At 67.1% G+C, this 112,376-nt stretch carries 105 protein-coding genes and 1 pseudogene (2 of these 106 running past the window's edge); 51 read left to right on the top strand and 55 right to left on the bottom strand.

What is annotated here, in order from left to right; all coding sequences use genetic code 11:
- Positions 1 to 138, top strand: the 3' end of a protein-coding gene (locus ABLE91_RS16670) for an ABC transporter permease (protein ID WP_348932447.1). Its footprint begins 660 nt before the window's first position; the window shows 138 of its 798 coding nt (coding positions 661-798); the start codon falls outside the window, past its left edge; it ends in the stop codon at positions 136 to 138.
- A gap of 67 nt (positions 139 to 205) precedes the next feature.
- The gene (locus tag ABLE91_RS16665; RefSeq protein ID WP_348932446.1) at positions 206 to 1,516 is read left to right on the top strand and encodes an amidohydrolase family protein; all 1,311 of its coding nucleotides are present in this window, start codon (positions 206 to 208) and stop codon (positions 1,514 to 1,516) included.
- A 55-nt stretch (positions 1,517 to 1,571) separates the two neighbouring features.
- Here the strand turns inward: ABLE91_RS16665 and ald are convergent, their stop codons facing one another.
- The 9 genes from ald to ABLE91_RS16620 form a co-directional block, all read right to left on the bottom strand.
- Complete coding sequence (gene ald, locus ABLE91_RS16660) at positions 1,572 to 2,678, bottom strand: alanine dehydrogenase (protein WP_348932444.1); 1,107 nt, start codon at positions 2,676 to 2,678, stop codon at positions 1,572 to 1,574.
- Between the two features lie 224 nt (positions 2,679 to 2,902).
- Positions 2,903 to 4,228 (bottom strand): omega-aminotransferase AptA, encoded by a 1,326-nt coding sequence (gene aptA, locus ABLE91_RS16655; protein WP_348932442.1) that lies wholly within the window; start codon positions 4,226 to 4,228, stop codon positions 2,903 to 2,905.
- A 164-nt stretch (positions 4,229 to 4,392) separates the two neighbouring features.
- Positions 4,393 to 6,375 (bottom strand): Fe(3+)-hydroxamate ABC transporter permease FhuB, encoded by a 1,983-nt coding sequence (gene fhuB, locus ABLE91_RS16650; protein WP_348932440.1) that lies wholly within the window; start codon positions 6,373 to 6,375, stop codon positions 4,393 to 4,395.
- Positions 6,368 to 7,255, bottom strand: coding sequence for an ABC transporter substrate-binding protein (locus ABLE91_RS16645; RefSeq protein ID WP_348932438.1), 888 nt, complete (start codon positions 7,253 to 7,255; stop codon positions 6,368 to 6,370). Before ABLE91_RS16645 ends, fhuB begins: the two co-directional genes overlap by 8 nt.
- Positions 7,256 to 7,305: 50 nt before the next feature.
- The gene (locus ABLE91_RS16640; RefSeq protein ID WP_348932437.1) at positions 7,306 to 9,741 is read right to left on the bottom strand and encodes a TonB-dependent siderophore receptor; all 2,436 of its coding nucleotides are present in this window, start codon (positions 9,739 to 9,741) and stop codon (positions 7,306 to 7,308) included.
- A gap of 109 nt (positions 9,742 to 9,850) precedes the next feature.
- Complete coding sequence (locus ABLE91_RS16635) at positions 9,851 to 10,801, bottom strand: FecR family protein (protein ID WP_348932435.1); 951 nt, start codon at positions 10,799 to 10,801, stop codon at positions 9,851 to 9,853.
- 59 nt (positions 10,802 to 10,860) lie between these two features.
- Positions 10,861 to 11,367 carry an RNA polymerase sigma factor gene (locus ABLE91_RS16630; protein WP_348932434.1) on the bottom strand — a complete coding sequence of 169 codons (507 nt, stop codon included), beginning with the start codon at positions 11,365 to 11,367 and terminating at the stop codon, positions 10,861 to 10,863.
- Between the two features lie 228 nt (positions 11,368 to 11,595).
- Positions 11,596 to 11,904 carry a c-type cytochrome gene (locus ABLE91_RS16625; RefSeq protein WP_348932432.1) on the bottom strand — a complete coding sequence of 103 codons (309 nt, stop codon included), beginning with the start codon at positions 11,902 to 11,904 and terminating at the stop codon, positions 11,596 to 11,598.
- Between the two features lie 137 nt (positions 11,905 to 12,041).
- Positions 12,042 to 13,319: a PQQ-dependent sugar dehydrogenase gene (locus ABLE91_RS16620; protein ID WP_348932430.1), complete on the bottom strand. Its 1,278-nt coding sequence runs from the start codon at positions 13,317 to 13,319 to the stop codon at positions 12,042 to 12,044.
- Between the two features lie 299 nt (positions 13,320 to 13,618).
- On the opposite strand from ABLE91_RS16620, the pseudogene ABLE91_RS16615 reads away from it, so the two are divergent.
- A pseudogene (locus ABLE91_RS16615) lies at positions 13,619 to 13,960 on the top strand (thioredoxin domain-containing protein); the annotation flags it as partial.
- Positions 13,961 to 13,981: 21 nt separating this feature from the next.
- On the opposite strand, the gene ABLE91_RS16610 reads toward ABLE91_RS16615, so the two are convergent.
- From ABLE91_RS16610 to ABLE91_RS16585, 6 genes are all read right to left on the bottom strand, one after another.
- Positions 13,982 to 15,610, bottom strand: coding sequence for an MFS transporter (locus tag ABLE91_RS16610; protein ID WP_348932428.1), 1,629 nt, complete (start codon positions 15,608 to 15,610; stop codon positions 13,982 to 13,984).
- A gap of 15 nt (positions 15,611 to 15,625) precedes the next feature.
- Entirely contained in the window at positions 15,626 to 16,054 is a 429-nt protein-coding gene (locus tag ABLE91_RS16605; protein WP_510181961.1) for a DoxX family protein, read from the bottom strand.
- Positions 16,054 to 18,006, bottom strand: a complete 1,953-nt coding sequence (locus ABLE91_RS16600) for an amidohydrolase (protein WP_510181960.1) — start codon at positions 18,004 to 18,006, stop codon at positions 16,054 to 16,056. Before ABLE91_RS16600 ends, ABLE91_RS16605 begins: the two co-directional genes overlap by 1 nt.
- A gap of 44 nt (positions 18,007 to 18,050) precedes the next feature.
- The gene (locus ABLE91_RS16595) at positions 18,051 to 18,323 is read right to left on the bottom strand and encodes a XapX domain-containing protein (protein WP_348932424.1); all 273 of its coding nucleotides are present in this window, start codon (positions 18,321 to 18,323) and stop codon (positions 18,051 to 18,053) included.
- 47 nt (positions 18,324 to 18,370) lie between these two features.
- The gene (locus ABLE91_RS16590) at positions 18,371 to 19,207 is read right to left on the bottom strand and encodes an alpha/beta fold hydrolase (RefSeq protein WP_348932423.1); all 837 of its coding nucleotides are present in this window, start codon (positions 19,205 to 19,207) and stop codon (positions 18,371 to 18,373) included.
- 107 nt (positions 19,208 to 19,314) lie between these two features.
- On the bottom strand, positions 19,315 to 19,965 hold the full coding sequence (locus ABLE91_RS16585; RefSeq protein WP_348933000.1) for a hydrolase: 651 nt from the start codon (positions 19,963 to 19,965) through the stop codon (positions 19,315 to 19,317).
- A gap of 294 nt (positions 19,966 to 20,259) precedes the next feature.
- Here ABLE91_RS16585 and ABLE91_RS16580 point away from each other — a divergent pair, with 294 nt between their 5' ends.
- The 8 genes from ABLE91_RS16580 (at position 20,260) to ABLE91_RS16545 (ending at position 28,794) form a co-directional block, all read left to right on the top strand.
- Positions 20,260 to 23,091, top strand: a complete 2,832-nt coding sequence (locus ABLE91_RS16580; RefSeq protein ID WP_348932420.1) for an ATP-binding protein — start codon at positions 20,260 to 20,262, stop codon at positions 23,089 to 23,091.
- Between the two features lie 272 nt (positions 23,092 to 23,363).
- Positions 23,364 to 23,741 (top strand): DUF6481 family protein, encoded by a 378-nt coding sequence (locus ABLE91_RS16575; protein ID WP_348932418.1) that lies wholly within the window; start codon positions 23,364 to 23,366, stop codon positions 23,739 to 23,741.
- A gap of 183 nt (positions 23,742 to 23,924) precedes the next feature.
- A complete protein-coding gene (locus ABLE91_RS16570) occupies positions 23,925 to 24,557 on the top strand; it encodes a hypothetical protein (RefSeq protein ID WP_348932416.1) in 633 nt (210 codons plus the stop codon).
- A gap of 181 nt (positions 24,558 to 24,738) precedes the next feature.
- Positions 24,739 to 25,599, top strand: coding sequence for a DUF2189 domain-containing protein (locus tag ABLE91_RS16565; protein ID WP_348932415.1), 861 nt, complete (start codon positions 24,739 to 24,741; stop codon positions 25,597 to 25,599).
- Between the two features lie 140 nt (positions 25,600 to 25,739).
- On the top strand, positions 25,740 to 27,176 hold the full coding sequence (locus ABLE91_RS16560; protein WP_348932414.1) for a sensor histidine kinase: 1,437 nt from the start codon (positions 25,740 to 25,742) through the stop codon (positions 27,174 to 27,176).
- Positions 27,173 to 28,141, top strand: coding sequence for a peptidoglycan-binding domain-containing protein (locus ABLE91_RS16555; RefSeq protein ID WP_348932413.1), 969 nt, complete (start codon positions 27,173 to 27,175; stop codon positions 28,139 to 28,141). The genes ABLE91_RS16560 and ABLE91_RS16555 overlap by 4 nt, the downstream gene beginning before the upstream one ends.
- Positions 28,141 to 28,488: a DUF1491 family protein gene (locus ABLE91_RS16550; protein WP_348932411.1), complete on the top strand. Its 348-nt coding sequence runs from the start codon at positions 28,141 to 28,143 to the stop codon at positions 28,486 to 28,488. The genes ABLE91_RS16555 and ABLE91_RS16550 overlap by 1 nt, the downstream gene beginning before the upstream one ends.
- A 120-nt stretch (positions 28,489 to 28,608) precedes the next feature.
- Positions 28,609 to 28,794 carry a hypothetical protein gene (locus tag ABLE91_RS16545; protein ID WP_348932409.1) on the top strand — a complete coding sequence of 62 codons (186 nt, stop codon included), beginning with the start codon at positions 28,609 to 28,611 and terminating at the stop codon, positions 28,792 to 28,794.
- A gap of 3 nt (positions 28,795 to 28,797) precedes the next feature.
- On the opposite strand, the gene ABLE91_RS16540 is transcribed toward ABLE91_RS16545, so the two are convergent.
- From ABLE91_RS16540 to ABLE91_RS16530, 3 genes are read right to left on the bottom strand one after another with little or no spacing between them, the layout of a single operon-like run.
- Positions 28,798 to 29,466 (bottom strand): DUF1254 domain-containing protein, encoded by a 669-nt coding sequence (locus ABLE91_RS16540; RefSeq protein WP_348932408.1) that lies wholly within the window; start codon positions 29,464 to 29,466, stop codon positions 28,798 to 28,800.
- Positions 29,467 to 29,476: 10 nt separating this feature from the next.
- Positions 29,477 to 30,052: a DUF1214 domain-containing protein gene (locus ABLE91_RS16535; protein ID WP_348932406.1), complete on the bottom strand. Its 576-nt coding sequence runs from the start codon at positions 30,050 to 30,052 to the stop codon at positions 29,477 to 29,479.
- Positions 30,053 to 30,060: 8 nt separating this feature from the next.
- A complete protein-coding gene (locus ABLE91_RS16530) occupies positions 30,061 to 32,223 on the bottom strand; it encodes a transglycosylase domain-containing protein (protein WP_348932404.1) in 2,163 nt (720 codons plus the stop codon).
- 164 nt (positions 32,224 to 32,387) lie between these two features.
- On the opposite strand from ABLE91_RS16530, the gene ABLE91_RS16525 reads away from it, so the two are divergent.
- Positions 32,388 to 32,882 carry a YcgN family cysteine cluster protein gene (locus ABLE91_RS16525; RefSeq protein WP_348932402.1) on the top strand — a complete coding sequence of 165 codons (495 nt, stop codon included), beginning with the start codon at positions 32,388 to 32,390 and terminating at the stop codon, positions 32,880 to 32,882.
- 102 nt (positions 32,883 to 32,984) lie between these two features.
- On the opposite strand, the gene atzF is transcribed toward ABLE91_RS16525, so the two are convergent.
- Together atzF and ABLE91_RS16515 are read right to left on the bottom strand one after the other, a co-directional pair.
- A complete protein-coding gene (atzF, locus tag ABLE91_RS16520) occupies positions 32,985 to 34,781 on the bottom strand; it encodes an allophanate hydrolase (protein WP_348932400.1) in 1,797 nt (598 codons plus the stop codon).
- 279 nt (positions 34,782 to 35,060) lie between these two features.
- Positions 35,061 to 35,210: a hypothetical protein gene (locus ABLE91_RS16515; protein WP_348932398.1), complete on the bottom strand. Its 150-nt coding sequence runs from the start codon at positions 35,208 to 35,210 to the stop codon at positions 35,061 to 35,063.
- Positions 35,211 to 35,432: 222 nt separating this feature from the next.
- Between ABLE91_RS16515 and ABLE91_RS16510 the strand changes: the two genes are divergently transcribed.
- Positions 35,433 to 36,263, top strand: coding sequence for a hypothetical protein (locus tag ABLE91_RS16510; RefSeq protein ID WP_348932395.1), 831 nt, complete (start codon positions 35,433 to 35,435; stop codon positions 36,261 to 36,263).
- A gap of 303 nt (positions 36,264 to 36,566) precedes the next feature.
- Here ABLE91_RS16510 and purU read toward each other — a convergent pair whose 3' ends face one another.
- From purU to ABLE91_RS16455, 11 genes are all read right to left on the bottom strand, one after another.
- A complete protein-coding gene (gene purU / locus ABLE91_RS16505) occupies positions 36,567 to 37,436 on the bottom strand; it encodes a formyltetrahydrofolate deformylase (RefSeq protein ID WP_348932394.1) in 870 nt (289 codons plus the stop codon).
- Positions 37,437 to 37,501: 65 nt separating this feature from the next.
- Positions 37,502 to 38,113 (bottom strand): sarcosine oxidase subunit gamma, encoded by a 612-nt coding sequence (locus tag ABLE91_RS16500; RefSeq protein WP_348932392.1) that lies wholly within the window; start codon positions 38,111 to 38,113, stop codon positions 37,502 to 37,504.
- Positions 38,106 to 41,066: a sarcosine oxidase subunit alpha family protein gene (locus ABLE91_RS16495; RefSeq protein WP_348932390.1), complete on the bottom strand. Its 2,961-nt coding sequence runs from the start codon at positions 41,064 to 41,066 to the stop codon at positions 38,106 to 38,108. The genes ABLE91_RS16500 and ABLE91_RS16495 overlap by 8 nt, the downstream gene beginning before the upstream one ends.
- The gene (locus ABLE91_RS16490) at positions 41,063 to 41,329 is read right to left on the bottom strand and encodes a sarcosine oxidase subunit delta (RefSeq protein ID WP_348932389.1); all 267 of its coding nucleotides are present in this window, start codon (positions 41,327 to 41,329) and stop codon (positions 41,063 to 41,065) included. Before ABLE91_RS16490 ends, ABLE91_RS16495 begins: the two co-directional genes overlap by 4 nt.
- A gap of 16 nt (positions 41,330 to 41,345) precedes the next feature.
- Positions 41,346 to 42,602, bottom strand: a complete 1,257-nt coding sequence (locus tag ABLE91_RS16485; RefSeq protein WP_348932387.1) for a sarcosine oxidase subunit beta family protein — start codon at positions 42,600 to 42,602, stop codon at positions 41,346 to 41,348.
- 179 nt (positions 42,603 to 42,781) lie between these two features.
- Positions 42,782 to 44,137, bottom strand: coding sequence for a type III glutamate--ammonia ligase (gene glnT, locus ABLE91_RS16480; RefSeq protein ID WP_348932385.1), 1,356 nt, complete (start codon positions 44,135 to 44,137; stop codon positions 42,782 to 42,784).
- Between the two features lie 76 nt (positions 44,138 to 44,213).
- Positions 44,214 to 45,548 (bottom strand): FMN-binding glutamate synthase family protein, encoded by a 1,335-nt coding sequence (locus tag ABLE91_RS16475; protein ID WP_348932383.1) that lies wholly within the window; start codon positions 45,546 to 45,548, stop codon positions 44,214 to 44,216.
- A 14-nt stretch (positions 45,549 to 45,562) separates the two neighbouring features.
- A complete protein-coding gene (locus ABLE91_RS16470; protein WP_348932380.1) occupies positions 45,563 to 46,270 on the bottom strand; it encodes a protein glxC in 708 nt (235 codons plus the stop codon).
- Positions 46,267 to 47,163 (bottom strand): class II glutamine amidotransferase, encoded by an 897-nt coding sequence (locus ABLE91_RS16465; RefSeq protein ID WP_348932379.1) that lies wholly within the window; start codon positions 47,161 to 47,163, stop codon positions 46,267 to 46,269. The genes ABLE91_RS16470 and ABLE91_RS16465 overlap by 4 nt, the downstream gene beginning before the upstream one ends.
- 219 nt (positions 47,164 to 47,382) lie before the next feature.
- Positions 47,383 to 48,045 (bottom strand): helix-turn-helix domain-containing protein, encoded by a 663-nt coding sequence (locus tag ABLE91_RS16460; protein WP_348932376.1) that lies wholly within the window; start codon positions 48,043 to 48,045, stop codon positions 47,383 to 47,385.
- Between the two features lie 104 nt (positions 48,046 to 48,149).
- Complete coding sequence (locus tag ABLE91_RS16455; RefSeq protein ID WP_348932375.1) at positions 48,150 to 49,100, bottom strand: ABC transporter substrate-binding protein; 951 nt, start codon at positions 49,098 to 49,100, stop codon at positions 48,150 to 48,152.
- Between the two features lie 184 nt (positions 49,101 to 49,284).
- On the opposite strand from ABLE91_RS16455, the gene ABLE91_RS16450 reads away from it, so the two are divergent.
- Positions 49,285 to 49,422: a hypothetical protein gene (locus ABLE91_RS16450; protein ID WP_348932373.1), complete on the top strand. Its 138-nt coding sequence runs from the start codon at positions 49,285 to 49,287 to the stop codon at positions 49,420 to 49,422.
- A 6-nt stretch (positions 49,423 to 49,428) separates the two neighbouring features.
- Here the strand turns inward: ABLE91_RS16450 and ABLE91_RS16445 are convergent, their stop codons facing one another.
- From ABLE91_RS16445 to ABLE91_RS16400, 10 genes are all read right to left on the bottom strand, one after another.
- The gene (locus ABLE91_RS16445) at positions 49,429 to 50,694 is read right to left on the bottom strand and encodes an RNA polymerase sigma factor (RefSeq protein WP_348932371.1); all 1,266 of its coding nucleotides are present in this window, start codon (positions 50,692 to 50,694) and stop codon (positions 49,429 to 49,431) included.
- Positions 50,691 to 51,086: a YciI family protein gene (locus ABLE91_RS16440; protein ID WP_348932369.1), complete on the bottom strand. Its 396-nt coding sequence runs from the start codon at positions 51,084 to 51,086 to the stop codon at positions 50,691 to 50,693. Before ABLE91_RS16440 ends, ABLE91_RS16445 begins: the two co-directional genes overlap by 4 nt.
- Before the next feature lie 72 nt (positions 51,087 to 51,158).
- Entirely contained in the window at positions 51,159 to 52,094 is a 936-nt protein-coding gene (locus tag ABLE91_RS16435) for a PDR/VanB family oxidoreductase (RefSeq protein ID WP_348932368.1), read from the bottom strand.
- Entirely contained in the window at positions 52,094 to 52,609 is a 516-nt protein-coding gene (locus ABLE91_RS16430) for an MOSC domain-containing protein (protein ID WP_348932366.1), read from the bottom strand. The genes ABLE91_RS16435 and ABLE91_RS16430 overlap by 1 nt, the downstream gene beginning before the upstream one ends.
- 58 nt (positions 52,610 to 52,667) lie before the next feature.
- On the bottom strand, positions 52,668 to 53,981 hold the full coding sequence (locus ABLE91_RS16425) for an MFS transporter (protein ID WP_348932364.1): 1,314 nt from the start codon (positions 53,979 to 53,981) through the stop codon (positions 52,668 to 52,670).
- 119 nt (positions 53,982 to 54,100) lie between these two features.
- Positions 54,101 to 54,451: a RidA family protein gene (locus tag ABLE91_RS16420; protein ID WP_348932362.1), complete on the bottom strand. Its 351-nt coding sequence runs from the start codon at positions 54,449 to 54,451 to the stop codon at positions 54,101 to 54,103.
- Entirely contained in the window at positions 54,448 to 55,080 is a 633-nt protein-coding gene (locus ABLE91_RS16415) for a 2-hydroxychromene-2-carboxylate isomerase (RefSeq protein ID WP_348932360.1), read from the bottom strand. The genes ABLE91_RS16420 and ABLE91_RS16415 overlap by 4 nt, the downstream gene beginning before the upstream one ends.
- Positions 55,081 to 55,097: 17 nt before the next feature.
- Positions 55,098 to 55,961 (bottom strand): ABC transporter permease, encoded by an 864-nt coding sequence (locus ABLE91_RS16410; protein ID WP_348932359.1) that lies wholly within the window; start codon positions 55,959 to 55,961, stop codon positions 55,098 to 55,100.
- A complete protein-coding gene (locus ABLE91_RS16405) occupies positions 55,958 to 56,773 on the bottom strand; it encodes an ABC transporter ATP-binding protein (RefSeq protein WP_348932356.1) in 816 nt (271 codons plus the stop codon). The genes ABLE91_RS16410 and ABLE91_RS16405 overlap by 4 nt, the downstream gene beginning before the upstream one ends.
- Positions 56,773 to 57,813 carry an ABC transporter substrate-binding protein gene (locus ABLE91_RS16400; protein ID WP_348932354.1) on the bottom strand — a complete coding sequence of 347 codons (1,041 nt, stop codon included), beginning with the start codon at positions 57,811 to 57,813 and terminating at the stop codon, positions 56,773 to 56,775. Before ABLE91_RS16400 ends, ABLE91_RS16405 begins: the two co-directional genes overlap by 1 nt.
- Before the next feature lie 395 nt (positions 57,814 to 58,208).
- On the opposite strand from ABLE91_RS16400, the gene ABLE91_RS16395 reads away from it, so the two are divergent.
- Entirely contained in the window at positions 58,209 to 58,787 is a 579-nt protein-coding gene (locus ABLE91_RS16395) for a helix-turn-helix domain-containing protein (protein WP_348932352.1), read from the top strand.
- A gap of 120 nt (positions 58,788 to 58,907) precedes the next feature.
- The gene (locus tag ABLE91_RS16390; protein WP_348932350.1) at positions 58,908 to 60,200 is read left to right on the top strand and encodes a dicarboxylate/amino acid:cation symporter; all 1,293 of its coding nucleotides are present in this window, start codon (positions 58,908 to 58,910) and stop codon (positions 60,198 to 60,200) included.
- A gap of 244 nt (positions 60,201 to 60,444) precedes the next feature.
- On the opposite strand, the gene ABLE91_RS16385 is transcribed toward ABLE91_RS16390, so the two are convergent.
- The 4 genes from ABLE91_RS16385 to uvrC all read right to left on the bottom strand — a co-directional run bounded on the left by ABLE91_RS16385 (position 60,445) and on the right by uvrC (position 63,990).
- Positions 60,445 to 60,933 carry a molybdenum cofactor biosynthesis protein MoaE gene (locus tag ABLE91_RS16385; protein ID WP_348932348.1) on the bottom strand — a complete coding sequence of 163 codons (489 nt, stop codon included), beginning with the start codon at positions 60,931 to 60,933 and terminating at the stop codon, positions 60,445 to 60,447.
- Positions 60,934 to 60,936: 3 nt separating this feature from the next.
- Entirely contained in the window at positions 60,937 to 61,188 is a 252-nt protein-coding gene (gene moaD, locus ABLE91_RS16380; protein ID WP_348932347.1) for a molybdopterin converting factor subunit 1, read from the bottom strand.
- Positions 61,188 to 61,817 (bottom strand): CDP-diacylglycerol--glycerol-3-phosphate 3-phosphatidyltransferase, encoded by a 630-nt coding sequence (pgsA, locus tag ABLE91_RS16375; protein ID WP_348932346.1) that lies wholly within the window; start codon positions 61,815 to 61,817, stop codon positions 61,188 to 61,190. The genes moaD and pgsA overlap by 1 nt, the downstream gene beginning before the upstream one ends.
- Before the next feature lie 127 nt (positions 61,818 to 61,944).
- Complete coding sequence (uvrC, locus tag ABLE91_RS16370) at positions 61,945 to 63,990, bottom strand: excinuclease ABC subunit UvrC (RefSeq protein ID WP_348932344.1); 2,046 nt, start codon at positions 63,988 to 63,990, stop codon at positions 61,945 to 61,947.
- Positions 63,991 to 64,195: 205 nt separating this feature from the next.
- On the opposite strand from uvrC, the gene ABLE91_RS16365 reads away from it, so the two are divergent.
- From ABLE91_RS16365 to cobT, 11 genes are all read left to right on the top strand, one after another.
- Complete coding sequence (locus ABLE91_RS16365) at positions 64,196 to 64,804, top strand: outer membrane protein (protein ID WP_348932342.1); 609 nt, start codon at positions 64,196 to 64,198, stop codon at positions 64,802 to 64,804.
- A gap of 207 nt (positions 64,805 to 65,011) precedes the next feature.
- Complete coding sequence (locus tag ABLE91_RS16360; protein WP_348932340.1) at positions 65,012 to 65,704, top strand: outer membrane protein; 693 nt, start codon at positions 65,012 to 65,014, stop codon at positions 65,702 to 65,704.
- 226 nt (positions 65,705 to 65,930) lie between these two features.
- On the top strand, positions 65,931 to 66,563 hold the full coding sequence (locus tag ABLE91_RS16355; protein WP_348932338.1) for an outer membrane protein: 633 nt from the start codon (positions 65,931 to 65,933) through the stop codon (positions 66,561 to 66,563).
- A 202-nt stretch (positions 66,564 to 66,765) separates the two neighbouring features.
- A complete protein-coding gene (locus ABLE91_RS16350; RefSeq protein ID WP_348932336.1) occupies positions 66,766 to 67,764 on the top strand; it encodes a Gfo/Idh/MocA family protein in 999 nt (332 codons plus the stop codon).
- Positions 67,765 to 67,789: 25 nt separating this feature from the next.
- Positions 67,790 to 68,938 (top strand): DegT/DnrJ/EryC1/StrS family aminotransferase, encoded by a 1,149-nt coding sequence (locus ABLE91_RS16345; protein WP_348932335.1) that lies wholly within the window; start codon positions 67,790 to 67,792, stop codon positions 68,936 to 68,938.
- 53 nt (positions 68,939 to 68,991) lie between these two features.
- Complete coding sequence (locus tag ABLE91_RS16340; protein ID WP_348932333.1) at positions 68,992 to 69,243, top strand: type II toxin-antitoxin system ParD family antitoxin; 252 nt, start codon at positions 68,992 to 68,994, stop codon at positions 69,241 to 69,243.
- Positions 69,240 to 69,539, top strand: coding sequence for a type II toxin-antitoxin system RelE/ParE family toxin (locus ABLE91_RS16335; RefSeq protein ID WP_348932332.1), 300 nt, complete (start codon positions 69,240 to 69,242; stop codon positions 69,537 to 69,539). The genes ABLE91_RS16340 and ABLE91_RS16335 overlap by 4 nt, the downstream gene beginning before the upstream one ends.
- A gap of 77 nt (positions 69,540 to 69,616) precedes the next feature.
- Entirely contained in the window at positions 69,617 to 71,179 is a 1,563-nt protein-coding gene (gene murJ, locus ABLE91_RS16330; protein ID WP_348932330.1) for a murein biosynthesis integral membrane protein MurJ, read from the top strand.
- A 137-nt stretch (positions 71,180 to 71,316) separates the two neighbouring features.
- On the top strand, positions 71,317 to 72,513 hold the full coding sequence (locus tag ABLE91_RS16325) for an efflux RND transporter periplasmic adaptor subunit (RefSeq protein WP_348932328.1): 1,197 nt from the start codon (positions 71,317 to 71,319) through the stop codon (positions 72,511 to 72,513).
- A gap of 13 nt (positions 72,514 to 72,526) precedes the next feature.
- Positions 72,527 to 75,733, top strand: a complete 3,207-nt coding sequence (locus ABLE91_RS16320; protein ID WP_348932327.1) for an efflux RND transporter permease subunit — start codon at positions 72,527 to 72,529, stop codon at positions 75,731 to 75,733.
- A 168-nt stretch (positions 75,734 to 75,901) separates the two neighbouring features.
- Positions 75,902 to 76,927 carry a nicotinate-nucleotide--dimethylbenzimidazole phosphoribosyltransferase gene (cobT, locus tag ABLE91_RS16315; protein ID WP_348932325.1) on the top strand — a complete coding sequence of 342 codons (1,026 nt, stop codon included), beginning with the start codon at positions 75,902 to 75,904 and terminating at the stop codon, positions 76,925 to 76,927.
- On the opposite strand, the gene ABLE91_RS16310 is transcribed toward cobT, so the two are convergent.
- Both ABLE91_RS16310 and gph read right to left on the bottom strand, forming a co-directional pair.
- Entirely contained in the window at positions 76,913 to 77,977 is a 1,065-nt protein-coding gene (locus ABLE91_RS16310; RefSeq protein ID WP_348932323.1) for a sensor histidine kinase, read from the bottom strand. The genes cobT and ABLE91_RS16310 overlap by 15 nt on opposite strands.
- A gap of 123 nt (positions 77,978 to 78,100) precedes the next feature.
- Positions 78,101 to 78,787 (bottom strand): phosphoglycolate phosphatase, encoded by a 687-nt coding sequence (gene gph, locus ABLE91_RS16305; RefSeq protein WP_348932321.1) that lies wholly within the window; start codon positions 78,785 to 78,787, stop codon positions 78,101 to 78,103.
- Between the two features lie 131 nt (positions 78,788 to 78,918).
- Between gph and ABLE91_RS16300 the strand changes: the two genes are divergently transcribed.
- From ABLE91_RS16300 to ABLE91_RS16290, 3 genes are all read left to right on the top strand, one after another.
- Positions 78,919 to 79,353 carry a hypothetical protein gene (locus ABLE91_RS16300; RefSeq protein ID WP_348932319.1) on the top strand — a complete coding sequence of 145 codons (435 nt, stop codon included), beginning with the start codon at positions 78,919 to 78,921 and terminating at the stop codon, positions 79,351 to 79,353.
- Positions 79,354 to 79,442: 89 nt separating this feature from the next.
- Positions 79,443 to 80,147: a ribose-5-phosphate isomerase RpiA gene (gene rpiA, locus ABLE91_RS16295; RefSeq protein WP_348932318.1), complete on the top strand. Its 705-nt coding sequence runs from the start codon at positions 79,443 to 79,445 to the stop codon at positions 80,145 to 80,147.
- Positions 80,148 to 80,202: 55 nt separating this feature from the next.
- Positions 80,203 to 80,733: a DUF2059 domain-containing protein gene (locus ABLE91_RS16290; protein WP_348932316.1), complete on the top strand. Its 531-nt coding sequence runs from the start codon at positions 80,203 to 80,205 to the stop codon at positions 80,731 to 80,733.
- A 155-nt stretch (positions 80,734 to 80,888) separates the two neighbouring features.
- Here the strand turns inward: ABLE91_RS16290 and ABLE91_RS16285 are convergent, their stop codons facing one another.
- A complete protein-coding gene (locus ABLE91_RS16285) occupies positions 80,889 to 82,994 on the bottom strand; it encodes a glycosyltransferase family 2 protein (RefSeq protein WP_348932315.1) in 2,106 nt (701 codons plus the stop codon).
- Between the two features lie 225 nt (positions 82,995 to 83,219).
- Between ABLE91_RS16285 and gor the strand changes: the two genes are divergently transcribed.
- From gor to ABLE91_RS16270, 3 genes are all read left to right on the top strand, one after another.
- Entirely contained in the window at positions 83,220 to 84,581 is a 1,362-nt protein-coding gene (gor, locus tag ABLE91_RS16280; RefSeq protein WP_348932313.1) for a glutathione-disulfide reductase, read from the top strand.
- Positions 84,582 to 84,659: 78 nt separating this feature from the next.
- Positions 84,660 to 84,950: a hypothetical protein gene (locus tag ABLE91_RS16275; protein ID WP_348932311.1), complete on the top strand. Its 291-nt coding sequence runs from the start codon at positions 84,660 to 84,662 to the stop codon at positions 84,948 to 84,950.
- A gap of 101 nt (positions 84,951 to 85,051) precedes the next feature.
- Positions 85,052 to 85,753: a DUF1345 domain-containing protein gene (locus ABLE91_RS16270; RefSeq protein ID WP_348932309.1), complete on the top strand. Its 702-nt coding sequence runs from the start codon at positions 85,052 to 85,054 to the stop codon at positions 85,751 to 85,753.
- Between the two features lie 28 nt (positions 85,754 to 85,781).
- Here ABLE91_RS16270 and ABLE91_RS16265 read toward each other — a convergent pair whose 3' ends face one another.
- Entirely contained in the window at positions 85,782 to 87,038 is a 1,257-nt protein-coding gene (locus ABLE91_RS16265) for a multidrug effflux MFS transporter (protein WP_348932307.1), read from the bottom strand.
- Positions 87,039 to 87,259: 221 nt separating this feature from the next.
- Between ABLE91_RS16265 and ABLE91_RS16260 the strand changes: the two genes are divergently transcribed.
- Positions 87,260 to 87,865, top strand: coding sequence for a cysteine hydrolase family protein (locus tag ABLE91_RS16260; protein WP_348932304.1), 606 nt, complete (start codon positions 87,260 to 87,262; stop codon positions 87,863 to 87,865).
- Between the two features lie 106 nt (positions 87,866 to 87,971).
- Here ABLE91_RS16260 and ABLE91_RS16255 read toward each other — a convergent pair whose 3' ends face one another.
- A complete protein-coding gene (locus ABLE91_RS16255) occupies positions 87,972 to 90,170 on the bottom strand; it encodes a transglycosylase SLT domain-containing protein (protein WP_348932303.1) in 2,199 nt (732 codons plus the stop codon).
- Positions 90,171 to 90,527: 357 nt separating this feature from the next.
- On the opposite strand from ABLE91_RS16255, the gene dapA reads away from it, so the two are divergent.
- The 5 genes from dapA to ABLE91_RS16230 all read left to right on the top strand — a co-directional run bounded on the left by dapA (position 90,528) and on the right by ABLE91_RS16230 (position 94,131).
- Entirely contained in the window at positions 90,528 to 91,427 is a 900-nt protein-coding gene (dapA, locus tag ABLE91_RS16250; protein ID WP_348932998.1) for a 4-hydroxy-tetrahydrodipicolinate synthase, read from the top strand.
- A 34-nt stretch (positions 91,428 to 91,461) separates the two neighbouring features.
- The gene (gene smpB / locus ABLE91_RS16245; protein WP_348932301.1) at positions 91,462 to 91,941 is read left to right on the top strand and encodes an SsrA-binding protein SmpB; all 480 of its coding nucleotides are present in this window, start codon (positions 91,462 to 91,464) and stop codon (positions 91,939 to 91,941) included.
- 139 nt (positions 91,942 to 92,080) lie between these two features.
- Positions 92,081 to 92,404: a hypothetical protein gene (locus tag ABLE91_RS16240; RefSeq protein WP_348932299.1), complete on the top strand. Its 324-nt coding sequence runs from the start codon at positions 92,081 to 92,083 to the stop codon at positions 92,402 to 92,404.
- 113 nt (positions 92,405 to 92,517) lie between these two features.
- Positions 92,518 to 93,495, top strand: a complete 978-nt coding sequence (locus ABLE91_RS16235; RefSeq protein WP_348932297.1) for an NADPH:quinone reductase — start codon at positions 92,518 to 92,520, stop codon at positions 93,493 to 93,495.
- Positions 93,496 to 93,567: 72 nt separating this feature from the next.
- On the top strand, positions 93,568 to 94,131 hold the full coding sequence (locus tag ABLE91_RS16230; RefSeq protein WP_348932295.1) for a peroxiredoxin: 564 nt from the start codon (positions 93,568 to 93,570) through the stop codon (positions 94,129 to 94,131).
- Here the strand turns inward: ABLE91_RS16230 and ABLE91_RS16225 are convergent.
- Positions 94,119 to 94,748: a uracil-DNA glycosylase gene (locus tag ABLE91_RS16225; RefSeq protein ID WP_348932292.1), complete on the bottom strand. Its 630-nt coding sequence runs from the start codon at positions 94,746 to 94,748 to the stop codon at positions 94,119 to 94,121. The two genes, ABLE91_RS16230 and ABLE91_RS16225, sit on opposite strands and share 13 nt — an antisense overlap.
- Before the next feature lie 3 nt (positions 94,749 to 94,751).
- Positions 94,752 to 95,351: a LabA-like NYN domain-containing protein gene (locus tag ABLE91_RS16220; protein WP_348932291.1), complete on the bottom strand. Its 600-nt coding sequence runs from the start codon at positions 95,349 to 95,351 to the stop codon at positions 94,752 to 94,754.
- Between the two features lie 201 nt (positions 95,352 to 95,552).
- Between ABLE91_RS16220 and rpoZ the strand changes: the two genes are divergently transcribed.
- On the top strand, positions 95,553 to 95,942 hold the full coding sequence (gene rpoZ, locus ABLE91_RS16215; protein ID WP_348932288.1) for a DNA-directed RNA polymerase subunit omega: 390 nt from the start codon (positions 95,553 to 95,555) through the stop codon (positions 95,940 to 95,942).
- 337 nt (positions 95,943 to 96,279) lie between these two features.
- Complete coding sequence (locus tag ABLE91_RS16210) at positions 96,280 to 99,888, top strand: autotransporter outer membrane beta-barrel domain-containing protein (RefSeq protein WP_348932286.1); 3,609 nt, start codon at positions 96,280 to 96,282, stop codon at positions 99,886 to 99,888.
- Between the two features lie 246 nt (positions 99,889 to 100,134).
- Here the strand turns inward: ABLE91_RS16210 and rimO are convergent, their stop codons facing one another.
- The 3 genes from rimO to ABLE91_RS16195 form a co-directional block, all read right to left on the bottom strand.
- Entirely contained in the window at positions 100,135 to 101,499 is a 1,365-nt protein-coding gene (gene rimO, locus ABLE91_RS16205) for a 30S ribosomal protein S12 methylthiotransferase RimO (RefSeq protein ID WP_510181959.1), read from the bottom strand.
- A 146-nt stretch (positions 101,500 to 101,645) separates the two neighbouring features.
- The gene (locus ABLE91_RS16200; protein WP_348932285.1) at positions 101,646 to 103,736 is read right to left on the bottom strand and encodes a TonB-dependent receptor family protein; all 2,091 of its coding nucleotides are present in this window, start codon (positions 103,734 to 103,736) and stop codon (positions 101,646 to 101,648) included.
- Between the two features lie 81 nt (positions 103,737 to 103,817).
- Positions 103,818 to 104,237, bottom strand: coding sequence for a DUF2946 domain-containing protein (locus tag ABLE91_RS16195; protein WP_348932284.1), 420 nt, complete (start codon positions 104,235 to 104,237; stop codon positions 103,818 to 103,820).
- 267 nt (positions 104,238 to 104,504) lie between these two features.
- On the opposite strand from ABLE91_RS16195, the gene exbB reads away from it, so the two are divergent.
- The 10 genes from exbB to thiL all read left to right on the top strand — a co-directional run.
- Positions 104,505 to 105,593 carry a tonB-system energizer ExbB gene (gene exbB / locus ABLE91_RS16190; protein WP_348932282.1) on the top strand — a complete coding sequence of 363 codons (1,089 nt, stop codon included), beginning with the start codon at positions 104,505 to 104,507 and terminating at the stop codon, positions 105,591 to 105,593.
- Positions 105,594 to 105,596: 3 nt separating this feature from the next.
- Positions 105,597 to 106,058 carry a TonB system transport protein ExbD gene (gene exbD / locus ABLE91_RS16185; protein WP_348932280.1) on the top strand — a complete coding sequence of 154 codons (462 nt, stop codon included), beginning with the start codon at positions 105,597 to 105,599 and terminating at the stop codon, positions 106,056 to 106,058.
- 5 nt (positions 106,059 to 106,063) lie between these two features.
- A complete protein-coding gene (locus tag ABLE91_RS16180; RefSeq protein WP_348932993.1) occupies positions 106,064 to 106,903 on the top strand; it encodes an energy transducer TonB in 840 nt (279 codons plus the stop codon).
- A gap of 304 nt (positions 106,904 to 107,207) precedes the next feature.
- The gene (glyA, locus tag ABLE91_RS16175) at positions 107,208 to 108,521 is read left to right on the top strand and encodes a serine hydroxymethyltransferase (protein ID WP_348932278.1); all 1,314 of its coding nucleotides are present in this window, start codon (positions 107,208 to 107,210) and stop codon (positions 108,519 to 108,521) included.
- Between the two features lie 24 nt (positions 108,522 to 108,545).
- Positions 108,546 to 109,049, top strand: coding sequence for a transcriptional regulator NrdR (gene nrdR, locus ABLE91_RS16170; protein WP_348932276.1), 504 nt, complete (start codon positions 108,546 to 108,548; stop codon positions 109,047 to 109,049).
- Positions 109,046 to 110,188, top strand: a complete 1,143-nt coding sequence (ribD, locus tag ABLE91_RS16165) for a bifunctional diaminohydroxyphosphoribosylaminopyrimidine deaminase/5-amino-6-(5-phosphoribosylamino)uracil reductase RibD (RefSeq protein ID WP_348932274.1) — start codon at positions 109,046 to 109,048, stop codon at positions 110,186 to 110,188. The genes nrdR and ribD overlap by 4 nt, the downstream gene beginning before the upstream one ends.
- A gap of 16 nt (positions 110,189 to 110,204) precedes the next feature.
- The gene (locus ABLE91_RS16160) at positions 110,205 to 110,819 is read left to right on the top strand and encodes a riboflavin synthase (protein WP_348932272.1); all 615 of its coding nucleotides are present in this window, start codon (positions 110,205 to 110,207) and stop codon (positions 110,817 to 110,819) included.
- Between the two features lie 28 nt (positions 110,820 to 110,847).
- A complete protein-coding gene (gene ribH, locus ABLE91_RS16155) occupies positions 110,848 to 111,339 on the top strand; it encodes a 6,7-dimethyl-8-ribityllumazine synthase (protein WP_348932271.1) in 492 nt (163 codons plus the stop codon).
- Entirely contained in the window at positions 111,336 to 111,815 is a 480-nt protein-coding gene (gene nusB / locus ABLE91_RS16150) for a transcription antitermination factor NusB (protein WP_348932269.1), read from the top strand. Before ribH ends, nusB begins: the two co-directional genes overlap by 4 nt.
- 1 nt (position 111,816) lies before the next feature.
- Positions 111,817 to 112,376 carry the 5' portion of a thiamine-phosphate kinase gene (thiL, locus tag ABLE91_RS16145; protein WP_348932267.1) on the top strand. The gene runs 436 nt beyond the window's last position, so 560 of the gene's 996 nt are visible here — the first part of the coding sequence; its start codon is at positions 111,817 to 111,819; its stop codon lies off the right edge, out of view.

Genomic DNA, 112,376 nt, shown 5'->3' with positions numbered 1-112,376 from the left:
AAGATGTGGATGAGCCTCGAGGACGACCTCACCCCCATCATCGCCTGCGTGGCCGTGCTGCTCGGCCTCCTCACGCTGGCGCTGCTGCTGCTCAATCTCGTGCTGCGCTCGCGCGCCGAACAGACGCAGACGGCGTGATCCCGAGACCGTGAGATCCGAAGACAGCGCGACCGACAGTCAGCGTGACCCGCAGGGAGAAAGAGAAATGGCAAGGCTTCTGGTGAAGGGCGCTCAGATAGTGACCATGGACCCGGCACTGGGCGACATGGCCCGCGCGGACATCCTGGTGGAGGACGGCGCGATCTCGGCCATCGCGCCCGCGCTCGACGCCGGCGATGCGCAGATCATCGACGGTGCCGACAAGATCGCCCTGCCGGGGATCATCGACGCGCACAACTGCCTGTGGCAGACCGTGCTGCGCGGCTACGTGCCGGATCTGTGGCCGGGCCAGTACTTCACCCACCTGCTGCCGCTGCGCCAGAAGTTCGCGGCCGAGGACAATTACAACGCCACCTATGTGGGTGGTTTCGAGATGCTGTCCTACGGCACCACCACCGTGGTGGACTATTGCCACAATGTGGGCGGGCCGGGCTTCGCCGACGCCTCCATCAAGGGATTGCGCGAGAGCGGCATCCGCCACGTCTTCACCTATTCCTTCATGAAGTCGCGGCCATCCGACTTCGCGACCCGCGAGGAGCGCTTCGCCGACGCGCAGCGCATCTACGACACCTTCCACGATCCCGACAGCATCACCACGCTGAATTTCGGCGTGGATTCGCCGGGCTCGCAGGAGATTGCGGGCCAGCTCGAATTCGCGCGCCGGCTCAAGGCCAACAGCGCCATCCACATCCACACCGCCGGGCCGGTGGGCGAGCTTCACCGCATGGGCCTGCTCGGGCCGGATCTCATGGTCATCCACGCCAACATGACCACCAATGAAGAGCTTGGCCACATGGCGGCGGCGGGCGCACCCATCTGCTTCACGCCCACCGCGGATGTGCAGGGCACGCCGGTGGACGTGGTGCGCCGCGCCAAGCTGCGCGGGATCGACGTGGTGTTCGGCTGCGACATTCCCTGCACCATCGCGTCGGACACGATGGGCCAGCTGCGCATCATCCACAATGTCCAGAGCTTCCTGGACGGCGCCATGGAGCGTAGCTTCAACACGGTCTCCACCCGCCGTCCCGCGGTGGGCCCCGACATGCCGCTTCTGAAGCCGCGCACGCTGCTGGAGATCGCGACCATCACCACCGCTCGCGTGCTCGGCATGGACGACCGGATCGGCTCGCTGACCCCCGGCAAGCGGGCCGACATCCTCCTGGTGAACAAGGGGCCGTTCGGCGATTCCATCATCGACGACCCATGCGCCCACGTGATGCTCCAGACCAGCCCGCGCGACATCGACACGGTGATCGTGGACGGCAAGGTGCGCATGTCGGCCGGCGTGCTGAAGGACTTCGACCCCAAGCGCGCCAAGGCGCTGATCGCCGAATCCCGCAAGCGGATCTTCGGTTGATCATCCGGCAGGGGATTGGCCGGGCAGGGGCACGCGGTCCGCGCGCCCCTGCACCTCAGGCCGCGACCGCCGGGGCGTAGGCGAGGCCGAGGCTGTCGGCCACCGCTTTGTTGGTCACCTGGCCCCGGTGGATGTTGAGGCCGTCCCGCAGATGCGGGTTCTCGATGGCTGCCGCGAGGCCCTTGTCGGCCAGGGCGAGCCCGAAGGGCAGGGTGGCGTTGTTCAGCGCTTGGCTCGACGTCACCGGCACCGCCCCGGGCATGTTCGCGACGCAATAGTGGATGATCCCCTCGCACTCATAGGTGGGATCGGCGTGGGTCGTCGCGTGGGAGGTCTCGAAGCACCCGCCCTGGTCGATGGCCACGTCCACCAGCACCGCCCGGGGCTGCATGGAGCCGAGCATCCTGCGGGTCACCAGCTTCGGGGCGCTCGCCCCCGGCACCAGCACCGCGCCGATCACCACATCCGCGGCGAACACCTCGTCCTCGATGGTGTCGATGGTGGAGAAGCGGGTGCGGGCCCGGCCTTCGAACAGCTCATCCAATTGCCTCAGGCGCGGCAGCGAGCGGTCGAGGATGGTGACGTCGGCGCCGAGGCCCACCGCCATGCGTGCGGCATGTGTACCGACGACGCCACCCCCGAGCACCACGATCTTTGCCGGCTTCACGCCCGGCACGCCGCCGATCAGTATGCCCCGGCCGCCGGAATGGCGCTTCAGCGCGCTGCCGGCCGCTTCCACGGACAGCCGCCCGGCCACCTCGCTCATGGGGGCGAGGAGGGGGAGGCCGCCCTGGGCGTCGGTGACGGTCTCGTAGGCGACCGCAGTGACGCCGGACTCCAGCAAGCCCTTCGCCTGCTCGGGATCGGGCGCAAGATGAAGATAGGTGAACAGGATTTGCCCCTCGCGCAGGCGGCGCCACTCGGCCGGCTGGGGCTCCTTCACCTTCACGATCATGTCGGCCTCGGCGAACACCTGCTCCGCCGTGTCCGCCACCCGGGCGCCGGCTTTGCGATAGACCGCGTCCGAGGCGCCGATGCCCGCGCCCGCGCCGGCCTCGACGACGACGCCATGGCCGGCGGCCACGTATTCGCGCACGGCGGCCGGCGTGAGGCCGACCCGGTATTCGTGCGTCTTTACCTCTTTGGGAACACCCACCAGCATCTTGCTTTCCTCGGTCTTCGTTGGTCCTCGGCCCGTCAATGGTGGGGCGAGGCTGAAACGGTCCGGCTCACGGGACGCCAGGCATCACGGCCGGCATCGGGAGCGCGGGTCCCGCGGATGCCTGCGGGCGGCATCGCCGCGCTTCTCAGCAACGGGATTCTGGTCTGCCGATGCGGTGTGGAATGATGGCCGCCGCGTTCACTTCTTCCTGAAGCGTGCGCGCGTCACGAAACCCTGCGCAGGGCATCGGCGAGGATCGAGACCATTTCGTCGACCTCGTCCTCGGTGACGATCAGCGGCGGCGACAGGGCGATGATGTCTCCCGTCACCCGGATCAGGAGGCCGCGCTCGAAGCAATCGACGAACACGTCGTAGGCCCGCGCCCCCGGAGCACCGGCCCTGGACTCCAACTCGATCCCGGCCACAAGGCCCAGCGCGCGGATGTCCGTGACGTGCGGCACGCCCTTCAGGCCGTGGACCGCCGCCTGCCAGTGTCCGGTCAGCCCGGCGGCCCGGGTCAGCAGGCCCTCCGCCTCGTAGATGTCCAGGGTCGCGAGGCCGGCGGCACAGGCGACGGGGTGCCCTGAATAGGTGTAGCCGTGGAACAGCTCGATCTGGCTCTCCGGCCCCTCCATCAGCGCGTCGTGGACTTTGCGGCTGGCGAACACGGCGCCCATGGGGACGACGCCGTTGGTGAGCCCTTTCGCCGTCGTCATCAGGTCCGGCGTCACGCCGAAATAATCCGCCGCGAACGGCGTGCCGAGGCGGCCGAAGCCGGTGATGACCTCATCGAAGATCAGCAGGATGCCATGCCGGTCGCAGATCTCGCGCAGCCGCTGCAGATAGCCTTCCGGCGGCAGCAGCACGCCGGTGGAGCCCGCAAGCGGCTCCACGATCACCGCGGCGATGGTCTCGGCCCCGTGCAGCGCGACCAGGCGCTCCAGGTCGTCGGCCAGCTCCGCCCCGTGCTTGGGCAATCCATAGCTGAAAGCGTTGCGCGCGGGATCGTGGGTGTGGCGCAGATGGTCGCTGCCCGGCAATTGCGGGAACACGCGCCGGTTGCCGACGATGCCGCCCACCGAAATGCCGCCGAAGCCCACCCCGTGATAGCCGCGCTCCCGGCCGATCAGGCGCGTGCGCGTGCCCTGGCCGATGGACCGCTGGTAGGCGATGGCGATCTTGAGGGCAGTGTCGACGGATTCCGATCCCGAGCCGGTGTAGAACACGCGATCCAGCCCCTTCGGGGCGATCGCGGCCAGCCGTTCGGCGAATTCGAACGCGATGGGATGGCCCATCTGGAACGAGGGGGCGTAGTCGAGCGCCATTACCTGCCGTTCCACGGCGCGGGCGATCGCCTCGCGCCCATGGCCGGCATTTACGCACCAGAGGCCGGCGGTCCCGTCAATGATCGTGCGTCCATCGACGCTCGTATAGTGCATGCCGCGCGCGGAGGAAAGAAGTCGCGGCGCCGCCTTGAACTGCCGATTCGCCGTAAAGGGCATCCAGTAAGAAGACAGGTCCGGCGCGTTTGCCGCAACGCGAGCGTTCATGGTTGATTTCTCCGTGTTGTTCTAAACAGCACACGGTATCAACTTCCTCGCAAGCCCGTTTGTTTGTGTTTTGTATAGCATTGAAATCGCACATGCGGGCCGGCGGTGTTATGCGATAGTGAACAACCCAAACACCGACGGCGACCCAATGGGGCTCGTTTGGCTCATCCGCGCCTCCCCATGAGCCAGAGGAAGATCGGGCCGCCGATCAAGGCTGAGACGATGCCCGCCGGTATCTGCCACGGAAAGATGAGCGTGCGGCCAAACCAGTCGGCCGCCACCAGGAGGCATGCTCCCACGATTGCTCCGGCAAAAAGCTGGGGAAGGGGGCGCGTGACGCCGAGGCTGCGGACCATGTGGGGTGCGATCAGGCCGACGAAGCTGAGCGGACCGATGATGAGCGTTGCCACCGCGGTGGCGAAGGCAATGATAAGGAGCAGGATCAGCCGAGCGCGGGTGATCGGCATGCCCACAGCCTGCGAGGCTGCGGTTCCCAATGGCAGAATGTCGAGCCAGCGTGCGGTGAATGGCGCGGCCGCGAGCACAAGCGCGGCCGAGGCAAGGCCAACGATGGCGTCGGTGCCGGTCACGCGATAGGTGGAGCCGGACATCCACGCCAGCAGCACGGCGGCGCGCGGGTCGCCGCTCGTCAAGAGCGTTGCAGCGAAGGCGCTGAAAACCGTGGCGAGAGCCATCCCCGCCAGCAAAAGGCGCCCCGGCGCGGCCGACCGCCCGTTGAATGCCAGGATGGCCGCGAGAGCGGCAGCGGCGCCCGCCACGGCCGAGGCGGTCATTGCGCCTTGCGTGAAGGCTGGAGCCGCAAAGAACAGCAGGATGACACCGAGCGCTGCACCCGACGATATGCCTAGCAGTTCCGGACTGGCCATGGGATTGGCCGTCATTCGCTGCAACAAGAGGCCGGCGACCGCCAGTAACGCCCCAGCCGCGCCGGCGGCGGCGACGCGTGGTGCGCGCAACGCGAGAATGTCCGGCGATGCCCATTGCCATCCACCCACACCGCGCCCCCACATGAGGGCCAGCAGAAGGAAGACGCAGAGGACGACAACGAACGGGAAAATCATCCCGCGCGGATTTGGGAGGCGCAGAACCATATCGTTCGGCGCGACCGTGACCGGACCGAGCACGCGCCGGCGTGCGAGAAGCCAGAGCAGCAGTGGTGCGCCCAGGAGGGCCGTCGCACTTCCGGTCGGCAATTGGCTGCGGAACAGGCTCACATGCTGCACCAGCCCGTCCGTCGTCCACAGGAGGAGCGCGCCGACGACCGGCGCCCAGACAAGACGCTGATCCAACGTGCGCGCGCCCATGAGCCGCGCCAGATTCGCCGCCGCCAGACCGACGAAGCCTATGACGCCAACAGCGCTCACACAGAAGGCGCCGAGAGCGACCGCAATCGCCATCGCGCCGCCCCTGAGAAGATTGACCGGCGCGCCAAGGCTGCGGGCTTGCGCATCCCCCAGTTCAAGCGTCGAGAGGGAACGCCTCATGAGCAGGATGACGGCGATGCAGAGCCCCATGCGAGGCAGGAGATAGGCGGCATTGCCCCAGCCGTTCTGGACCAGGGATCCGCTTTGCCAGACGAATAGCCCGCTGAGGATTTCGTGGTTGAGGATGGCCAGCGCCGCCCCCGCCGAACCGCACAGCAGGGTGATGGCGAGCCCCGTGAGGATGACGCTGGTCGGGGAGAACCCCATTCGCGCCGAGACGGCCATGATGATGGCTGCCGCCCCGGCCGCTCCCGCCAGAGCAATCCATTCCTGGCCGTATCCAAGCAGGCCAGGCGCGAAAACCGAGCAGGCGGCGAGCGCGAGGTAGGCTCCGGAGGAGACGCCAAGCGTCGTCGTGTCGGCCAGGGGATTTTGGAGCACATGCTGAAGGAGGACGGCGGCGAGCCCGAGACCGGCACCCACAAGCCAGCAGACCACGATGCGCGGCACCACCATTTCCGAGAACACCAGCGCTGCAACGTCGGTGCCGGGTGAAATGAGCGCACGCCACCATTCGCTCGCGGGCAGGACAGCCAGCATGCCAGAGAGGCTCAACATCGTTGCGGCAAGCAAGAGTGCCGCGATGACGGCCGCAAGCATGCGGGGAGGGGAAAGCGGGTTCAGGGCCGCCGCGCTAGCCATCCGATCGGTCCGAAAGCGCATTGCTCAACAGACGCGCACACCGCCAGATCGAAGGGATGCCGCCGAGGGCATAGAAGGGCGGAATGGCGCGAACCCGCTTTTGCGCCACCATCGGCAGGGCTTGCCACAGCGTACTATTGCGAAGCGCCAGCTCGGCACGCCGTGTCCGTTCTCCCTGGTCCAGATAGAGCAGGGCCGCATCGGGCGTGGCGGCGAGCTGCGCAAGGTCCACCAGGGCATTTCCGAAGGCGGAGGTGGGCGACGTCAACGCGTTCCGCAGGCCGAGCCGGTTCATCAACGACTGAACCCAGCTCCCCGGCCCGTAGAGGAATATCTGCGTGCCGTTTTCGTGCAGCACGCCGATATAGACCGGCCGTGTGCGTGACAGGTGACCATCCTCCCCAGCCATGCGAAGCGCGGCCTCGAAAGCAGCGAGATAAGTCGTGGCTTCCCCTTGGCGCCCTATCCGATCCGCGATGGCGCGCAACGCCGCGCGCGCATTCTCCATGGGGTCGGTGCGGGGCATGATGATGGACACCGTCTCCGCGGGCGCGACAGCGCGGAACAGGCCGAGGAGGTTGGCCTGCCAGTTGGAGACCAGGATGAGGTCGGGGCGGAGTTCCGTCAGCAGCTCGAGATTGGGCTCTGCCCGCGACCCGAGGTCCAGGACGCTTGGCGGAAGCGCGATCTCCGGCAACCATTCCCGAAAGGTCGTGGTGTCGGAAACCGCCAGGGGCACCACGCCCAGTGCCAGCAGGCTCTCGGCGGCCGCCCAATCGGCCGCGACGATGCGCGCGGGCGTGGCGCCGCGAGCGGCGGCGAACCGCGCGCAGAACGCCCCGGCGGCAAGGCCCGAGAGGCAGGCCCTGCGGGTCAGCACGTGCTGACCATCCGGTTGCATGCGGCCGGGCCGCGCGCCGTTTCCATGCCCTAGAAATCGAAGGTGGTGGACAACAGGTATGTGCGCGGTGCACCGCGGGCGAGGCCGAAGCTGGAGGAGGCCGCGGCCCAGTAGCTTTCGTTGAACAGGTTCTCCACGTTGGCCCGGATGGTGATGGGCTTGCCGTTGTCCCGCTCGATCACATAGCGCGCGCCGACATCGGTGCGGGTCCAGTCGGGAATGCTCTGGGTGTTGTCCACGCTCGCATATTGCGAGGAGGTGTAGATGAAGCGGCCGGTCAGGGTGAGGCCCTTCAGGAACGGCGTGTCCCATTCGGCGCCCATGTTGAGCTGCACGTCGGGAATGCCCACCGCCGCATAGCCGTTATAGGCATTGTTGGCGGTCTGGGTCTGCACCCCGTTCATGAAGGCGACGCCGCCGAGCACGCGGAACTGCTCGGTCAGCGCGCCGAAGACATTCAGCTCGATGCCGCGGTTCTGCACCTCGCCGTCGACGCCGTAGAGGTTGGTGGACTGGCTCAGGATGCCGTTCGGCTGCTCGATCTGGAACGCGCTCAGCGTTGCTGCCACGGTGCCGAAATCGACCTTCACGCCGGCCTCGTACTGCTTGGACGTGATGGGCGCGAACACCTCGCCGACATTGGCGGAGCCGGCGGGCGCGACCGGCCCCTGGCTCAGGCCCTCCACGTAATTGGCGTAGAGCGAGACGTGGTCCCATGGCTTCACCACGATGCCCACCGCCGGGGTCACCGCGCTCTCATCATAGCTCGAGGTCTGGAGCCCCGTGGTGGCGTTCCAGCCCTGCTGCTGAACATTCTGGTAGCGCGCACCGAGGATGAGCTGGAGCTTGTCCTGGAAGGCATAGACGCTGTCGGCGACGGCGAGGCTCGACAGGGTCGCCGTGCTGGTCTTCGGGGCGGAGGTCGCCCGTCCCGCGAGGTTGGGCGGGGCCACCGGCGCGGGCGCGTAGATGTTCCCCTTGTAGGTGCCCACCACGGGCGCGATCACGCCCAGCTCGCTGGCCAGCCCGGAATAGCTGACGACGAGTTCGTGCCGGAGCTCCCCGGTCTGGAAGTTCGCGCGCACGCCCGTCTCGCCCGTCAGCGTGGAATTGTAGCTCGGCTGGAGATAGACGTTGGCGTCGAAGGCGCCCAACGGGTTCGTCAGATAGATGAAATTATAGAGCCCGAGGAAGTTGTTCTGCCGTCCACCCAGCGTGGCGTAGAGGGTGATGTTGTCGGTGATGTCCACCTCGGCGCGGGCAATGCCGAGAAAGTCGGTGCCATCCGCATAGTAATAGCTTTGGCCGAGATTGGCTGAAGCGCTCGGCGCGGCGGGAACCGGCACGGCGCCCGCCCGCAGATAGACCGGGCGGGACGGGTTGTCCGCGTAGTTCTTCTGGTAGATCACGTCCGCCGACATGCGGACGCGCTCGCTGTGATAGTCGAGGGCGAGCGCGGCTTCGCCCAGTTCGTTGGTCTGGCCGGACACCGGCGCGTCGCCGTTGCTGTAGGCACCGTTGACGCGGACGCCGAACTCCTTCTGGTCGCCATAGCGGCGGGACAGATCCACCTTGCCGCCGAACTGGCCTTCCGAGACATAGCCGAGGGTCAGCCGCGTGATGTCGTCGGGAGTGGCATGCTTGGTGGTGAGGTTGATGGTTCCCCCAACGCTGCCCTGGGGGGGCATGCCCATCAGGAACGCGCTCGGCCCCTTGAGAATCTCGACCCGCTCCACCCAGGCCGTCCCGGCCATCTGATAGGGGACGAGGCCATAGAGCCCGTTGATGGCGATGTCGGTATTGGCGACCGGGAAGCCGCGGATGATGAACTGGTTGGAATAGCTGCCGTCGGCCCAGGTGGTGCGGACGGAGGGATCGTTCTTCGTCACGTCCGCAACGCTTCGCGCCTGCTGGTCGGCAATGGTTTTGGACGTGTAGGTGATGACGTTGAACGGGGCGTCCATGAAGTTGCGGTTGCCCAGGATGCCGAGATTGTCGCCCACCGCCACCTGTCCGCCTGCATAGGGCGGGGGAAGGAACCCTCCGTCGACGTCGATGGTGTCGAGCACGAGACCTTCGTTGGCGCTCGCGGCGCGGCCATCCAAGGGGGGCGCCTTCGGATCGAAGATGCGCACGGTATTTGCCGCCGTGAAATTGAAGCTCAAGCCGGTTCCGTCCAGCAGTCTTGTGACCGCATCCTGGGCGGACATGCGGCCGCTGACGCCCTGGGTCTGCTTTCCGGCCGTGAGAGTGCTCGGATAGAGCAGCCGGAGATTGGCCTGCCGCCCGAGGCTCAGAATGCCGTTCTCCAGCGGACCCGCCGGCACCGAAAGACTGGCGCTGGTTGCTGCCGCCGGCACCTGGGGCGCGGCCTGCGCCAGGACGAGCGTGGTGGAAGACAAGAGCGACAGACCCGCCAGCGCAGCCCCCGACAACCCGGTGCGTCCGCGTCTTCCAACTGCCATCTCGGCCTCCATCCCTGCCCGCCGGAGGCCGCGCACGCACCCTCCTGATGGGATAGAGCGGAAAGAGCGGCGCCTCCTGACGTCGCCGATGAAAAAAAGTCCGGCGGCGTCAGCGGGAGGAGACCAGCACCATCATTCCGGTGAGGTGGGTGATGGTCACCGGCAGGTTCTGCTCCAGCACGGCGAGCGCCTGGTCGGTATCGGCAAGATCGAAGATGCCCGACACCTTCCGGTTTGCCGCGGCCTCGTCGAGGATAACGATCTGCCCATGGCGATAGCGGCCGAGCGTCGCCAGCACCTCCTTCAGCGGCTGGCCGGAGAAGACCAGCTTGCCGTCACGCCACGCTGTCTCGTTGGGCACATCGGTGCGGCTCACCGAGAGGCTTCCCTTTGAGGTGACGCGTGCCACATCGCCCGCCCCAAGGATGACACGCTCGCCGAGATGGGCGACCTCCACGCGGCCTTCCTCGACCTGGACATCTCCAGGAAGGGTGCCGGAGGCGACACGGACGGCGAACCGTGTTCCGAGAGCGGTGGCGCTGAGCGTGCCATCCTCGACCACGAAGGGGCGGTTCGGATTCTTCGCCACGTCGAAGAACGCCTCGCCCCGCAGCAGCTCGATGCGCCGCTCCGCCGCGCTGTAGCGCACGGCGATGGCGCTATCGGTGTTGAGATCGACCCACGTGCCGTCCTCAAGGGTGAAGCGGCTGACCTGGCCGACAGAAGTGTAGTGATCGGCCCTGAGGCGATCCACGAAGCCCATCTGGTAGGCCAGGGTGGCAAGCAGCGCGATGAAGCCAATCGCGATGACGTTGCCGATCGCAGTCCGGCGTGACAGGCCGGCCTTTTTGGCTTTCGGCTCAAGCGGCACATCCTTGAGCTCGGACCACAGGCCCTTCAGCTCGTCATAGGCGGCCCGGTTGGCAGGGCTGAGATTCATCCAGGCCAGGAAATCCCGCCGGTCTCTCTCTGTGGCATCGCTGGACTGCAAGCGCGCAACCCATCCCGCCGCTTCCTCGGCGATGCGATCCTCATTGATATCTGGCGATGTGCCTGCCATCTCAGCTTCCTGCGCGCGCAGCGGCGAGCATAGGCATATCCGGTCAAGGCCGGATCAGGTCAGAAAAAAATCTCGGCTCGCACTTTGCGGCACGCCAGCAGCGCGCGGATGATGTGCTTCTCGACCATGTTGCGTGAGATGCCGAGACGATCGGCGATCTCGCCGTTCGCCATGCCGTGCAGGCGGCTCAGGATGAACACTTCCTGGCAGCGGTTCGGCAATTGGGCGATGGCCTGGGCCATGAGAAGCAGGCCCTGGCGCCCCAGCACCACGCGCTCCTGGCCTGGTGCATCGTCCGCCGCATGCTCTCCGGCCTCCTCCGGGAGGAACAGGGCTGCATCTGCCGCCCGGCGCATGGAAACGGAACTGGCAACCGATTTCGCAACCTGGAAGAGATAGGCCTGAGGGTTCTCGATCACCGTCTTCTGAGGCAGGCTCAGCATCCGCAGGAAAGTCTCCTGCGTTGCGTCGGCAGCGTCCTCGCGGTTTCGCAGCCGGCGCTGGAAGAAGCGGCGGAGGCGCCCCTCTTCCGTCGCGTGCAACATGTTCAGCAATGCACCGGTCATGAAAAGTTGCCCAAAGGCTTTCGATCGTCACGTTCAAGGCAAATGCCGCGGCGCGGCGAAGCCTCACCTTCAAGCCATAGCCAAATCAATTTTCCAGTGCAAATACAATAGTTTAAAGGAGTTCCAATGTTGAGTTGGAAGCGCAGGCCTTGCTGACCCCGTGATCCGGGGCGATCCTCGAAACGACGCAGGAACTGCTGTGCCGTCGCCGCTGGCCGGACTTAAGATCTATTGGGACAGAATCCACTTCGCCAGGCTTTCGGCCTCTTCCGGCGAAACGCTGGGTTGAGGCGGCATCGCCAACTGCCCCCAATTGCCCCCGCCGCCCTTCACGATCTTTTCGCTCAAGAGCTTGATCGCGGATTCGTCCTTGGCATAGCGCTCGGCGACGGCCTTGTAGGGCGGACCGATCATCTTCCGTTCGACAGAATGGCAGGCCACGCAGTTCTTGCTCTTGGCCAGGTCGGCGCTCGCGAAGGCCGACGAGGTCAGAAGCGCGGCGAAGGTCGCTACAGCAAGCTGGCGAAACTCAACCATCGAGCAGGACTCCCATCATGCGCGATCGGGGTCGGCCGAATGCTGATCGCGGAAAGTCGAGGGACGCGGTCAGGCTCGGCCCGCAGAGGAAAGGGCAGCCGCGTCGGCGCTGCGGCAGACGCGGCTGCTTCTCAAGCTCAGTTGGGCTTGAGCTGGTAGATGTCGCCCTGGTCGGTGGCCACGTACATGTTGCCGTCCGGTGCCTGCACGGCGGAGCGGAAGCGTCCGGCCGGCATCGGCAGGGACACCGTGGTGCGTGTGGCGGAGGAGCCGTCAGGCGCGATGTTGAGCACGTCGAGGCGGTTGCCGACCGGTGTCCCGTGGATGCCGATCCCCATGAAGGTCACGACCATCCTGCCGTTCCAGTCCTTCCATTGCGGGCCGCTTAGGAACACGCACGAGGACATGCCCTGCGAAAGCTGCTCGTTGTTCCAGGCCGGCTTCATGGCGTTGGGATAGGTCTTGGTGTCGGTCATCGGCATGTAGGCGGAGCGCTGCTTGGGATCCATCTCGCCCATCTGGTTCGGCGAGTATCCGCAATAGGAGTCCGGACAGTCGCCGCGCCCGCCGACGTTCGGGCGTGGATCCCACCCGCCATTGCCGCCGGCGGTGAGCAGTGTCACCTCGTCGGTATGCCAGGGGCCATTCTCCGCCGTGTAGGGCTGGTTGGTGCCGGGGCGGAAACAGATGCCCTGCGGGTTGCGATGTCCATAGGTGAAGACGCGCGCATCGAAGCCCTGGGGCGGGTTGTTGCCGGCTGCGGCCTTGCCGTCCCGGTCGACGCGGAGCACCTTTCCACCGATGCGGGTTGGGCTTTGCGGCACCTCGCCATTATGGGTGTCGCCTGTCGTCACATACAGGAAGCCGTCTGCGGGACCGAAGCGCAGGCGCCCGCCATTGTGCGCGCCGGGATCGCCGAAGGGATGGTTGCTGGGCTTCGGCTTGTAGGCGATATCGGTGACGATATCCTGCCGGTTCGAGACCTTGGTCAGATCGGGACTGACCGTCAGCCGCAGCACCCGATTGGTTCCCGGCGCGGTCATGTTCGACGTCGAGTAGACGTAGATGAAGCGGTTGGTGGCGAAGTCGGGGTCCACAGCCACGCCGTTCATGCCGGCCTGGCCGCTGCAGAAGAGGTCGGACGCGGTCTCAGGATAGCCCTTGGAGTCCTTCATGCCGAGCAAAGCGTTGACAGTGCCGGACGGCAGCCGGACCGAGAGCCCGTTGCACTTCTCGGTGAAGAACATCGTGCCGTCGGGCAGGAAGGCCATGTCCCAGGTGAATTCACGTCCGGTCATCACGGCGGTGCTGGTGAGGCCGGGAACGCCGCTTGGACTTTGGGCCGCCACCGACCCGGACAGGACGAATGAGGCCAGTAGCGAACAAGGCAACACGAAGCGAATACGTCGAGTCATCGATGTCTCCTCCGGGTTAGTCAGCCTCCCCTGAACAGGCCTGCGATCCGTCAAGCTGAGCCGAAACGTTGTTCGGCGGATCGATTGTCGCGGCCGCCCGATCTTGTGCATCATAGCTTCCCGGCGATGCAGGCACTGATTGCGTGAACACGCAGCCTGGGCCTCCGGGTGAGTGGTAATTTTAGCAGAGGGTGTTTCAACGGATTCGCCCAAAAGGCGAGGTCCGCCAACAATTACTGTCGGCTAAGGCACCGCCGGTGCGTCCTTGGTTCGGGGACTACGCCGAATGGAGATCGCGAATGGCCGATTTGGTGCTCACCACCTTCGACTGGGCTTCCGAAATACCGCGCAGCTAAGTACGCGACCTGCGCGTGCGCTGGGCGCTGGAAGAAACCGGCCTGTCGAAAGCACGCCCTTCCGCGAGCGGACGGCAGAGCACTTTGCGCATCAGTCCTTCGGGCAAGCGCCGTGGCTGACTTCCCGATCTTCGAGAGCGGGGCGATCCTGCTGCATCTGGGCGCACGGAGTTCGGCGCTGTTGCCGGCCGATCCGCACTGCCGGGCCGCGAATGGCTGGCCGGGACCTTTTCTGTCGCAAACATCCCTATGGCGGGCGTGCTTCGGCTGGTTGATCGGTTCGACGCGGCGCGATGAGTCTCCCCATCACGCCTTCGGTCTCGCCTCCAGGGCAAGGTAGTGGCGGACCAGGGGAGGTTCCTCACCGCTGTGGAAGTGGACCAGCTCATGCTGGAGGTCGGCATCCGCATGGGACACGCGGCGGTGCTGGCGCAAGTGCTCGGCCCAGGATTCCACCATGAACCATTCGACGATGCGCCTGGGGTCGGCAGCGTCCTCGGTGACGCCCCAGCCATAGGCGCCATCGCGCCGTCGCGCGAAGGAGAGGCGGCCGAGCGTGGCAAGGAAGGCCGCGCGGTCGGCCGGGTCGATCTCGTATTCGATGAGGATCAGCACCGGACCCCGGTCATTGTCCACCGGCTCCGCCGTCAGCGGCTCGGGCCAGTGATTGGAAGGGGCGAGGTCCGCTTCGCCCACCGGCAGCTTGATGCGATGGAGCAGGAGGCCGGACAAAACGAGGCCGGCGCCGGAGGCCGCCAGCGTCGCGGCGAGGCCGATCTCCTGGGCCACCAGGCCCCAGCCGAGGCTGCCGGCCGCCATGGCGCCGTTGAACACGGTGAGATAGATGGCGAGCGCTCGCCCGCGCACCCAATTGGGCAGGATGGACTGGGCGGTGGCGTTCAGCGTCGTGAGCGCGATGATCCAGGCCATGCCCATGGCGAAGAGGATGGGGATGGCGGCGCCCTGCGGCGGGGCGAGCGCGAGGAGCGCGACGGCGCCCGCCGTCACGATTGCCGCCGTCAGCATCAGCCCGTCGGTCCCGAGCCGTGCCCTGAGGCGCGGCAGGAGGAGGGCACCCGCAATGGCACCCGCGCCGACGCAGCCGAGCAGGAGGCCGTAGAAGGCGGCACCGCCCCCAAGGAGGTCGCGCGCCACCAGCGGCAGCAGTGCCCAGGGCGCCGAGGCGAAGGCGAAGAAGATGGCGGCGCGCAGCAACACCACGTGCAGTTCGCGGCTGGCGCGGGCATAGCGCAGCCCGGCCCGGAAGGCGCCGAAGAAATGCTCGGAGAGCGCATCGTCCGCATCCGCCGGCCGGCGCCACCACAGGAGCGCCGCGATCACCACCGCATAGCTCGCCACGTCGATGCCGTAGGTGATCGCCGCGCCGAAGGCGGCGATCAGGAGGCCGCCCGCGGCCGGGCCGATGGAGCGGGCGATGTTGATGCCCAGCGAATTGAGGGCGACCGCGTTCTTCAGCTCGTGCTTGGGCACCAGCTCGGGCACGATGGACTGCCATGTCGGTCCCATGAGCGCCGCGCCCACGCCACCCGCGAATGTCAGGGCGATGAGCGCTGAGACCGTGATGAGGCCCGAGGCGGAGAGCACCATCAGCGCCACGCTGACCGCCGCCAGGAACAGTTGCACAAAGATGAGGAAGCGGCGCCGGTCGAGGATGTCAGAGAGAACGCCCGCCGGGATGGCGAGGAGGAAGATGGGCAGGCTCCCCGCCGCCTGGATGGCCGCCACCGCGGCGGGCGAGGCGGAGAGGTCGGTGACCAGCCAGGAGCTGGCCACGTCGCGCATGAAGCTGCCGGTATTGCCGAGCACCGTCGCCACCCAGAGCACGGCGAAGACCGGGCGATGGAGTGGGGCGAAGCTGCCGCCCGCCGGCGGCGGGGCCGGAGAGGGGGCCTTGGCGTCCTGTGTCTGGGTCATGCCGGACGCCTCTGCTCAGTTCCGGTATGTGAGGTCATGCCAGGCCACCAGGATGAAGGCGCCCACCAGGCCGAGATGCTCGAAGAAGGAATTGGCCGCGAAGAACCGCTCGGGCGGCACCATCTCCCAGAAGCGATTGGCGATGAAGGTGGCCATGAGGGTGAAGCCGGCGAGCGACAGGGCGCCGGCCCAGCGGAAGATCCCGGTGAGGATGAGGGCGGACGCCCCCAGCTCCAGCGCGATGGTGGCCACCGCCATGGGGCCGGCGGGGGAGAGGCCGAAATGGGCCATCTCCGCCAGCGCGCCCTGGAAATCCAGCGCCTTGTTGAGCCCGCCCTGGATATAGGCCGAGCACAGGCCGAGGAGCGCGAGCCACCGCAAAGCGGGCAGAGCGAGGACCTGCCGCACGAGGTCCTCGAGCCTTGCGATGGCGCCCGCCATCATCAGAACGCCCAGCAGGAGCAGCCGAAGGCGCCCCAGAAGGAGCGGTCGTCGGCGGCGGGGGTGCTGGCGGCAAGGGCCTGCGCATGGGCGTGGCCGTGCACCGAGCAGGAACTGGCGCAGCCGCAGGCGGCGGCGAACGCGTAAGCGCGCCCGTCCTTCGCCGCGGCCCGCTTCTGGTAGCCGCCGAAGGTGCGCACCGGCGACCAGTCGGGCATGGCGGGCGGCAGGTCGGGGGCGAGGGGCTTGAAGTCGCCTTCGCCATGAACCGGCTTGCCGCCGAGGAGGGTCAGCACCGAGGTGATGTCCTGGATCGCGCCGTCCGGCACGGAGAAATAATCGTCCGAGAGCACCACGAGGTCGGCGAGCTGCCCGGCCTTCACCTGCCCCTTCTTGCCCGGCTCGGTGGAGAACCAGGTGTTGGCCTCGGTCCAGAGCCGGAGCGCGGTCTCGCGGTCCAGCCGGTTGGAGGGGGGATAGATGGTCATGCCGCCCAGGGTCTGGCCGGTGACCAGCCAGGAGAGCGAGACCCAGGGATTGTAGGAGGCGACGCGGGTCGCATCGGTGCCGGCGCCCACGGGCACGCCCATCTCCAGCATGCGGCGTACCGGCGGCGAGCGCTCCGCCGCCTTGGCGCCGTAGCGCTCGGCGAAATATTCGCCCTGGAACATCATGCGGTGCTGCACGGCGATGCCGCCGCCGAGCGCGGCGATGCGCTCGATATTGCGGTCGGTGATGGTCTCCGCATGGTCGAAGAACCAGTTGAGGCCCTTCAGCGGGATGTCCTGGTTCACCTTCTCGAACACGTCGAGGGCGCGGGTGATGGTCTCGTTATAGGTGGCGTGCAGGCGCCAGGGCCAGCGGTTCTCCGCCAGAAGGCGGATCACCGGCTCAAGGTCGCCCTCCATGCTGGGCGGCATGTCGGGGCGCTCGACGCGGAAATCCTCGAAGTCGGCGGCGCTGTAGACCAGCATCTCGCCGGCGCCATTGTTGCGGTAGAGGTCGTCGCCCTGTCCCGGCTTCACCTGCTTCGACCATGAGGTGAAATCGGCCAGTTCCTGCTTCGGCTTCTGGGTGAAGAGGTTGTAGGCGACGCGCACGGTGAGCTCGCCGTCCCGATGCAGCTCCTCGATGATCGAATAGTCCTCGGGATAGTTCTGGAAGCCCCCGCCGGCATCGATGATGCTGGTGACGCCGAGCCGGTTCACCTCGCGCATGAAATGGCGGGTGGAGTTCTTCTGGTATTCCGGCGGCAGCTTCGGCCCCTTTGCCAGCGTCGCATAGAGGACGGTGGCGTTGGGCTTGGCCAGCAGCAGGCCGGTGGGATTGCCGGCGGCATCGCGCACGATCTCACCGCCGGGCGGGTTCGGGGTATCCTTGGTGTAGCCCACCGCCCGGAGCGCGGCGCCGTTCAGCAGCGCGCGGTCATAGAGGTGCAGGATGAAGACCGGCGTGTCCGGGGCGACGGCGTTCAGCTCCTCGATGGTCGGCAGGCGCTTCTCGGCGAACTGCAACTCGGTGAAGCCGCCCACCACGCGCACCCATTGCGGGGCGGGGGTGCGGGCCACCTGCGCCTTCAGCATCGCCATGGCATCGGAGAGCGAGCGCACGCCGTCCCAGCGCAGCTCCATATTATAATTGAGACCGCCGCGGATGATGTGCATGTGGCTGTCGATGAGGCCGGGGATGACCCGGCGCCCGCCGGCATCCACCTTCTTCGTGTCCGGCCCGGCGAGCGCCATGGCCTCGGCATTGGTGCCGGCGAGGAGGATGCGCCCGTCGCGCATCGCCACCGCCTCGCTTTGCGGGTTGGACCGGTCCAGCGTCGTGACCTTGCCGTTGTAAAGGATGAGATCGGCAGGCTGGTTCATGGTCTGAGCCCCTGTATCGGAGAGCCCGGCCCCGGTGGCGGCGAATGCGCCAAGGCCGACAATGACATCGCGACGGTTCGGCATGCTGTCCTCCTGCGGCGCGCGTGAATGCGTGATCTGCGTCGGGATCAGCCGGGCGGGTGCTCGCCCGGGATCTTTTCGCCCGGCTGGCCGGGCAGTTGGCCAAGGATGTGCTCGCGGCAGTCCGCAAGGCCGATGGCGGTGCGCAGGCTCGCGCCCTGCAGCAGAAGCCGGGCCACCGGAACGGCCTGCTCCCCCACGAGGATGCCGAACAGGCCGATGAGGGCGACCACCGGCGGGGCCGGCGAGCGCACGTTCAGCAGGCTGTAGATGATCCCCACCAGCAGCCCGGCCCCCAGCGACACGAGATAGAGCTTCATGGGACCCTCCTGGGGGCGCGCCGGCACGGAGCCGGCGCGCCGTTCCGTCAGCCCTTGATGAAGGCGAGCAGGTCCGGGTTGAGGATCTCGGCATGGGTGGTAAGCATGCCGTGCGGGTATCCCGGATAGACTTTCAGCGTGCCGTTCTTCAGCAGCTTGACGGACAGGCGGCTGGAATCGTCGATCGGCACGATCTGGTCGTCGTCGCCGTGCATGACGAGGGTCGGCACCGTGATCGCCTTCAGATCCTCGGTCTGGTCGGTCTCGGAGAAGGCTTTGATGCCGTCATAGTGCGCCTTGGCGCCACCGACCATGCCCTGGCGCCACCAATTGTCGATCACGCCCTGCGAGACCTTCGCGCCGGGCCTGTTGAAGCCGTAGAACGGTCCCGAGGCAACGTCGATATAGAACTGCGCGCGGTTGGCGGCGAGCGCGGCCCGGAAGCCGTCGAACACCTCGATGGGCAGGCCGCCGGGGTTCTTGTCCGACTTTACCATGATCGGCGGCACGGCGCTGACAAGCACCGCCTTGGCGACCCGGCCCTGGGGTTCACCGAACTTGGCGACATAGCGGGCGACCTGGCCGCCACCGGTGGAATGGCCGATATGGACCGCGTTGCGCAGATCGAGATGCTCGAACACGGCCGAAGCGTCGGCGGCGTAGTGATCCATGTCGTGCCCGTCGCCCACCTGGCTGGAGAGCCCATGGCCGCGCCGGTCATGGGCGACGACGCGGAAGCCCTTCTGGACGAAGAACAGCATCTGGGCGTCCCAGTCATCAGAGCTGAGCGGCCAGCCGTGGTGGAACACGATGGGCTGTGCGTCCTTCGGGCCCCAATCCTTGAAGAAAATCTCGACGCCGTCCGTGGTGGTGATGGTGGGCATGGCGATCTATTCCTTCGCTTTTGCGGTGGAGGCTGCCGCAGGCGGCCTGTCCGTGCGGGCTGCTTATGCAGGCCCACAACTTGAAGATGGACGCCGCTTGCGTCCTCTCAATGACCTTCGGAAGCGCCGAACATGGTCTTGGCGTAGATGATGCCGAGGCCGTAGGCACCGCCGAATTTCTTCGCGATGCCGGTGGTCATGTCGTAGGTCTCGGTGCGGGCCCAGTCGCGCTGGAGTTCCAGCAGGTACTGAAGCGAGGTCATGGGGCGGGCGCCGGCCTGGACCATGCGGTCCATGGCGCGCTCATGGGCCTCGTCCGAGACGTCGCCGCAGGCATCCGCGATCACATAGACCTCGAAGCCCTGCTCCATGGCGGACAAAGCCGGCCCAACGATGCACACGCCGGTCCACAGGCCGGCCAGCACGATGCGGGTCTTGCCGATCTCGTTCACCTTCGCGATGACGGCGGCGTCCTCCCAGGTGTTCATGGAGGTGCGGTCCAGCATCTTCTGGCCCGGGAAAGCTTCGGTGATCTCGCCGAACATGGGGCCGGAGAAGCTTTTCTCGGCCACCGTGGTGAGGATGACCGGAACATCGAAGCCCGCCGCCGCATGGGAGATCAGCGCCGCATTGTTGCGTAGGGTGACGGCGTCGATGGACTTGGTCGCGAACGACATCTGCGACTGGAAGTCGATCAGGATGAGAAGATGGTTCTCGGGGTTGAGCAGGCCGTTGGCAGGCGTGGGGGTGGCGCTGATCATTCTCACCGTCTCCTCTTTTCGGTTCACCGAAACGGCGCGAATGACCATTCTACACCCTTCGAGGACTGGCCGAAGGCCGTCTCGCTGGCGCCCGCCCCGGATTGCGGCGCCATGCTTGGACGCTTCGCTTCACTAGCGCCAGGAAGCCGGTGCAAAGCATTGTGAAGCGGCGTGAATCCCATGAACTTTTGTCGCCTTTACAAGGGTTTGCCCCAAAGGGATACTCGCGGCTCGAGCTGAGACGGCCGTTCGGCGGCCGATTGCGGCACGCCATCGGGAATGCGACCGACGATGCTGGAACGAGCGACAAACGGGCCGGCCGAGGTGATCGCGTTCGGCGCCTTCCGGCTCACCCCCGCGACGCGGACATTGACGCGCAACGGCATCCCCGTCCGCGTCGGCGGAAGGGCGCTGGATCTCCTCATCGCCCTTGTGGAGCGGGCCGGCACCATCGTCGGCAAGCAGGAATTGCTCGACCTCCTCTGGCCGCAGGCGGTGGTGGAGGAGAGCAACCTGCGGGTTCATGTGGCGGCGCTGCGCCGTGCGCTGGGCGACAGCCGCACGGACTCTCGCTTCATCGTCAACATGACGGGGCGGGGCTATTCCTTTGTCGCGGACATCCAGCGCGTCCATGGTGCGGAGGCGGAGGATCAGGCCCCCGCAGCGCCCGCTTATCCCGATCCGCCGCCCAGCCCCCTTGCGCCCCTCATCGGACGCGACGACACCATCAAGCGCATCATCGCCAAGCTGCCGGAGCGGCGCTTCGTGACCATTACGGGGGCGGGCGGCATCGGCAAGACCGCGGTTGCCCTGGCGGTGGCCGACCAGCTGGCAGGCCGATACCGGGACGGCATCCTGTTCGCCGATCTCGGACCGCTGAGCGACCCCACGCTGATTGTGGCGCACGTCGCCGCCTTGCTGCGGCTGCCGACCTCGGACGCGCTGCCGCTCCGCAGCCTTCTGGCCCATCTGAACGGGCGCAACATGCTGATCGTGCTGGACAATTGCGAGCACGTTGTGTCCGGCGCCGCCGAATTGGCGGAGGCCGTGCTCCAGGCGTCGGCCGGGGTGCATGTGCTCGCGACGAGCCGGGAGGTGCTGCGCGGCGCGGGCGAATGGGTCGAGCGGCTCGGGCCGCTCTCAGCGCCGCCGAGCGGCGTTCCGATTACTGCAGCCGAGGCCATGCGCTATCCGGCCGTGGAGCTGCTGGTGGAGCGCATCCGTGCCTGCATCGGATCGTTCGAGCTGACGGACGAGCTCGCCCCCATGGCCGCCGAGCTGTGCCAGCGCCTCGACGGCCTGCCGCTCGCCATGGAGCTGGCGGCGACCCGCATCCCCACATTCGGCCTGCGCGAGGTGCTCCAGCGCCTTGAGGACCCGTTCCGCCTGCTCACCAAGGGCCGCCGCTCGGCAGCGCCGCGCCATCGCACCCTCGGCGCCATGATCGACTGGAGCTATGAGAGCCTGCCTGACGATGAAAAGCGGGTCTGGCGCCGGCTCTCCGTGTTTGCCGGCGCCTTCGGCGCGCAGGCCGCCGGCGCCCTGATGCCGCCCGGCATGCGCGGCGTGATCGATATCCTCGACGTGCTCGACCGGCTGTTTGAAAAGTCCCTGATCGCGCTCAACGTGGAGGGGGGCGATGTCAGCTACCGCATGCTGGACACCCTCCGGCTCTATGCGGCCGGCCGGCTCGACGAGGCCGGCGAGCTGCCCGAGGCGCGGCGACTTCACGCCGAATATTTCTACACGCTGTGCCGCGATACCGATGCGAGCCTGATCGAGACGCCGCGCGAGGGCTGGTCGCAGACCCATGGGCGGCATGTGGCTGACATCCGCGCGGCGCTCGCCCGGTGCTTCGGCCCCGATGGCGATGTGGGGTTCGGCATTCGGCTTACCGCCGCGTCCACCTCTTTCTGGTTCCGCCTGCTGCTGGTGCCCGAATTGCGCGGCCATCTGGAGCGGGCGCTTGCGGCGGCGGCCGGGAGGCCGGACATGGAGCCGGCGGTCATCGTCCGCCTCAACACGGCTCTGGGCCATGCCGTATTTCATAGTCTCGGTCCAGTGAGCGAGGTGCGGGAGGCGCTTGAGCGGGCCCTGAAGGCGGCGCGGGACGAGCGCGACATCACCGCCCAATTGCAGATCCTCTGGGCGATCTTCGGCAACGATTCCACCAAGGGCGACTATGTCAAGATGGCCGAGGCCATGGCCGCCGTCGCAGATTTGCGCGGCATCGCCCCCGACGCCGTCGTGGAGCCCCTGCATCACCGGGTGTCCGCGCTGGGCTATCATTTGCTCGGGGAGCAGGAGCGCGCCGCCCAGCACGTGGAGCTCGCGCTTGCGCATCCGGCGGTGAAGCGGGGGATCCCGCGCGAGGGGGTCTTTGTCTACGACCATGAGACGGCGACCAATTCCCACAAGGCGCGCATCCTGTGGGTGCAAGGCCGCTATGACGCCGCGCTGGAGGTCGTACACGATACGCTGGCGCGCGCCTCGCGTATCGACCAGCCTTTCGCGGTGGGCTACTTCCTGGTGTTCGGCGCGTGCCCTGTGGCGATCTGGAGCGGAGATCTGGGATTTGCCGGGCAGCTCGTGGCAGAGATCTTCAAGGTGACCTCTGGCACTGCCTTCAACGTCTGGCAATTGTCGGCGAAGGTCTACAGCCGTGTCGTGGAATACGCTTCGGGAAAACCCGACATTGCGGCAGGCCTGCGTGGCGAGCTTCTCCAGCGCGCGGACCTGACGCCGTTCCAGATGCAAAGCATGGCGACCTTCGATCAGCGCCTGCTGCGCTCTGAATGTCTCATTGAGGCACGTGATGGAAAGGTGAGCTGGTGCACGGCGGAGGTGCTGCGAGGGTGGGGGGAAGCGCGGCTCACCGAGGGCACGAACGAGGTCCATGCTGAAGTGGCGGCCACCTTCCTCAAGGCCCTGGATCTCGCCCGCAGCCAGGGCGCATGCGCCTGGGAGCTGCGGGTTGCCATCAGCCTTGCCCGGCTGGAGCGGCTGCGAGATGAACGCCTTCGCGCGCGTGACGTTCTCGCGCCGGCATTCGACAGGGCGGGCGGTGCCGCGTCACAGGCGGATGTAAGGACGGCGCGCCTGCTGCTCGAAGAGTTGGCTTAAGCACGCGAAGGTGGGCGACCGTATCTGGGTTCAATCTCCTCCCTCTCTGCCATGAAGTGGGTCTCTCCGCGCGGGGGCTTCCGATTTCTGTACCGATATGGAGCCGCGGGCGGTCTTTCTGTTGAAGACCCCAGCCCTGTTCTGGTAAAGCACCGCGGCGAGCAATGATGCTTTGCAAACGTTGACCCACGCCTGTGGCCGGATGGAACGGGGCAGCCGCCCTTGTGCTTGGCATGGGGTCGGCAGCGTGGAAAACATAACGGAATCAAGATTTGCAGAACAATTGGGACGCGGGCTTCTCTGCTCGTCGCAAAGCAGCAGCCGATGCGAAGAAAAACCTCGTCGGCAAATATCGCGATACGACGAGCGCGCCGGAGCTCGCCGCCAAGTTGGCCGAGCGGCAGGCTATTGCAGCAGCGCGGGACGAGCGGCGCGCCGAGCGCGAGCGCCTGAAGGCCGAGCAGCAGGAAGCGCTTCTGGCCGAAGCGGCGGAACGCGCGCGGGCCGCCGAGGCGGCAGCGCTCGCGGAAGCCGAGGAGCGCCAGATGGCCGAGAAGAACCGCATCGCCCGCGTCATCGAAGATCAGGCTGCGCGCAAGGCGGAACGCGACAGGCGCTATGCCGAGAGAAAAGCGCGTAGCCGCGGTTGAGCGTCGAGCGGATATTCAGGAGCTGCACAGCCCCGCTTCTCTGACCAGAGGCGGGGCTTTTTGCTGTGCGTGACACAAACTTGGTTCATCGTGGCCATCCGGATCGCTCGGAGCCGTGGCGAGGGCTGAATGGCGTATGTGGGGAGAAGACGTCTGAGAGCGGCCGACTGGCTTTTCGCCCACGTGCGTGCGCTCGCCTGTGTGGCGCTGGTGTCCGTCACCATTGCCCCGGCTGCTGCGGGCACCCTGCTGGCGGACCTCGCAGACCGCAGCCTCTCGTGCGCGACCAACCCGCCTTTCTACATCTCGCGGCAGTCGAAGACGCTTTCCACCCAGGTTTTTCCGGACAAACCCGAGGGGCCGCCACTGGACGTGACGATGACCCTCGTGGCCCCCGCGCTCGTCGCCTCCAATGCCGACCGCTTCGAGGTGCAGCTACCGCAGGTTGCAGGACAGGCGAAGCCTCAAAGGGCCGTGTTCAAGCGGACGCTGGAGCCGCCGGAGGCGGGCGCAGCCAGCCGCAAGCCGCGCACCGTCATTTCCCTTCACCTCGACGGCGATGGAGTGGGAGGTGAATGCGTTCTCGCGCGCGGGCGCTCAGAATTCGTCGCCGACCGCTTCAACGTCATCCGGGAGGTGCTCTGCGGCAACGACCCGGCGCCCACCTGCGAGCGCCTGCTGGAGAAGCGGTGTGGAGCGGAACCCACCGTGGATTGCGCCGTGACGCAGCGACCGGATCTGGATCAGGCGACCAAGACTTACTTTGATCGGCTGAACGCGAAGGCGGGAACAAATCCCAGTTTGGGCGCCCGTTAGGACAGGGCAGGGGGGAGTTGCGAGGAAACCGGGAACGCATCTCTTTCCCTGTCCCTCCACCCCCATCCGCCCTATAATCCCTTCCGCGGAAAGTTGCGGCGGGCCTTAAGGCGTCGGTTGCAGTGAACGCTCGGGGTCAGATCGGCCGCGGCTTCCGGACACTGGTTCGGGAGGATAGCCTATGACGATCCGAAATCCGGTCGAATGGACCTTCGAGCAGGCAAGGCTCGGCGCGCGGGCGGCCGAGGCAGCGGGGCGCAATCTCGCTAGGCCCCATGAGGCCTTCGATGCGCCAAAGCCCATGGTGCGCCACATCGCCATTCCCGACTTGATGGATTGCCTGAAACGCGGCTTCGAGGATTTCCAGTCCTATAGGACGGACGTGCTCTTCATCGGCATCATCTATCCCCTCGCGGGCCTCGTCCTCGGCCGGCTGATGTTCGGCTATGACATGCTTCCGCTGCTGTTTCCCCTCGTCTCCGGCTTCGCCCTTATCGGGCCGCTCGCCGCCACCGGCCTTTTCGAGATGAGCCGCCGGCGCGAGCAGGAGGGCGAGGTGACCTGGCTGGATGCGTTCAAGGCATTCCGTTCGCCCGCCATCGGCGAGATCGTGAAGTTCGGCCTCGTGCTCGTCGGCATCTATGTGCTCTGGATGTGCGCCGCCGCGCTCATCTATGGGGCGACCATGGGCTGGCATGTGCCCGCCTCGCTCTCCGCCTTCGCGCAGGCGGTGATCACGACACCGGCCGGCTGGGCGCTGATGGTGATCGGCGTCGGGGTCGGCTTCTGCTTCGCCTTGGCGGTGCTGGCCATCGGCGCGGTGACGGTCCCGCTGCTGCTGGATCGCAACGTGGACGCCTTCACCGCCATGCGCACGTCTGTGGAGGTGATGCGGGTCAATCCTGCTCCCATCCTGGCCTGGGGCGCCATCGTGGCGGGCCTGCTGGTGGCGGGCGCGGTGCCGCTTCTTCTGGGCCTCATCGTGGTCATGCCGGTGCTCGGCCACGCCACGTGGCATCTTTATCGCCGCGCGGTGCTGTGACGACGCGATTCCGCTGGGGTTTTTAGGGTTCGCTTAAAGCCTGCCGTGCCACGCTGCCCGCAAGGTCAGAGGGAGGGCGCGGAAAGCGCGTCGGTCGGCAGGTGCAGGTCTCGGGACCGTTGGGCGCAGGACCCTTGTGGGTGGCGGAGGCCGCCGGCCGCACGTCGCGCGGCCTGCGCGGTCTCGGCTGGGGCGGGACACCGCCGGATCAACTGTCCGCCTTCGCGCGCCGCTCGGCCCGCGCGCTGGGCGGACTTGCGCTTTTGTCGGCGGGCACCGGGGGAGCCGTGCTCCTGGCGCAAACCGCCGGCTTCGTGACGGGCGCCGCGTCGGAAGCGAGCTGGCTCATGGCCTGCGGCCTCGTCTCGGCGGCGCTTGCCGCAGTGGCGGCCGGCCTTTCCCGCGCCGCTGCCCGCGTGGCGCTTGCCGCCCCCGAACAGGAACATGACATCGCCCTCGTCAGCCTCCATGGCCGGGGCGGAGAGACATTGAGCGTCGAGCAGGCGCAAGGCAGCCTGTCCACGCTGCCAGCCGGCGCCCTGGAAGGGCAGGGGCTGTTCGAGCGCATCCAGGTGGCGGACCGCCCCGCTTTCCTCGCCGCGCTCGCCGCCTCCGCCAGCGATGGCCGCGAGCGGTTCGTGGAGCTGCGCCTGCGCTGTGAGGCGCCGGGCGAAGCACCGGCCTTCTCCTGGATGGAGGCGCGCATCGCCCGCATGGAGGATGGCTTTGCCCGGGTGCAATGGCAGGATGTGAGCGAAGCGAAAATGGAAGCGCAGCGCGAGGCGAGCGCCCGGGTGGAGGCCGAGCGCGCCAACGATGCCAAGAGCCGCTTCCTCGCCGCCATGAGCCACGAGCTGCGCACGCCGCTCAATTCCATTCTCGGCTTCTCCGAGCTTCTGTCCGAGGATGCGGGCCAGATGGATGCCGCCCGGCGGGCCGATTATGCCCGCATCATCCATGAGAGCGGGCAGCACCTGCTCGGCCTCGTCAACGGCATTCTCGACCTCTCGCGGGTGGAGGCAGGGGCCTATGAGCTCGCCTGCGAGGACATGGACGTGCATGCCCTCGTGGACGGCTGCCTCGAAATGATGGCGCTGGAAGCGAACCGGCGCGGCGTGCGCCTTGCCCCCGGCTTGCCGGCCCACCTCCCGCCGCTGACGGCGGACCAGCGGGCGGTGCGCCAGATCCTGCTGAACCTTCTCTCCAATGCCGTGAAGTTCACCCCCGCCGGCGGGCGGGTGGAGGTGTCCGGGGGCGTGTCGGGCGGCATGCTGGTGCTGAAGGTGCGCGACACCGGCGCGGGCATGTGCTCGGCGGACGTGGCGCGGCTCGGCGAGCCTTTCTTCCAGGCGGGCGACATGGAGCACCGGCGCACCGGCAGCGGGCTCGGCCTTGCCGTGGTGCGCGGGCTGGTGGACCTGCACCGCGGGGAATTCCATGTGGCGAGCGTGCTGGGTGTGGGCACCACGGTCACATTGAGCCTGCCGCTGTGTGGCCCCTCCGGCGTGGTGGCGCCCTTCGTGCGGCCGGTGGAGCGGAATTCCGGGGCCGCCGGTTCCGATCGGAGAAGCGCATGAGCTACGAACTCGACGCGCGCGGCGCTTCGCACTTGCCCGAACATGACGTGCTCGCCGACGTGCCCGGCGGGCGCGTGGTCTATCGCATCGCCGACTGGTTCGCGGCGGCGGTGGCCGTGGGGGTCACGGGCGCCGTGCTGGTGAACATCTTCATGCTCCAGACCGGCGGCGTGCGGGTGGCTTCCCAGGGAGCCACCTCCGTCTCGGTGGAGCCCAAGGCGCGGCCCGCGAGCGCGCCGGGGCAGGGCAACCCCGCCATGATCTTCGCGCCCCCATCGGCCGTCGGCGCCGCGCCCGCCGCTGCCCCGGCCGCGCCCCCGCCCCGCGCCGCCGCTCCGGCTGCGCCGGCTCCGGCTCCGGCGCAGCAGAATGCGCTCCTTCCGCCGGCCCCGATTCCCAAGGTGCCGAGCCCGCTCATCGCCGACATCCAGCGGGAACTGGCGCGGCGCGGCCTCTATGACGGCGCGGCGGACGGCCTGACTGGCCCGAAGACCGAGGCCGCCATCCGCGCCTTCGAGCAGTCGGCCCACTTGCGGGTGACCACGGGAGAGCCGACCGAGGCGGTGCTGACGCAACTGCGCCGGGCGCCGGCGCCCCAGGCCGCAGCTGCCCCGCCCATGACCCTGGCCGTCGCGCCGCGCACCGTGCCACCGCCGCAGGCGCCCGTTGCGGCCGCGCCGCGCGCCTCTCTGGCGCCGCCGGCAGCGGTGCCGGGCACGGATAGCGGCGTCACCGGCTCGGTGCGGCCGCCAGGGGATATCCAGGGCGGCTCACGCCTTCTTGCCGTGCAGAAGTCGCTCGCCCGCCTCGGTTATGGTCCCATCAAGATGGACGGACAGCCGGGTAATGAGACCCGCCTCGCCATCCAGCGCTTCGAGCGCGATCGCAACCTGCCCGTGACCGGCGAGATCAATGATCGCATGGTGCGCGAGCTGGCGGCCGTCTCCGGCAGCGCCATAGACTGATGCGCCTCAAGAGCGGGATCTTCGTCGCGGCGATCGTGCGCACTGCCAATGGCGCCGGCGCGTTCGCCGCGGTGCGCCGGCGCGGCGCCGAGGAGGCGGGCGCGGTGTTCGTGAAGGTGGCGACCCTCGACGGCTGTGCTGCGCTCTACGGCCCGGCGCCCCAGAGCGCGTTCGACGAAGCCTTTCCGGCCGACCGCCGCTTCCGCGTGCTGGTGGCCGCCGGACGCCCGGAGGCGGACAGCGAGGCGCGCATGACGAAAGAGCTGCGCTTCGATCCCGACCTCTGGTTCGTGGAGATCGAGGACCGCACGGGCCGCCCCTTCGTGGAGGTGATGGAGGACGAGTAAGGCCCGGGCTCCGGCGAGAGGGGCAAGCGGCCCGCCCGTTCCGGCATCTTAAGGTCAAGGAAACCATATCCGTGCCATCAGCGTTCTCATCGCACGACTCTCATATGAAGGAGAGGGGTGATGGGCACGGTTGTTGCTTTTCCCGTCGAGCGGTCTTTACGGCCGGCAGAAGTGCCGGAAAAGGGCGAGAGCGCGCGGATCTATATCCTCCCGGTCATCCGCATCGAGCGGCATGACGTGCCGGTGGCTGTCAGCCCCCCGCCGCGCCGTCCGCAGCCGGGACATCCGCGCCGCTTCCTGTCCTGACGGTCAGGTGGATGGCGTGCAGCTCGCTGCCTCGAGCTGGCGGCGCACTTGGCTGCGCATGTCGCCGTAGCGCGCATAGGCGCGAATGAGGACGACGCCTTTCTCGCTTGGGGATTCCACCACCAGCCGGTCGGCGGCGGTGATTTCCTCATCCTCCGGCAGGGCCGCCCGCTGGCTCTGCGAGAGCAGGTCCAGCTCGATCACCCGCCCGGCCGCCTGGTCGTTCAGCGCATAGAAGGCCACCCCGCCCGCCGTGTAGAACGACACGGACGTATAGTCGGCGGTGGCCGGCACCCGCACCCGCAAGGGTCTCTCCGCAAGATCATAGAGGCACACGGCGCTCACGAAGGCCGGGTCCGTCATGGGCAGGATCATGCCCGTGGGCGAAGCGTCCGGCAGGAGGGTGAGCTGGTTGACCTTCGCGATCTCCGACAGGCGCTGATACGCGTTGCGCTGCGCAAGCGTCGGCATGGCGAGCACCGAGACGAGATGGGTGATGCCCGCCAGCACGAGGATGCAGGCAAGCGGCAGAAACACCGTCTCGGGCATGGCGGCGGGCACGCGGGCGAGCGCGCGCCGCAATCGCCGCAGCAGATTGGGCCGCGCGGTGCGGGGCAGGGCCCGCCGCCGGCCGCGAAATGGTGTGCGCTGGAAAAGCCCGGTGTTGCTCATGACGGGAGCCTCATGGGCAGCGCTCCGTGACGATGCGCGGCAGCATGGCGCTCTCGCCCGTGGCGGAGGAGAAGCTGAAGGGCGCATCGTAGAGCCGCAGCGCCACCTTCACCCGGCCGCGCGCGCCGGTGGGCAGCCAGTTGCCCGCCCGGGCGCGGGGGGAGAGCAGGACGTCGATGTCGCCGTCGGGCCGGTAGACCAATTCGTTGCTGGTGAAGCCGTTGCGCTCGGCCGCATTGGGAATGAGGTGCCCCTCCTCGTCCGTCAGGGTCAGCGTCCACACCCGCGCCTGGGGCAGGTGGCCGGCAATGCGGATCTCGCAGCGTCCGTCGAGAGGGGCGCCGGACGAATCCTCCGAGGCGAGGAAAAGGAGGCCGTCCGCCAGTTCCAGCGGCAACTCCCCCGAGCGCGCGAAGGCCGCGCGGGCATAGGGGTCGGCCTGTGTGGTGCCCGAGCGCGGCCAGCCGACCCAGGCGCCGGAGCGCACCGCGTCCATGCCGCGCGAATGGGTCACCGAGACATAGGTGAGCCCGAGGCCGAGGGCGGCCGCAGCGGCGAGGGTGAAAGCGAGGGGCAGGAGGCGCACGGCTGGCGTCAATTGGCCTGGGTGGGCGGGGCGGAGATGGCGGCCGTGGGGCCGGTGGGCGTCGGCACGGGCGCGGCCTCCTTGAACAGCTTCTCCAGGCGGATCAGCCGCTCCGCGGCGCGGGGCGAGAGCGTGATCGGCCGCTGGTTGGATTCAAGCCCGGGCACATCCAGCGGGGCCGGCGGCTCGTCCAGCTTGGGCGCGGGCTGGTTGCCGATGCCGGGAATGTATTTCGGCTCGATGCCCTGGTGGGCATAGGCCATCACCTTCTGCCACGTCATGGCGGGGAGGGTGCCTCCGGTCATCTTGTTCAGGGAGGTATAGTCGTCGTTGCCGAACCAGACGCCGCCCACATAATTGCCGGTGAAGCCCATGAACCACGCATCGCGATAGGCGTTGGTGGTGCCGGTCTTGCCCGCCACCTTGATGTCCGGCAGGCGGGCGCGGCGGCCGGTGCCGTTCTCCACCACATTGTTGAGCATGGGGTTGATCATGTCGATGGTGGCGGGGGGGATCACCTGGATGGGCCGGGGCGCGTCGCGGTCATAGCGCCAGAGCACGTCGCCATTGGCGACCCGCATCTCGATCACCGCATGGGGATAGACGCTCTTGCCGCCATTGGCGAACACTGCATAGGCGGTGCTCATGTCGATGAGGCTCACTTCCACCGCGCCGAGCGGCAGGGGCGCGGAGATGGTGAGCGTGGAATTGATGCCCATCTTGTGCGCGAGATCGACGATCTTCTGCCTGCCGAACCGCTCGGCAAGACGCACGGCGACGGTGTTCAAGGAGTGCTGGAGCGCCGTCTGCAACGTGATGGAGCCCATATAGGAGCGGCCGTAATTCTGCGGGCACCAATTGCCGAGGCAGATGGGCGCGTCCTGCACGATGGTGTTGGGCTTGAAGCCGTTCATCAGCGCGACGGTATAGACGAAGGGCTTGAAGGAGGAGCCGGGCTGGCGCAGGGCGTCGGTGGCGCGGTTGAACTGGCTCTCGCCATAGTCGCGCCCGCCCACCATGGCGCGCACCGTGCCGTTGGGCTCCATGATGACCACGGCGCCCTGGCTCGCCTTATAGTCCTTGCCGAACTGGCGCAGCGACTGGTCGAGGGCGGCCTCCGCCACCTTCTGGATGTTGGGGTCGAGGCCCGTGCGCACCACGAAGATGCGCTCCGTCACCGATTTCGGCAGGTTGTCCACCAGCTTGCGGACTTCGGAGAAGGCATAGTCCAGATAATAATCGGGCACCGCCATGTCGCGCCGGTCTATGGGGGTGGCGGGGTTGCGCCTGGCGCCGAACACCTGGCCTTCCGTCATGAAGCCCGCATCCACCAGATTGTCGAGCACGGTGGAGGCGCGGGCGCGGGCGGCGGGAAGGTTGACGTGGGGCGCAAACTTGGACGGCGCCTTGAACAGCCCGGCCAGCATGGCGGCCTCGGCGAGGTTCACCTCGCGGATGGACTTGCCGAAATAATATTTCGCCGCCGCGTCCGCGCCATAGGCGCCGCCACCGAGATAGGCGCGGTCGAGATAGAGTTTCAGGATCTCGCTCTTGGTCAGGCGGCTTTCCAGCCACATGGCGAGGAAGGCTTCCTTCACCTTGCGCTCGATGGTGCGCTCGTTGGAGAGGAAGAGGTTCTTGGCAAGCTGCTGGGAGAGCGAGGAACCGCCCTGGCGCACGCCGCCGGCCCGCGCATTGGTCACCAGTGCGCGCAGCGTGCCGGCGACATCGATGCCGAAATGCTCATAGAAGCGCCGGTCCTCGGTGGCGAGCACGGCTTTGAGCAGGTAATCGGGAAAATCCTCCAGCGGCACCGTATCGTTCTGCTTCACCCCGCGCTCGCCCAGCACGTTGCCGTAGCGATCGAGGAAGGTAACGGCGAGCTCGGTGCGCTTCAGCCAGTCGTCGGAGGTTTCCCTGAAGGCGGGAAGCGCGAGGGCGAGGATGGCGATGGCGCCGAACGTGCCGAGGGTGAAGCCCTCCGAGGAAAGGCCCACCAGCCAGCGCCGCCAGCCGGAGAGCGAGAAGCGCTCCATGAAGGCGGAATAGGAGGAGGCGGCACGCACGAACCACGTGCCCAGGCGGAACAGCGAGGAATCCAGGCGCGCGTCCACATCCAGCCACGCGTCGCGCAGCCGGTGCCTGGAAGGTGGTTTCTCGCTCTCGCTCACGTTCTGGACGGTCTCGCGCTCGAAAGGCTAGGGCGTCCTTCATGGACGTCCACCGGGGCGGAAACGCGGCAGCGGCGTTTCCGTTTCGTCTATAGCGCGCGGCGGGCGGCGGGGCGAGGGGGCACGCCCTTCCCCCTGACATGATCGCGTTCTAGGAAGGGCAAATGTCCGATCTTCCTTTCTGGCGCGTCAAGGCGCTCACCGAGCTTTCCGCCTCCGAATGGGAGAGCCTGTGCGACGGCTGCGGGCGCTGCTGCCTCGTCAAGCTGGAGGACGAGGACACGGGCGCCATCGCCTATACCGACGTCGCCTGCCGCCTGTTCGATGCCGGCGCCTGCCGCTGCGTGGATTATGAGAACCGGCAGGAGAAGGTGGCCGATTGCGTGCGCCTCACGCCGGAGGCGGTGGGCTCGCTCTCCTGGCTCCCGCCCACCTGCGCCTACCGGCTGGTGGCGGACGGCAAGGACCTGCCCTGGTGGCACCCTCTGGTCTCCGGCACGCGCGAGAGCGTCCACGAGGCCGGCATCTCGGTGCGCGGGCGCGTGGCGGGGTCGGAGGAGACGTTCGGCCTGTTCGAGCTGGTGGACCGGATCGTGGCGTGGCCGGTGAAATGGCCGAAGGGGGCGAAGGTGGGAGTGAAACGGAAAGTCGCTCGTTGAGCGTCATCCCCGGGGGCTTGACCCGAGGATTTTCTTCCAAATCAGCTCCTGAACTTTCAAAAGATGCCCGGGGTCAAGCCCGGGCATGACGCGTAGAGACATTCACGCGCTCTTCGCCACCCGGCTCTCCGCGAACGCCCGGAACCCGCCATAGGAGGTGATGTCCGGACAGCCCTCGGTCCCCGCCGCCTCCGCGAGGAAGCCGGCTACTTCGCGCCCGTCTTCCAGTGTCACGCTGCCGAGGCCCAAGGGGGCGGGGATGCGGGCCAGCAGGCGGCCGATGCCCTCGAATGGCAGGGACCATACCTCGCCGGCCAGCGATGCTCCGCCGCTTGCCACGCGCACCACGCCGGGGCGCGGTACCGCGCCCTTCAGCAGCCACATGCGGTAGGCCGGCGCCGTCTGCACCGGCGCGACGAGGCGTCCGTCCAGTTCGAGCAATTCCCCGTTCAGCCCCATGCCGGAGAGGTGGGCGCCGAATACGCACAGCTCCAGCCGGCCTTCGCGAGAGGCCTCCGGCAAAGCGGGCGCGGGCGGCGCGGTCTCGCCGCTCGCGCCCAAAGGCAGGTCGGCGGCGCGTGCGAAGGCGCGGGCAATGGAGGCCACCTCGGCATCCTTGCCCGCCGAGGCGAGGAGGGTGATGCCATAGGGCACGCCGGAGGCGGCGATCACATTGGGCACCGCCGTGCCGCACAGATCCATCAGGTTGACGAAGTTGGTGTAGGTGCCATTGCGGGAATTGAGGCGGATATTGTCCGCCATCACTTCGTCCAGCATATAGGCGGTGGGGGCGGTGGGCAGGAGGATGGCGTCGAGGCCGGCGAGGATGGGCGCCACCTTCGCGCGCAATTCGCGCAGGCGATACATGGCGCGGAAGGCATCCGCCGCGCTCGCCGTGCCGCCCGGCTCGGTGATGGCGCGGGTGATGGGGTGGACCGCATCCGGGTTTGTGGTCAGCAGCTTTTCCGCGACGATCCAGCGCTCGGCCACCCACGGGCCCTCATAGAGCAGCCGGGCGCATTCCGCGAAGGGCGAATAGTCGAACGCCACAAGGTCCGCGCCCATGTCGCGGAAGCGCGAGATTGCCGTCTCATAAGCTGCGGCAGCATCAGCATCGCCGAAGAATTCCCGCTGGTCCGGCGGCAGAAAGCCGAGGCGGGGTTTCATGGAGAGGGCCGCGAGCCGGCCGAGAGGTAAGGCGCGGGAGAAGGCATCCGCCTCATCCTCGCCCGCCATCACCTCCAGCGCCGCCATGGCATCGTCCACGGTGAGGGCGAAGACCGAGATGCAGTCCAGCGACTTGCAGGCCGGCACGAGGCCGGTATTGGGCACAAGGCCAAGGCTCGGTTTCACGCCGACGATGTTCTGGAGCATGGCGGGCACGCGGCCGGAGCCGGCGGTGTCCGTACCCAGCGCCACCGGCACGAGGCCGGCCGAGACGGCACTGGCCGAACCGGAGGAGGAGCCGCCGGGCACGAGCTTTCCATTGAAGGCGTTGCGCGGCACACCATAGGGCGAGCGGGTGCCCACGAGGCCGGTGGCGAACTGGTCGAGATTGGTCTTGCCGACGATGAGCGCGCCGGCTGCCTTCAGTCGTGCGACGACCGTCGCATTAGCGGGCGCGTCATAGGCGAAGGCCGGGCAGGCGGCGGTGGTGGGCAGGCCGGCGACGTCGATATTGTCCTTCACCGCGATGGGGATTCCATAGAGCGGCAGGGCGGTGTTGCCGGCGGCTTCGAGGGCAGCGGCGTCTTTCAGCAGGTCCGCCTCGGGGCGCAGGGTGATGAAGACGGCGGGGTCGTCATGGGCCGCGATGCGCCTGTAGGTCTCGCGCACCGTATCGCTCGGCGTACGCCGTCCCTCGCGATGGGCGGCAAGAAGGGTTGCGAGGGTTTCCATGGCGGCTCCTGAACTCGATCTGCGATGCCGGCGCTTCGCCCGGCGGCTTTTCCTCTCAAGCAGGAAGCGCGCCAACCTGACAGCTCTTCACGGAGCAGCGAAAATTGCCTTAAGCCATTGGATGTGAAGCGGAAGCTCGACCATGTGAGCGGCGGCCGTGACGCGAAGCAGGGCTGTGGCTTTGTTTAGTTATCGGGCATATGAATAATTATTATGCAATAATGTGTCTATTGCATGCAGGTTGGAGCGATGTCCGTCCACGTGACGTGGACGGCACGATCAGCGCGGCGCTGTGATCGGTGCAGCCGGCACCTTCCCGGTCGCGCTTTCCGTGGGATCGGGTGTCCCACGTCCGGAGAACATCACGGCCGCGCTAAGGGCCGCGACGAAGATCACGGCGCCGATCACCAGGGTCGTCGAACGGTTCATGGGTTTCCTCACGCGTTACATTCCCTTGGGGAATATAACGCAACGGAAGTCGGAAAAGTTCGATCAGCCAAATTGTGCTTGCGCTCGCGCGCTGACCGTGTGGGAATGAGGTTTGCAACCTTCGCGCAAGCTTCGGCGACAATCATTCCCTAGCGGTACCTTGATCCCTCAAGGTCATCGTTTTGCTGATTGCTTATCGGGAAACCATTGCGGAGAGAGCAAATGACCAGCGTCGCCGCCTCCGGCGCCACCGCGCTTCACCTGTTGCAGTCCGCCACATCCAATGCGGCCCGTACTTCGTCTCCCGCCGATACTGTTGCGGAGATCACCCAGGCTAGCCTTGTCTCGCCCGCGTCCGGTCCGGCCGGGAAGCAGGCGGCGACGGTGATCGCCAATGCGTTCCTGTCCGCGCGCAATCAGGCTTCCGCCGAGCCCCGCGCGATCGATCTGGACGCTCTGCGCGCCACCCTCGAACAGGTCCGGCAGAGGATGGCGGAACAGGGGCTCCGCGTGGACAACCATTCCGCCGGGACTGAGGTCAAGGGCCTGCGCAACCAGATGATGGCCTATAACGAGGCCCTGGACGAGCGCGACCAGTTGAAACCCTTCTTCGACTGGGCGGCCAATGGCGGCGTCAACGAAGTTACCTTTGGCAAGAAATTCACCCGGGAGGGTGACGTGCTGACCGAAGTGGTGACCGGCGTCGAAGGCATGAACATCAGCCGGATGCGTGCCATCGGCCGCAACGAGGAGGCGGACAGGTTGGAAGCCCTCTTCAACGAAGGGGTCAAGGTCAACCAGGAGAAGCTGGACGCGGTTCAGGCCGTTATCGACAAGGTGCCGGATGCGCTCGCCGAAATCCAGGAGCGCATGGAGGAGGCTTACGACGTCCGCGGCACCATGTTTGTCCAGGGAGCGGACGGCCGCTATCAGTGGGGTACGTTCGAGGTCCGGGACAAGCAGACGGGGGCGCTGCAACTGCGCGTCGAGGCTGGCGGGTCCGCCTATGATGCGGAGTCCGGCGTATCCTATTCCCTGCGCTTCGAGGAGTGAGTGGTCCCGCCGGCCTGGGAGCTGGGCGGCAGATATTGCGATACCCATGGACGACTTGGAAACAAGCGGCGTACCCCCTCTCCCCGTGGGGGAGAGGGCTGGGGTGAGGGGGAACCACCTCTCTAGTCCTGACGCGCCGAAGCCCCCTCACCCGGCTGCTGCGCATCCGACCTCTCCCCCTCGGGGAGAGGTGAAAACCCGACCGTCTCAGCCCTTGGACTAATACCGCAACACTCCTTCCCAGGAGAGGGTGCCCGGCGGGACGAGGCGGGTGAGGAGCAGCGCGCGCCGGTGGCGCTCCGCTCAATCCCGGAACACCACCGTCGTGTGGCCGTTCAGCAGCACCCGGTCCTCCAGGTGCCAGGACAGGGCGCGCGCCAGCACCCGGCGCTCGATGTCGCGGCCCTTGCGCACGAGATCATCGGGGCTGTCCTGGTGGCTGATGCGCTCCACGTCCTGCTCGATGATCGGCCCTTCGTCGAGGTCGGAGGTCACATAGTGCGCGGTGGCGCCCATCAGCTTCACGCCGCGGGCATGGGCCTGGTGGTAGGGCTTGGCGCCCTTGAAGCCGGGCAGGAAGGAATGGTGGATGTTGATGCACCGGCCCGCGAGCTTGGCGGAGAGCCCGTCCGAGAGCACCTGCATGTAGCGCGCGAGCACCGCCACTTCCGAGCCAGAGGCCTGGAAGATGCGCCAGATTTCCGTTTCCTGCTCCAGCTTGGTCGCCTTGGTGACCGGGAGGTGGTGGAACGGGATGCCGTCGAAATCCAGGTGCGCGTAGGTCTCGCGGGCGTGGTTGGAGATCACGCCGGAAATCTCCATGGGGATCTCGCCGATGCGCCAGCGATAGAGCAGGTCCGCAAGGCAATGGTCGAATTTGGAGGCGAGCAGCAGCACCCGGCGCTTCTCCGCCTTGTCGCGCAGGCTCCAGGTGAGGGAGAGGGCGTCGGACACTTCTGCGAAGCCGGCGCGGATCTCGGCGGCGGTGGCGCTGCCTTCCACCACGTTGAAGACCACGCGCATGAAGAAGCGGCCGCTCTGGGTGTCGTCGAACTGCTGGGCTTCCAGGATGTTGCAGCCCTTCTCGAACAGGAAGGTCGAGACCCGGGAAACGATGCCGGGACGGTTGGGGCAGGAAAGGGTGAGGATGAACTGGTCGGTGGGCGCAGTCATGAGATGTCTCGTCGAGAAAAGAGGATCGGAACAGGTGAGGCGGGAAAGCGCGCGGCGCGCCGCGGTCAACCTCGTCCCGTGCCCGTGATCTCGAAGCCGAACTCGGCGGCGCTCGCCGTCAGCGCCCGCAGGAAGGCTGGTGCGAAGGAACGCGGCACGGCAAAGCGGTAAGCCGGCGAATCATTCAGCTGCCAGAACAGAAGCGGGATCAGCGCCACCGTGGTCGCGGCGGCATCTCCCGGCGCGAAGACGCTGGGGTGAATGTCCACCGGAACAAGCTTTGTGAGCGCCTCACCCACCCGGGGCCCGTAGACGTCCAGCACCAAATTCGCGTCGCTCTGGTCGGTCAAGGCGGCGCGGTCGCCGAAGGCGGTATTAAGGCGGCTAATAAGAGCATCCGGTGCGCGGTGCGTGGCGGCGAGCCAGCGCCCGGGGGCGGTGCCGATGAAGGCGAGGTCGGGGTTGAAGCTGACCTTGGGCGCGTCCGTAAGCGGGAAGCCGAAAGCGTCCTGCGCCGCCTGCACGACGCTCGCGGTCACGCCCTTCCGCGCGGCGACGGTGACGAGCGCGAGGTTTTCCACCACGCGGGCGATGACGCCCGGCTCGCCATCGGGCCGCCCGTAGCGCCCGTCTGGCACGAGGTCGGTGACGGGATGGTCGGACAGGATCTCAGACACGCAGCCGCTCCCCTTCCGGATCGACGAAAGCGGGATGGCAGATTTCCACGGGAATGTCGCCGCCCCGCACCGGGTCATAGGCGCGCACCATCTCGCCGATGCGCTCCGGCCCGCGCGTGATGAGGCCGAGGCCGATCCAGTGGCCGAGCGTGGGCGAGAAGGCCACCGAGGTCATGTAGCCTTCGTCGTTGGCGGTCGTGGCGCTGTAACCGTGGCGCAGGAAATGCGCGCCAGCCCGCAGGCGCTGGGTCGGGTCCACCGGCTTGAAGCCGACCAGCGCCGGCCGGTCGGGATCGAGGAAGGCCGGGCGCTGGGAGAGCACGCGCCCGATATAGTCCTTCTTGGTGGAGGCCATGCGGCCGAGCCCGAGGTCGCGGGCGGAGGTCTGGCCGTTCAGCTCATTGCCGGAGACGTGCCCCTTCTCGATGCGCATGACCCCCAGGGCCTCGGTGCCATAGGGGGTGATGCCGAAGGGCGCGCCCGCCTTCATGAGCGCCTGCGCCAATGCCACCCCATGGCGGGCGGGCACGGCGATCTCGTAGCCCAGTTCACCCGAGAACGAGACGCGGAAGATGCGCGCCTTCACCCCGCGCATGACCGTGCCTTGGGCGACGCCCATATAGGGCAGGGCCTCGTTCGAGACGTCGAGCCCGTCCACCACGCCGGCGAGCACGTCGCGGGCGCGGGGGCCGGCGATGGAGATCTGCGCCCATTGCTCGGATACCGAGGCGAGCTGCACGTCCAGTTCCGGCCACAGGACCTGGAGGCAGAATTCCAGGTGCTGGTAGACCCTGGCGGCATTGGCCGTGGTGGTGGTCATCACATAATGGTCGTCGGCGAGGCGCGCGGTGGTGCCGTCATCCATGACCATCCCGTCCTCCCGCAGCATCACGCCATAGCGCGCGCGGCCCACCTGGAGCGTGGAGAAGGTGTTGATGTAGACGCGGTCGAGGAAGGTGCCGACATCCGGCCCCTGCAGGTCGATCTTGCCGAAGGTTGAGACATCGATGAGGCCGACGGAGGCGCGCGTCGCGATCACCTCCCGGGTCACGGTCGCCAGCCAGTCGGTCTCGCCCCCCTTCGGAAAATATTGCGCCCGCAGCCACAGCCCGGTCTCCACGAACACCGCGCCGTGCTCGCGTGCCCAAGGGTGAGTGGGCGTCGGGCGGGTGGGCCGGAAATCCTTGCCGCGATGGTGCCCCGCCATGGCGCCGATGGAGACGGGCGTGAAAGGCGGGCGGAACAAGGTGGTGCCGGTCTCGCCAACCCCCTGGCCGGTGAGCGCCGCCATGATGGCGAGGCCGGTGACGTTGGAGGTGCGGCCCTGGTCGGTGGCCATGCCGAGCGTGGTGTAGCGCTTCAGCAGCTCCACCGCCCGGAAACCCTCCTGGTGCGCGATGGCCACGTCCTTGGCTGTCACGTCGTTCTGGAAATCGACGAAGGCCGGGCCCTTGGATTCCTTCACGTGCCAGAAGGGGGCGATGGTGACGGGGTTGTCGCGCGCCTGCGGCACTGGGGTCGCGTAAGCGGAAAAGCCCAGCTCTCCGGCCGCCTCGGCGGCCCGTGCCGCTCCGCCCGCAAGGCAGCGGGGCAGCGAATATTCCCCCGCCACCGCTCCGGCCACCGACATTCCCGGCGGCAGCGTGCCGGGAACAAAGCCCGCAATGTCCTCCCGCCAGACCGGCTTGCCGCCGAAATGGCTGGTGAGCCCCACATTGGGGCTCGAGCCGCTGGAGATGGCCAGTATGTCGGCGGCGATGGTCTCGGTGTTTCCGTTCGCGCGCACGGTCACGGAGGAGAGCAGCTTGCCGGAGGTGGCGATGACCTCGCCTCCCGTGATCACCCGCACGCCGCGTTTATGCGCCCGCTCCATCTGCACCGGCGGCGGATCGGGCCGCACATCCACGATGGCGGCGATCTTCACGCCCGCGGCGGCGGCGTCGAAGGCGGCGGACCAGGCATAGCCGTTATTGACGAACGCCACGGCGCGCGTTCCGGGCGCCACCGCGTAGCGCACCGCATAAGACCGCAGCGCCTGGGCCGACATGATTCCCGGCCGGTCATTGCCGCCGAACACGATGGGCCGGTCGATGGCGCCCGCGCACAGCACGGCGCGCTTGGCGATGATCTTCCAGAAGCGCTGGCGGGGGGCGAAGGGGGCGGGGATGGGCACGTGGTCGCCCACGCGCTCGATGGCGCCGTAGGTGCCTCCGTCATAGGCGCCGAAGATGGTGGTGCGCGTCATCACGCGCACATTGGGGAGGGAGGCCAGTTCCGCCTCCGCCTGCGCCACGAAGGCGAGCGCGGGCGCATCGTCGATCCGGGCATGTTCCGAATTCAGCCGACCGCCCAGGCGGAAATCCTCGTCCGCAAGGATCACCCGCGCGCCGCTTCGCCCGGCCACCAAGGCGGCCATGAGACCCGCCGCGCCGCCGCCGATCACCAGGACGTCGCAGAAGGCGAAGGCTTTCTCGTAACTGTCGGGGTCCGGCCGCTCCGCCGCCCGCCCGAGCCCCGCCGCGCGGCGGATGACCGGCTCGTAGAGCTTCTCCCACAAAGCGGCGGGCCACATGAAGGTCTTGTAGTAGAAGCCCGCGCCGAGGAACGGCGAGAGCAGCCCGTTCACCGCCTGGAGGTCGAAGTCGAGCGAGGGCCAGCGGTTCTGGCTGGTCGCTTCCAGCCCGTCATACAGCTCCACCATGGTGGCGCGGGTGTTGGGCTCGCGCCGCGCGCCCGAGCGCAGCTCCACGAGGGCGTTGGGCTCCTCCGAGCCGGCAGAGAAGACGCCGCGCGGGCGGTGATATTTGAACGAGCGGCCCATGAGGCGCACATCGTTGGCGAGCAGCGCCGAGGCCAGGGTGTCGCCGGCATAGCCGCGATAGGATCGCCCGTCGAAGGTGAAGGAGAGGGGTTTCGAGCGGTCGATGAGGCCGCCCTGGCCGAACCGGCTCATGGCCGGGCTCCCGGGGCGAAGGTCGCGCCCGCAATCTCATGGGTGCGGGTGTCGCGCTCCACCACCAGCCAGCGGCGGCAGCCGGCGGCGTGATACCACAGCTCGCGGAAGGCGCCGGCCGGGTTGTCGCGCAGATAGGCATAATCGTGGAACGCCTCTTCCGCCCCCGGTGCGGACGGATCGGGGCGCACGGGTGCCGCGTCTCCGAGGTAGGAGAATTCGTGGGCGTCGCGGAGCCCGCAATAGGGGCAGGGGAGGCGCATGGGTCGACCCTACTGATCAGTGCAGGTTCGGCTGCGCGCCGACACCTTTTTCGTCGATGACGTGGCCGGTGCGGAAGCGGTCGAGCCGGAAGGCCGAATTGAGCGTGTGGGGCGTATCCTTCGCCAGCGTCCAGGCGAAGCACCAGCCCGAGGCGGGCGTCGCCTTGAACCCCCCGTAGTTCCAGCCGCAATTCAGATAGAGACCGGGGATGGGCGTGAGATCGATGATGGGCGAGCCGTCCATGCTCATGTCCAGAAGCCCGCCCCAGCTTCTGAGGATGCGCAGCCGGCCGATGCGCGGCATCACCGCCATGCCGGCCTCGCACACATCCTCCACCACAGGCAGATTGCCGCGCTGGGCGTAGGAATTGTAGCCGTCGATGTCGCCGCCGAAGACGAGGCCGCCCTTGTCCGACTGGCTCACATAGAAATGCCCCATGCCGAAGGTGATGACCCCCGGCACCAGCGGCTTCAGCCCTTCCGAGACGAAAGCGGTGAGCACGTGGCTCTCGATGGGCAGGCGCAGGTCCGCGAGCCGGGCGACGCGCGAGGTGGAGCCGGCCACCGCCATCCCCACCTTCTTCGCCCGCACCGACCCGCGCGTGGTCTCCACACCCACCACCGCGCCGTTCTCGCGGATGAAGCCGGTGACCTCGCAATTCTGCACGATATCGACGCCCAGCTTGTCCGCGGCGCGGGCATAGCCCCACACCACGGCATCGTGCCGCGCCGTGCCGCCGCGCTTCTGGAGCAGCCCGCCCTGGATGGGGAAGCGGGCATTGTCGAAGTTCAGGAACGGCGCCATGGCCCGCACCTGCTCGCGGTCCAGCAATTCGGCGTCGGCCCCCGACAGGCGCATGGCATTGCCGCGCCGGGCGAAGGCGTCGCGCTGGGCATCGGAATGATAGAGGTTCAGCACGCCGCGCTGGGAGACCATGGCGTTGTAATTGAGGTCCTGCTCCAGGCCCTCCCACAATTTCATGGACCATTCGTAGAAGGGCTGGTTGCCGGGCAGGAGATAATTGGAACGGATGATGGTGGTGTTCCGCCCCGCATTGCCCGAGCCGATATGGCCCTTCTCCAGCACCGCCACGTTGCGGATGCCGTACTCCTTGGCAAGGTAATAGGCGGTGGCCAGCCCATGCCCGCCGCCGCCGATGATGATGACGTCATAATCCGGCTTCGGCGTGGCATCGCGCCATGCGGGCTGCCAGCCCTTCTGCCCGGAGAAGGCATTGGCGATGAGGCTGAAGACCGAATAGCGGGCGGACATGTTCTCTACTCGTCTCCAGCTACCAATGCGCTCCCTCTCCCGCTTGCGGGGGAGGGCTGGGGAGGGGGCAGACGCGACCCCTCCATTTTCCGAACGCTTCCGGCCTGCGACCGGCCCCCTCCCTAACCCTCCCCCGCAAGCGGGAGAGGGAATGGCAGCGCTCAACGAAAGCAGTTCTCTCAAATATCCAGCGTGTTGTCCCGCTCCCATTGGGTGAGGTGGCGGGAATAGGCATTCCATTCCTCGGTCTTCAGCTTCAGGTAGCCGGAGACGAAGCTCTCGCCGAGGCTCTCCTTCAGAACCTTGGATTTCTCCAGCGCCCTTAAGGAATCCAGAAGGTTCAGCGGCAGCTTCTTGGCGCCCTTCACCTTATGGCCGTCCGTATACATATTGATGTCCAGGCGCTTGCCGGGGTCGCGGGCATTGGTGATGCCGTCCAGCCCCGCCGCCAGCACGCCGGCCTGGAGGAGGTAAGGGTTGGCTGCGCCGTCCGCGAGGCGGAATTCGAACCGCCCTGCATCGGGAATGCGGATCATATGGGTGCGGTTATTGCCGGTATAGGTGACGGTATTGGGCGCCCAGGTGGCGCCGGACAGCGTGCGCGGGGCGTTGATGCGCTTGTATGAGTTCACCGTGGGATTGGTGAGGGCGCAGAGCGCATCCGCGTTGTGGATCAGCCCGCCGATGAAATTGTAGCCGAGCGGCGCGACGCCCAGCTCGCCCTTGGGGTCGGAAAAGGCGTTCTTGCCCTTCTTCCACAGCGAGACATGCACGTGGCATCCGGAGCCCGTGAGGTTGATGAAGGGCTTCGGCATGAAGGTGGCGCGCAGGCCGTGCTTCTCGGCGATAGACTTGACCATGTACTTGAAGAAGACGTGCCGGTCGGCGGTGAGCAAGGCGTGGTCATAATTCCAGTTCATCTCGAACTGGCCGTTGGCGTCCTCATGGTCGTTCTGGTAGGCGCCCCAGCCCAAAGAGAGCATGCTGTCGCAGATCTCCTTGATGATCTCGAAGCGCCGCATCAAAGCGGACTGGTCGTAGCAGGGCTTTTCCGCCGTGTCGGAGGCGTCCGAAATGCCCGAGCCGTCCGGCGAGATGAGGAAATATTCGCATTCGACGCCGGTCTTCATCTCGAAGCCCAGCTCATTGGCCGCCGCGAGCTGCTTCTTCAGGACTGTGCGCGGTGCCTGCTCCACCAGCTTGCCGTCCATATAGAGGTCGGAAGCGAGCCAGCCGATTTCCGGTTTCCAGGGCAGCTGGATGAGGGAGGTGGGGTCCGGCACCGCGAACAGATCCGGGTCCGCCGGCGTCATGTCGAGCCATGTGGCAAAGCCGGCAAAGCCCGCTCCGGCCTTCTGCATCTCGCCGATGGCCTGGGCGGGCACCAGCTTGGCTCTGAGGCCGCCGAACAGGTCCACATAGGAGATGAGGAAATATTTGATGCCTTTGTCCTTCGCCACCTTCTCCAGGTTTATGGAAGAGGCGGCGGAGGCGCGGCCTTCGGCATCGCGCGCGATCTCTGGAAAGCGGGTCATCGTCACGTCCCCTGGAAGGTCTGGTTCTGGTCGGCTGTTTTGTTGAACGCAGCGCCGTCGAGGGCCCTGCGGGACATCAGTAGGTGGTCTGGCCCGGAATCCAGTTGGTCCCTGCAAGAGGCACGCCGGCCATGGCGGCGGCTTCCACGGTGAGGGACACGAGGTCCTCCGGCTCCAGATTGTGCAGATGGCTCTTGCCGCAGGCGCGGGCGATGGTCTGCGCCTCCAGCGTCATCACGCCGAGATAGTTGGCGAGCCGCCGGCCGGCCTTCACGGGATCGAGGCGCGACCACAGTTCCGGGTCCTGCGTGGTGATGCCGGCGGGGTCGCGGCCCTCGTGCCAGTCGTCATAGGCGCCTGCGGTGGAGCCCAGCGCCTGATACTCGGCCTCATACTGCGGGTCGTTGTCGCCCAGCGCCACCAGCGCCGCCGTGCCGATGGCCACCGCGTCCGCCCCCAGCGCCAGAGCTTTGGCCACATCCGCGCCGGAGCGGATGCCGCCGGAGACGATGAGCTGCACCTTCCGGTGCATGCCGAGGTCCTGGAGCGCCTGAACGGCGGGGCGGATGGCGGAGAGGATGGGCAGGCCCACATGCTCGATGAACACGTCCTGCGTCGCCGCCGTGCCGCCCTGCATGCCGTCCAGCACCACCACATCGGCGCCGGACTTCACGGCCAGCGAGATGTCGTAATAGGGGCGGGAGGCGCCCACCTTCACATAGATGGGCTTCTCCCAATCGGTGATCTCGCGCAGCTCCTCGATCTTGATTTCCAGATCATCCGGCCCGGTCCAGTCCGGGTGGCGGCAGGCGGAGCGCTGGTCGATGCCCTTCGGAAGCGTGCGCATGGCGGCGACGCGGTCGGAGATCTTCTGGCCCAGCAGCATGCCGCCGCCACCGGGCTTCGCGCCCTGGCCGATCACCACCTCGATGGCATCGGCCTTTCTGAGATCGTCCGGGTTCATGCCATAGCGCGAGGGGAGATACTGGTAGACGAGGATGGAGGAGTGGCCGCGCTCCTCCGCCGTCATGCCACCATCGCCCGTGGTGGTGGAGGTGCCCATGGCGGACGCCCCGCGCCCCAGCGCTTCCTTGGCGGGGGCGGACAGCGCCCCGAAGCTCATGCCGGCGATGGTGACGGGGGTCTTCAGGTGGATGGGCTTCTTCGCGAAGCGGCTGCCCAGCACCACGTCGGTGCCGCACTTCTCCCGGTAGCCCTCCAGCGGGTAGCGCGAGACGGAGGCGCCGAGGAAGAGCAGGTCGTCGAAATGGGGGAGCTTGCGCTTCGTGCCGGCGCCCCGGATGTCATAGATGCCGGTCGCCGCCGCGCGGCGGATTTCCGAAAGGGTGTGCGGGTCGAAGGTGGCGGAGAAGCGGGGTAGGGTGCGCGGGATGTTGGAATGGGCGGTCATGGTGTCCTCACCCCTCAATACGCATCGACATTGTCGATATGGAAATTGTAGAGGCGCCGGGCCGAGCCGTAGCGCTTGAACGTGCCGATATCGACGCTGCCCGAAAGCCCCGCCGCTTCCAGCTTCTCCGCCAGAAGCGCCTTGTGCTCGTCCCGCATCTCCTTCTCGATGCAGTCGGCGCCCAGACTCGCCACCGTGCCGCGCACGAACAGCTTTGCCTCATAAAGGCTGTCGCCCAGCGCCTCTCCGGCATCGCCGAAGACGATGAGGCTGCCGGCCTGCCCCATGAAGGCGCTCATATGGCCCACCGAGCCCTTCACGATGATGTCCACGCCCTTCATGGAGATGCCGCAGCGGGCGGAGGCATTGCCGTCGATGAGCAGCATACCCCCATGGGCGGTAGCGCCGGCCGCCTGGCTGGCATCGCCCTTCACATGGACGAAGCCACTCATCATGTTCTCGGCGACGCCCACCCCGGCATTGCCGTGGATGATGACGTTCGCCTGCTGGTTCATGCCGGCGCAGTAATAGCCCACATGCCCGTCCACCTCGATGGTGAGCGGCGCGTTGACGCCGGCCGCCAGAGCGTGGCGGCCATTGGGGTTCAGCACGCGCCAGCGGCGCGCATTGCTCTCGCCGGTGGCCTTGTGGAGCGCGGAATTCAACTCCCGCAGCGGCGCCTCGGCAAGGTCGAATGTGATGTCGGGGCTGACGGCGTTCATGCGGCGCGGTCCCAGAAATAGACGGTGGCGGGCTCGGGCTCGAAGACCTTGGCGTTCGCAATGCCCGGCAGGTCCACCAGCGCGCGGTATTCGGAGCCGAAGGCGACATAGCGCTCGGTCTCGGCCATGACGGCGGGCTTGCAGGCGATGGGATCGCGCAGCACGCCGAAGCCGCTCTCCGTGCCCACCACGAAGGTGAAGAAGCCGTCGAGGTCCTTCAGGCCTGTTTCCAGCGCCTCGCCCAGCGAAGCGCCCTGCTTCATCCGCCAGGTGAGATAGGCGGCCGCGACCTCGCTGTCATTGTCGGTGGCGAAGGCGAGGCCCTCGCGCTTCAGGTTCCGCCGCAGATCGTTGTGGTTGGAGAGCGAGCCGTTGTGCACGAGACATTGGTCGGCGCCGGTGGAGAAGGGGTGGGCGCCGGCGGTGGTCACCGCGCTCTCCGTGGCCATGCGGGTGTGGCCAATGCCGTGGGTGCCAGACATCTTCGGCAGGTCGAAGCGCACGGCGACGTCGCTCGGCAGACCCACTTCCTTGAAGATCTCCATGCGCGTGCCGGAGCCGACGATGGCGACGTCCGGATGGCGCGCGAGCGCCGCACGCACTTCCGCCTCATGGGCGGCCGGCACTTCCAAGATGGCGTGGCTCGCGCGCACCGAGACCTTGGGCGCGCCACCGGAGGCGAGCGAGATGGAATTGGCGAGGCTCTGGAAATCATAGCCCTCGGCGGCGCGCAAAGAGAGCTTCACATGGTCCCTGTCGCCGGTGCCGTAGATGGCGAAGCCGGCGCTGTCCGGGCCGCGATCGGTCATCACGCACAGCATGGAAGCGAGCATGGCGCCGAGCTCGGGCTCAAGCTTCGGGTCCTTCAGGAAGATACCGACAATGCCGCACATAAGGGCGCTCCGGGTGCCGGACTGGATCTGCCCGATAGGTACGCCGGGTCACTGGGTGCGTCAATGATCTGGGAATAAAATTTTCTTAGTAGGAAAAACTTACTTCCCTTCAGACGTCATCCCCGGGCTTGACCCGGGGATCTCCCGGGAGTCCGGTTGCACCCGGTCCTGCGGGAGATGGCCGGGTCAAGCCCGGCCATGACGGCGGGACAGCGATGCCTATCTGGCATCCCGCGCATAGACGATCACCGACAGATACGTCATCGGCCGCACGATCAGCTCCTCTGGCCCGTGCGCCGCGCCGGAATCGAACATGAGGGAATCGCCGGGCCGCAAATGGTAGGCGCGGTCGGCATGGCGATACATGACCTCGCCGGAGAGCATGTAGATGAACTCAACGCCCGCATGGCGGAACTCGGTATAGGGCACCGCCTCTTCGGTCAGCGTGATGAGATAGGGCTCCACCACGATGTCGCCGCCGAGCCCGTGGCCCAGCAACTCATATTGATGCCCCACCTTGGTCCCGCGCCGCTCGATGACCACGCCCTGGCCTGAGCGCACGAAAGAGCAGTCCCGCCGCTCCTCGAAAGCAGAGAAGAGCGTGGTGATGGGCACGTTCAGCGCCTTGGAGATGGCCTGGAGCGTGGCGAGGGAAGGGGAGATCTGCCCGTTCTCGATCTTGGACAGCATGCCCACCGAGATGCCGGCTGCGCCCGCGAGGTCCGAGACGGTGAGGTCGAGCTGCCGGCGGATGGAGCGGACCTGGACGCCGAGCGCATCCTCCAGTGTTCCGGCGCGGGCGGCGGGGGCGCCGGAGCCGGTGATGTACTCGGCCGGATCGCCGCTCTCCGCTGGTGCCGCCTTCGGTTTGCGCTCGGCCAAGTGCTTTCGCCTCTTCCTGCGTCCGGCCGTGCCGGTTTCTTCACAGGAAAAAGGTTATCGCCGTTCGGTCTTTGTGCAAAGCGAAACGAAGGCCGCGGCCTTACTCAGAGGCCGGCGAGGGCCTTCTGGTAATAGGAGAGGTCCACATAAGTCTCCACCGGGCCGGTGGGCTGGCCGGTCCAGTCGGTGCGGAGCTTCAGCACGTTCTTGAAGCCCTCGATGTCGAAGGCGGCGTCCTTGGTGAGGCCGGTCTTTGGATCGGCGACGATGGCATAGCCGGCGGCGGCCACGTCAGGCGGGAGCTTGAGGCCGTCCGCGAGGAGCGTCGTCGTCTCCTCCGCATTGGCCGGGTCGAGGCCCCAGCGCAGGCCCTCGATATAGGCCTGGAGATACCTCACCAGGGTGTCCTCATTCTCCTTCGCCCAGGTGCGCAGGACCATGCCGGCGGTCGCCTGATAGGGGCCGATCATCTTCACAATGGAGCCCGTGTCCTTCAGGCCCGCTTTGTCGGCGCGGATGGAGAAGGGCGGGTTGAGGGTGGAGGCCTTGTCCTCCTTGTCCTGCTCCATGGCTTCCAGGCGCTTGAAGGTAGCGCCCACGGGCTTCACGCCATAGTCGCCCTTGGCGAGGCCGTTGCGCTTCATCACCTCATAGACCTGGAAGGCATAAGCGGTGTTGAGCGCGTCCACGATCACCGTCTTGCCCTTGAGGTCGGCGATCGAGGCGATGTCGGGCTGGACATAGAAATGGTTGAAGCTGTCATCGCCGCCGATCACCGCCGCGATGTCCACCTTCGCCATGTCCGACATGGCGACCCCGTTGTCCACCGCCGTGTGGACGATCTGGTAGCGGCCCTCGGCGAGCCCGTTGCGCAGTTCATCGGAATTGGGGGCGATCTTCACGTCCACGACGAGGTTGCGCCTGGCGAAGAAGCCCTTCGCCTGCGCCGCGAACAACGGCAGGTTCTGCATCCCCTGGAACACCATCAGGTTCAGCCGGGTCTCCACCTGGGCGTGACCTGAAGTGCCTTCAAAGGCCGGGGAGGCAAGGGCCATAGGGGCAATCTGGGATTTGAGCACGATCGATCATCCTCCCGTGACTCTGAATTGGGGCCCGCTTCTAGCGTGGCTTCACAGGCGGCACCATAAGAAATCGATTTTTATAATGGTCGGAAATGCGGGAGCCTCCGGCCCTTCCCAAGCGTTATGGAGGTGAGGGCCGGGAAGAGGAGAGGCGCCTATGGGATTGCGCTGGCGCGATCAGGCGGGTGGAGTTTCGGCCGCATTGATCATCGGTATTATTTTTGGCGGCATCGTCGCGCTTGCGGTGGTGTGGTTCCTGGTGGGCGAGCGGGTCGGCGGGATGGGGGCGGGATAGCAGCGCTCAGTGGCCCGCCACCTTCTCCTCGCTGTCCTTCGCCAGCCGGTCGAGATGCATGCGGATGTGCGCTGCTTCCGCTGCCGTATTGGCCAAGGCGATGGCGCGGTCAAAGGCGGCACGGGCGTCCTCGCGGCGGCCGAGCTGGAGCAGGAGCCAGCCTTTCAGCCCGAAGAAATGGAAATAGCCGGAAAGCTGCGGGGCAAGGGGCTCTATCAAAGCGAGCGCCACTTCCGGCCCGCGCACCTTGGAGACGGCGACCGCCCGGTTAAGCGTGATGACGGGCGAGGGCTGGAAGCGCTCGAGCGCGCCGTAAAGGAGTTCGATCTGCGCCCAGTCCGTCTCGTCAGGCGTCCTGGCGCGGGCGTGGAGTGCCGCGATGGCCGCCTGGATCTGGTAGGGGCCGGGACGGCGGTGGCGCATGGCCTTGTCGATGAGCGCCAGCCCTTCCGTGATCATCTTGGCGTTCCAGAGGCCCCTGTCCTGGTCTTCCAGCAGGATGATCTCGCCGGCCTTGTCAAACCGGGCGGGCAGGCGCGCGTGCTGGAGCAGCATCAAGGCGGCGAGGCCGAACATTTCGGGCTCCGCCGGGAACAGGCGCAGCAGCAGGCGGGAGAGGCGGATGGCCTCGTCGCACAAGGGCGCGCGGGCCTCGGTCTCACTGCTGCCGGCGGAATAACCCTCGTTGAATATAAGGTAGATGACCGCCGCGACGGCCGCGAGCCGCTCCGCCCGCTCGATGGCCCCCGGCGCCTCGAACGGCACCTCGGCGCCGGCGATGCGGGCCTTGGCCCTGGTGATGCGCTGCTCCATGGCGCTCTCGCCCACCAGGAAGGCGCGGGCGATCTGCTTCACCGACAGGCCGCACACGATGCGCAGCGCCAGCGCCACCTGCTGGGTGGCCGGAAGTTCGGGGTGGCAGCAGATGAAGAGCAGGCGCAGGATGTCGTCGCGATAGTGGCCGTCATCCAGCCGTTCGGCCACCTGTGCTTCCGTGTCTTCGAGGTCGGAGAGCTTCTCCTCGTCCGGCAGTTCCACTTGGCGGGTGCGCCGCCGCGCGGCATCGAGCGCGGCGTTGCGGCCCACCAATATGAGCCAGGCGGCTGGGTCGCGCGGCGGGCCGTTCTTCGGCCAGTTGGAGAGGGCGCGAAGGCACGCGTCCTGGTACGCCTCCTCCGCCGTGTCGAGGTCCCGGAAATAGCGCAGCAGCGCGGCCACCACCTGGGGGCGGGCGGAGGTGAGCGCGGCGCTGATCCAGGCGACGTCGGTCACGCCCCCACGGCCTCCGCGGCCGGGGCGCCGAGCACGCCGGGGAACATCACCGAGATGGGACGGATCTCATAGGAGCCGCCGGGATTGGCGCGGCCCAGCTCGCGGGCGATGTCGAGGGCCTCTTCCAGGTCCTTGCAGTCCACCACGTAGAAGCCGAGGAACTGCTCCTTTGTCTCGGCGAACGGTCCGTCCAGCACCAGAGCCGGCTCGCTGTGCTTGCGCAGCGTGGTGGCGGTGGAGGTGGGCAGCAGCCGCGCCACGGGGCCGAGCTTGCCTTGCTTGATGAGCTTGTCCTGCACCACGGCGAGGCGGGCCATGACGGCATCGTCCTCTTCCTTGCTCCAGGCGCAGACCACGTCTTCGGAATGGTAGCAAAGTATGGCGTACTGCATGGATGCGCGCTCCTTGTCCGTTCTGAAGACGAACGAGTAACGCCAATGCCGACACCCCGTCGATGAAAAAGGTCAGAGGTCGAGCACCAGCCGGTCCTCGGCCGAGAAGGCGACGCAGGCCATCAGAGCATGCTGGCGCTCAGCGGGGGAGAGGACGCGGTCGCGATGCACCGGCCGGCCTTCCAGCCAGTCCACCCGGCAGGCGCCGCAGATGCCGCCGCAGCAGGAGTGGGGAATCTCGATGCCCGCATGGAGCAGCGCATCCAGCACGCTCACCGCGGGCCCCACATCCATCTCGCGGCCGGATCTGGCGAGCACGAGGCGGTAGGGCCGCGCATCCGGATCGGGTGGCAGCTCGGGCGCCACGAAGCGCTCCACATGGACGGCCTCGGGCGCCCAGTCCCGCGTCGCCTGCTCGAACGCCTCTGTCAAGGCGAGCGGCCCGCAGCAAGAGAGCGCCGTGCCGGTTGTGGCGGCGCCTAGCAGTGCGGAAAGATCGGGCCTGCGGGCTGTGGTGGTGTCGTAGAGCCGCGCATGGCCGGAGCGCAGGAAGGGTTCGAGCTCCGCCGCCAGGGGCGGCGGCCCGCGCGAGATCACATGAAGCTCGAAGTCGCCGCGCCCCTCACGCTGGAGCGATGCCGCCGCCGAGAGGAATGGCGTGACGCCGATGCCGCCGGCGACGAAGACATGCCGTCCGGCCGCGAGCGGCACGCCGCCGCGCGGCAGGGACACGCCGATCTCCATTCCCGCCGTCACGGTGTCGTGCAGCAGGATGGAGCCGCCCCGCCCATCCGCCTCGCGCTTCACCGCCACCACATAGCGGGTCTGCTCGGCGGGGTCGTTGCAGAGGGAGTAGGTGCGCAGGCTCCCGTCGGGAAGATGGAGGTCCACATGTCCGCCGGGCCTGAAGGGCGGCAGCTCCCAGCCGTCCGGGTCCTCCAGCACGAAGCGCTTCACGCCTGTGCCGGCAGCGGCGGCCTCCGCCACCCGCGTGCGGATCGCGCGCATCACGCGCTCCGCACCACGTCGCCCACACGCACCACGCCGCCCTCAAGGATGCGGCAATTGAGGCCGGAGCGGTTGATGAGCGGGTCGAAGATGGCCTTGCCGGTGATCTCCTCGATATGCCGGCAGGGGATGGAGAGGCGGGTCGCCTCCAGGAGCGTCGCGCCGAGCCAGAAGCGCCGGCCCACCAGATGGTTGAGCGGCACGCCCTCGGTGGTCACGTTGCGCCGGTGGTCCTGCGGGCCGAGCTCGATGCCGTGGTCGCGCTTCAGCGCCTCCAGGGTCTCGATCTCGAACAGGGTGATCTGGCGGCCGTCCTCCGGCTTCTGCGAATAGAAGCCCTCCTCCCGGCCGATCATATAGCGGTCGCCCTCGATCCCCTTGCCGGGGATGAGGGTGATTTCGGGCATGGCCCGCATGGGCAGGAAGGCCCGGGCGGTGATGTGCAGGTGGCGCACGATGCCGGTGAAGGCGAGGGCGGGCGCGTTGGGCGCCAGGGTTGCTTCGCTTGCAAGCATGGAGAACCTCGTGTGGGCGGTGAAACCGGCCCGGCGCGCGGCCGGGCCGGGGAGGGGATCAGGCCATTTCCTTCCGGGCCGTCTCCGGCGCCATGAAGGTTGCGAAGGTGGTGATGAGGGCGCAGCCGATGAGGTAGATCGAGATCGGCCAGGTGGCGCCGCCGCTCCACACCATGAGCGAGGCGGCGATGAAGGGGGTGAGCCCGCCCGATATGGCCGCGCCGATCTGGAAGCCCAGCGAGGCGCCGCTATAGCGCAGGCGGGCCGAGAACAGCTCCGAATAGAAGGGGGCACCCACCCCGAACATGACCATCTGCCCGAAGCTGATGGCCACCACCACGGTCGCGGCAACGATGACCGGGTCCTTGGTGTTGAGCAGCGCGAACATGGGGAAGGCGAAGCCCATGCAGAACAGGCAGCTCAGGTAGAACAGGGTCTTGCGGCCCCATTTGTCCGACAGCCAGCCGAACAGTGGGATCGAGAACAGCGCGATGAAGGAGGAGAGCATCACCCCGTTGAGGATGGTGCTGCGGGACATGCCCAGCGTCTGCGTCGCATAGGAGATGACGAACACGCCCGCGATGGAGGCATAGGAGATCTCGGCGATCTTCAGTCCCACCGCCGTGAAGAAGGCGCGGCGGTGGTGGGTGAAGATCTCCACGATGGGCATGGACGCCACTTCCTGCTTCGCCTTGATCTGGCGGAAAGCGGGCGTCTCCTCCAGGCGCAGACGGATGAACAGGCCGACGCCGATCAGCAGGATGGAGAGCAGGAACGGGATGCGCCATCCCCAGGAGAGGAAGTCGCTTTCCGGCAGCTGCGAGACCAAAGCGAAGATACCCAGCGCGCACAGATTGCCCACCGGATTGCCCACCTGGACGAGCGTTCCGAGGAAGCCGCGCTTCTGGGACGGGGCATTCTCCACCACCATCAGCACGGCGCCGCCCCATTCGCCGCCGAGGCCGATGCCCTGGAACAGGCGCAGCAGCACGAGGAGGATGGGCGCGGCGATGCCGATCTGCTCATAGGTGGGCAGGCAGCCGATGAGGAAGGTGCCGAGCCCCATGATGATGATGGTGGTGGCCAGCATGGCCTTGCGGCCGAGCTTGTCGCCGTAATGGCCGAAGATGGCGGCGCCGAGCGGGCGGGCGAGGAAGCCCACCGCATAGGTGCCGAAGGCGGCGATGGTGGCGAGGGCCGGGTCGATGGCCGGGAAGAACAGCTTGTTGAACACCAAAGCGGTCGCCACCGCATAGATCAGGAAGTCATACCATTCCACCGCCGTGCCGATGACGGACGACCAGACGATGCGGCGTAAGCTTGCGGTGCCGGCGGAGGCCGGCGACAGTGCCAATTGATCAGTGACAGCCATTGTTCAATCCCCATTGAAGCTCTGGATTTTTGGGTACGCGTCACCGCTCCCCGTCCGGCTTCTGCGTCCGGGCGTGGGTGCAATCGGGAATGTCCTTGGCGCGGCCGCAGCCGCTCGCGTCAGGCCGGAAGGGCGGCGATGACGGCGATCTCGACCTTGATGGCGGGGTTGGCGAGCCGGCTCTCGATGCAGGCGCGCGCGGGCGTGTCGCCGGGCGGCACCCAGGCGTCCCACACCGTGTTGAAGGCGCTGAAATCGGAAATGTCCGGCAGCCAGACGGTGGCGCTGAGGATCCGGGTCTTGTCTGTCCCGATCTCCGCTAGGATTGCGTCGATGGTCGCCAGAACGTCGGCCGCCTGCTCCTCGATGCCGCGGGAGAGGTCGTTCGGCACCTGGCCGGCGAGATAGGCGACGCCGTTATGGATGGCGGCTGCGCTGAGGCGGGGGCCGACCCCGATGCGGCGGATCATGACACGGCCTTCAGCAGAGCGGGGGTGCCGAGGGCGGCGGAGATCGTCCGGTCGAGATATTCGAGCCGGTCCTGGCCCCAGAACGCCTCGTCCCGGAAGAAATAGAACGGGGCGCCGAACATGCCGCGCTCGATGCCGCGGTTGGTGTTCTCGAAATAGCGCTTCTCCGCCGCCGGCTCCTTGGAACGCGCCAGGATCGCGGCGCCGTCGAGCCCGAGCCCGTCCGCGATGGCAACAAGGGTCGCCTCGTCCTCGATGTCGCGCTCCTCCGCCCACAAAGCGGTCATGACGGCGTGGATGAGGTCGTGCGGCGGGGTTCCCATCTGCTCGGCGGCGATGACGAAGCGGGAGGGGATCTCCACCGACTGGGTCATGTATTTCGGTTCGAGATTGATGGGCATGCCGAGAAGGTCGCGGAAGCGCCGCATCTCCAGCAGCCTATAGTCCTTCCGCTCCTTCGCGCGCAGCGGCAGCTTGATGCCGCCTGTGCGGGCATAAACGGCCCCGATATCGACGGGATAGTAGTTGATCTTCAGGCCATACCGCTCCGCCATCGCCTTGAGGCGCGGATTGCCGAAATAGGCCCAGTCGGAATTGATCCAGAAATAATAGTCGATGCTTTCGGACATGGGTTTCTCCTTGAAGCTCAGCGTTCGTTGAATTGTGGGGACCAGCGCAGCAGCCGCCGCTCGACCCGCTCGGCCAGGGAGACGAGGGCAATGCCCGCCACGCCGAGGACCGTGATGGCGGCGAACATCTCGCTGGCATTGAGGGTCGAGAGCGAGGAGACGATCAGGTAGCCCATCCCCGTGGTCGTCCCGACGAACTCGGCGATGACCACCCCCACCAGGGAGAAGGAGATGGCGTTGGGCAGCGCCGCGAAGGTCCAGGCCAGTGCGCTCGGCACCCGCACGCTCCACAGGATCTGCCGCGGCGAGGCGCCCAGCGTCCGGCAGAACTGGAGGATATGCTTCTCCACCGACAGGGAGCCCTTGAAGGTGTTGAAGAAGATGAGGAAGAAAACAACGAACCAGACCGTGACCACCTTCGCCAGCAGCCCGAGCCCGAACATCATGGTGATGAGCGGGACCATGGCGATGCGGGGCAGGGAGTTGAAGCAGACGATGAAAGGGTTCAGCGTCCGCGCGAGGATGGGGTTCTGGCTGAGCACGAGGCCGGCGGCGAAGCCGGTGATGCCCGCCACCGCAAGCCCCAGCAGCGTTGCGCCGAGGGTCGAGGCGAGGTGCGGGAACAGGAAGCCGGCCTGGGCGCCGAAGGTCCAGGACCACAATTGCTGGGCGATGAGCGAAGGGCGGCTGATGAAGAACGGGTCGAGGAAGGTGTTCTTGATCAAATAGGGCACCCGCGTCAGCCCTTCCCACAGGCCGAGGAAGACGGCGAGGAGGGCGAGCTGGTAGAGCCGCACGCGGGCGGTCTCGCTGAAGGAGAAGCGGCGCGCGCGCGCGGGGCGCGCGAGCGGCGCATCGAGGCTGTCCATGGTTTGGCTCATGCTGCGGCTCCGATCACGCTCTGCGTGCCGTCGGGCGTGCGTTGGTATTCGCGGCCCAGCACCGCCCATATGGCTTTGAGATGCTGGCCGAAGGCGTCGGTTTCCCGCACCACGTAGGGGTCTCGCGGATGGGGGATGTCGATGCGGTGGTCCAGCAGCACCCGGCTCGGCGGCCCCGACAGCACGATCACGCGGTCGGCCAGGGCCACCGCCTCGTCGAGGTCGTGGGTGACCATGACGATGGTCTGGCCGAGCTGCCGCCAGATGTCGTGCAACTCGCGGTGCAGGTTGATCTTGGTGTGGGAATCGAGCGCGCCGAAGGGCTCGTCCAGCAGCAGCACGCGGGGATCGCAGGCGAGCGTCATCAGCAGTGCGGTGCGCTGCCTCATGCCGCCGGAGATCTGATACGGGAAGTAGCCTGCATAGGGCTCCAGATTGGCGAGCTTCAGCAGGCTCCTGACCTTCTCGGCGATGCGGCCGGGCGGGACGCGCGCGAAGCGCAGGCCGAGGCCGACATTCTGCTCCACGGTGAGCCAGGGCAGCACCGTGTCCTTCTGGAACAGGTAGCCGAGCCCCTGGGGAACGGCCCCCGACTCGACCGCCGCGCCATCGACGGTGATGCTCCCGGCGGTCGCCGGCTGGAAGCCGGCGATCATGTTGAGCAAGGTGCTCTTGCCGCACCCGGACGGCCCGACCACGCAGACGAACTCGCCCTGCGCGATGTCGAGGGAGACGCTGCCGATGGCGGTGTGACGGGTCGTCCTGGAGCTGTAGGTCTTGCCCACCCCGTCAAGGCGGATCATGACGCGCATCAGGCCTTCCCCCGCGCCTTAAGGACGAAGGAATTGTCCACGAGGTCGCTAAACTTGGCGCGCGCGGTCAATTCCGCCGTGGGATACATGCGGCCGTCGCCCATCGCCGAGATGAGGTCGCCATATGCCTGCGCCGTATAGGTGTTCTCGTAATTCCAGGTGGATTTGAACTTCTTCACGGCGCTCACGAGGGCAGGAAGCGGCGTGTTGGGCAGGAAATCCGCCTTCACCATCTCCGCGATCTCCTCGTTGGAAGCGGACTTCAGGTAGTCCATTCCCTTGACGAGGCCCGTGACGAGCTTCTGGACCTCGCCGCGCTTCTCCTCCACCGTGTCCTTGAGCACGTAGACGCCAACGCCGGGAAGGTCGCCCTTGAAGGCGGAGTTCCAGTCGGCATCGTCATAGGCGCGGAAGATGGGTACCCCCCAGCCCTCCGCCTCCGCGGCATCGAGCATGGAGTAGGAGGCGATGCAGCCGTCCACCGAGCCGGCCTTCACGGCGCCAAGCATGGTGGTCAAGTCGCCCAAGGGACGGAAATCCACCTTGCCCTTCAGCCCGGCGGCTTCGGTGATGACGACGCCGAGCAGCCAGGTCAGCGCTTGCGGCTGGGTCACGCCGATCTTCTTGCCCGCGAGATCCTTCACGCTCCGCACGCCGGATTCATAGACCGCCTTGTTGACGATGATGTTCGCGAGCCCCGGCCGCCGGTCGAACGAGCACACGAGCACGGACGGCTTGCCCGCCATGGTGAGGGCGATGGAGTCGCTGGATCCGGTGCAGGTGGCGAAGATCTGCCCGGCGGAGAGCATCTGCTTGCTGCGCGGCCCGCTCTGGGAATTCAGGTGCTCCACATTGAGGCCTGCCTCGGCGAAGTAGCCCTTCTTCAGGGCCGCGTAGATGGCGGCATAGCTGACGTCGAGGCTCGCTACGCCGAAGGTGACGCTTTCCGCCGCGCTGAGGCGACCGGGGAAGGCGGCGGCGCCGAGGCCGATGGCTGCCGCGCCGAGGAAGGACCGGCGGTTCATGTGCGGGCCGAACATGGTGGAGGTTCCCCTGTTTTCTGGGCGCTATGGGCGCGGAAGAAGGCCAGGGAGATCGAAACAAGTTTACTGACAGAAATCAATAGCCCGATTTGAAGGCGGTTCCAGCCACTGCCTAATCAATGGGCGATAGAGTGAGGAGTGACCATGTTTTCTGCGGCTTTTGGCGCCCCTGCACAAACTTGGGAGGGTAGGCGGTGAAAATTTCCTCAAGTAAACTTGCAAGGCCGTGCATGTTCTCGAACCCACGCCTCACGCAGGCAGGATCGTGAACGGCGAGGGTGTGAGCGCGCCGTATTGTGACGGACTTGAAACGTGCGCTTGGGATATAGGATGACCGCAAAGGCAGGTTTCGGTCCGCGCCGCTGACGAGAAGGGAAAGTTCTGTGCTCGATATGTCCAGGGCGGATCGTCTCGGCCCCAATCTCCGGGTTCTCCGGCTGGAAAGAAGTCTCACACTCGACAAGCTCGCCACCCAGAGCGACCTCACGCGCGGCTATCTCTCGCTTGTGGAGCGGGGCCTCAAGACGCCCTCCATCGCCGCGCTGCTGCGCCTCGCCGAGGCGCTCGGCGTCAATGTCGCGCAATTGTTCGACCTCAATGCCGCGCCCGCTCCCTCGCAATATACGTTGCATCGCCGTGGGGAGGGGCCGCTGCCCCAGCCGGACGGCACGTTCGGCCTCCTCCCGCTGGCCCCGGGGCGCTCACGCAAGATGATGGAACCCTTCCTCATGATGCCGGCCACCAAGCCGGTCATGACCAAGGACCCCCGCTGGGCCCATGGCGGCGAGGAATTGCTGTTCGTGGTGAGCGGGAAGATCGCCGTGAAGCTCGGCGCCGACGAATTGGTGATGGAGCGCGGCGACTGCCTCTATTTCCCCGGCGAGATCAAGCACGAGGTCCGCAGCATCGGCCGGCAGAAGGCGGAAGTGCTGGTGGTGATCGCGCTTCCGGCGGAGGAAGAGCGGCACTAAGCCTTGAAATCCTTGCGTTAGGGAAGGTCGGCGGCGCCCGCCGCCCTGCGTTGCACATCCTTCATGGTCGGCTCATAGAAGAGGCAAGTTTTGCCGCAATGGGCTCGGCGGGGAAAAGCAATGCGTCGTCCTTTCTATAAAATCCTCTACGTCCAGGTCCTGTTCGCGGTGGTGCTGGGCGTGCTGCTCGGCACCTTCTTCCCCCATCTCGGCGAAGCCATGAAGCCGCTCGGCGACGGCTTCATCAAGCTGGTGAAGATGATCATCGCCCCCGTGGTGTTCTGCACCGTCGTGGTGGGCATCGCCGCCATGGGCGATGTGAAGAAGGTCGGCCGCATCGGGGGCAAGGCGCTCATCTATTTCGAGGTGGTGTCCACCTTCGCGCTGGTCATCGGCCTCATCGTGGGCAAGGTCGTGCAGCCGGGCGCGGGCTTCAACGTGGATCCGGCCAGCCTCGATCCCAAGGCCATCACCGCCTTCACCAATCAGGCGGCGCACGCCTCCTTCATGGATTTCGTCCTCCACATCATTCCCGAGACCCTGGTGGGGGCGCTCGCCACGGGCGAGATCCTGCAGGTGCTGTTCGTCGCCATCCTCACCGGCTTCGCGCTGACCGCCATGGGGAAGGCGGGCGAGCCCATCCTCAACGGCATCCGCGCCGTGGAGAAGCTGGTGTTCGGCATCGTCGCCATCGTCATGAAAGCCGCGCCGGTGGGCGCGTTCGGCGCCATGGCCTTCACCATCGGCGCCTATGGCCTCGCCTCCATAGGCAACCTGCTGGAGCTGATCGCCACCTTCTATTTCACGGCCATCCTGTTCGTGGTGCTGGTGCTTGGCCTCATCGCGCGCGTCGTGGGCTTCAACATCTTCAAGCTCATCCGCTTCATCCGCGAGGAGCTGCTGATCGTGCTGGGCACGTCCTCCTCCGAAAGCGCCCTGCCGGCGCTGATGCGCAAGCTGGAGGCGGCGGGGGCGCCGAAGTCCGTGGTCTCGCTGGTGGTGCCCACCGGCTATTCCTTCAACCTCGACGGCACCAACCTCTATATGACCCTGGCGACCCTATTCATCGCGCAGGCCACCAACACGCACCTCACCCTTGAGCACGAGCTGATCATCCTGGGCGTGGCCATGCTCACCTCCAAGGGCGCGGCGGCGGTGACCGGCGGCGGCTTCATCACGCTCGCGGCGACGCTGGCGGTGGTGCCGGAAATCCCCGTGGCGGGCATGGCCCTGATCCTGGGCGTCGACCGCTTCATGTCCGAGTGCCGCTCGCTCACCAACTTCATCGGCAATGCGGTGGCGACCCTGGTGGTGGCGCGCTGGGAGGGCGAACTGGACCTCGACCGCCTGCATGCGGTGCTGGACGGCGAGATCGACGTGGATGCGCCCGAGCCGGCTCCCGCCCGCGCCTGACGGCGGGCGCTTGAGCCCCGGGGACTGCTAGAGCGTTTCATGTTTAAACGGTGCCCCTGCGCCGCTCCTCTCCCCTCGCGGGACCGGTTTTCACCTCTCCCCGAGGGGGAGAGGTCGACGCCGCAGGCGGCGGGTGAGGGGGCTCCGGCGGTTCAGGATTGGAGAGGGTGGTTCCCCCTCACCCCAGCCCTCTCCCCCTCGGGGAGAGGGGGCACGGCGCCTGCTTTCAGGCCGTCCAACCGCTCTAAATATCGGTTTCGCCGCCCTTCCAGCGCTCCGCCGCCTGATCGTCCGTCTCTTTCGCGGCCACCCAGCCTCCCTCACCGGCGCGCTCTTCCTTCTTCCAGAAGGGGGCGCTGGTCTTCAGCCAGTCCATGAGGAAGGCGGCAGCGGAGAAGGCGGCTTCGCGGTGGGAGGAAGAGGTGACGACGAGCACGATCTGCTCGCCCGGCGCGATGCGCCCATAGCGATGGACGATGCGCGCGCCCAAAAGCGGCCAGCGCGCGCGGGCCTCTTTCATGAGGCGCTCCATCTCGGCCTCAGCCATGCCGGGATAATGCTCCAGCACCAATGCCGAGAGGGGGGCGTTGCCCCCGCCTTCATGCTTGTCGGCCCGGCAGAGGCCGGAGAAGGAGACCACCGCGCCCACATCCCCGTCACCGGACAAGGCAGCGATCTCGGTGGCGGTGTCGAACGGCTCCGCCTGGACCCGCACGGTGAAGGACGCGCCCACGGCTCAGCCCCCGGTCATGGGCGGGAAGAATGCCACTTCGTGGGCGCCGCCGAGCGGGGCGTCGGGCTTCACATGGCGGCGGTCGAGGGCGGCGCGCACCACCTTGGGGTCGGAGAAGGCATGAGCGTGGGCGGGGCCGCGCCCCGCGAGCCAACGTGCGAGATCAGCCACGGTGACAACGTCGGCCGGCGGCTCAACCTCTTCCTGGGCGAGGCCGACGCGCTCGCGCAGCCAGGCGAAATAGAGGACCTTCATCAAGGCTCCTCCACCAGATGCCGCGCGCCGGCACGGAAATAATCGTAGCCCGTGTAAAGCGTGAGAACCGCCGAGATCCAGAGCAGGGTGATGCCCACGAGCGTGATGCCGGGGATGATGCGGTCACCCGCCGGCCCGGCGAGGAGGAAGCCCACCGACACCAGCTGAAGGGTGGTCTTCCACTTGGCGAGGCGCGAAACCGGCACGCTGACGCGCAGCTCGGCCAGGAACTCCCGCAGGCCCGACACGAGGATCTCGCGGCACAGGATGACGATGGCCGCCCAGAGCGACCAGCCGCGGATGGTGCTGTCCGAGGCCAGCATGAGCAGGCTGGTGGAGACCAGAAGCTTGTCGGCGATGGGGTCCAGCATGCGGCCGATGGCCGATTGCTGCGACCAGGCACGGGCGAGATAGCCGTCGAAGAAATCCGTCACCGCGGCGGCGATGAAGAGGCCGAGCGCCACCCAGCGCAGCCAGATGCCGCCTTGCAGGATGTCGGCCCAGAACAGGCACCCCGCCACCAGCGGCACCGCGGCGCACCTGGAATAGGTGAGGATGTTCGGCAGCGACAAGGCGCGCCCGCGTCCGGCGCGGGTCGATGGGGAGGGTCTCGTCGCGGCTTCTGCCATGTCCATTAAGTCTTGCTCTTGAAGCCGGCCGGGGAGGCCGGAGGGTCAGGTCAAGAATGCACCTCGAAACGGGCAGGGTCGAGGCGGGTCAACCCTGAGGGTCAACGTGGTGGCTCAGCCCCCAATGTCAACGTGGCGGCTGCTCATGGAAATAGCCGTATATGGCCAGCGCCGTCGAGGCATTGATTCCATCGACCCGTTCAAGATCTGCCAGCGAGGCCCGCTCGATGGCCTTCAGCGTCCCGAAATGGCGCAGCAAGGCACGCTTGCGGGCGGGGCCGACGCCGGGAATGGCCTGGAGGCCCGCTTCGGTAATGTCCTTCTTGCGTCGCGCCCGGTGGGAGCCAATCGCGAAGCGGTGGGCCTCGTCGCGCAGGCGCTGGATGAAATAGAGCACAGGGTCGCGCGGTTCCAGCCGGAAGGGCGGGCGGCCGGGCAAATGAAACAGCTCGCGCCCTGCTTCGCGGTCGAGGCCCTTGGCGATGCCCACCAGGGGAACGTCGGTGACGCCCAGCTCGGCCGCGATCTCCCGCGCCGCATTGAGCTGGCCGAGGCCGCCATCGATGAGGACGAGGTCCGGCCAGGGCTGGGCGGTATCGGGGGCTTCCGCTGCGGCGTCCGGGGCGGCGTCGGTGTCGGGAGGGAGTGCTTCCGCGCGCGGCGCTTCTTTCAGCAGGCGCGCGAAGCGGCGGCGCAGCACCTCGCGCATCATGCCGTAATCGTCGCCCGGCGTGAGATCCGCCGACTTGATGTTGAACTTGCGGTACTGGCTCTTCAGGAAACCTTCCGGCCCCGCCACGATCATGCCGCCCACCGCATTGGTGCCCATGATGTGGGAATTGTCATAGACCTCGATGCGGCGCGGGGGCGCCGGAAGCTCGAACGTTTTCGCAAGGCCCTCCAGAAGCCGGGTCTGGGTGGCGCTTTCGGCGAGCTGGCGGCCGAGCGCCTCGCGGGCATTCTGGAGTGCGTGCTCCACAAGGTCGCGCTTCTCGCCCCGCCGGGGCACGGCGATCTCTACTTTATAATTGGAGCGCTCGGAAAGGGCTTCGGCGATCAGCTCCTGCTCCTCCACGTCGTGGCTCAGCAGGACGAGCCGGGGGCAGGGCTTGTCCTCGTAGAATTGCGAGAGGAAGGCGCCCAGCACCTCGGCCTCCGACAGCGAGCGGTCGGCGCGGGGATAATAGGCCCGGTTGCCCCAGTTCTGGCCGGTACGGAAGAAGAACACCTCGATGCAGGTGGCGCCGCCCTGCTGATAGCAGGCGAACACGTCCGCCTCCTCCACCGAGCGGGGATTGATGCCCTGGCTACCCTGCACGGCGGAAAGGGCGGCGAGGCGGTCGCGCAGGCGGGCGGCGCGCTCGAACTCCAATTCCTCGGAGGCGGCTTCCATTTCCTTCGCCAGTTCCTCCTTCACCGCCCGCGAGCGGCCGGACAGGAAGCTGCGCGCCTCGCGCACCAGCTCGGCATAGTCGGAATGGTTTACCTCGCCGGTGCAGGGGCCGGAGCAGCGCTTGATCTGGAACAGAAGGCAGGGGCGGGTGCGATTCTCATAATAGGAATCAGTGCAGGAGCGCAGCAGGAAGGCGCGCTGGAGCGCGTTGATGGTGCGGTCCACCGCCCAGACGCTGGCGAAGGGGCCATAATAATCCCCCGGCCGGTTGCGCGCGCCGCGATGCTTGATGATCTGTGGCGAGACATGGTCGGCGGTGATGAGGATGTAGGGAAAGGACTTGTCGTCCCGCAGCAGCACGTTGAAGCGGGGCTTCAGCTGCTTGATGAGGTTCGCCTCCAGCAAGAGCGCCTCGGCCTCGGTGCGGGTGGAGACGAATTCCATGGCCGTGGTCGCCGCGATCATGCGGGCGATGCGGTTCGTGTGGCCGATGGGGCGCGTATAGCTGAGGATGCGCTTCTTGATGCTCTTGGCCTTGCCCACATAGAGCACCGACCCGTCCGCCGCAATCATGCGGTAGACGCCGGGGGCCGAGGGCGCGTGCTTGGCCGCCTGCGCGATGGCGGCCCGCCCCGTGGCAAGCGGGCCTTCGGCGACGGCGATGTCCTCGTCCGATTCGAGGACGAGGGTGATCTCCTCCTCCACCGTTTCCTCAGCGGGAAGGTCCTGCGGCTCGAACGTATCTTCCGGGCTTGGGGGGAGGGGGACGCGGGCGCTCATGGGCGATAGTTAAGGCGTCGCACCGCCGAGGGCCAGAGGCGCCCGGCATCCTTCACCAGCGATTCACCACGCCTGCTCACGGTCGGTTCACCATGCCGATGCAATGCAGCGCACGCTCCCGCTTCAGCCAGACTTCATTTGCCATTTTGACCTAACGCTCCTCCCAGCCGCGCGGCCAACGCCGCCCGCAAGAGAGGAGTTGATGATGACGTACCGCTTCGTGGCGGGACTGGTCGCTCTGGGAGCATTCGCGCTTCCCGCTGCCGCCGCCGACATGAATGCCGGCTATGGCTACGGCTATGCGCCCGCGGCGCAGCCCATGTCGTGGACCGGCTTCTATATCGGCGCCAATGCCGGCTATAGCTGGGGCAGTTCCGGGCCGTATTCGCCCGGCGGTTTCCTGGGCGGCCTCCAGGCCGGCTACAACTGGCAGTTCGTCGGCTCTCCGTTCGTCGCGGGCGTCGAGACCGACTTCGACTGGGCGGGCATCAGCGACGGCGCCTACAGCCTGAACTATTTCGGCACGGTGCGCGCCCGCCTCGGCTTTGCCTTCGAGCGGATTCTCGCCTACGGCACCCTCGGCTTCGCGTATGGCGGCGGCCAATTTGAAGTCTTAGGTCTCAGTAATAACCAGACCCACGGCGGCTGGACCATCGGTGCAGGCGCAGAATTCGCGCTCGACCGCAACTGGAGCGCCCGGGCGGAATATCTCTACGTCGATCTTGGTAGTTCCACTTACAATTCTTTGATTGGACCTGCCACTTTGGGCTTCGACGGAAACATCCTTAGGGGAGGTGTAAACTATCGTTTCTGAATCGTTAAGCTCCGGAAGAGGGTGAAAGCGCCCGCCTGCAAAGGATTTGTGACCGGCCTTGATCTGATTTGTGTTCACACATAGGCTGTTAACCACATTCTTGCCTCGTTTTCTTATTCGGGGTGTTGCAGGTAGGTGACAGACGACCAAGCCGACCCGGTGTATATCCGGGTCATCGTGTTTCGTATCTGAACGAAGGGTGTAACCATGTTGAAGCGCGCTCTCGCCGGGGTCTCTGCCCTGGCTCTCCTCGGCGGTGCCGCCTCTGCGGCCGACCTCGCCACCAAGTACCCGGTTAAGGCTCCGGTGGTGGTCCCGGTCTTCTCCTGGACCGGTTTCTATCTCGGCGCCAACGTTGGTTGGGGCTGGCTGAACAACGACCTGAACGTGTCGCCGAGCTTCGGCATTCCCGCGACGGCGATCAACATCGGCAGCGCCAACGGCTTCATCGGCGGTCTGCAGGCTGGCTATAACTGGCAGTTCGCCAACAACGTCGTGCTCGGCCTCGAAGCCGACATCGACTGGGCCGACCTCGGCGGCAACAATGTGACGATCTCGGGCCCGGCTGGCATCGCCACCGGCAGCCTCGACTACTTCGGCACCATCCGCGCCCGCGCTGGTTATGCCTTCGACCGCGTGCTGCCGTACATCACCGGCGGCGTGGCTTACGGCAAGAGCGACTACGGCACCATCTACGGTGTCAGCACCTCTGAGACCACCTGGGGCTGGACCATCGGCGCTGGCGTCGAGTACGCCTTCACCAACAACATCACCGCCAAGCTCGAGTACCTGTACATCGACCTCGACGGCAAGACCTACACCATCCCGTCCACCCTGGGTTCCATCCAGACGGACAACGACATGAGCGTCCTCAAGGTCGGCGTGAACTACAAGTTCTGATCGCCGGTCCATCCGGACCTCGAGTTCGAGCCCCGGGCGAAAGCCCGGGGTTTTTCTTTTGCGGCACCTCCCATGCCAGCGCTTCCGCTGGAACATCCCGCTCGGGCAAGCGTTAGCAAAGGTCATCGAGAGACCTTGCCCTTGCCACGGCTTTGCCTTTTGCGGGCCATGGGCACGCCGGGGTATCCCGGCAAAGTTCTCGCTGGATGACCAGTGAGGTGCGTAGATGAAATCGGTTCTTCTTGCGGGCATCGCCCTTGGAGCGCTGGTGTCGGGTCCCGTCCTGGCGGCAGACCTTGCGCGCGCGCCCGTGGCGCCGGTCAAGGCGCCGGTGGTAGCTCCGCCCGCCTTTTCCTGGACCGGCTTCTATATCGGCGCCAATACCGGCTATAGCTGGGGCAGCGGCAAGGATGCCATCGACGGTGTCGATCCCGGCGGCTGGCTCGCCGGCGGCCAGGTCGGCTACAACTACCAGTTCCAGAACAATGTGCTGGTGGGCCTGGAAGCCGATATCCAGGGCGGCGACATCAACGGCAACGCCAATGGGCTGGACAGCAAGCTCGACTATTTCGGCACCGTGCGCGCCCGCCTCGGCTATGCGTTCGACCGCGTGCTGCCCTACGTGACGGGCGGCCTCGCCTACGGCCGCAACACCATCACCGAGTACGGGATTGATTCGTCCAACACCCATGTGGGCTGGGCGGCCGGCGCCGGCCTGGAGTACGCCCTGACCAACAATTGGACCGCGCGGGCCGAATATCTCTACATGGACCTCGGCTCCAAGACTTATGACAATATCGGTGCAGATGCCGGCATCACCTCGTCCACCGCGCGGCTGGGCGTGAACTATAAGTTCTGACACAGCCTGCATTTTTTAGGGCGCGCCTGTCCAAGGGCGCGCCCTTTTCTTGCCGGCTTCCCTGAGGGGACAGGCGGGCTCTGCCGGTAATATGCCGACGCAATTGTTGAACGCTCCGCACAACCTGACGCGGTGCCTTGTCTCGCGCGACACCCCGGTCCCGTGATAGAGCCGGGTCAAAGGGTTCAGGAGTGAGAATCATATGGCTCTCCAGTCGGCTGCGGAGGCCGCGCGCCCCGTGCGCGTGGGGGTGACGGGCATCGGCATCATGGGGTCGAACCACGCGCGGGTGCTCTCCGAGCTCCCCGGCGCGGAACTCGTCGCCATCGCCGACCCCGATATCGGCCAGGCGGAACGCGTCGCCGGGTTCCTGGGCTGCAAGGCGGTGGGCGACCACCGGGCGCTGCTCGACCTCGGGCTCGACGCCGTCGTGATCGCGGCGCCCACCCATCTGCACCATCCCATCGCCCTTGACGTGATCAATGCCGGCACGTCGGTGCTGGTGGAGAAGCCGGTCGCCTCAACGGTTGCGGAAGGCCGCGAGATCGTCGCCGCCGCCCGAGCGAAGAACGTGACCCTGATGATCGGTCATGTGGAGCGCTTCAATCCCGCGGTGCAGGCGGTCAAGGACGCCATTGCCGGGGAAGAGCTGCTCTCCATCGCCATCACCCGCGTCGGCCCGTTCCCGCCCCGCATGTCCAATGTGGGCGTGGTGATCGACCTCGCCGTGCACGACATCGACCTGATCCGCTGGTTCACCGGCTCTGACATCGTCGAGGTGCAGCCGCAGACCACCTCCGCCATGGCGGAGCGGGAGGACATCGCGCTGCTTCAGTTCCGCACGGCCTCCGGCGTGCTCGCCCACATCAACACCAACTGGCTGACGCCCTTCAAGGCGCGCACGGTGCATGTGGCGACCCGGAAGAAATACGTGATCGGCGATCTGCTGACCCGGCAGGTGACCGAGTGCTTCGACTACCGGCCCGACGGCTCCTATTCCATGCGCCACCGGCCCGTGGCCTATGCCGAGCCGTTGCGCAGCGAGCTGGAGCAGTTCCTCAACGCGGTGCGCAGCGGCAAGCCGCCGGCGGTGACGGGCGATGAAGGCGTCGCCAGCCTGGAGATCGCCATCTCCTGCCTCACCGAGCGCTCGGAAGGCAGCCACCGCTCTTCCGCCGACCGCCGCCGCGCGGTCGGCTGACCTTATCCCTGTCCAAGGCACGTTCATGACAACCCATGTGAAGATCCAGACCGCTCCCATCCCCTTCATCGACGTGGCGGCGCAGCGGGCACGCCTCGGCGCCCGCATCGACCGGGCGGTGAGTTCGGTCCTGGAGAGCTGCCGCTTCGTGAACGGGCCGGAAGTCGCCATCCTGGAAGAGCAGCTCGCCGCCTTCGCCGGTGCGAAGCATGCCATCGCCTGTGCCAGCGGCACCGATGCTCTGGCCATGATCCTCATGTCCTGGGGCATCAAGGCGGGCGATGCGGTCTTCTGCCCGGCCTTCACCTTCTGCGCCACCGCCGAAGTGGTGGCGTGGGTTGGCGCAACGCCGGTGTTCGTGGACGTGAAGGCGGACACCTTCAACATGGACGCCGAAAGCCTCGACCGCGCGGTGGCCGTGGCGAAGGCCAGCGGCCTCACCCCCAAGGCGGTGATGCCGGTGGACCTGTTCGGCCAGGCGGCGGACTATGACGCCCTCCTGCCTGTTGCCGAGAAGCATGGCCTGAAGGTGCTGTGCGACACGGCCCAGGGTTTCGGCGCGGCCTGGCGCGGCAAGCGCACGGGCAGCATCGGCGATGCCTCCGCCACCTCCTTCTTCCCGGCCAAGCCGCTCGGCTGCTATGGCGACGGCGGCGCGGTCTTCACCGAGGACGACGCCCTCGTGCCCATCCTGAAGAGCGTGCGCGAGCACGGGCAGGGGGTGGACAAGTATGAGAATGTCCGCATCGGCATGACCGGGCGCCTCGACACCATCCAGGCCGCCATCCTCCTGGAAAAGCTCGACATCTTCGAGGACGAGATCCGCGCGCGCGAAACCATCGCCGCGCGCTACAACGCGCTTCTGGGCGATGTGGCGACGGTGCCCGTGGTGGCGGAAGGGGCAACCTCCGTCTGGGCGCAATACACCATCCGCCTCGCTCCCGGCCGCCGCGATGCGCTGGCCGATGCGCTGAAGAATGAGGGCGTGCCGACCGCGGTTTATTACCGCCTGCCCATGCACAAGCAGCCGGCCTACAGCGCCTTCCCGGCGGATGCCCTGCCGGTCTCGGAAGCGCTCTGTGCCGAGGTCATCAGCCTGCCCATGCACGCTTATCTCGACGAGGCCACCCAGGACCGCATCATCGCGGCGGTGCGCAGGGCTCTGGCGGGGTGAGGTTTTAATAACTATTATTGCCGCAGGGGCCTTAGCCGGAAAACGGTGTTGCCATGGCTATCAGTGCGGATCTCGGACAGCAGCTTGAGAAGGTCGTAAGCGACCTTGTCTCGTCGGGCCGATACAATTCCAAGAGCGAAGTGCTCCGGGAGGGTGTGCGGCTGGTGCAGGAAAGAGAGGCGCGTCTCGCAGTCTTGGACCGTGCCTTGGCCGAGGGGCTTGCTGACGTCGCAGCGGGGCGTGTGATGCCGGCCGAAGACGTTTTCAATCGCTTGAAGTCCAAGTATCGCCAAGGCCCGGCATGAAGGTCGTCGTCACCGCTCATGCCGCGGCTGACCTTGAAAGCATTGCTGATCATATCGCCCGTCAAAGTCCCGGTCGGGCTGAATCCTTTATCGGTGAACTCGAAGGCGCCTGTTTGTCGCTCGCCGGCGCAGCTCAAGCGTACCCGCTGGTGCCATTCTATGAAAAGACGGGCATTCGGCGGCGCGTGTTCGGTAACTACCTGATTTTCTTCAAGCTCTCACCCGAGGCCGTGGAGATTCTGCGTGTTCTCCATGGGGCTATGGATTATGAGGCGGTCCTTTTCCCTCAAGTCTGACCGCGTGAACCACGCGCACTTTGCGCCATCGGCCATCGCCCACTAGCCTCGCCTCAACGCTCCGAATCGCTAGGCCCATGTTCCGTTCCATTCTCTCCGTCGGTGGACTGACGCTGCTGTCGCGCCTCGCCGGCTTCGTGCGGGACGTGGTGATGGCGGCCGTGCTGGGCGCGGGGCCGGTGGCGGATGCGTTCCTCATCGCGTTCCGCCTGCCCAACCATTTCCGCGCCATCTTCGCCGAGGGCGCCTTCAATGCCGCCTTCGTGCCCACCTATGCGCGGCTGAAGGAGCAGGGCGGCGTGCCGGCGGCGCGCGCCTTTGCGGACGAGATCCTGACCGCCATGGCGCTGGTGCACGGCGTGCTGCTGGCCCTCGCGCTCGCCTTCACGCCGCAATTCATCGGGCTTCTGGCCCCGGGCCTGTCGGATGATCCCGAGCGCTTCGCCCTGGCGGTGACGCTCACGCGTATCACCTTCCCCTATCTCGCGCTCATCTCGGTGGCGACGCTGATCTCCGGCGCCCTCAACGCCTCCGACCGCTTCGCCATGGCGGCGGCGTCCCCCATTCTGCTCAATGTCTGCATGATCGGCACGCTGCTGTGCGCCGCTGCCTTCCCCACCGCAGGGCACGCGGCGGCGTGGGGCGTGCTGATCTCCGGCGTCGCGCAGGTGATCCTGCTGCTGTGGGATTCGGAGCGCTCCGGCATCGGTCTCAGATTCGGCCGGCCGCGCCTCGATCCGGGGACGCGGCGGTTCCTGAAGGCCCTCGGCCCCGCCATCATCGGCTCGGCGGGGGTCCAGATCGCGCTGTTCGCGGACACCATTATCGCCACCTTCCTGCCCGCCGGGGCGCTCTCCGCGCTCTATTATGCCGACCGCATCAACCAGCTTCCCATCGGCGTGGTGGGGATCGCGGTCGGCACCGTGCTGCTGCCGGAAATGTCGCGGCGGCTGGCGGCGGGGGATGATGCCGGCGCGGCGCAGGCGCAGGCGCGCGCGGTGGAGTTCGCGGTGCTGCTGGCGGCCCCCTTCGTGGTGGCGTCCCTGCTCATTCCCGAGCTCACCATGCGCGCCTTGTTCGCGCGCGGCGCCTTCACGGCGGCGGACGCCGCGGCAGCGGCGGCGACCCTTCAGGCGTATGGAATCGGTCTTTTCGCCTTCGTGGTGCTGCGCGCCTTCATCGCCCCCTTCCATGCGCGCAGCGACACGACAACGCCCATGATCGCCTCGCTCTCGGCGGTTGCGGTGAATGTGGCGCTGAAGTTCGCCCTCATGGGCACGCTGGCACAGGTGGGGCTCGCGCTCGCCACGGCGATCGGCGGCTGGATCAATCTCGGGCTCCTCATTCTGTTTGCCTATCGCAAGGGCCTGCCCTTGGGCGATTCCCTCCTCGCCGGCCGCCTCGTGCGCCTTCTGGCATGCGCCCTGGCACTTGCCGCGACGCTATGGGTTGCAGATCCGGTGGCACGCGCGCTTGCCGCGCACTTGGCTTTCGGGCGAGAAGAGATCATCCTCGCCCTCGTGGTGGGTGCCGGCGGCATTGTGTATTTGATTGCCGTCGCGGCACTTTTGGGAAGAAGCGTTCTGGCGCCCTTGCTGCGCAGGCGCTCGCCCAAGCCTCCTGCAGCCCCAACGATTTGATCGGTGGGGGCATTTTGCATTGCGAAGAGCTGTGCTATGCGACCCGCAGCGGAAGCGGCTCGACAGTTGCGGGAGACGTCGATTTTCGCGCTGACACCCCTCGTGGCGCCAGCGGTGCCCGATCGGAGCCGAAAAGAATGTTGGTGAACCCGCGCCTGTCCGTCGCCCTCGCGTTGCTCGGGCCTTTCCTTCTCGCCGCTTGCGGACAGCCGCAACAGCAGCAGGCTGCCCCGCCGCCGCCGACAGTGACGGTCGCGAAGCCGCAGATCCGCACCATCACTGATTATGACGAGTATGTCGGCCGCTTCGTCGCCATCGACCACGTGTTCGTGAACGCGCGCATCTCCGGCTACCTCGAGAAGATCAGCTTCACGGACGGCCAGATGGTGAAGGAAGGCGACCTTCTCTTCACCCTCGACCAGCGCCCCTACAAGATCGCGCTCGACCAGGCGCAGGCAAACCTGACCGTTGCGAAGGCCAATCTCGACTTCGCCACCACGGATCTGGAACGCGCCCGCACCCTGATCGAGGACAAGACGTCCAACGCGATCTCCAAGCAGGCCTTCGATCAGCGCACCCAGACCCAGCGCACCGCCGCCGCCACCGTTCAGGCGCAGGAAGCCGCGGTTGCGCAGGCCAAGCTCGACCTCCAGTTCACGGAGCTCAGGGCCCCCGTCACCGGCCGCATCGGCGACCGGCGCGTTTCCGTGGGCAATTACGTGCTCGGCGGCACGGGCGCCTCGCCGACGCTGCTCGCGGTCATCGTCTCCCAGGACCCGATCTATTTCGAGTTCACCTTCGATGAGGCCTCGCTGCTGCGCTACAAGCGCCTGATGCAGGGCGCCGACGTCTCCGGCGCGCCGGTGGAGCTGAAGCTCATCGACGACAAGGGCTGGCCCAACAAGGGCAAGATGGACTTCCTCAACAACGTGGTGGACCGCGAGACCGGCACCATTCGCGGCCGCGCCATCTTCGACAACAAGAGCGACCTGTTCCGGCCCGGCATGTTCGGCCGCGTGCGCCTTGCGTCCTCCGCGCCCTACCAGGCGCTGACCGTGCCGGATACGGCCATCGGCAGCGAGCAGCTCCAGAAGTTCGTCTATGTGGTGGGGCCGGAGAACGCGATCCAGATCCACCCCGTGGTGCTGGGGCCGCTCGACGGCGACCGGCGGGTGATCAAGTCCGGGCTGAAAGCCGACGACGTGGTGGTGGTCAACGGCCTCATGCGCGTGCGGCCCGGCGTGAAAGTGACACCGCAGGAGGAGAAACCTCCGGCACCCGCGCCCGGCCCGGCAGAGGCCAGCGCAGGGTCCGGCGCGACCACGGTGAAGTGAGGAGATCAGCATCATGCGCTTCTCCCATTTCTTCATCGACCGCCCGATCTTCGCCTGGGTGGTCTCCATCGTCATCCTGATCCTCGGCGCCATCTCCTATCTGCGCCTGCCCGTGGCGCAGTATCCCGAGATCGCCCCGCCGGTGATCAACGTGACCGGCCAGTATCCCGGCGCCAGCGCCGAGACGGTGGCCGACACCGTCGTCGCGCCCATCGAGCAGCAGATCAACGGCGTGGAAGGGATGCTCTACATCTCCTCCAACTCCACTGCGGACGGCCGCTTCTCCATCTCGGTGACGTTCGACCTCGGCACTGATCTCGACATCGCCCAGGTGCAGGTCCAGAACCGCGTCGCCATCGCCCAGCCGCGCCTGCCGCAGGAGGTGCAGCAGATCGGCGTCATCACGGCCAAGAGCTCGCCCGATTTGATGCTGGTGGTGAGCCTCTATTCGCCCGACGGCTCGCGCGACCCTCTGTTCATCTCGAACATCGCCAACGTCCAGATCAAGGATGTGCTCTCGCGCATCGACGGCGTCGGCTCCATCACCGTGTTCGGCGGCCGCGACTATGCCATGCAGGTCTGGCTCGACCCGACCCGCCTCCAGGAGCTGAACCTCACCGCCGGCGACGTGCTGACCGCGCTCCAGGCGCAGAACGTGCAGGTGGCCTCCGGCGTGCTGAACCAGCCTCCGGTGCCCCAGCAGCGCGCCTTCCAGGTGGCGGTGCGCACGCTCGGGCGCCTCTCGGACCCGGCCCAGTTCGGCAATGTGGTGATCAAGCAGACGGAGACCGCGCTCGTCCGGCTGAAGGACGTGGCGCGGGTCGAGATCTCGGCGCAGGACTATTCCTCCACCTCCTATCTCGACAAGGACCTGTCCATCTCGCTCGGCGTGTTCCAGCGTCCGGGCTCCAACGCGCTCGCCACCGGCAATGCCGTGGTCGCGGCCATGAAGGAACTGGGTAAGGACCTGCCGCCGGGCGTCAAGTACGCCATCTATTACAACCCCACCGAATTCATCCAACAGTCGGTGGAGGCGGTGATCCACACCATCCTCGAAGCCATCGTTCTGGTGGTGATCGTGGTGATCCTGTTCCTCCAGACCTGGCGGGCGGCGATCATTCCCATCGTCGCGATCCCCATCTCGCTGGTGGGCACGTTCTTCTTCATGTCACTGTTCGGCTTCTCGCTGAACAACCTTTCGCTCTTCGGCCTGGTGCTCGCCATCGGCATCGTGGTGGACGACGCCATCGTCGTGGTGGAGAACGTGGAGCGCAACATCGAGGCCGGCATGTCGCCGCGCGATGCGGCCTACAGGACCATGGACGAGGTGGGCGGCGCGCTGGTCGCCATCTCCCTCGTGCTCGCCTCGGTGTTCATCCCGAGCGCCTTCATCACCGGCATCTCCGGCCAGTTCTACCGGCAGTTCGCGCTCACCATCGCGGGCTCCACCATCATCTCGCTGCTGGTCTCGCTGACCCTGTCGCCCGCCATGTGCGCGCTGCTCCTGAAGCCGCACCGCACGGGCCACAAGGTGCCGTGGTATGCCCGACCCATCACCGGCTTCTTCCGCATCTTCAACCGCGGCTTCGAAGGGCTCGGCAATGGCTATGCCTGGCTCACCGGCAGGCTGGTGCGCATCGTCGCCCTGATGCTCATCGTCTATGCGGGCATCGTGGCGTTCGGCGGCTATCTCTTCACCACCACGCCCCAAGGCTTCATCCCGCAGCAGGACCGCGGCTACCTCATCGTTGTCGCCCAGCTGCCGCCGGGCGCCTCCATGCAGCGCACGGAAGAGGTCATGCAGCGCGCGGCTGACCAGGTGCTCGGCACGCCGGGCGTCGGCCACATCGTCAACATCGCCGGCTTCTCGGGCGCCACCTTCACCAACGCGCCGAACGCCGGCGCCATGTTCGTGATCCTGGAGCCCTTCAGCGAGCGCGGCGGTGACCCGGCGCGCACGGCGGGGGCCGTCCAGGCGAAGCTGTTCGCTAAGCTCGCCTCCATCCAGGAGGCGCTGCTCATCGTGGTCCAGCCGCCGCCGGTGCAGGGCATCGGCAATGCCGGCGGCTTCCGCATGATGGTGGAGGACCGCGCCGGCGCCGGCTACGCCGCGCTCCAGAGCTCGGTCTATGCCATGATGGGCGCGGCGGCGCAGACGCCGGGCCTGATGCAGGTGTTCTCGCTGTTCGAGACCTCGACCCCGCAGATGTATCTCGACATCGACCGGGCCAAGGCGCAGCTCCTGCGGGTGGACATCGCCAATGTGTTCGGCGCGCTCCAGACCTATATCGGCTCCACCTATGTGAACGACTTCAACCTCTTCACCCGCACCTTCCGCGTGCAGGTGCAGGCGGATGCGGCGTTCCGCATGGATCCGAGCGACCTTCTGAAGATCCGCGTGCGCAATGCGGACGGGGGGACGGTGCCGCTCGGCTCGTTCACCACCATCCGCGACCTCACCGGCCCCTACCGCGTGCCGCGCTACAACCTCTATCCCGCAGCCGAGCTCGACGGCTCGCCGGCGCCCGGCTACTCGCAGGGGCAGGCCATGCAGATCATGCAGGGGCTCGCCTCCCGCATCCTGCCCCAGGGCTTCGCCTATGAATGGACCGCGCTCGCCTACCAGCAGCAGCGGGCCGGCAACACCGCCGTCTTCGCGTTCGCGCTGGGCGTGGTGTTCGTGTTCCTGGTGCTGGCGGCACAGTATGAGAGCCTGACCTTGCCTTTGGCGGTCATCCTCATCGTGCCCATGTGCCTCGTGGCGGCGCTCATCGGCGTGATATTGCGAGGTCAGGACAACAACATCCTGACCCAGGTGGGATTCATCGTGCTCATAGGCCTCGCGGCCAAGAACGCCATCCTCATCGTGGAGTTCGCCAAGCAGCTGGAAGACCAGGGGCAGGGGCGGCAGGCTGCGGCGGTGGAGGCGGCACGGCTGCGGCTGCGTCCCATCGTCATGACCTCGCTCGCCTTCATCCTCGGCGTCGTGCCGCTGGTCTGGGCCATCGGCGCGGGCGCCGAGCTGCGCCAGTCCCTCGGCACGGCGGTGTTCTCCGGCATGATCGGCGTGACGATCTTCGGCCTGATCTTCACCCCGGTCTTCTATGTGTTCGCGCGCTGGATCGCCTCCTTCAGCGAGAACCGGAGGGCGCGGCGCGAGGCGGCGGCGGCCGACGACGACCACACCCCACCGGGCAACCACCCGGCGCCGGCGGAGTAACGCAAGAACCGTCATGCCCGGGCTTGTCCCGGGCATCCACGGGGCTCCGCGAGGTCGGCACCTGGAGGATGGTCGTGGATGGCCGGGACAAGCCCGGCCATGACGTCTATTCAGGGCGGGGCGGTTCCCATTCCGCCGTTCCAAGCATCATCCTTGTCTGAGACCCCCATGCAGCCCACCGCCACCGGCCTTCCCTTCGACGACATCCGCCACCTGATCTCCACCATGCCCGGCCCCGATGTGGCCGCGCGGGAGGCGGCGCAGGAGCGGCAGGGGCAGCTTCTGAAGCCGCCGGGCGCTCTCGGGCGGCTGGAGGACATCGCGGTCCACCTCGCCGCCTGGCAGGGCAAGGCCATGCCCACCATCGACCGGCCCATGGTGGCGGTGTTCGCCGGCACCCATGGGGTGAGCGCGCGGGGCGTCTCGCCCTATCCCGCCTCGGTGACGAAGGAGATGCTCGCCGCCTTCACCGCGGGCAAGGCCGCCATCAACCAGATCTGTGCCGCCTTCGATGCCGGGCTGCGCGTGTTCGACCTCGCTCTCGACATCCCCACCGGCGACATCACATGCGAGGCGGCCCTCGACGAGCGCGCCTGCGCCGCCACCATGGCGTTCGGCATGCAGGCCATTGCCGGCGGCGCGGACGTTCTGGTGCTGGGCGAGATGGGCATCGGCAACACCACGGTGGCCGCCGCCGTCTGCCATGGGCTTTATGGTGGCGCAGCCGAGGACTGGGTGGGCGCCGGCACGGGCGCCACGGGCGATGTGATGGCGCGCAAGGTGGCCGCGGTGCGCGAGGCGGTGTTCTTCCACAAGGAGGGGCTGTCCGACCCGCTGGAAGTGCTGCGGCGCCTCGGCGGACGGGAGCTTGCGGCTATTGCCGGCGCCATCCTCTCGGCACGGCACGAAAAGGTGCCGGTGATCCTCGACGGCTATGTGGTGACCGCCGCCGCCGCGGTGCTGCACGCACTCGATCCATCCGCGCTCGACCATTGCCTCGCCGGCCACGTCTCCGCCGAGCAGGCGCATGGGCGGCTCCTGGAAAAGCTCGGGCTCAATCCGCTCCTGGATCTCGGCATGCGGCTCGGGGAAGGTTCCGGCGGCGGGCTCGCCATCGGCGTCGTGAAGGCGGCGGTGGCCTGCCACAAGGGCATGGCGACCTTCGCGGAGGCCGGCGTTTCAGGCGCGGGCTGACGCTTCGTCTGGCGCCGCCACGCGCTGTTCCGCAGGCGCCAGCAGGCGCGTCGCAGGAAACACCACGGACGCCCGCGTGCCGCCGCCCATGCGCGTCGCCAGCATCAGGTGCGCGCCGTGCAGCTCCGCAAGGCCGCGCACGATGGTGAGGCCAAGCCCGGCACCGCGCCCCGTGGTGGGGTCGAGGGTGCTCTCCCGGTGCCGCGCGGACAGATCGAGGGGCAGTTCGGCCTCGCCCAGTCCCGGCCCGGTATCCTCGACAGCAAGGAAAGGGGCGCCTTGCGAATCGGCGCCCACCGTAAGCCGCACCTCGCCGCCCTTGGGCGTGAACTTCACCGCATTGGCGAGGAGGTTGAGCGCCATCTGGCGCAGCGCGCGCTCGTCGGCCCACAGGCGGGGCGCGGCCGGCGCGGCATTGCACGTCAAAGTGATGGACCGCGCCGCCGCTGCCAGCCGCATCATGTGCGCGCAATCCTGCGCGAGATCCGAAAGCGGCACGGCGGTTTCCAGCAGCGCCCGGTGCCCGGTCTCGATGCGGGCGAGGTCGAGAATGTCGTCGGCAAGCGCCAGCAGGTGGCGGCCCGAGGCGTGGATGTCGCGGGCATAATCGCCATAGGTGGCGACCGCGTGAGGGCCGAACACCTCGTGCGCCATCATCTCGGAGAAGCCGATCACCGCATTGAGCGGGGTGCGCAGCTCGTGGCTCATCTCAGCCAGGAAGCGCGACTTGGCCGCGCTCTCCGCCTTCAGGCGGGCGATGGCCGCCCGTGCGGCCCGCGCCTCGGCCTCCGCCGCATCCGCCTCACGCCGCATCCGGCTGAAAAGGGGAAGCAAGGCGAGCATGCCCACGCCGGCCCCGCCGGCGAGCCCGGCGGCAATGCCCAGCGGCAGAGAGGAGAGGAGGGCAGCGGAAACGCCGAGAACCAGGGACGCCACCAGCGCCGCGGCGCCGCCGATACGCAGGTGGCGGAGCCGGAATCCCCTCTCGCGCGGTGCCGCCGACGAAGCGGGCAGGGCACCGGGTGCGCCAGAGTGGAGGGGGTGCTTCATGGCCCTCATATTCCGCGCCCCGGCGGCGAGTGAGTCTCGCCGCTAGAGGTTCGACATGGACTCCTGCGCCAATAGGGTTAGCGAAAGGTTAACGGTGCAAACCCGCGCACAGACTCAATTTCCCTAGGCCGCCATGGCCGCGATGAGCCCGTCCACGGCCTCCTCCAGAGCGTCGAAATGGGCGATCACGCGGTCGGCACCGAGCTGCTCGGCAGGGGTCTCCGTATAACCGAAGGTGACGGCGATGGAGGGCACGCCCGCCGCCTTGGCGGTGGCGATGTCGGTGGCGCTGTCGCCCACCATCACCGCGTGCGGCACGGCGCCCCCGCAGGCCGCGATGGTGGAGAGGAGGGGGAGGGGATTGGGCTTGGGGTGCGCATAGGTGTCCGCCCCCGTGATGACGGCGAATCGGCGGGTGAGATCGAGCTTGTCCAGCAGCAGCCGCGCAAGGCGCTCGGTCTTGTTGGTGCAGACGGCGAGCGACATGCCACGTGCCTCCAGCCGGTCCAGCGCCCGCAGCAGGCCGGGAAAGGGCCGGGAGGCGTCGGCGATGTGTGCGGCATAATGGTCGACGAAGCGCCGCGTCAGGGCATCCATCTCGGCCGGCGACGTCTCCACCCCGGCCCGTTCCAGCGCCCGCACCAGCAGCAGGCGCGCCCCGCCGCCGATCATGTTGCGGGTCTCCTGCCGGTCCACCGGGGCGACGCCGTTCTCCTTCAGGATAAGGTCGAGCGTGTCGAGGAGGTCCGGTGCGCTGTCCACCAGGGTGCCGTCGAGGTCGAAGGCGATCACGAGTGGGGACGCGGGCATCGGCATGTTCCTTTTCGCGATAAAAGTGCCGCGTGTTCGCGGTATATGTCCCGTGCCGGATTGCCTACAATCCAGCCGCTTTTGCTGTCCAGCCTGTTTTGCAACGCAAGGGTTTGGAGGAGGGGATGTCCATGGTGTCTCGTTATGGCCTTGTGCGGCATGCGCTGCCCGCCTGCTTCGTCGCCGGCCTGTGCGCCCTCGCTTCGATCGCGCCCGCTTCGGCGCAGACTGTATCGAACGGCGCCTACATGTTCGAGGCGCCGCCCTCTGCGCAGGCCAACCGGGTCTATTCCGTCAACCGGCAGACCGGCGAGGTGTCCGCCTGCCAGTTCGAGCGGCCGGATGCGTCCCAGGTGGGCATCACCCGCTGCTTCACGCGCGGCGAAGGCGCCGGCACCCAGGCCAATGGCAATTATTCCCTGGTGGCGACCCAGTATGGCGGGGAGACGGGCATCTTCCGCGTGAATGCCACCACCGGCGAAATGAGCGTGTGCTATGTGCGCGACATGCCCAAGACCGGCGGCGGCAATGAGCCGAAGGTGCTCTGCACCCCGCCCTCGAAGTAACCCGCCGCGCGCCCTTCACTGCGCGCCTTGCCGCGCACCGTGAAGGGCGCTAGCACCTTCCAGAGTTCCTCTCCTAAGCGCGGGATACCATGGCCGACGCCGAAGCCCTGAAACGCCAAGCTGCCGCGCGTGCACTCGAATTCGTCACCGACGGCATGCGCCTCGGCCTCGGCACCGGCTCCACGGCCAAGCATTTCGTGGACCTTCTGGCCGAGCGGGTGGCGGGTGGCCTCAAGGTGGTGGGCGTTCCCACCTCCGAGCGCACCCGCGATCAGGCGCTCGCCCTCGGCGTGCCGCTTGCGACGCTCGACGAGGTTCCCACGCTCGATTTGTGCATCGACGGCGCGGACGAGGTGGGGCCGAACCTTGCTCTGGTGAAGGGTGGCGGCGGGGCGCTGCTGCGCGAGAAGCTGGTGGCGAGCGCGGCGAAAGAGATGATCGTCATCGCCGACGCCACCAAGCATGTGGAAATGCTGGGGCACTTCCCCTTGCCCATCGAGGTGGTGGATTTTGGCATTCCGGCTTTGTTGCCGCGCCTTGAGGCGGCCATTGCCTCGGCGGGCTGTTCCGGCGCGCTGGACCTGCGCCGCGACGCCTCCGGCGCCCCGTTCCGCACCGACCAGGGCAATGTCATCCTGGATGCCCGCCTCGGGCGCATCCCCGATCCGGCCCGCCTGGCGGCCGCCCTCGACGGGGTGGTGGGCGTGGTGGAGCACGGCCTGTTCCTGGGCTTTGCCCGGCGCGTGGTGCTGGCGGGGACGGGCGGCATCCGGATCCTGGAGCGTGCCGGCTGACACGGCTTCCCAGACGCATCTTCCCGAACTAGAACCTTCCTAAACGGAGAACGCCATGCGCCGCACGATTGCCAGCCGCCTCGGATTTGGGGCCCTGTTCCTCACGCTTGCGCTCGGCCCTGCCGCCGCCCAGCAGCCACCGGTCGCCCCCGCTATGTCGCCCCCGCCCAGCGCCAGCGAGATGCAGGTTGCGCGGGAGCTGGTGCAGGTCAATGGCGAGGCGAACTCCTTCGTCGGCGTGATGCAGAACCTCGTGGACGGTGCCGCCCTCGCGTTCGTTCAGACCAATCCCGACCTCGCGCCGCAGCTTCGCGACGTCGCCGTCGCACTCCGGCCGGAATTCGAGAAGCGCCAGAGCGAGATCGTGGACATGCTCGCCCTCGCTTATGCCAACCATTTCACCGAGGACGAGCTGAAGCAGGCGCTGGCCTTCTTCAAGTCGCCGGTGGGCCAGAAGCTGGTCAGCGACCGTCCCGCCATCGTCCAGCAGGCGGTGCAGAGCATCCAGCAGTGGGGCGTCAAGATCAACGCCGAGGCCATGGAGCGCGTCCGCGCCGAGATGAAGAAGCGCGGCTACGACCTGTGATGTAAGGCGGGCGCGGATCGTCGCGCCTGCGGAAGGATAACCGTCATGCCCGGGCTTGACCCGGGCATCTATGACTATCCGTCAGCATGTACGTAGCGACGCCCCGTAGATGGCCGAGCCAAGTCCGGCCATGGCGAGTTGCGTGCCCGACCCTCTCACACCTCGTCGGTGCGCGAATCCCTTGGCCCTTCAGGTGCCGTCGCGAGCGCGGCGTGGAGGCTGGTGCGGGAGAGGTTGGGATTATAGTGCGGGTCCACCATGTCTCGGGTGCCCCACAGGTCCTCCATGCGTTTGCGCTGTTCCTTCAGCCGGTTGCGGTGCGCCTTGGTGCGGCGCCGGCCGCGCGAGGCGGATTCGTGGTGCAGTAGGCATGCGAAGGGGGTCCAGACCACTTCGAACCCGGCCCTGCGCGCCCTGAGGCAGAGATCGATATCGTTGCAGTCCTCGGCGAAGCGTTCGGCATCCAGCGGGCCGATCGTGTCCCAGCAATTGCGCCGGATCATGAGGCAGGCGCCGGTGACGGCGCTGACATTGGTGCGGCAGATGAGGCGGCCGAAGGGGCCGGGCGCATCGGCCGCCGCGTGCGAGAACCAGTGCGCGGCATAGCGGAACAGCCCGACGATCACGCCCACATGCTGCGCGGTGCGGTCCGGAAAGAGCAGCTTCGCCCCCACGATGCCCGTGCGCGGCTGCATCACCAGCGCCACCATCTCTTCCAGCCAATCGCCGTCCACCACCTCGATATCGTTGTTGAGGAGGCAGATGATGGAGCCCTTTGAGGCCGCAACCCCGCCATTGCAGATGCGGGGATAGTTGAAGGAGCCGTCGTCCCGCACCACCACCGTCTCCGGCCAGGCGGCCTTGGTCTCCTCGAACAAAGCGAAGGTCGCGGGCTCGACCGAGCCGTTGTCGACGATGACGATTTCGAAATTGCGATAGCGCGTGTGGGCGATGAGCGAGCGGAGCGCCATTCCCATCAGGTCGGCCCGGTCGCGGGTGGGAATGACGATGGAGACCAAGGGGGCAGGCTCCGGCACGCTCACGCGCGGGAGCAGCCGGCCGTCGACAAGGACCTCCACCGGCGTGCCGAGGGCCTCCTGGAGGGCGCGCGCCGCCTGTTCCGGGGCCGGCGCCGTGCCCGGCTCGCGCCCGGTCTCACGGGCGCTGAAGGCGATGCGGGGAATGTGGCGTACCGCGGTGGAAGGCAGGGTCTCCAGCGCCCGCAGCAGCAGGTCGTAGCGGGCGGCAGCGGCAAAGGACGGCCGCAGGCCGCCGAGGTCCTTCAGGAAATCCGCGCGCAAGGTGACGATGTTGCCGAGATAGTCGCCGGCCCGCAGCAGGTGGCGGTTGAAGGCGGGCTTGAAGAGGCCGGAAACGGGTGTGCCCTCACCATCCAGCCGCTCCTCGTCCGTATAGGTGACGCGGCAGTCGGGATGGGCGTTGAAGGCGGCGCGAATCATCGCCACCGCATCCCGCATCGGCCGGCCGGCCCGCGGCAGATAGGCGACGAGGCCGTCATCCACCATGGCCAGAGCCGCATTGAGGGCTTCCGCCCCGCTGGTCCCGGGCTCGATGAGATAGGTACGCGCACCGCCTGCGAGATTGGCCCGCGCCCAGGCGGCGAGGGCGGCGGGCGCCTCCGGCGGCAGGGCGGCGATCCAGGTCCAGTCCGGATCGGTCTGTGCATTCAGGGCGGCCAAGCGCGCGGCGGCGTCTTCAACCTCGCCGTCGAGCACGCTGAGGAAGGTGAGCCTCAGATCCGGTCGCGGGGGCACGACAGTGGCGAAGTCTTCCACGTAGGAGGCGCGGTAGCGCCGGTAGCGGACCGCCTGCTCCTGCTTCCGGGCGCTCGAGCCCTCCAGCAGGGTCGCATGGATGCCTCTGAGGTTGCGCGCTCCCGCCGCCGCCGTGCTCCAGCGCTTGTGGACCGGCTGGCGCGGAAACGAGCCGCGCAGGAAGGCGTGGAGCTTTAGCCCCACCTTGCTCCGCGGGAACACGCCGATCCGCAATCCGGGCGCGGCGCGGGCCGCGATCACGGCGGTGCCACGCGGAATGAACACCGCCGTCAGGGGGCCGATGATCTCGGTCCGGCCGATGACCTTGCCGCAGCTCTCCATGAATTGAAGGCTCACGGCATCGCCCGGTCCCCAGGCCTCCGAGATGTCGCCGGAGGCATCCTCTTTCGCAAGCTCGAGCGCGAAGACGTATCCGCCGGAAAGAAGCCGCAGCTTCAAGGGCAAAGGCAGCGTGAACCGGCGCATCCCGTCCGCCTGCGGACGCGTGCGCAGCCACAGAGGGGAGATCTCGCGGGGAGGTCCCTGCGCAGGTGACGGCGTATCGGTCCGGGTGCCTTTGGCCATTTGGGGGTTGAAGCATTCCGGGCTGCATCCCGCAAGCGCGCCACGCGCCCGGTGCCTCCGGCCGCTTGACGCAGCCCCCGGCTGGGGCTTGAACGTGTGCGACCTGCAAATGGATGAGGCCCTTCCATGTCCGGAACCGAGGTGGACCTGTTCGTGATCGGCGGCGGTTCGGCGGGCGTGCGGGCGGCGCGCATTGCCGCGCGCCATGGCGCCAAGGTGATGATGGCGGAGGAGTACCGGGTCGGGGGCACCTGCGTGATCCGCGGCTGCGTGCCGAAGAAGCTGTTCGTCTATGCGGCGCGCTTCGCCCACGATCTGGAGGATATGGCCGGATTCGGCTGGAACGTGGAGGGCGCCACGTTCGACTGGCCGACACTGATCGCCAACAAGGACCGGGAGATCGCCCGGCTGGAATCCATCTACCGCGCCAATGCGCAGGCGGCGGGCGCCGAGATCGTCAATTCCCGCGCCGTCCTGGACGGGCCGGAGGCTGTGCGCATCCTCGCCACCGGCGAGGTGGTGAAGGCCCGCCATGTCCTGGTGGCCACCGGCGCGCACCCGGCCCTGGGGCCGGCCATTCCCGGCTGCGAGCTCGCCATCACCTCCAATGATGCGTTCCACCTGAAGACGCTGCCCAAGCGCATCCTGGTGCAGGGCGGGGGCTATATCGCGGTAGAGTTCGCCTGCATGTTCCGGGCGCTCGGCTGCGAGGTGTCGCTGGTGCAGCGGGCGGACGTGATCCTGCGCGGCTTCGACGACGAGGTGCGCTCGCACCTCGCCACCGAGATGGAGCATTCCGGCATCCGCATGCTGTGCGGGCGCACGCTCTCCTCCATTGAGAAGACGGCAGGCGGCAAGAAGGTGCACCTCTCGGACGGAACCGAGCTGGAGGTGGACGAGGTGATGCTGGCCATCGGCCGCATCCCCAATACCCGCGACATGGGGCTCGAGGCGGCCGGCGTCGCGCTGGACGACGTGGGCGCCGTCAAGGTGGATGCGACCTCGCAGACCAGCGTGCCGTCCATCTATGCCGTGGGCGACGTGACCAATCGGGTGAACCTCACCCCCATCGCCATCCGCGAGGGCCATGCGGTGGCCGACAGCCTGTTCGGCGGAAAGCCCTGGACGGTGGACCATGCCTTGGTCGCCACGGCGGTCTTCTCGGACCCCGAAGTGGGCACGGTGGGCCTCACGGAGGCCGCCGCCCGCAAGCAGGGCCGGGCGCTCGACATCTACAAGACCTCGTTTCGCCCCCTGAAAGCGACGCTCTCGGGCCGGCAGTCGCGAATGTTCATGAAGCTCGTGGTGGAGCAGGGCAGCGAGAAGGTGCTCGGTGTCCACATCGTCGGACCGGATGCGGGTGAGATGATCCAGCTCGCCGCCGTCGCGGTGGGCATGGGGGCCACCAAGGCGGATTTCGACCGTACGGTCGCGGTGCATCCCACTTCCGCCGAGGAACTTGTCACCCTGCGCGAAAAGGCCGCGTAGCACTTGATTTTTTGGGGGATTCCGGCAGGGAGAGGAGCGGCAACTTAGCCGTTCTTCTCCCTGCCTCCGGAGGCATCCGTGCCGACCCTGCTCCTGGTTCTCGCCGGCCTCATTCTCTCGTTCTCCACCGCCAGTGCCGACCCCATCCTTCCTGCACAGGACAAGGCCGGGTCGCTGATGAAGTACCAGGCGCTCATCGCCTCCGACCGGCGCGCGACGCTGGAAGCCTTCACCGGCAAGTCCATGAAGAACGAGACGGCGTTCGAGAATCTCGACGCCTGCACGCTGCGCCAGACCACGGAGGACGGCGCGGCCTCCATGCGCCTGTCCAAGGCGGTCACCGGCTGCGTCAAGGAACTCGGCCTGTAGTGCACAGCCGCGCGGGGGCGACGGATGTCTCTTAGAACCTTCAACCAGGGCTCGGCCCTGGCGTGCGGCTTCGCGGCTGCAGGCAAGCGGGGGCGGCCGTGATGGACGCCAAGGTCGCAACAGCTGTGCCCGCGCCTGTCCACATAACGGTGCCGTGGATCGCGCGCCGCCACGGCCGCATCCTTGCGGCGTTGGTGGCGGGGGCTGGCACGGCGCTCGCCACGCTGACCCTGCCTTTGCCGCTTCAGATCGTCGCCACGTTCGATGTGGCGGCGCTGACCTATGTGGCGCTGTTCTTCTGCATGGCCAACATGGCCTCGCCCGAGGAGGCGGCGGAGCTTTCCCGCCAGAGGGAGTCGATCGGGCGGCAGATGCTGGTCCTGGCGGTTCTCATGTCCTTGATCAGCCTGCTTGCGGTTCCAGCCCTTCAGATCAGCCTGAAGGACACCAACGGCTGGCTGGAGTTCGTCCACCTGACCGCTTCGCTGCTCGCCTTGTTCCTCAGCTGGACGCTGATGCAGATCTTCTTCTGCCTGGAATATATGTGCCTGCACTATGACGATGACGATCCCGCGGCGGGGGAAAGAGGGGTCCGTCGCCTGGATTTTCCATCGCGTCCGGTGCCCGATTTCTGGGACTTCATGTATTTCTCGTTCACCGTCGCCATGTGTTACGCAACATCGGACGTGACGATCAATGGCCACAGCTTGCGGCGATTGACGACGCTGCACGCGATCTTTTCGTTCTTCTACGTCATCATGATCATCGGTCTCGTCGTTAGCATCCTCGACGACGCCGTGTGATCCTCGCAGGGCCGCGATGGGGCGGGGCTCAATGCCCCGCGCCCTCGTTCTGGGTCCCGAACAGGCGGCCCCCTTCCGCCCAGAGCACCAGCACCACCGCCGCCGCCCCGAGCAGGAAATAGCCGAGCCCCAGCGGCAGCACCGTTCCATCAAACGAGCGGCCGACGATCATCCCCAGCGCCGCGCCCAGCAGCGTCGTGTAGAAGCCGATGAAGGACGAGGCGGTGCCCGCCACCGCCCCCAAAGGCTCCATGGCGATGGAATTGAAGTTCGGAACGGTGAGCGCGAACAGCGCCTGCGCCAATGCCAGCAGCGCGCAATAGAGGATGACGGGCGGCGGCCCGTCAAAGGCCAACGCGGCCACCACCTGGGCAAGGCCCAGCAGAGTGAAGCCGCACACGCCGAAATGCGACAGCCGCCGCATGCCGACGCTGCGCACCAGCTTGGCATTGATGAAGGAGGCCACCCCCATCACACCGGCAATGGCGGCAAAGGCGAGGGGAAACAGCAGGCCGAGATGGTAGACGCCGTCTTCGAAGATCTGCTGGCACATGGCGATATAGGCCATGAGGCACCCCATCATGAGGCCCATGGCGCTGGAATAGCCGAAGGTACGCCGGTTGGAGACAGTGCGCCTCACGCCGGCGAGGATCGCCTTCACCGAGAAGGGCACGCGGTATTCCGGATGGAGCGTCTCCGGCATGCGCAGGCCGAACCAGACCGCCAGGATCAGGCACAGCGTCAGCATGGCGCCGAAGATCATGTGCCATTCCCCGACCTGCAGGATGCCGCTGCCGATGCTTGGGGCGATCACGGGGATGATGAGGAACACCATCATGCAGAAGGACATGACGCGGGCCATCTCCCGCCCCTGGAAGCGGTCGCGCACGATGGCGATGGAGAGCACGCGGCCGGCGGCCGAGCCAAGCCCTTGGATCCCCCGCGCGATCAGGAGGGTGGTGAAGCTGTCCGCCATCATGGCCATGAGGCAGCCCACCGCATAGATGACGAGCCCCGCCATCAGCGCCTTCTTGCGCCCGATCACGTCGGAAATGGTGCCGAACACGATCTGCATGACGCCGAAGCCGACCATGTAGGCCGTGATGAGAAGCTGGAGGTCGTTGGCCTCGACCACCGAGAAATGCGCGCGGATGGGCCCGAAGGCCGGCAGCAGATTGTCGATGGAGAACGCCGTGATCCCCATCATGAGGGCGACGATGGCAACGAATTCGGCGAAGCCCGGCGCGGCGGTCTCCGCCTCCCCAGGCCGTCTATGAACATTCATCATGGAAGCTCGAAGAATGCCCGCGCAAGGCAGCGGGCCGTGAACATGGGTGTCTTCTAGACCCCGGCCTTGACGATTTGAAGGCTGTTTTCTGCAATTCTCGCTTCGACTTATGCGGGTCTGGCGCATGTCTTCGCGAGCGCTCCGCTTTTCCTCCCCTCCATGGGAACGGGTGCTTCACACGGACGTTGCCGGCAAAAAGGAAACGCAAGAGGCTGCTCATGGGTTCGGGACTGACGCACGGCGTGCCGCGCCATGCGGTGCATCTGTGCGTGGACATGCAGCGCCTGTTCTCTCCCGAGGGCCCATGGCCGACGCCCTGGATGCCGCGCGTGCTGCCAGTGGTGCGGCGCATCGCCGAGCGCCATGCGGCGCGCACCATCTTCACCCGCTTCGTGCCGCCGGAGCGGCCGGAGGACATGCCGGGCATGTGGCGGATCTACTACGAGCGCTGGCGGGAGGCGACGCGGGAGATTGTCGATCCAGCCCTCATCGGCCTCATGCCGGAGCTGGCTGCGCTCTCTCCGCCGGCCCCCACGCTGGACAAGCTCGGCTATTCCGCCTTCACGGCGCCGGACCTTCTGCCGGCGCTGCGCGGGCTCAGGGCGGGCTGCGTGATCGTGACGGGAGCGGAGACGGACGTGTGCGTCCTCTCATCGGTGATGGCGGCCATCGATCTCGGCCTGCGGGTGATCGTGGTGTCGGACGGGGTGTGCTCGTCATCCGACCAGGGGCACGATTTCCTCATCACCCTGTTCCGCGAGCGCTTCTCGTCCCAGGTGGAGACGGTGATGTCGGAGGAGCTTCTGGAGGCGTGGGCGGAGTAGTCCGAAAAAATGGCCGTCATGCCCGGGCTTGACCCGGGCATCTCCCGAAGCAGCGAGAGATCCCCGGATCAAGTCCGGGGATGACTGTCTCTTGGGGCCGTGAATCTCAGCGCGCCGCCACGGGCTGCGGGCGGCTGATGCCGAAGCGCACCTGATAGACCATGTAGTTCTCCATCACGCGCTGCACGTAATTGCGCGTCTCGGAGAAGGGGATGCACTCCACCCAGTCCACCGGGTCTACATCCTTGTCCCGCGGGTCGCCGTAGCGCTCGAACCATTTGCGCACGCTGCCGCGCCCCGCATTGTAGGCGGCGAAGACCAAAACGGGGTTGCCGCCGTAATTCTCCACCAGCTCGCCCAGCTCGGCCGCGCCGAACTGCACGTTGTAGGACTGGTCGCTCATGAGGCGGGCTTCATTATAGGGCGCGCCGGTCTGCTTGGAGACCTCGCGGCCCGCCGCCGGCGTCACCTGCATCAGGCCCATGGCCTTGGCGCTGGAGAGGGTGCGCGGGTTGAACTGGCTCTCCTGCCGCGCCACCGCATAGATCATGGCCTTGTCCACCGGATTGCCGATGGCGGTGTAGGAGGGGAGGCCGAAGGTGGGGAAGGCCTGAGCGTCGAGCGGGTGGCCCTCGAACACGCTCTCCTTGCCCACCACGAGCGCGCCGCGCGCGTCATTGTTGGCCTCGGCGAGCTGGGCGAGGAGGGCCAAATGCGAGCTGTCCTCCATGCGCCAGGCGAGGTCGTAATAGATGGTCATGGGCGTGTCGCGGTCGCCGATGGCATAGAGCAGCTTGATGGCGCGCACCGCCTCGATGCGGTCGAAGGTGGAGCGGGAGCCCGAGGTCTCCGGCGCGTGCCGCAGTGCCACCGGCGCGAGGCCGAGGCGGGTGCGGGCAAGCTGGCCGTAATAGGTGGTGGAATAGCGGGCCGCATTCTCATAGCGCGCCCGCGCCGTGCCGGTGTCGCCCATGGCCTCCGCCGCGCGGCCCTGCCAGTAGCCGGCGCGCGACAAGGTGATGGGGTTGGTCTGCTCGTCCGCGATATGGGCGAAATGGGCGGCGGCGGTGCGCGGATCCTTCAGGAAGCGCAACGCGATCCAGCCGGCGGTGAAGTGGGATTCCGCCCGGTAATTGTCGGCTGAGGGCGTCGCGGCGTCGGCGGCGACCTTGTAGGCGGTGCGCGCATCGCCCTCGTCCAGCAGCTCGCGAGCGACGAGGCGGCGCTCGATCCACCATTCGTCCGTGTCCACCTGGGCGGACGCCTTGTCGGAGGCGGCGAGCAGCGCCTGGGCGGCTTCCTGCGTGCGGTCGGCGCGGCGGGCGAGCTGAGATTTCGCAAACAGATAGGCCGGGTCGTTGGCGAGCGTCATGGGCACGTCCGCCAGGAGCTTCGCGCCGTCGGCATCCTTGCGGGCGATGGCGAGGCGCGCCTTGGTGAGGGCGACGATGTCCGAGCCCGCGCGGGCAGCGGCGCGCATGGCGCGCTCGGTGTCCGGCTTGTAGCTGAACTTGTCGGCGCGCGCCTTGTGGTCGGCGCGCGAGAGCAGCGTGCCGAATTCGCTCATCACCGTCTGCTCGGAGCTTTCCGAGAGATCATCGCTGCGCCACGCGTCGCGCACCAGCGCTGCGGTCATCTCGCGGTCGCCGGACGCGGCAAAGGCGCGGGCGAGGGCGATCTTGCCCGGGCCGGTGAGGGGCGCCTGGTCGCCGAAATAGGCCCGCACCACCGAGGGCGAGCGCTTCTCGGCGAAGAGGACCGCCTCGGCCTTCCGGCGCAGGGTGTTCTGGGTGGGCCAGCCCGGCTTGTCGCGCATGAAGCCGACAATGCCGTCGAAGCCGAGATCGTTGGCGGCGTTGCGGATCACCAGCCACGTCACCAGCGAGCGCGCCACCGGGTCGTCCAGCCCTTCGGCGGCGGCGAGCGCCTCCGAGCCCCGGGCATTCTTCGCGAGGGTGACGGCATTGCGCAGGGTGGACATGTCGCCGGTGAGCGCCGGGCCTGATGTGGCGGCCAGCGTCGGCGCCGGGCCCTTGGAGGCGGTCGCCTTGGAGGAGGGCTTTGCCGTGGATTTGGCGGCCGCCTTGCTGTCGGGCTTCTTCGCGTCAGTCTTCTTGGCATCGGCCTTCTTGCCGTCGCTCTTCTTGTCAGAGGTGCTGGCTGTGGGCTTCGACGTGGGCTTGGGCGCCGGCGTCGTGGATTTCGTCTTGCTGTCCTGAGGATCGGACGCGGCCATTGCCGGCACGGCGCAGGCGAGGGCGATCGCCAAAGCAGTGCGGGAAATCAGGCTGGTGGCAGACGGCATTCCGGATCCTCACGCCAGTGGAAGCTGGTTCGCTGCTATTTGTCCGCGATCGCGATTGACGAAACCCTAAAGCCTCGTCGAAACAGCGATGCGCGGCTCGGGCGGCTGCATCTGTCGCGCGACGTGTCTCTACTAGATTTTGGCAGGCGCCCCGCGCCCCCAACTCAAGCGTGGCCTTGCGTTTGTTCCGCAATCCCGCTCCCTCGACCGTGAACATCCAAAACGGGCGAAAACAGGGCCAGCTTCCTATCTTTGAAAGGTGCGCCCTTCCCGAGGGGGCCGCAACAGTTTATCTGATGCGGTCCGCCGGGGCGCATTGCCCTGGGGCACATCGTGAATCAGAACAAGGCACAGGCCATGTCCACCCCCTCGTCCGTGGAGCGCTTCCGCGGTTCCTTTACCGCACTCGTCACACCTTTTCGCGACGGCGCGCTGGACGAGAAAGCCTTCCGCGACCTCGTGGAATGGCAGATCGCCGAAGGCACCCACGGCCTCGTGCCCGTCGGCACCACCGGGGAAAGCCCCACGCTGACCCATGCCGAGCATGAGCAGGTGATCGAGTGGTGCGTGGACCAGGCGAAGGGCCGCGTGCCGGTCATCGCCGGCGCCGGCTCCAACAGCACGGTGGATGCGGTGGCCTTCTCCAGGCACGCCGAGAAGGTGGGCGCGGACGCGGTGCTGATCGTGACGCCCTATTACAACAAGCCGACCCAGGAAGGGCTCTTCCAGCACTTTAAGGCGGTGAACGATGCCATCGGGCTGCCGATCTTCATCTACAACATCCCGAGCCGCTCGGTGATCGACATGTCGGTGGAGACCATGTCCCGGCTCTATGAGCTGGAGAACATCGCCGGCGTGAAGGATGCCACCGCCAACCTCGCCCGCGTCTCGCTCCAGAGGCAGGCGCTGGGGCCGGACTTCATCCAGCTCTCCGGCGAGGACGCGACCGCTCTGGGCTTCAACGCTCATGGCGGGCAGGGCTGCATCTCGGTGGCCGCGAACGTCGCCCCGCGCCTGTGCTCGGAGTTCCAGACCGCCTGCCTTGCGGGTGACTACAAGGCGGCACTGGCGATACAGGATCTGCTGATGCCGCTGCACACGTCGCTGTTCCTGGAAACCAATCCTGCGCCGACGAAGTTCGCCCTCGCGACCCTCGGCAAGATGGTCGAGGACGTGCGCCTGCCCATGGTGCCCGTCTCCGACACCACGCGCGCCGTGGTGAAGCGGGCCATGGTGCATGCGGGATTGATCAACTGAGGCACGCGGGGGCGCGTTGCCCCGCGGGTGAGACATGACCGAGAAAAAGAAAAAGGAACTGCCCCGCAAGGTGGTCGCCGACAACCGGCGGGCGCGGTTCGACTATGACATCGGCGAGATCTTCGAAGCGGGGATCACGCTGACCGGGACCGAGGTGAAGAGCCTGCGCAGCGGCAAGGCGACGGTTGGCGAAAGCTATGCCGCCGCCAAGGCCGGCGAGATGTGGCTCTACAACGCCTTCATCCCGGAATATCTGGAAGCCAACCGCTTCAACCACGAGACGCGCCGCCCGCGGAAGCTCCTGCTGCACAAGCGCCAGATCAACAAGCTGGCCAATGCGGTGGAGCGCGAGGGCATGACCGTGGTGGCGCTCAAGATCTATTTCAACGAGCAGGGCCGCGCCAAGGTGGAGCTCGCCCTCGCCAAGGGCCGGAAGGCCCACGACAAGCGCGAGGCTGTCAAGGAGCGCGACTGGGGTCGCGACAAGGCCCGGCTGATGCGCGAGCGGGGCTGAGGAATTCAGCGCTGCCTTTGCAGTAAACGTGCTCCTGGAAGAATTGCGGCTTTAAGTTCCGGCCATCATTCTACTATATTTGGCGGAACACGAAGGTCCTCATCCCGTTCTCATGGTCGAACAGCATGGAGATTCGACCATGAGGAAGTTTGGATTTGCTATTGCCGTTGCGGCGTTGCTCGCCGGGACCTCGGTATACGCTGGCGATGACGGTGCAATTGCCGGCGGCGCGGCTGGTGCCGCCGCCGGAGCGGCCGTCGGCGGTCCCGTGGGCGCTGCGGTAGGGGCCGGTGTCGGCGCCACTGCAGGCGATGCGGCCACAGGACCGGACCGTGAGCGTGTGATCATCGACCGTCGCGGCGATCCCGACACAACCGGGTCCGTCAATTGCTCGTCCCGCACCGTCCATCGCGAGAACGGCATGGGCGATTCCACCACGGTGAAGCAGCAGTCCTGCAACTGACGTCATGTGTCGCGAGTGGCCGCAGCGGTGCATCCGCTGCGGCCTTTTGCTGTCCGCCTTGCCGAGGCGGGGTCGCCCGTGAATGATGCACCGCCTGAAAAGGGGGGGGGATCATGCGCGCGGCTTTCTACACCAGCCAGGGGCCTGCCAGAGAGGTGCTGAAGGTCGGCGAGCTGCCGACGCCGCAGCCCGGGCCGGGAGAGGTGCGCGTGCATCTTTCGGTCAGCGGCGCGAACCCGTCCGACTGGAAGGCGCGCAAAGGCGGCTACCGGCCCATGCCCGCAGATCTCGTGATCCCCCACAGCGACGGCGCGGGCGTGATCGATGCCATCGGTCCCGGCGTTTCGCCCGCCCGCCTCGGCGAGCGCGTCTGGACCTGGAACGGCCAGTGGAAGCGGGCCTTCGGCACGGCCGCGGAATACATCACCTTGCCCTCCGCCCAGGCCGTCCAGCTGCCGGAAGCGGTGGATTTCGAGGTGGGCGCCTGCCTCGGCATTCCGGTCTTCACCGCCCTCCAGGCGATCCGCACGGCGGACCCGAAGCCGGGCGAGACGATACTGATTGCCGGCGGGGCCGGTTCGGTGGGCCATTATGCCATCCAGCTCGCCAAGCGCCGCGGCGCGCAGGTGCTGACCACGGTGAGCAGCGATGCGAAGGCCGCCCACGCTCTGGCGGCTGGCGCGGACGCGGTGATCAATTATCGCACGGAGGATGTGGGCGAGCGGGTGCGGGCCCTTGTGCCCGAGGGCGTGGACGCTGTGGTGGAGATGGATCTCACCCGCAACGTTTCTTACTACCCCAGGATTCTGAAGCCTCACGCCACCTGCGCCGTCTACGGCATGTCGGCCAACGAGAGCACGCTGCCCAGCCTCGCGCTGATGGCGAACAACACCAGGCTTATCTTCCTTTTCATCTACGAGCTCACGGCCGCCGACCGCGCCGCCGGCCTCGCCGAAATCAACCAGCTTCTGGAGGCCGGCGCGCTCACCCACACCATCGCCCGCCGCATGCCGCTCGCCGACATCGCCGAGGCCCACGAACTGATCGAAGAGGGCAAGGTCACCGGCAATATCGTGCTGGAGATCGGGTGAGGGGACGGATTGCGGACAGGTCCGCTTATGGGCAGACTTAGCCGGACAGTTATTCCCAGAGATTGGAAGACCGTGAGCGATTGGACCCAGCTTCCCGACAACCTGCCGGTGCCCGAGGACGATGGCGGCGCGGACCATCTGCCGGGCCTGGAACTGCCCATCGTGCGGCTCCAGGGCACCCACGGGCATGTGGTGGACCTTTCATCCCTGTCCGGGCGGGTGGTGGTCTATTGCTATCCCCGCACCGGCGAGCCCGGTGCACCCAATCCCGACGGGTGGGATGAGATCCCCGGCGCGCGGGGCTGCACGCCGCAATCCTGTGCGTTCCGCGACCACCATGCGGACCTCACCGCCAGCGGCGTCACCCACGTCTTCGGTCTTTCCACGCAGAATACGGACTATCAGCGCGAAGTGGCCGAGCGGCTGCATTTGCCGTTCCCGCTGCTGTCAGACCATACGCTGGACTTCACCCGGGCCATCAACCTGCCCACCTTCGAGGCGGGGGGCATGACGCTGCTGAAGCGGATCACGCTGATCATCGAGGACGGGGCCATCGGCCACGTCTTCTATCCGGTCTTCCCGCCGAACCAGAACGCGGCCGATGTGCTGAGCTTCTGCCAGCGTCACCCCAGATAGGCGCGCACCGCGGAGAAGACGGCGCGGAACATGTCCGGCGTGAGCACGCCCGTATTGGTGTTGTAGCGCGAGCAGTGATAGCTGGAGAACAGTTCGAGATGGCCGATGGCGGCCCGCGCGCCATGGCCGAAGCGGACATGGGCGGGCCGGGCGCCCAGCGCTGCCACGGTGGAATCGTGAGCGATCTTGCCCAGCGTCACGACAGCCTTCAGGTTCGGCATGGCCGCAATGGCCGAGGCGAGGAAGGCGCGGCAGGTGCGGATTTCCAGAGGCGTCGGCTTGTTCTCCGGCGGCACGCACCGCACGGCGTTGACGATGCGCGCGTCATTGAGCGTCAGCCCGTCGTCCGGGCGCGCCTCATAACTGCCGGTGGCGAAGCCGTATTCGCCTAGCGTCGCATAGAGCAGGTCGCCGGCATAATCCCCGGTGAAGGGGCGGCCGGTGCGGTTCGCGCCGCGCAGGCCCGGCGCGAGACCGACAATAAGCAGCCGTGCCCCGTGCGGGCCGAAGCCCGCCACGGGTGCGTTGAACCAGCCCGGCTCCGCGGCGCGCCAGGCGTCGCGGAAATCGGCTAAGCGAGGGCAAAGCGGGCAGTCATGCCCGGGTTCGTGCTCCACGCCTCAGGGCTCGCTGCCTTCAGGACCTCCGCGCCGCTCCAGGAAGCGGGGCGTCTCCTGCATGCGGCCCTGGCGCTCGGACGGGTCGCGTCCGATCTTGGGCTGCAGCTCGACGAGGTCGATGAAGATATCCGCCTGCCGGCGCAAATCGTCCGCGATCAGCGGCGGCTGCGTGGCAATGGTGGATACAACACTGACGCGCATGCCTTTGCGCTGGAGTGCCTCCACAAGCGAGCGGAAGTCGCCGTCGCCGGAGAACAGCACGATGTGGTCCACGTGGCCTGCGAGCTCCATGGCATCGACCGCAATTTCGATGTCCATATTGCCCCGCACGCGACGGCGTCCCTGCGCGTCGGTGAATTCGCGCGCAAGCTTGGTCACGACCGAATAACCGTTATAATCGAGCCAATCGAGCAGGGGCCGAATGGACGAATATTCCTGGTCTTCGATCAAGGTGGTGTAATAGAAAGCACGAAGAAGATATCCTCGAGACTGGAATTCCTTCAGCAATCTCTTGTAGTCGATATCAAATCCTAGTGCTTTAGTCGCAGAGTAGAGATTTGCGCCATCTATGAGGAGCGCAATTTTTTCATTTCCGATCATTCACAGGCCCGCAACTGGAAGCTGTCTTTCTTGTGGAAAGACTTTAAAGTGCCGCCCCCGGCGCGCCTTTCTCCTATTTTCCTATACAAAGTGCAAGAGAAAAGAAGAAATTCCGGCTTGCCACGCGATGTTTTTTGAGGTAGTAAGGCCGGCTTCCGAAATTACCGTCACAACCACCCTGCTCGAGGGAGTGCCGAGTCCATGGCCCGTGTTACCGTTGAGGACTGCATCGACAAGGTGGACAACCGCTTCGAGCTGGTTCTCCTCGCCGGCCATCGCGCCCGCATGATTTCGTCCGGTTCTCCGATCACGGTCGACCGCGACAACGACAAGAACCCCGTGGTCGCCCTGCGCGAGATCGCTGACGAGACGGTCAGCCCCGAGGATCTGAAGGAAGACCTGATCCACTCGCTCCAGAAGTACACCGAGGTGGACGAGCCGGAGCCCGAGACCGTTCCCATGATCGCATCCAGCGAGCAGAGCTCGGTGGACGATGCGGATATCGTCATGGATCGCATGACCGAGGAAGAGCTCCTCGCCGGCCTCCAGGGCCTGGTCCCGCCCGAGCATTCGGACGACGACGAGGGCTGAGCTTTCGGCGCGCTTCGCCGAGCTTCCTTTCCGATGTTAAATAAAAGCGCGGCTGAACGATTCAGCCGCGCTTTTATTTTGCCGCTGCCATGGCCAAGGTGCCGCCAGGTGTGGGCTTGGCCGCCTGCTCGGCGGGGGATTGTTGTGTCGCCTCCGCATGTTGGCGAGGCCGGAGCTCCATGTTAGAAAAGCCCTGAAGCGGGGGCTTTCCATGATTTCTTGTGTCCAGTCCATTTCGCGCGTGCGAGGTCAATTTCAGGTCGGCACGCACCTTCGGCCGGCGCTGGCTGCTATCCTGATCCTGTCCTCTCCAGCCGCGTTCGCGCAGAGCTGGAGCATGTATGACAATTATTCGCTCTCCTACACCATCCCATTCGCGGCGGGAAAAGGGCCGGACTATAGCTCCGGATCCACGAGCATGTGGCTCGATCTGGCCGTCGGGCTTCCAGGCACGCAAGGGCATCTCATCGCGCCGTTCCAGGTGGATACGGGCTCCGTGGGGATGGTGGTTCCATCCTATATGGTGCCCCATTACGTGCCCCCGAGCCAGCTTGAGAAGCTGAGCTTTTCGTCCAGCAACAACTACGCCATGGGAAGCTGGGCGACCATGGCCGTCACCTTCACCGACGGCATCCCGGTGAATGGTGTGCTGCCCACGGCGCAAGTCCCTGTATTCATTGAGCAATCAGCCTACTATGCTAAAACCGGCGACACCGTCGAATGCTCCAGAGAAGTCACCGGCCGCGGGTGCATCTATCAGCTGGGCGTCGGCTATGGGCGTTCCGGGAAGGGCGATTCGTTCACGCCGAGCCCGAGCCTTAATCCCCTCCTGAACATTGCCGGGATGACCGGTGCGAACCCCACCATACGCGCCGGCTACATGATTACGGCGGACGGCATCGTCGCGGGTCTGACGAAGGAGAATGCGGGCAGCGGTTTCGCTTATGTGAAGCTTCAGCCCAGCACCGCCATCCCCGGGGACTGGCAGACGCTGCCCGGCCAGTTCTATGTCAACCAGCAGCAAGTGACCGTCAACAACACCATGCTGTTGGATTCCGGCCTGTCCTATCTCTGGTCGACATTCGGCGGGCAGGTGAGGCCGGTCACGTGCCCGGAGGACTCCGCCTTTACGTGCGCGCCCTCCGGCACCGCCTTCACCATTGTGCTTGGCGCGGCCGGCAACCCGAACCAGATCCGCTACTCCTACGTGGAGGGCGACGCCGGCAACAGCGAGCTCGCGCCCTGGTATAGCCGCGTGAATACAGTGCCGGGCGAGGTGAACACCGGCGTCCACGCCTTCGCCGGCTTCACGTATTTCTATGATGCGGCGGGGGGCTATGTGGGCTTCCAGCCGGCGCCGGGGATGGAAGACAGCATCGTCTTCAACGCCTCCCTGGCGGTGACCGGGACGGTCGCCCTTAACAGCGGCTTCTCCTCCGACATCCCGGTCTTCGTGGCCGACGCGACGACGCTCCTGACGCCGGATGCCGCGCTGTTCGCCGGCGATGTGACGGGCAATGGCGCCCTCAATATCGGCGGGCCGGGCACCGTCATGTTCACCGGCAATGTGACCCTGCCGTCGGGCATCCTGGTCTCCAGCGGCGGCCTCTCCCTCGGCGGCGCCACCGCTGCAAACATCCAGGTCTCCGCCCAGACGAGCCTTGCGAACAGCGGCACCCTGACGGGCGCCGTCACCAATGCCGGCATGTTCGCGAATTCGGGCACCATGATTGGCGCGCTCACGTCCAGCGGAAGCGTGCAGAATACCGGCCAGATCCAGGGGAGCGTGGTCAATTCCGGCAGCTTCGCCAACAGCGCCAGCGGCGTTCTGTCCGGCAATTTCAGCAACACCGGATTTTTTGGCAATGACGGGACCCTGACGGGCACGCTCACCAACAGCGCCACCGTGCAGAGCACCGGCCAGATTCAAGGCAGCGTCATCAATTCCGGCGTCTTCACCAATAGCGGCACGCAGACCGGCGGGGTGCAGAATTCCGGGACGCTCACCAATAGCGGAACCCTGGCCGGGCCCCTTTCCAATAGCGGCAGTGTTCAAAATGGCGGGCAGATCCAGGGCAACGTGGTGAACGGCGGGACATTCGCCAACACCGGAACCCTGGCGGGCACCCTCACCAACACCGCCAACGCGCAGAATATCGGCCTGATCCAGGGCGGCGCCGTCAACTCCGGCAGCTTCGCGAACGGTGGCACCCTGACGGGCGGTCTCACCAACACGGCCACCGCGCAGAATGCCGGGCGGATCGAAGGCGGGGTGGTCAATTCCTCTACCTTCTTCACTTCCGGCGTCGTCGTCGGTGCGTTCAGCAACAGCGCGAACGCGCAAAGCACCGGCCAGATCCAGGGCGATGTCCTCAATACCGGCACGTTCTCCAATGACGGCACCGTCACCGGCACGGTGACGAACCGCGCACTGCTCATCGGCAACGGCATCATCAAAGGGGACCTCGTCTCCTCCGGCCGTGTCTCGCCCGGCCACTCCATTGGCACCATCCAGGTGAACGGCAATGTTTCGCTGGCCTCGACCGCGGTCTATACGGCGGAGATCGGGCCCAACGGCACTAGCGATCTCTTGTCGGCCACGGGCGTGCTGGCGAGCGACGGGGCGACACTCCAGGTCCTGGCGCTGCCGGGCTTCAACCCCACCCTCGGCTCCAGCTACACCCTGATGACCGCCGGCGGCGGGGTGGTGGGCAGCTTCGTGCTCGACCCCGTGCATTTCGGCACCACCTCGTCCCTCTATCCCTTCCTGGCGATCGAGGTTTCCACCAACAATGGCGTCAGCATTGGTCTGGCGCGCAGCCCGGTGCCGTTCGCCGCCTTCGCCATCACGCCCAACCAGATGGCGGTGGCGGCGGCCGCCGATCAATTGTCCAGCACGACGCCTCTCGCCGCCGCGCTTGCCGGCGTCACCGCCACCGGAGCACCCGTCGCTTTTGCGCAGCTCGACGGTGACGTCTACGCCTCGGCCCAGAGCGTGCTCCAGCAGCAGTCGGCCTATGTCCGCAACGCGGTGACGGGCCGCCTCCTCCAGGGGACGGCCAGCGCGCCGGCGGGTGCCGGGCCGAAGGCCGTGGACATGCCGGGCATCAGCGGCGCGACCTTGTGGGGACAGGCTTATGCCGGCTGGGGCGCCAATGACGGCAACTTCAACGCCTCGGGCACTTCCAGCTCCATCGGAGGCTTCATCATGGGCCTCGATACCCTGATGGCGGACTGGCGGGTGGGACTTGCGGCGGGCTTCAGCCAGTCGCAATACGATCTCAACAGCGCCACTTCGAGCGGCGAATCCGACAATTACGATCTCGCGCTCTATGCCGGCCGCAGCTTCGGCGCGTTCAATCTGAGGTTCGGCGCCGCTTATTCCTGGCACGACATGTCGTCCCAGCGCACCGTGGCCCTTCCCAATCTCGTCCAGTCCTACAGCGCGGGCTATGACGGCGACACGGCGCAGGCGTTCGGCGAGGTGGGATACGGTTTCCTCTTCTCCGGGTTTGGGGTTCCGGTCGGCATCGAGCCCTTTGCAGGCCTGTCCTATGTGGCGCTGTCCACCGATGGCTTCTCGGAAGGCGTGGGCGCGGCGGCGCTCACGGGCACGGGGAGCGATTTCGACACGCTCTCCACCACGCTTGGCGTGCGCGGCGCCATGACCGTGGCGGCAGGCGCGATGCCGGTGACGCTGACGGGAACGCTCGGCTGGCAGCACGACTTCGGCGATCTCACGCCCGCAAGCACGCTCGCCTTCACGGCTGGCGCCTCGCCCTTCACCATCTATGGTGCCCCGCTTGCCTCGGACGCGCTGATCGCCGCGGCGGGCCTGTCCGCCCAGGTGAGCCAGAACCTCAGCGTGGGCGTCAGCTATAGCGGGCAGATCTCGTCGGACGTGACGGAAAATGCCGTGAAGGGCAGCGTCCTCTGGGCGTTTTGATGTCTCTGACAGCCGACCGCGCACGCTTGTTCCGGGTGCTGCGCGCTCCCTCTCCCGCTTGCGGGGGAGGGCTGGGGAGGGGGAAATGCCGCGCCCTCCCAGATTCCCAGCTTAACTCTGCTTGAGATGCCCCCTCCCTAACCCTCCCCCGCAAGCGGGAGAGGGGACTATGGCCCGCCGGTGAGATGCCCGGGTCAAAGCCCGGGCATGACGGCTAAAGGGCGGAAGGACGTGTGGCGCGCCGGCTCAGAACCCGACGGCCGTTCCCCGCAAATCGTAGGCATCCGCCCCGTCGATCTTCACGCTGGCGATCTCGCCCACGCGCAGCGGACGGCGCGAAGCCACGTGCACGCGCCCGTCGATCTCCGGTGCGTCGCCCTTGGTGCGGCCGATGGCGCCGGTCGGCGTCACGCTGTCGATGATCACCTGCTGGCGCGTGCCCACCTTCTTCTTCAGGCGGCGCGCCGAGATGGCCTGCTGGGTGCGCATGAAGCGGTCATAGCGCTCGGCCTTCACCTCGTCCGGGACGGGGAGGGCGATGTCGTTGGCGGGCGCGCCGGCCACCGGCTCGAACTTGAAGCAGCCGACCCGGTCCAGCTCCGCCTCTTCGAGGAAGGAGAGAAGCTCCTGGAACTCCGCCTCGGTCTCGCCGGGGAAGCCGACGATGAAGGTGGAGCGCAGCGTCAGGTCCGGCACGGCCGCCCGCCATGCCTGGACGCGCGCCAGGGTCTTTTCCTGGGAGGCCGGACGCTTCATACGGCGCAGCACGTCCGGGCTCGCATGCTGGAAGGGGATGTCGAGATAGGGCAGCACCTTGCCGGCCGACATCAGCTCCATCACCCGGTCCACGTGCGGGTAGGGATAGACATAGTGCAGCCGGATCCAGGCGCCGAGCTCGCCCAGGGCCTCGGCGAGGTCGTAGAAGCGGGCTTGGCGCTCCTTCTCCCGCCATGTGCTGGCGGCATATTTGATGTCGACGCCATAGGCCGAGGTGTCCTGGGAAATCACCAGGAGTTCCTTGACCCCTGCGTTCACCAGCCGCTCGGCCTCGCGCATCACGTCCGCGAGCGGGCGGCTGACGAGGTCGCCGCGGAGCTTCGGGATGATGCAGAAGGTGCAGCGATTGTTGCAGCCTTCGGAAATCTTCAGATAGGCATAGTGGCGCGGGGTGAGCTTGATGCCGTGCTCGGGCACCAGATCAAGGAAGGGATCGTGCTGCGGCGGCACCGCCTCGTGGACGGCGGCAAGCACGCTCTCATATTGCTGCGGGCCGGTGACGGCGAGCACGCCGGGATGCACCTGCCGGATCTGCTCGGGCTCGGCGCCCATGCAGCCGGTGACCACCACCTTGCCGTTTTCCGCCAGCGCATCGCCGATGGCCGCTAAGCTTTCCGCCTTGGCGCTGTCGAGGAAGCCGCAGGTGTTGACGATGACGAGGTCGGCGCCGTCATGGTTGCGCGACAGCTCGTACCCCTCCGCCCGCAGGCGCGTGATGATGCGCTCGCTGTCCACCAGCGCCTTGGGGCAGCCGAGGGAGACGAACGAAATACGGGGTGCATCCTTCGACGCGGCTTTGGGCGCGAGTTCGGCCATGAGGCGGGCTGAAGCCATTCATGTTGATAAGACTAGAGCGGTTAAGGGAGGAGTGCGCCCGCGTCAATCCCGCGACGGCATTTGGGGGCCGCGGCGCATCAAAATGCGGAGAGCGCGCGAGGCGCACTCCGCTGCAGGGGCGGGAGAGAGACCGCCGCTCAGGTTCAGAAAGTCATCTTCGTGCCGACATACACCGCCCGCCCGTTGCCCGGCTCGAACAAGGCCTGGTTCGGCGCGGCCAGAGCGGTCACGCTGGCGCTGGCGATATAGTTCACGTTGAAGAGGTTGCGGGCGTCCACATAGACCGAGAAGCGCCCGCCCGGCGGCTCGTAGCCCGCCTTGAAGTTCAACAGGGCATAGGGCGAGGAGTTCAGCGTGTTGGCGTCGTCCACATAATAGGCGACGGGCACCCATTCCACGTTCGGCCCGGCATAGAAGCCGCTGGGATGCTTGTAGAGCATCTCCGCCCGCAGATAATGCCGCGGGATGCCGGGAAGCTGGTTGTTGCCCCAGACCGGGTCGTTGTCGAAATAGAAGTCGTTATAGGTGTAGGCGAGGTTCAGCCACACGCTGTCCTGTGCCGGGCCGTGGGTGAAGAGGCCCTGGAACATGGACCAGTTGGCGCCCACTTCCATGCCCTGATGGATGGTGTTGGAGAGGTTCACCACCGTGCAGGTGAGCCCCATCAGCACGCCGGTATCCTGGCACTGCAATTCGTTCTCGACCCAGGAGCGATAGAGCGAGACGTCCCAGTTGAAGGTGGGGCTGCGGCCCCGCGAGCCCATCTCCACCGTGGTCGCGGTCTGCGCCTTGAGGTTGGCGATGTCGCCCACCGCGAAATTGGTCAGCTCGGAGAAGGTTGGCGCCTCGCCGGAGCGGGAGACGTTGCCGTAGAGCTGGGAGTCCGGCCCCAGCTCCCAGACGAAGCCGCCCTTGGGAAGGAAGAGCTGATAGTCGTTGCCGCCGGATGTCGTGCCGAGATAGGCGACGCGGCCGAGGCTGGCATCGAGATACTGGAACGCACCCACCAAGGCGAAGTCCGGCAGGACGTAGAAATTGTCCTCGGCATAGAAAGTGGTGGTCGTTGCCTCGTCATTGGACATGTAGACGAGCTGGGCCGGGTTGCCGAAGACGTTGGTGTAGCGCTGCGCATCCACCGTGCCGGTGCCGTAGTTCACGCCCATGACGAGACGGTTCTTGAAGCCGCCGATGCTCCGCTCGTCCACGAGGCGGGTGAAGGCGCCATATTCCTGGTAGCCGTAATCCAGCACCTGGAAGATGGGGTGGAACAGGGACTTGTCCGTATAGAACACGCCCACGTCCAGTTTCGTGGTGTCGGAGATCAGGAAGCTGGTCTTGTTGGCCACCCGGATGGCCTGGATGTCCCGCTCATAGTCGAGGGCCACATTGGTGGGGTTGGCGCTCTGGGGGGAATGGAGCGCCACATATTTCGAGACGGAGCCGGGAATGTCCTGCTGCACGTCGGTGGCATTGAAATAGAAACGCGTCTCCACGTTCTCGGTGGGCTGCCAGCCGAAATTGCCGCTGCCGCGTGTGTTGGTGCCGGAGGAATGGTTTCGGAAGCCGTCCTGCGAAAGGTAGGAGCCGGTGATGTAGCCGTCGAAGGCGCCGTTCACCCCGCCCACATTGGCCTGGAAGCGGGCAAAGCCGAAGCTGCCGGCATCGAGCCTGATGCCGGCGCCGGGATTGCTGCGGCCGGTGGGGGTGACGAAATTGATGGCGCCGCCCAGCGCGTTCGCGCCGTACTGGTAGCCGTTGGCGCCCTTGAACACCTCCACATATTGGTAGGCGGTGGGGTCGATCTCCTGGAAGTCGCCGCCGCCGTCCACGGAGGAGAGCGGGATGCCGTCCTGGTAAAGCAGGACGCCCCGCAGATGGGCGCTGCGCGAGATGCCCGAGCCGCGGATGGAGAGGCGCGTGTCCTCGCCCCATTTCGGCTGGACGAACACCCCGGGCACGTAGTCCAGCATGTCCTTGATGGTGGTGGCAGGTGTGTTCTGCCACTGCTGGGCGGTCACCAAAGCGACGCCGCCGGGGATCAGGTCCAGCGCCGCACGCGCTTCAGCGACGGAGCGGACGGTGATGCTTCCCCCCTGGCCGTCGCTGACGGAGATGGTGGGAAGATCGACGCTGGCCTCCTGCGCATGAGCGGAGAGGGGGCAGGCGAGGGCGGTGGTGGCGAGCAATAGACAGGCGAGAGGCCGCGTCTGCGGCGTGAAATGACGCAAAGGCATGGAAATGTCCCGCGATCGCGCCCGCACGGGAGCGGCGATCGAGCCGGATGAAGCGTGCTGCCGGGGCAGCGGCGAAAAGCTTCAGGCGGGAACGGGTGGGGCGCGGGGGCGGGCGCTTTCATGGACCGCCGGGGCCGGCGGCGCGGGGAGCGTGACCGCCGGGGCCTCGGCCACATGAGGCGCGGCGAGGGGGGCGGTGAAGGCGGCAGGCTCGGGCACCAGCGGCGTCGCGCCGCTGAGCGGGCAGAGCACGCAATGGGGCGCGTGGTCGTCCGAGGCGCCGCCGTCGGGCTGTCCGCCATCCACATGGGTGGTGCAGAGCAGCCCGCCATCGCCCATGGGCGCGGCCATGACCCCGGCCGCGACGCCGCCGAGAATCAGGTTGACCAGAAGAAGGTAGGAGAGGAGCCAGCCGGTGAGGCGGAAGCCGGCCGGCAACAGGCGGCGCGGCGCGTCTGAACGCGCAACTCCCCGTTTCCGCTTCGCGGCCATCTCCGTCATCAGTCCCCAGCTCCGGCCTGCGGCACAGGCGTATCCCGGCTACATATTGCGCAGCTTCGCAGCAAGCGGCAACGTGCGTGCGCAAGTGCTGATTGTCGCTGCGTCACGGCGGCGCGTTGTCTCGTGCACTGCAAAAAGACTTAACGCGGCGCCCTCTTGGGCGTAATAAGCGGGTCAGCCAGCCATTCCGCCCCGCGGATCGCCAGCCAAGCCAGCTCCCATATTTGACGCCGGTGAAGCGCGATGACGATACGCGAATCTTTGGGCATGCCTCCGGTATGCGTCCGTAGGCTTTCCCATTCTGCCCTGGTGCTCGTGGCGGCGCTCGCCATGGGCGGGGCTGCGCTCGCGCAACAGCCCGCAGCCGTGCCGGCCCATCCGGCACCGGCCGCAGCGTCTCCCGCTCCGCCCGCGCCCGCTGCTGCGAGGCCAGCCCCGGCGCCCGCTCCGGCCGTGTCCGCCCCGTCCTTCTCACCGGCGCCCACGGCGACGACGCCGCCTCCGGCAGTGCAGCCCGCAGCTGTGCCGGCGCCCGTTCCGGCCGCTGCGGCTCCTTCCGCCCCTGCGAACCCCTCTGATCCCGCGAACGCCGCCGCTCCCGCGAGCGCGGCTCCGGCCCTGCCCGAGGCCCTGCCGCCCGCCGCCAACGGCGTCCTGCCCCACGATCTGTCCCCCTGGGGCATGTTCATGGCGGCGGACCTCGTGGTGAAGGCGGTGATGCTGGGCCTCGCCTTCGCCTCCGTGGTCACCTGGACCGTCTGGCTGGTGAAGACCTTTGAGCTGATCGCCGCGAACCGGGCCGTGCGCCGCACCCTCAAGATCCTGCGCCTTGCGCCGAGCCTCCTCGCCTCCGCGAAGGCCGTGCCGGGCAAGGAAGGCGGCGCCGCCGGCGCCGTGGTGCGCGCCGCGCTGGCCGAAGTGGAAGTCTCCCGTGCTTTGCCGGCCGAGGGCATCAAGGAGCGCGTCGCCGTTGCCCTGAACCGGATCGAGGCGCACGCCGCCCGGCGCATGGTGCTGGGCACCGGCCTGCTCGCCACCATCGGCTCCACCGCCCCGTTCGTCGGCCTGTTCGGCACGGTGTGGGGCATCATGAACAGCTTCATCGGCATCTCGAAGGCGAACACCACGAACCTCGCGGTCGTCGCCCCTGGCATCGCCGAGGCGCTGCTCGCCACCGCCATCGGCCTCGTGGCCGCCATCCCGGCGGTGATCATCTACAACGTGTTCGCCCGCGCCATCGCCAACTACAAGGCGTCGCTGGCCGACGCGTCCGCCGAGGTCATGCGACACCTGTCTCGCGATCTCGACCGCGAGGCGACGGCCCCCAGCGGCCGCCTGCGGGCTGCGGCGGAGTAGGACATGGCCGCCCACCTCGACCACGGCGGGGAAGACCTCTCCGAGAATCATGAGATCAACGTCACGCCCTTCATCGACGTGATCCTCGTTCTGCTCATCATCTTCATGGTGGCGGCGCCGCTCGCCACCGTGGACATCCAGGTGGAGCTGCCCACCTCCACGGCGCAGCAGCAGCAGCGGCCGGACAAGCCGGTGTTCCTCAGCGTCAACACGGCGCTGGAGCTTTCGCTCGGCAACGACCCCGTGCCGCGCGATGGCATCGGCCGGGTGCTGGACGCCGCCACCAACAATGACCGCCAGCAGCGCATCTTCGTGCGCGCCGACAAGGCGGTGTCCTATGGCGACGTGATGGAGGTGATGAACCTCCTGCGCAATTCCGGCTACCTGAAGGTCGCCCTGGTGGGTCTGGAGGGCACGCCCGGCCAGTCAGCCCCCGCTGCCCCTGCGCCCGGAGCCGCCCGTTGAGCGCGGTGGACTGGCATCACGAGCCGCACCATGGCGGCCATGGGAATTATGCCACGCGCTGGCTGATGGCCGGCGTGGTGATCCTCGCTCTGCATGTGGGCGCGGTCTATCTCTCGCTGCACTGGCCCTATGCGGCGGAAAGCGAGCCGGCGGCCGCGGCCATGATGATCGATCTTGCGCCGCTGCCCGTGGCGCCGCCCTCCGAGACCGAGGATGTGGCGCCCGGCCCGCAAATGGTTCAGGCGCCCGATCCCATGGACACGCCGGAGGAGCTGGAGGAGGCGACCCCGCCGCCCGAGCCCATCGTCGATCCTCTTCTCGAACTGCCGGAGCTGCCGCCGCCCCCGCCGCTGGCCGAGGCCCTCCTGCCCCCGCCGCGCCCGGTGGAAGAGGTGAAGGAGCCGCCGCCGCCCAAGCCGGTGGAGAAGCCGAAGCCCAAGCCGAAGGCAAGCCGCAAGCCGGCGGCGCCCACCACCAGCGCCGCCCCGCGCTCGGATGCCGCGCCCTCCAATGCCACCGCTGCGCCCAATTCAGGGGCGTCCGCCTCGAATTCCGCCGCGCCTGCTACCTGGCGCAGCATGCTGGTCGCGCACCTCAACCGCCACAAGCGCTACCCGGCCGAGGCACGGGCACGGCGCGAGGAGGGGACGGCGCGCCTGCGCTTCTCCATCGACCGCTCCGGGCGTGTCGTGGGGGCGAGTCTTGCGGGCTCGGCCGGCTCACCGGCGCTGGATGCCGAGGTGCTGGACCTGATCCGCCGCGCCTCGCCGGTGCCCGCGCCGCCGCCGGAAGTGGCGGGCGGCGTGATCACCCTGACCGTGCCGGTGAATTTCAGCGCCAAGTGAGGGTGCCATCAAAGGCGGCCGACATTGCGTGAAGTGTCGGATTTAAGTCATTGTTTAGGTTAATAAATTTTACTTCACTTAAAGTGACGCGTGAGCCGCCTCGGTTCGCTGTGTGCGCCCGATTCCCTGGTGCGCGAGCGTGGGGGTGAGGCGGCGGGTGGGTTGCCGCGCCCTCTGCAACCCAGCCCTGCGCTCGGGAATTGCTCCGGCTTTGGACTTGGCCGTCACCCTGTGATAAGCGAGCCGCCTGCCTGGGCCGACGCTGCGTTGCGGCAGGTCCGCGCCGGAACCTCGGAGATCGTCCATGGCATCGCACGATGCGCCCCGTTCCTCCGTCCGCGAGGAAAACAACCGCTTCTTCTCCGCCCCGCTCAGCGAGACGGACGGCGAGATCGCCGCTGCCATCAAAGCCGAGCTCGGTCGCCAGCGCGACGAGATCGAGTTGATCGCCTCGGAGAACATCGTCTCCCGCGCGGTGCTGGAAGCCCAGGGTTCGGTGCTCACCAACAAATATGCGGAAGGGTATCCGGGTCGGCGCTATTACGGCGGCTGCCAGTTCGTGGACGTGGCCGAGACGCTGGCCATCGAGCGCGCCAAGAAGCTGTTCAATTGCGGCTTCGCCAATGTGCAGCCCAATTCCGGCAGCCAGGCGAACCAGGCGGTGTTCTTCGCGCTGATGCAGCCGGGCGACACGTTCCTTGGGCTTAACCTCGCGGCCGGCGGGCACCTGACCCACGGCTCGCCCGTGAACATGTCCGGCAAGTGGTTCAAGCCGGTCTCCTATGGCGTGCGCCAGGACGACCAGCGCATGGACTATGAGGAGATCGCCAAGCTCGCGGACGAGCACAAGCCGAAGGTCATCGTGGCCGGCGGCTCCGCCTATCCGCGTGTGATCGACTTCGCCAAGATGCGCGCCATCGCCGACAGCGTGGGCGCCAAGCTCATGGTGGACATGGCCCACTTCGCCGGCCTCGTGGCGGGCGGGGCGCACCCGAGCCCGTTCCCCCACGCGCATGTGGTGACCACCACCACCCACAAGACCCTGCGCGGCCCGCGCGGTGGTATGATCCTGACCAATGACGAGGATCTGGCCAAGAAGATCAACTCGGCCATTTTCCCCGGAATCCAGGGCGGCCCGCTGATGCACGTGATCGCCGCCAAGGCGGTCGCGTTCGGCGAAGCGCTCCAGCCGGAATTCAAGCTTTACGCGAAGAACGTCGTGGAAAACGCTCGTGCGCTTGCAGAAACGCTCCGCGGCCACGGCTTCGCCATCGTCTCCGGCGGCACCGACACCCATGTGATGCTGGTGGACCTGCGCCCCAAGCGCCTGACCGGCAAGGTGTCCGAGGTGGCCCTCGGCCGCGCCCACATCACCACCAACAAGAACGGTATCCCGTTCGACCCCGAGAAGCCGGCCGTGACCTCCGGCATCCGCCTCGGCACGCCCGCCTGCACCACCCGCGGGTTCGGCGTGAAGGAGTTCCAGCAGGTGGGCGACATGATCGCCGAGGTTCTCGAGGTGCTCTCGCAAAAGGGCGTCGACGAAGATAGTCTGGTGGAGCAGGCGGTGCGGGAGAAGGTCTCGAGCCTTCTCGACCGCTTCCCCATCTACGGCTGAGCGGGGCGTCGGAAGGGCACAAGCATGCGCTGTCCCTATTGCGGGCATGAAGACACTCAGGTCCGGGACAGTCGCCCCACCGAGGAGGACACGGCCATCCGCCGCCGGCGGGTGTGCCCCAACTGCAATGGCCGCTTCACCACGTTCGAGCGCGTACAGCTGCGTGAGCTGACGGTGGTAAAGCGTTCCGGCCGGCGCGAGCGGTTCGACCGCGAGAAGCTCGCCCGGTCCGTGCAGACCGCGCTGCGCAAGCGCGTGGCCGAGCCGGACACGGTGGATGCACTCGTTTCGCGTGTGGTTCGCAACCTTGAGAAGATCGACACCGACATCCCCACCGAGTTTATCGGCGAGATGGTGATGCGCGAGCTGAAGCGCATCGACGATGTCGCTTATGTCCGCTTTGCCTCGGTCTATCGCAATTTCCGCGAGGCCAAGGATTTTGAGAGCGTGCTGGACGAGCTGGCCGCCGGCAAGCCGCCGTCAGAGGCCAAGGCGGCGCCGGGCGACGTGCCGCGCCGTCCGGAATGAGCGCGGTCTCTACCTTCGCCGTCACCACGCCCCAGGAGGATGAGCGCCTGATGGCGCGGGCGCTGGAAATAGGGCAGGCGGGCCTCGGCCGTACCTGGCCCAACCCGTCCGTGGGCGCCGTGGTGGTGGCTCAGTCCCCGTCCGGCCCCCGCATTCTCGGCGAGGCGGGCACTGCCCCCACGGGCCGCCCCCATGCGGAACCGATTGCGCTCGCCCAGGCCGGGGAGGCCGCGCGCGGCGCAACCCTCTATGTGACGCTGGAGCCCTGCTCGCACCATGGACGCACGCCGCCTTGCGCCGATGCGGTGATCGCCGCCGGCATCCGCCGGGTGGTGGCCGCCATCGACGATCCTGACCACCGGGTGCGCGGGCGCGGCATCGCGCGGCTCCGCGCAGCGGGCATCTGGGTGACGGTCGGGGTCGGCGCCGAGCAGGCTTTGGTGGACCATGCCGGCCATATCAGCCGCGTCACCCGCGGCCGGCCCCACGTGCTTTTGAAGATGGCGGTCTCCGCCGATGGAAAAGCGGGCCTTCCCGGCCCGGCTCCGGCCGCCATCACTGGCGAGGCGGCGCGTGAGCGGGCCCATCTCATGCGCGCCGCCTCCGACGCCATCATGGTGGGCATCGGCACGGCGCTGGCGGACGACCCGCGGCTCAATGTCCGCCTGCCGGGCCTGGAGAACCGCTCGCCGGTCCGCATCGTGCTGGACGGCGACCTGCGCCTGCCCGTGACGTCGCGGCTTGTGCGCACCGCCGCCGACGTGCCGGTCTGGGTAGTGGGCGCGGAAGATGCGCCGCTGGAGCGGGAAAAGGTGCTGGTGGATCTCGGCGTCGAGGTGCTGCGCGCCCCGCGCGGCGCCGATGGCCGGTTCGATCTGCAGGCGGTGCTGCATCTGCTGAGCCTTTTGGGCGTGACGCGGCTGATGGTAGAGGGCGGGCCGCAGCTCGCCGCCGCGCTGCTGGATGCCGGGCTCGCGGACGAGGTGGCGGTGTTCAAGAGCCCGCTCCTTTTGGGCGCGGGCGCGCTGGATGCGCTGGCCGGGCACCCGCTCCACCGCCTCACCGCGCCGGTGGGCTTCGCCGCGGTGGAGCAGGCGGAGCTGGGGGACGACACGCTCGTGCGCCTCTGGCGCCGGTAAGAGGGACGAAGGTTTCATGTTCACAGGCATTGTCACGGATCTCGGCCAGATCGCCGGGATCAAGGCGCACAACGATGTGCGCACCCTCACCATCGCCACGCGCTATGAGGCGTCCTCCATCGAGATCGGCGCCTCCATCTCCTGCTCCGGCGTGTGCCTCACCGTCACCTCGGTCCAGGAGGGCGGTCCGCTCGGCGCGCTGTTCACGGTGGATGCCGCGCCCGAGACGCTGGCCATCACCACCGCCGCGGTATGGACCGAAGGGCGCCGGCTGAACCTGGAGCGGGCGCTCGCCATGGGGGCGGAGCTGGGGGGACATCTCGTCACGGGGCACGTGGACGCGGCGATCCCCGTCGTGTCCCGCGAGGACCTGGGCGAGACAAGCCGCTATGTGTTCGAGGCGCCCGACGCGCTTGCCCGCTTCATCGCCGCCAAAGGCTCGGTGTGCCTGGACGGCACCTCGCTCACGGTGAATACGGTGGAGGGTGGGGCCTTCTCCTGCCTGCTCATTCCCCACACGCTGGCGGTGACCACCTGGGGCGATGTGGGGCGCGGGGACCGGGTCAATCTGGAGGTGGACCTGATGGCCCGCTACGCCGCGCGGCTTGCAGAGTTCCCCCGGGGCGAGTAACCCCTCGGCCGGGTTCAGGAGAAATCTCATGGTGAGCACGCGCAGCGACCGTGCGGGCGAGGAAGCCGAACTGGTTTCCGGCGCCCGCGTCCTGATCGTGGAAGGGCGCTATTACGAAGCGTTGGCGGACGAATTGCTGGCCGGCGCGCGCGCCGCGCTCGAAGCGGCCGGGGCCGAGGTGGACATCATCACCGTGCCCGGTGCGCTGGAGGTGCCGGTGGCCGCCGAGATCGCGCTGGATGGCGCGGAGCTGGCGGGCGAGCCTTACGAGGCCGTGGTGGGTCTCGGCTGCGTGATCCGGGGCGAGACCTATCATTTCGAGATCGTGGCGGGGGAATCCGCCCGCGGCCTCATGGATCTGGCGCTGGCCCACGGCCTGCCGCTGGGCAACGGCATCCTCACCGTGGACACGGAGGCGCAGGCCTGGGAGCGGGCGCGCGTGACCGAAGGCAATAAGGGCGGCGGCGCGGCCCAGGCGGCTCTGGCGCTGCTGCGCCTCAAGCGGCGGGTGGCGGCATGATCGATGTCCCCAAACCCATGAAGAAGAGCGCGGCGCGCCTCGGCGCCGTCCAGGCGCTCTACCAGATGGACGTGGCCGGAACGCCGCTCAACGAGATCCTCTCCCAGTTCGAGAGCCACTGGCTCGGCCAGGAGGTGGAGGGCACGCAGTATCCCGAGGCCGACCGGCGTCTGTTCCGCGACGTGGTGGAAGGCGTGCTGCGTGAGCAGCGGCAGATCGACCCCATGGTGGACAATGCGCTGTCTCAGGGCTGGCCGCTGCGCCGGGTGGAAGCGGTGCTGCGCGCTTCGCTCCGGGCCGGCGCCTATGAATTGCTCGCCCGCCCCGACGTGCCGGCGCGGGTGGTGATCACGGAATATGTGAACGTGGCCGCCGCCTTCCTCGACAATGACGAGACCGGCATGGTCAATGCCGTGCTGGATGCGCTGGCCCGCGACCTGCGCGCGCCCGAGTTCTCAAGGCCGGGGGCGGCCTGATATGGGGGATGGGGGTTCCGGCGAGGACCGCTTCATCGCCCGTTTCTTCCGGCCGCTCGCCACCGACCCCGCCGCGCTCCGCCTCATGGACGATGCGGCGCTCCTGTCCCCGCCCGAGGGCATGGACCTCGTCCTCACCAAGGATGCGCTGGTGGCGGGGGTCCATTTCTTTCCCGACGATCCGCCCGACGCCATCGCCCGCAAGGCGTTGCGGGTGAACCTCTCCGACCTTGCCGCCAAGGGCGCGGCGCCGCTCGGCGCGCTGCTGGCCATCGCTCTGCCCAGGGACATGCCGGAGAGCTGGATGGAAGCCTTCGCCATCGGTCTCGGCGCCGATGCGAGCCTCCATGGCTGTCCCATCCTCGGCGGCGACACGGTGAGGACGCCGGGGCCGCTCACCCTCTCCATCACCGCCTTCGGCACCGTGCCCAAGGGCGAGTTCGTGCCGCGCACGAGAGCCCGGCCGGGAGAGGCCATCGTGGTCTCCGGCACCATCGGGGATGCCGCGCTCGGCCTGAAGCTGCGGCTGGAACCGACGCGGGAGGGGTTTGCGGATCTTGT

The sequence above is a fragment of the Aquabacter albus genome (assembly GCF_040049275.1).
Taxonomy (GTDB): domain Bacteria; phylum Pseudomonadota; class Alphaproteobacteria; order Rhizobiales; family Xanthobacteraceae; genus Aquabacter.
The sequence above is the reverse complement of the archived record's forward strand: the minus strand, read 5'-3'. Positions and strand labels throughout refer to the sequence as shown.

Bases quoted from the DNA above. Each gene is read 5' to 3' on its own strand.
- ABLE91_RS16665 (WP_348932446.1), top strand. From the start codon at position 206: ATGGCAAGGCTTCTGGTGAAGGGCGCTCAGATAGTGACCATGGACCCG.
- ald (WP_348932444.1), bottom strand. From the start codon at position 2,678: ATGCTGGTGGGTGTTCCCAAAGAGGTAAAGACGCACGAATACCGGGTC.
- aptA (WP_348932442.1), bottom strand. From the start codon at position 4,228: ATGAACGCTCGCGTTGCGGCAAACGCGCCGGACCTGTCTTCTTACTGG.
- fhuB (WP_348932440.1), bottom strand. From the start codon at position 6,375: ATGGCTAGCGCGGCGGCCCTGAACCCGCTTTCCCCTCCCCGCATGCTT.
- ABLE91_RS16640 (WP_348932437.1), bottom strand. From the start codon at position 9,741: ATGGCAGTTGGAAGACGCGGACGCACCGGGTTGTCGGGGGCTGCGCTG.
- ABLE91_RS16635 (WP_348932435.1), bottom strand. From the start codon at position 10,801: ATGGCAGGCACATCGCCAGATATCAATGAGGATCGCATCGCCGAGGAA.
- ABLE91_RS16630 (WP_348932434.1), bottom strand. From the start codon at position 11,367: ATGACCGGTGCATTGCTGAACATGTTGCACGCGACGGAAGAGGGGCGC.
- ABLE91_RS16625 (WP_348932432.1), bottom strand. From the start codon at position 11,904: ATGGTTGAGTTTCGCCAGCTTGCTGTAGCGACCTTCGCCGCGCTTCTG.
- ABLE91_RS16620 (WP_348932430.1), bottom strand. From the start codon at position 13,319: ATGACTCGACGTATTCGCTTCGTGTTGCCTTGTTCGCTACTGGCCTCA.
- ABLE91_RS16610 (WP_348932428.1), bottom strand. From the start codon at position 15,610: ATGACCCAGACACAGGACGCCAAGGCCCCCTCTCCGGCCCCGCCGCCG.
- ABLE91_RS16605 (WP_510181961.1), bottom strand. From the start codon at position 16,054: ATGATGGCGGGCGCCATCGCAAGGCTCGAGGACCTCGTGCGGCAGGTC.
- ABLE91_RS16600 (WP_510181960.1), bottom strand. From the start codon at position 18,006: ATGCCGAACCGTCGCGATGTCATTGTCGGCCTTGGCGCATTCGCCGCC.
- ABLE91_RS16595 (WP_348932424.1), bottom strand. From the start codon at position 18,323: ATGAAGCTCTATCTCGTGTCGCTGGGGGCCGGGCTGCTGGTGGGGATC.
- ABLE91_RS16590 (WP_348932423.1), bottom strand. From the start codon at position 19,207: ATGCCCACCATCACCACCACGGACGGCGTCGAGATTTTCTTCAAGGAT.
- ABLE91_RS16580 (WP_348932420.1), top strand. From the start codon at position 20,260: ATGCTGGAACGAGCGACAAACGGGCCGGCCGAGGTGATCGCGTTCGGC.
- ABLE91_RS16565 (WP_348932415.1), top strand. From the start codon at position 24,739: ATGACGATCCGAAATCCGGTCGAATGGACCTTCGAGCAGGCAAGGCTC.
- ABLE91_RS16555 (WP_348932413.1), top strand. From the start codon at position 27,173: ATGAGCTACGAACTCGACGCGCGCGGCGCTTCGCACTTGCCCGAACAT.
- ABLE91_RS16550 (WP_348932411.1), top strand. From the start codon at position 28,141: ATGCGCCTCAAGAGCGGGATCTTCGTCGCGGCGATCGTGCGCACTGCC.
- ABLE91_RS16545 (WP_348932409.1), top strand. From the start codon at position 28,609: ATGGGCACGGTTGTTGCTTTTCCCGTCGAGCGGTCTTTACGGCCGGCA.
- ABLE91_RS16540 (WP_348932408.1), bottom strand. From the start codon at position 29,466: ATGAGCAACACCGGGCTTTTCCAGCGCACACCATTTCGCGGCCGGCGG.
- ABLE91_RS16525 (WP_348932402.1), top strand. From the start codon at position 32,388: ATGTCCGATCTTCCTTTCTGGCGCGTCAAGGCGCTCACCGAGCTTTCC.
- atzF (WP_348932400.1), bottom strand. From the start codon at position 34,781: ATGGAAACCCTCGCAACCCTTCTTGCCGCCCATCGCGAGGGACGGCGT.
- ABLE91_RS16515 (WP_348932398.1), bottom strand. From the start codon at position 35,210: ATGAACCGTTCGACGACCCTGGTGATCGGCGCCGTGATCTTCGTCGCG.
- ABLE91_RS16510 (WP_348932395.1), top strand. From the start codon at position 35,433: ATGACCAGCGTCGCCGCCTCCGGCGCCACCGCGCTTCACCTGTTGCAG.
- purU (WP_348932394.1), bottom strand. From the start codon at position 37,436: ATGACTGCGCCCACCGACCAGTTCATCCTCACCCTTTCCTGCCCCAAC.
- ABLE91_RS16495 (WP_348932390.1), bottom strand. From the start codon at position 41,066: ATGAGCCGGTTCGGCCAGGGCGGCCTCATCGACCGCTCGAAACCCCTC.
- ABLE91_RS16490 (WP_348932389.1), bottom strand. From the start codon at position 41,329: ATGCGCCTCCCCTGCCCCTATTGCGGGCTCCGCGACGCCCACGAATTC.
- ABLE91_RS16485 (WP_348932387.1), bottom strand. From the start codon at position 42,602: ATGTCCGCCCGCTATTCGGTCTTCAGCCTCATCGCCAATGCCTTCTCC.
- glnT (WP_348932385.1), bottom strand. From the start codon at position 44,137: ATGACCCGCTTTCCAGAGATCGCGCGCGATGCCGAAGGCCGCGCCTCC.
- ABLE91_RS16475 (WP_348932383.1), bottom strand. From the start codon at position 45,548: ATGACCGCCCATTCCAACATCCCGCGCACCCTACCCCGCTTCTCCGCC.
- ABLE91_RS16470 (WP_348932380.1), bottom strand. From the start codon at position 46,270: ATGAACGCCGTCAGCCCCGACATCACATTCGACCTTGCCGAGGCGCCG.
- ABLE91_RS16465 (WP_348932379.1), bottom strand. From the start codon at position 47,163: ATGTGCGGCATTGTCGGTATCTTCCTGAAGGACCCGAAGCTTGAGCCC.
- ABLE91_RS16455 (WP_348932375.1), bottom strand. From the start codon at position 49,100: ATGGCCCTTGCCTCCCCGGCCTTTGAAGGCACTTCAGGTCACGCCCAG.
- ABLE91_RS16450 (WP_348932373.1), top strand. From the start codon at position 49,285: ATGGGATTGCGCTGGCGCGATCAGGCGGGTGGAGTTTCGGCCGCATTG.
- ABLE91_RS16440 (WP_348932369.1), bottom strand. From the start codon at position 51,086: ATGCAGTACGCCATACTTTGCTACCATTCCGAAGACGTGGTCTGCGCC.
- ABLE91_RS16435 (WP_348932368.1), bottom strand. From the start codon at position 52,094: ATGCGCGCGATCCGCACGCGGGTGGCGGAGGCCGCCGCTGCCGGCACA.
- ABLE91_RS16430 (WP_348932366.1), bottom strand. From the start codon at position 52,609: ATGCTTGCAAGCGAAGCAACCCTGGCGCCCAACGCGCCCGCCCTCGCC.
- ABLE91_RS16425 (WP_348932364.1), bottom strand. From the start codon at position 53,981: ATGGCTGTCACTGATCAATTGGCACTGTCGCCGGCCTCCGCCGGCACC.
- ABLE91_RS16420 (WP_348932362.1), bottom strand. From the start codon at position 54,451: ATGATCCGCCGCATCGGGGTCGGCCCCCGCCTCAGCGCAGCCGCCATC.
- ABLE91_RS16415 (WP_348932360.1), bottom strand. From the start codon at position 55,080: ATGTCCGAAAGCATCGACTATTATTTCTGGATCAATTCCGACTGGGCC.
- ABLE91_RS16410 (WP_348932359.1), bottom strand. From the start codon at position 55,961: ATGAGCCAAACCATGGACAGCCTCGATGCGCCGCTCGCGCGCCCCGCG.
- ABLE91_RS16405 (WP_348932356.1), bottom strand. From the start codon at position 56,773: ATGCGCGTCATGATCCGCCTTGACGGGGTGGGCAAGACCTACAGCTCC.
- ABLE91_RS16400 (WP_348932354.1), bottom strand. From the start codon at position 57,813: ATGTTCGGCCCGCACATGAACCGCCGGTCCTTCCTCGGCGCGGCAGCC.
- ABLE91_RS16395 (WP_348932352.1), top strand. From the start codon at position 58,209: ATGTCCAGGGCGGATCGTCTCGGCCCCAATCTCCGGGTTCTCCGGCTG.
- ABLE91_RS16390 (WP_348932350.1), top strand. From the start codon at position 58,908: ATGCGTCGTCCTTTCTATAAAATCCTCTACGTCCAGGTCCTGTTCGCG.
- moaD (WP_348932347.1), bottom strand. From the start codon at position 61,188: ATGAAGGTCCTCTATTTCGCCTGGCTGCGCGAGCGCGTCGGCCTCGCC.
- pgsA (WP_348932346.1), bottom strand. From the start codon at position 61,817: ATGGCAGAAGCCGCGACGAGACCCTCCCCATCGACCCGCGCCGGACGC.
- uvrC (WP_348932344.1), bottom strand. From the start codon at position 63,990: ATGAGCGCCCGCGTCCCCCTCCCCCCAAGCCCGGAAGATACGTTCGAG.
- ABLE91_RS16365 (WP_348932342.1), top strand. From the start codon at position 64,196: ATGACGTACCGCTTCGTGGCGGGACTGGTCGCTCTGGGAGCATTCGCG.
- ABLE91_RS16360 (WP_348932340.1), top strand. From the start codon at position 65,012: ATGTTGAAGCGCGCTCTCGCCGGGGTCTCTGCCCTGGCTCTCCTCGGC.
- ABLE91_RS16355 (WP_348932338.1), top strand. From the start codon at position 65,931: ATGAAATCGGTTCTTCTTGCGGGCATCGCCCTTGGAGCGCTGGTGTCG.
- ABLE91_RS16350 (WP_348932336.1), top strand. From the start codon at position 66,766: ATGGCTCTCCAGTCGGCTGCGGAGGCCGCGCGCCCCGTGCGCGTGGGG.
- ABLE91_RS16345 (WP_348932335.1), top strand. From the start codon at position 67,790: ATGACAACCCATGTGAAGATCCAGACCGCTCCCATCCCCTTCATCGAC.
- ABLE91_RS16340 (WP_348932333.1), top strand. From the start codon at position 68,992: ATGGCTATCAGTGCGGATCTCGGACAGCAGCTTGAGAAGGTCGTAAGC.
- ABLE91_RS16335 (WP_348932332.1), top strand. From the start codon at position 69,240: ATGAAGGTCGTCGTCACCGCTCATGCCGCGGCTGACCTTGAAAGCATT.
- murJ (WP_348932330.1), top strand. From the start codon at position 69,617: ATGTTCCGTTCCATTCTCTCCGTCGGTGGACTGACGCTGCTGTCGCGC.
- ABLE91_RS16325 (WP_348932328.1), top strand. From the start codon at position 71,317: ATGTTGGTGAACCCGCGCCTGTCCGTCGCCCTCGCGTTGCTCGGGCCT.
- ABLE91_RS16320 (WP_348932327.1), top strand. From the start codon at position 72,527: ATGCGCTTCTCCCATTTCTTCATCGACCGCCCGATCTTCGCCTGGGTG.
- cobT (WP_348932325.1), top strand. From the start codon at position 75,902: ATGCAGCCCACCGCCACCGGCCTTCCCTTCGACGACATCCGCCACCTG.
- ABLE91_RS16310 (WP_348932323.1), bottom strand. From the start codon at position 77,977: ATGAAGCACCCCCTCCACTCTGGCGCACCCGGTGCCCTGCCCGCTTCG.
- gph (WP_348932321.1), bottom strand. From the start codon at position 78,787: ATGCCCGCGTCCCCACTCGTGATCGCCTTCGACCTCGACGGCACCCTG.
- ABLE91_RS16300 (WP_348932319.1), top strand. From the start codon at position 78,919: ATGGTGTCTCGTTATGGCCTTGTGCGGCATGCGCTGCCCGCCTGCTTC.
- rpiA (WP_348932318.1), top strand. From the start codon at position 79,443: ATGGCCGACGCCGAAGCCCTGAAACGCCAAGCTGCCGCGCGTGCACTC.
- ABLE91_RS16290 (WP_348932316.1), top strand. From the start codon at position 80,203: ATGCGCCGCACGATTGCCAGCCGCCTCGGATTTGGGGCCCTGTTCCTC.
- ABLE91_RS16285 (WP_348932315.1), bottom strand. From the start codon at position 82,994: ATGCGCCGGTTCACGCTGCCTTTGCCCTTGAAGCTGCGGCTTCTTTCC.
- gor (WP_348932313.1), top strand. From the start codon at position 83,220: ATGTCCGGAACCGAGGTGGACCTGTTCGTGATCGGCGGCGGTTCGGCG.
- ABLE91_RS16270 (WP_348932309.1), top strand. From the start codon at position 85,052: ATGGACGCCAAGGTCGCAACAGCTGTGCCCGCGCCTGTCCACATAACG.
- ABLE91_RS16265 (WP_348932307.1), bottom strand. From the start codon at position 87,038: ATGAATGTTCATAGACGGCCTGGGGAGGCGGAGACCGCCGCGCCGGGC.
- ABLE91_RS16260 (WP_348932304.1), top strand. From the start codon at position 87,260: ATGGGTTCGGGACTGACGCACGGCGTGCCGCGCCATGCGGTGCATCTG.
- ABLE91_RS16255 (WP_348932303.1), bottom strand. From the start codon at position 90,170: ATGCCGTCTGCCACCAGCCTGATTTCCCGCACTGCTTTGGCGATCGCC.
- dapA (WP_348932998.1), top strand. From the start codon at position 90,528: ATGTCCACCCCCTCGTCCGTGGAGCGCTTCCGCGGTTCCTTTACCGCA.
- smpB (WP_348932301.1), top strand. From the start codon at position 91,462: ATGACCGAGAAAAAGAAAAAGGAACTGCCCCGCAAGGTGGTCGCCGAC.
- ABLE91_RS16240 (WP_348932299.1), top strand. From the start codon at position 92,081: ATGAGGAAGTTTGGATTTGCTATTGCCGTTGCGGCGTTGCTCGCCGGG.
- ABLE91_RS16235 (WP_348932297.1), top strand. From the start codon at position 92,518: ATGCGCGCGGCTTTCTACACCAGCCAGGGGCCTGCCAGAGAGGTGCTG.
- ABLE91_RS16220 (WP_348932291.1), bottom strand. From the start codon at position 95,351: ATGATCGGAAATGAAAAAATTGCGCTCCTCATAGATGGCGCAAATCTC.
- rpoZ (WP_348932288.1), top strand. From the start codon at position 95,553: ATGGCCCGTGTTACCGTTGAGGACTGCATCGACAAGGTGGACAACCGC.
- ABLE91_RS16210 (WP_348932286.1), top strand. From the start codon at position 96,280: ATGTATGACAATTATTCGCTCTCCTACACCATCCCATTCGCGGCGGGA.
- rimO (WP_510181959.1), bottom strand. From the start codon at position 101,499: ATGGCTTCAGCCCGCCTCATGGCCGAACTCGCGCCCAAAGCCGCGTCG.
- ABLE91_RS16200 (WP_348932285.1), bottom strand. From the start codon at position 103,736: ATGCCTTTGCGTCATTTCACGCCGCAGACGCGGCCTCTCGCCTGTCTA.
- ABLE91_RS16195 (WP_348932284.1), bottom strand. From the start codon at position 104,237: ATGACGGAGATGGCCGCGAAGCGGAAACGGGGAGTTGCGCGTTCAGAC.
- exbB (WP_348932282.1), top strand. From the start codon at position 104,505: ATGCCTCCGGTATGCGTCCGTAGGCTTTCCCATTCTGCCCTGGTGCTC.
- exbD (WP_348932280.1), top strand. From the start codon at position 105,597: ATGGCCGCCCACCTCGACCACGGCGGGGAAGACCTCTCCGAGAATCAT.
- glyA (WP_348932278.1), top strand. From the start codon at position 107,208: ATGGCATCGCACGATGCGCCCCGTTCCTCCGTCCGCGAGGAAAACAAC.
- nrdR (WP_348932276.1), top strand. From the start codon at position 108,546: ATGCGCTGTCCCTATTGCGGGCATGAAGACACTCAGGTCCGGGACAGT.
- ribD (WP_348932274.1), top strand. From the start codon at position 109,046: ATGAGCGCGGTCTCTACCTTCGCCGTCACCACGCCCCAGGAGGATGAG.
- ABLE91_RS16160 (WP_348932272.1), top strand. From the start codon at position 110,205: ATGTTCACAGGCATTGTCACGGATCTCGGCCAGATCGCCGGGATCAAG.
- ribH (WP_348932271.1), top strand. From the start codon at position 110,848: ATGGTGAGCACGCGCAGCGACCGTGCGGGCGAGGAAGCCGAACTGGTT.
- nusB (WP_348932269.1), top strand. From the start codon at position 111,336: ATGATCGATGTCCCCAAACCCATGAAGAAGAGCGCGGCGCGCCTCGGC.